Origin of the sequence: Vagococcus hydrophili (genome assembly GCF_011304195.1) — a bacterium.
Taxonomy (GTDB): Bacteria; Bacillota; Bacilli; order Lactobacillales; family Vagococcaceae; genus Vagococcus; species Vagococcus hydrophili.
Genome location: NZ_CP049887.1, coordinates 57,672 through 173,014 on the forward strand (window position 1 = coordinate 57,672; position 115,343 = coordinate 173,014).

The window sequence follows — 115,343 nt, forward strand, 5'->3', positions numbered from 1 at the left end:
CTATCTCTTAATTGCTTCTTAGTTGTTCTAATACCTCTTTTAATTCGATTTCCAAAGCATTTTTAGTTGCTTCATCACTTCCCATGGTTAGTTTTGAAAGTAAACTTGTTTTGCGCATTTCAAGAACCATTTTTTGCTCTTTTTTTTGAGAGCGTGGTTTGATTTGTTTTTGATTAGTCAAATTGATTACTTGTTGATTTTTTATTTCAAGCACTGTATCTGCTACTTTTTTTACAAAATATTGATCATGGCTCACAAAAATAATGGAACCTTGATAGGCAATCAAAGCCTCCTCCAAAACTTGCAATGACTCAATATCTAAATGATTCGTCGGTTCATCTAAAATAAGCACATTACTTTTTCCTAGAATCATTTTAGCAATCGCAACTTTAGTCCGCTCGCCACCACTTAAAACATTCACTTGTTTATTCACTGTCGTTCCTCTGAACAATAAATGTGCCAGTAAATCCCTTGCAACTTGCGGTTCATAAATTGATGTCTGATTCACATTTTCAAAAATCGTTTTCTCTTCATCTAGTTGATTTAAACTTTGACTAAAGTAAGCAAACTCCGCTTTTTGAGCGATATCTAATTGACTTTCCTTATCTAGTATTGCTTTTAAAAGTGTGGTTTTTCCACTGCCGTTATCACCAACTAAAGCTGTTTTTTCACCTGTTTTAATTACAAATGTAGCATCCTTAAGTAAGGTTTTCTGACCTACTTTTAAATCAACGTTTCTGCCTTCTATTAAAAACTGACGATGGATCTTTTGACCTTCTGTAAATGGTAAAACTAATGGTTGTTTCTTCCATGGTTTTTCAATAACCTCTAACTTTTCTAAACGTGTTTCCATGGCTAACGCTTGCTTAGATAAGGCTTTTTTGGCTGTTTGACCTTTACCACGCTTGTGTAGTCTTGCTTCTGAGTTTCCCATTCGTTTAGGCGCTTTTTTTATCCCTGTACTTTTATCATGCAATTCCTGAATAGAGCCGGTCAAACGCTCTTTTTCTCTGACATAATTTTGAAATTTCTTCTGATATTCTTTTTCTTCAATTTCCTTTTGTTCTAGGTAAGCATCATAATTACCACTATAATGAGTCACTTTACTATCTTCAATCTCAATGATTTCCTCACACATTTGATTTAAAAAATCACGGTCGTGAGAAACCATTAACAAACTCCCTTGATATCTTTTGAGCTCCTTAATTAAAAACTGACGCCCCTTTTGATCCAAATGGTTTGTCGCTTCATCTGCTAGTAAAATCTCAGCATCCATTTGAATCGCTTGGCGAATTTTTTCTTTCGTCTGCTCCCCACCGCTCTTAGAATTATCTAATTCTAAAAATTGATCAATGATTGAGACACTACCAGAATAAATTATTTGGCCTTCATCTTTTTCAACGCTACCTGAAATTAAATTAAGGAGCGTTGTTTTACCACTGCCATTTTTCCCAACGATTCCGATGCGACTTTGAGAACTAATCGTTAATTCTGGAATATCAATTAATAAACGTTCTCCAATATATTTTTTTAAATTTATTATCTTTATAGACATAAAGACATCATCCTTTCACTTTACGAATGGATGATGTCTTTTAAAATATACACAAAAAATTCACAGAAAAACACACCAAAAAAGGCAGTTTTTTCTTGCTTCACATGTTAGTATATAGGTAAAATAAGCACACTCATCCACTGTAATTTTTAAAATTTTTCAAAAAATTAGTTAGCGAATGAATTCCACATAGTCTTAAGTACCTATTCCTCTCTTCAAATTAACTACATGTTAACAAATTAGTTTTGCTATTTCAAGAGAAATTTACTTGATTCATTGATTTTATTTGTTAAAATAAGAATGTTAACGATATCCACCAAATGAAGAAAGGAAGTTCTTTATGTCTTCATCTATACAAAAAACAGCAGAACAACACTATTTTGAAACACAAGGTACTGAAAAAGAGTTCTTAGATTGGTACAAAACACAGCATTTTCCAACTCAAGACATGCCATCCGTCACAGTTGATATGGTTATGTTTTGCTACAATAAAGAAACAGATGACTTTAAACTATTACTAATCAAAAGAAAAACCCATCCCTTCCAAAATTCCTGGGCACTGCCTGGGGATTTGTTAGAAACGGAGAAGCAACTTCTGATAGTTGTATCAGAGAAACCAAAGAAGAAACCAACGTCTCAATTACTCATAGCCATGTGGAGCAACTTCACACCTTTAGTACACCAGGACGTGACCCTCGTGGTTGGGTTATTACAGTGAGTTACTTGGCTTTTATCGGCGAAGAACCTTTAAAAGCTGGCGATCAAGCGTCTGATGCAACTTGGTTCTCCCTTGATAGAAAAGATAACCTTCTTTACCTACGAAACGAGGAGGACGCTGAGATCATTTTAAACATTGAAACTGGCGAATCTCTTGGCAAAGAAAGTTTGGCTTTTGACCATTCACAAATTATTATTAAAGCTTTTAATCGTGTGTGTAATAAAATGTATCACGAGCCTCAAGTCTTGCGTGTTTTAGGAAATGAGTTTACAATTACAGAAGCAAGAAAAGTTTACGCTAAATTTTTAGGACTGGATTATAAAGAAATTGATCATTCTAATTTCAAAAAATCCCTTCTACCTTATTTTAAAGAAATTGGAGAAAAGCCAACTGGTGTTGGTCGTCCCTCTAAAATTTATGAATTAAAATTTTAACTTTAGAAAGAAGTGAGTTTGGTTATGGAAAAAATTATTTCTGCTAAAGATGGTTCTCCCATCTTCTACCGTACAATTGGACAAGGTGAACCCCTTTTCTTTATTCATGGAAATAGCGGCTCTCACCAATACTTTAAACGTCAAATCGATTACTTTAAAGACCATTACCAGCTTATCTTAATGGACACTCGTGACCATGGTCTTTCTAAAAACAAAACAGATAAACTAACTTTTGAACAAATCATGGCTGATATTAAAATGATTTTGAAAAATGAAAAAATTAAAAAAACAGCCTTTTTCGGCTTTAGTGATGGCGCAAATATTGCCTTAACATTTGCCACATATAATCAAGAATTTGTGAGTAAGTTAATCTTAGTTTCACCTAACATTACTTTCAATCAGTTGATTCCTTATCAACGCTTTATGTCGAATAATTTATATTGGATGGCTAAAAATATCTTACGCTCTCCAAAGAAATCACGTGTTTTTCAATTGGCTCGTAAAGATCTACCTATTTTACCGGAGCAAACAAGAGCGCTAAGAATCCCTTCACTCTTTATTATGGGGGATCATGATATTGTCACACCAGATAAAATGCGTTCATTTGTTAGAAATCTACCAAATGCAACTTTAAAAGTCATTAAAAATTGTGGACACTCTGTCCCAAGATTAAAACCAACACAAATCAATCAATTAAGCCTAAATTTTTTATCTAAGAATGTAGCTCAAGCGTAAAAAAAAAGAACCAACTCGAAAAATTGAGTTGGTTCTTTTTTGTGGTTCTAGTTGCTTGGAGTAAAGTGATTTTTTATCCATGCTATGTAGTCCGGGATAAAAAATCTGCTCCTTCGGTAACTTCAGAAAACTCAATCAATCCAAAAAGCGGATTGTTTGAGTTCTCTTCCAGTTACTCGGAGCAAAACGATTTTTTATCCACGCTGTCTTTAAATCGAATATACTGTATGTTGGTTAATTTCGACTTCGACTTCTTCTTTGATCCTTTCTAGTGTTGCTTCATCCCAATCAAAGTAGCGTGACATGTAGTTGATGACTTCTTCTTTAATGTTTAAACATCTCTCAATGTTAAATAACATAGTGCTACTTCTTCTTAATAAGAAGTCGATTGGGTGAATCACCATTTCTTCTTCTAATCCATAACGAAGCATTGCATAAGTCATATCGTCTAATGATGTTTGGTTATCTTCCATTAAGTATTGATAAACACTTGTTACATTTGAGCCATAACGATGTGTTAGTTGGCTTGCTTCTTTTTCAGTCAAGTTGTAGTTGTCTGTTCCAATGCGAATACCATCTTTAACAAATTCTTCAAAGCCTTGGCCTCCGCCTACTTCACCACCAGAAAGAACTTGATTTTTTGTTTGGCAAGAAATATAAACGGCTTCGTATGATTTTTCCATGTCTTTTAAGACTTTATCAACGATTTCTTCTGCCATTTTACGGTAACCAGTTAATTTACCACCAGCAATCGAATAAAGTCCACGATCAGAAACAAAGATTTCATCACGTCTTGAAATTTCAGAAGGATCTTTTCCGTCCTCATGAATTAATGGACGAACTCCTGCCCAAGCTGATTCTACATCTTCTAATTTTAAAGGTTCGATATCAAACATTTGATTCACACCTTCAATAATGTAAGTCACGTCTTCACGTTTGATTTCAGGTTCTGCTGGATTTTTTTCGTAGAACGTATCTGTTGTTCCAATATAAACTTTTTCCTCACGAGGAATAGCGAACATCATTCGGCCGTCGCCATATGGTGTATCAAAGTAAATTGAATTTGTGATTGGGAATCTAGCATTATCGACTACCACATGAACACCTTTTGTTAAGTGTAGGAATTTACCTTTTTTAGAATTATCCATCTCACGAATACTATCTACCCAAGGACCAGCAGCATTGATAATGCGTTTAGCGTAAATTGGGTATTCTTTTTTGTTTATAGTATCAAGAACAGTTACCCCAATGATATTACCTGTTGTGTTACTATAAAGTAATTTAACAACTTTCGCATAACTTGCGATCAGTCCACCCATTTCATTGGCTTTTTTAATGGTTTCAAGAGTTAAACGGCTGTCATCTGTACGATACTCAACGTAAACTCCTGTTCCTTTTAAGCCTTTTTCTTTTAAGAATGGTTCTCTTTTTAATGATTCTTTTTTGTCTAACATAAATTTACGTTCTTCTTTTTTAACACGTGCTAAGCGGTCATAAATATCTAAACCGATTGACGTTGTAAATGAACCAAATGTTCCTTTATCGTAGAATGGTAAGACCATTTTTAAAGGTGTTGTAACATGTGGGGCATTTTCATAAACTACTGCACGCTCTTGTCCGACTTCTGCGACTGTTTTCACATCAAATTGCGCTAAATATCTAAGTCCACCATGAACGAGTTTTGTTGAACGACTCGATGTTCCTGATGAGAAATCTCGCATCTCAACAAGTCCAACATTTAAGCCACGACCGACACCGTCTAAAATAATACCGGCACCCGTAATACCCCCGCCAATGACTAAAACATCTAATTCATTTTGTGACATTTTTTCTAAATGATCAATTCTTTCTCTATTTGAAAATAACATGAAATCACTCCTAGACATTTTTTGTTATTAATCGTTTACACTATATATTTTAACATACTTATTCTATTTTAATCAGTATTTTACTTTAATTTAGTTCACAAATTTTTATTTTGTGCTAGCATGATGGTACTAACAATATTTAAGGAGGAATATTATGGATTGGTCAATTTTAATTCAAATTTTTGTGATTAACTTTTGTTATGTTACCCTTAGCACTTTGCGATTTATGTTAACGATGAAAGGCTACCGAATTGTCGCCCCTCTTGTAAGTATGGCTGAGATTACGATTTACATTGTTGGTTTATCTCTTGTTTTGGATCATGTTGATCAACCTCTTAATATTTTTATTTACGCCTTAGGGTATGCTGTTGGTGTTAGTGTGGGAATTAAAATTGAAGATTATTTAGCTCTAGGTTATATTATGGTCACTGTAATCGTGCCAGATGATGGTTTAAAACCTAATTTTACAGCTGATTTAAGAGATAACGGTTTTGGGGTCACCAAGCACTACGGAGAAGGGAAAGACGGTCAACGCCTTGTCTTAGAAATCCTCTCCCCTCGAAAAAATGAACGACGTCTTTACCGGTTGATTAAAGAACTAGACGAGCGAGCGTTTATCATTTCTCATGAACCTAAATATATTTCTGGTGGCTTTTGGACAAAAAAGATTAAACGACACCAATCAAAATAAAAACAGGGATTGTGACATAAACCATCACAATCCCTGCTTTTTAACTATATGTTTGGGAAATCCCTTCTTATAACAATGTTCTTCCATACTCCTCGATCAACTGAGCAGATTCTTCAATAGATTTGTTCTCTACATTAATCACAGTCGCTCCGATTTGTTGGTAGAGATTTTGTGAAAATTTCAATTCTTCTTTGATTCGCTCTAACGAAACATAGGAAGAACTTCCCGTTAATCCTAATGAAATTAAACGAGACTGACGGACCTTTTTAATATATTCAGGATCAGCTGTTAGACCAATAATTCGTTTTGAATCGATTTGGAATAACTCTTTAGGAATCGGCACTTCAGGGATTAATGGTAGATTAGATACTTTAAAGGAACGATTAGCCAAATACATACTTAAAGGCGTTTTTGATGTTCGCGAGATACCCAATATAACAAAGTCTGATTTGGCGAAACCTTTTGGGTCTTTACCATCATCATATCTCACTGAAAACTCAATGGCTTCCACACGGTTAAAATATTCTTCATCTAATTGATACAAAGAACCACTTTTTGATGAAGGTTCCATTTGCGTTCTTTCTGAAATAATATTAACTAATGGTGACATATAATCAATGTACTCTAAGCCTGTTCTTTTAGAAAAATCGGCACATAAGTCATTTAATTCTTCACTGACTAAAGTAGTGACAACGACCGCTTTTTCTTTTAAAGCATCTGATAAAATATTCGTTAAGACTTCTTTGGAATCCACAAAAGGAAATTTCTTTATTTCGTAATTGTTCAAATCTGGAAATTGTGCTAAGACAGCATTAATCACTCGTTGCGCTGTTTCTCCTATGGAATCTGATACAACAAACAATCTTACTTGTCTATAATGTCTTTCTCTTAATTTATTCATACGTTTCTCTCGCTTCCCATCATAATAAAATGTTGCATAATCCGTGTTTTAGAAATCTTTCCAATAACTTTTTTTGAGCCTTTTTCTTCCACTACAGGAAGTGAATCGACTTCATGTTTCATGATTAAACTACCTGCTTCTAAAATGGTCATCTCAGGCGTTGCGACGATGATATTTGGCATTCTGGTCATAATCACAGCCACTGATAATTCGTTATCTTGATTATTAAGTAAGCTTCTTAATAAATCTTTTCTCGAAACCAATCCAAGTAAATCGCCTGTATTCTCATCAGTTACATATAAAGAACCACTATCGTACATAAACAATGAAGTAGTTGCATCTAATATACTCGTTTTTGGAAAAACAATAATACTTGATGTCATTAATTCTGAAATTTTGGTTTCAAACAACTGATCATGTAATAAAGGTTCAAAATTTAACCCTGAGTAGATATAGCCTACTTTCGGTCTTGCATCTAAAACACCTGTCATTGTCAAAACCGCTAAATCACTTCTTAAGGTTGGTTTGGTTAAACCTAAATGCTCTGCAATTTTATCACCACTAATCGGTTCATTTTCTTTCACAATTTCAATAATTGATTTTTGTCGTTCACTTAACTCCATCTTAGTCCCTCATTTTTTTACTTATTTTTCATTCTGATACCACTCTTAGCTGCTGCAAGATAGGCAACAGGTACTCGGTAAGGTGAACAAGATACATAGTCTAAGCCTAGTTGATCAAAGAACTCAATGGAATGTGGATCTCCTCCTAATTCCCCGCAAACCCCAATTTTCATATCTGGCTTCGTTTTTCTGGTTTTTTCAACAGCAATCTTAATTAATTCCCCCACACCTGTCACATCTAGTGTTTGGAATGGGTCAATTGGTAATACCCCTTCTGCCAGGTATTGATTAATGTATTTGGCCGCGTCATCTCTTGAGAAACCAAAAGTCATTTGCGTTAAATCATTGGTTCCAAAACTAAAGAAGTCGGCACTTTTAGCTAATTCATCCGCAATCAGACATGCTCTCGGTAGTTCAATCATCGTTCCCAAAGTAAAAGGAACACTGCAATCTTCAGAATCCATAATATGATTAATATGGTTCTCTAATTTAGTTCTTAAACTACTTAGCTCACCTTCCATTCCTACTAATGGTATCATAATTTCTGGAAAAACTTCCATCTGACTTGATTTTTTTAGTTCAATGGCACTTCTGATGATTGCTTCCACTTGCATGATGTAAAGTTCTGGATAGGTCACAGCTAAACGACAGCCTCGATGACCTAACATTGGATTAATTTCATGTAGTTCATTCACTCGATGTTGTAAATAATCATACTGAACACCCATCTCCTCAGCAATCTTGCGAATATCTCCTTCTTTTGACGGAACAAACTCATGCAGAGGTGGATCAAGTAAACGAATCACCGTTGACTTACCACTAATCGTTTTGAATATTTCTTTAAAATCATCAATTTGATAACCTAGAATAGTCTGTAGTGCTTTGTTTCGTTCTTCTTGATTACTTGCTAAGATAAAACGGCGCATTTCGATTAAACGCTCGGGCGCAAAAAACATGTGCTCTGTTCGAACTAAACCGATACCACTCGCTTCAAAAGCCATTCCTGTTTCGATATCAGATGTCATTTCTGCATTCATTCGAACTTCTAAGCGTGAAAATTCTTTGGACCAAGCCATGACTGTTTCGAAGTATTCGTTTTTCTCAGACAATTCAAGAGAAACTTCCCCCACATACAAATCCCCATTTGTTCCATCAACTGAAATGATGTCCCCTTCTTTTAAGACACCTTTAGGATAGGTTACCGTCTTAATAAATTCATCAATTTCAAGCTCGCTACACCCTGCCACACAACAGGTTCCCATACCACGAGCAACCACTGCCGCGTGAGACGTCATCCCACCGCGACTTGTCACAATCGCCTGACTAACCACCATGCCACCAATATCTTCTGGGGAGGTTTCTTGTCTCACCAAAATGACTTTTTCACCACGCTCTGACCATTCTTTTGCCACTGCCGCATCAAAACAAATTTTACCTGTGGCAGAACCTGGACTGGCAGGAAGTCCCACTGTTGAAATCAATTCAGCTGATTTTAATGCTTCTTCTACAAAGACCGGATGCAATAATTGATTGACTGAATGTGGATCCAAACTTAAAATCGCTTCTTCTTTTGTTTTTAACCCTTCTTCCACCATATCAACAGCCACTTTAAAAGCTGCGTGAGCTGTTCGTTTACCATTTCTAGTTTGAAGTAGGTATAATTTTTTATTTTCAATGGTAAATTCAATATCTTGCATATCTTGATAGTGTTTTTCTAAAGTTTCTGACATCTCAAAAAATTGTTTATAAACTTCTGGCATAGCTGTCTTTAATTCTGAAATTGGAAGTGGTGTTCTAATTCCTGCCACTACATCTTCTCCTTGTGCATTGATTAAATATTCCCCAAACAGTTTATTCTCTCCTGTTGATGGATTTCTTGTAAAAGCCACACCTGTCCCACTATTTGGACCGCTATTCCCAAAAACCATTAGTTGAATGTTCACAGCTGTTCCTAAATCGTCTGAAATATCATGTAACTTACGGTAAATGTTAGCGCGTTCATTATTCCAAGAACTAAACACTGCCTCAATGGCTGCGAATAATTGTTCTTTTGGATTCTGAGGAAAAGCTTGTTTCTTAATTTCCAAATAGATGCGTTTATACTCATGAACGATTTCTTTCAACTGATCTGCCGTTAATTCTGAATCTAGTTTGACTCTATTTTTTCGTTTATAAAATTCTAAAAAGTTTTCAAAATGAGAACCATCAATCCCGTAAACCACGTCACCAAACATTTGAAGTAAACGGCGGTAACAATCATAAGCAAATTCTTCATCTTGAGTCACACGTGCCAAGTGCTCCACGTTTTCGTCATTCAGTCCTAAATTTAAAACCGTGTCCATCATGCCAGGCATTGAGAATTTAGAACCACTTCTGACAGAAAGTAACATCATGTTTTCTGGATCATTTAATGATTTTCCCGAACGCTCTTCTAATTGTTTCAAATGTAATTCAATCTCATCTTGAACGTCTTTTGTTAGCATTCTTTCATTGTTTAAATAAGTCATACACGTTTCAGTTGTAATCGTAAAACCATCTGGAACAGGTAATCCTAAGCGCGTCATTTCAGCTAAGTTTGCCCCCTTACCTCCTAAAAGCCCTTTCATTTCTGCATTACCTTCACTGAAACTGTACACATTTTTTGTCATGAATAATCCTCCAAACGTTTTATTAAATCTAAAAACATTATATAATACGTCTTATATAATTTCAATAAGATGTATTATATAATTAATAAAACGCACATATAAAAAAGAAGCTGACGCTAGGACTACACCCGACACGACAACTTCTCTAAAGTTAAATTAATTTTTTATTAAAAAGTTTTATACTTAATAAGTGAATCATACTGTTTTAAAGTGTTACTTCAAGAAAAACGTCGTATAAACATAGGACATTACATACAAGATATAAATATGAGCTGGGTAGAAAATGTAAAAGAAATATTTACTTCCTTTCCCTCTTTGCCCATTATATAAAGCTATTAAAACAATCGAGAAAATCATCATCCATTGATGGTTCCCAGAAAAAAGATTCGTAAAATTAAAGCCTGTGGAAATCAAACCAACCAGTAAAATCGCGATGTATTGAATAATTCTTTTTTCTCTAAATAGATATAAAACAGCTCCCAAGATAACTACTAGAAAGCCACCTTCAACCGTAATAAATGATGGAAATATCATTGAACTATAAACAGCTAACATTGGATTTGTATTTAAAAATAACAAAAATAAAACTGTTGGAATAGCTGGTAATACTAACATTAAGATTGCCTTTAAAAATTTCTTTTCTTTTAAACTATCAATCATCGACATCATCATTGTTGACAATAACATCGTACCAAAAACATTGTTCATTAAAACAACAGATTCTAATGGAAATACTCGACTAAAAATAAAAGTAAGAACATTCATCAGCCAAAAGCCGATTAGTAATCGTAGCATATATTTTTTACGATCTCTTGTATAGTGAAATCCTTCTGCTGCCATGAATAAAAAGATCGGTAACACCAATCGACCTAACATACCAAACCATAGTGGAGCACCTGCATAGTAAAACATTTGATGAACATGATCAAAGACCATTAAGATAATACCAATCAATTTTAATTGTGTGCCTGTGATACCATATTTTTGTTGATTCATAAAAAAACTCCCTTTCAAACCTTTCTTATATCATAAAGGAAATTAAGAATATTTTTAATGGAAGTATCTTACAACTAACTTACATTTTTGTTATAAAAAAGAAAGCTGACTTTTTACGATCAGCTTTCCGTTCTATCTTATACATGTGTCAACGTATTACTTTCGACGTCAAATTGTTTATCTACTAAGCCATTATAAAATTCTGGCTCATGGGAAACGACAATCAATGTGCCTTCATAATCTTTTAAGGCACGTTTCAACCCATCTTTAGTACCCTGATCTAAATGGTTCGTTGGCTCATCTAAAATTAAGAAATTACTTTTCTTAAGGGTTAGACCACACAATTTAACTTTAGTTTGTTCTCCCCCACTTAATTGATCTAGTGCTTTTGTTACATTGTCATCAATAATCCCACTACGAGATAGATAACGACGAACTTCTTTATTATTTAATTTCGGAAATTGTTCTTTAATCCAATCAAAGGCAGATTGATGCGGGTTTGACCAAACTAAATCTTGAGAGAAATAACTAATTTTAGCTTCTCTTGATAATTCGATTTCACCATTAATCGCTTGAATTTCACCAATTAACGTTTTTAAAAGAGTTGATTTCCCAATCCCATTAAACCCGTTAATCGCAATTTTTTCGCCGTTTTGAACCAATAGATTAATGGGTGGTAATAATGCTTTTTTGCTATAACCAATCTCTAAGCGTTTCACTTCCACGACTAAATTTCCGTGAGAAGCTGTATATGGAAAATGGAAATGCCCTGGTTTTGGTGAAACTGGTGGTGTTAAGCGGTCCATTCTATTTAATTGTTTTTCACGACTTTTCGCCATGGTTGAACGACTACCCGCTTTATATTTTCTGATATAGGTTTCTAACTTGTCAATTTCTTTTTGTTGTTTTTCAAATTCACGATGCAAATGTTCCTGTTGTGCTTCTTTTTGTTTCATCGCCGCGTCGTAATTTCCCATGTATTTTGTTAACGTTTGGAATTCGATATCACAAATACAATTAGTCACACGATTTAAAAATTCACGGTCATGGGAAATAACAATATAGGTATCTTCTAATTGATTTAAATAATCTGATAGCCAATCAATATGTTCCGCATCTAAGTAGTTCGTTGGCTCATCTAAAAGGAACACATCCGCTTTTTCTAATAATAATTTTGCTAGAGATACTTTTGAACGTTGACCACCACTTAGGGCATCCACTTCACGATCTAAACCAATCGCATTAATCCCAAGACCTGTTGCAACACGTTCGATTTCAGTTTCAATATTATAGAAATCATTGTTTTCTAATATATCTTGATACTGACCAATTTCTTCCAACAAAGCATCATCATAGGTCTCTGCATACGTCATATATAATTCTTGAATTTTATCATTCATCTCATATAAATGTTTGAAGGCACGTTTCAAATAATCAAAAATTGTATTCCCTTCATCATAAGTCAGTTGTTGTTCTAAATAAGAGATTCTTAAATTATTTTGCCAAACAATTTGACCCCCATCTGGTAAAACTTCTCCTTGAATCATCTTTAAAAGCGTTGATTTTCCAGCCCCATTTTTTCCAGTTAAGCCTAAATGCTCCCCTTTGTTGACTCTTAAACCACTATCTTTATATAAAACTTTATCTGGTAATTCATAATCTAAATTGGTAATTGTTAATATACTCATTTTTTCTTTCCTTCTTTCTACAAATTAAAAGAGACTAACCGAAATTTTGTGGTTAATCTCTCTACTTCTATCCTAGACAAAAATAGAGAAGACGACGGAAACATTTTCAAGTCGCCCTCCCCACAATCACTATTAGAATAGAAGTATCAACAAATAAGACTGTTATTTTCAGTCTTTTTAAGTTACTTATTCTCAATAGTGATGAAGAAATTTCTCTTACGCTCTGAACATATGCTTCATCTATTTCTAATGTTCAGAGCAAATTCGTCTAATCAAGACCATTTTACTCACCCTTAACTTTATTAAATGAAATATAACATACTAAAAAATGTACGTCAAACATGAAATTTTTCAAAAAATAGTTTTCATCGGTTGATAAGTCAACCTAAATGCGTTAACATGACTTCTTGGGGAGGAATTTATTATGATAATACAAAAATTAAATAGTGTGTTTGGTAAAAAAATTGTTGAAATGTTCTTAATTACTCTTGGTTCTTTTGTTGTCTCTTTAGGATTTAACGCCTTTTTATTTCCTAATCGAATTGTTTCTGGAGGAATTAACGGTTTAACGATTATTCTTTTTGAAACCTTACATTGGTCTCCAAGTATTGTTTTGTATTCTGTTAATATTGTCTTACTCTTTCTTTGTTTCTTTATTTTAGGCAAGGAAGTTTTCATGAAAAGTGTCCTAGGTAGCTTACTGGTTCCTTTATTTGTTTCTTTATTACATGACATGGAACCTGCAACAACAGACCCTATTTTAGCTTCGATCTTTGGTGGAGTAACTATCGGGATTGGTGTTGGTCTTGTTTTCTTAGGAAATGGTTCAACTGGTGGGACAACATTAATCGCTAAAATTATTCAGAAATATACACAATTAAAACTTGGTCTTTTAACAGGACTTTGTGATGGTTTAGTTATTTTAAGTGCTCTTTTTGTTTTTGATATTCAACGCGTTTTATATGCGATGATTGCTTTATATTTAACAGCTCGTGTGATTGATATGGTTCAAGTAGGACCTGATTTATCAAAAAATCTATTTATCATCTCACCTAAATTTGAAGAAATCCGTGAAGCCCTTCTTCATCAACAACAAACTGGTGTGACTTATTTACCAGTTGAAGGCGGACATCGTTTAGATCAGAAAAAAATGATTATGACGGTTATTCGTGACAATGACTACACAAAAATTAAACAAGCCATTTTAGAAATTGACCCAGAAGCTTTTATGGTTATTTCAAGTGCTAATGAAGTTTACGGTAAAGGCTTTACTTTATTCAGAGATTAAACATTAATAAAAATAGGTTCTTACCCAAGATTATTTGGATAAGAACCTATTTTTTTGCTATTTTAAAAATTTTATTTTTCCTTTTAGTTCTAAATTCAATAGATAATGAAATATTTTTTTAAGTCCGTAAAAGACAAAAGGCACAGCAATCATTAACGGCACGTAAACCACCATTAAATGGAAATCAAAAATATTAACCAATGAAAAAATATTGGCAAAGAAGATAAATATTACTAAAAAAATTGCTGCTAGTGAACCTATTAAAGCATAAATTTTCCAGCTTAGAGGTTTTGCAATATAGTGAAGAGCGATGAAACAAACCATACCTGTTAACCAAACTGTTACTGTTGATTTTTCATCGTAACTCCAATTAAGCATGTTCCCTATTATCTCAATAGCAAGAGAAAAGACCACCACACTAAATCCACTAGATAAAGCTGGTTCAAAGACATTTCTTAAAAACTTCCCTTTAATCGGTGCTGTGTTAGGACGTAACGCCAAGAAGAATGACGGAATACCAACAGTCAATGAGCTAATCGGACTTAACTGAATAGGTTGGAAAGGATAATTGGATGCTAAGAAAATAAATAGCACCGCTAATACCATGGAATAAACCGTCTTCGTTAAATAAAGTGAGGCGACTCGTTGAATATTATTAATCACTTTTCGACCTTCTAACACCACACCTACCATAGAATCAAAATTAGAATCGAGTAACACAAAATCCGCAATTCCTTTCGCTGCGTCACTCCCATTCGACATCACAATACTACAATCTGCTTTTTTAAGGGCTAAGATATCATTAACTCCGTCACCTGTCATTCCAACGACATGATCCTCTGCTTGAAGAGCATCGACTAATAAACGTTTTTGTTCTGGTGAGACACGTCCAAAAATTCGGTACTCTTTTATTAACTCAGGTATATCTTCATCCTTCACTTGACTCATATCAATTTTTTTATCAGGGTTTGAGACACCTGCTCGTTTAGCAATTTGGGACACAGTTTCTGGGTGATCTCCTGAAATAATACAAATATCTACTTCTTGTTCTTTGAAGTATTGAAGCGTTTGTGGTGCCTCTGGTCTAATCTCATCTTCCAAATAAATGAAACCAAGTAAAGTTAAGTCTTCAGGTAATTGTGTACCTGTTATGAGAGTATCACTTTTTGCCACTGCAATAATCCGTAACCCGTGAGCCATGGCTTCTTTCATTTTATCGATTTGAGCCTGTTCAAACGTTTGAAATAAATACTCAGGGGCTCCCATGTAATAGCTACCTTCACCTTCAAATGAGATGGCACTCCATTTTCTTGCAGATGAAAAAGGGATTTGTTTAGCCATTTTTAGATTTGTACTCCGTTGATTAAAGTAGGTCATCAACGCTTGTCCTGTGGCATTATCTTCATCTAACCCATGGATCATTGACGCAACTAACTCATCAAAATCATAATCAGTCCAATTAACGTCTGCAAAAGGTTCGCTTTCAACAACTTTTAATTTACCACTCGTTAAAGTGCCTGTTTTATCCAAACAAAGAACATCCACTCTTGCAAGAGTTTCGATTGAGCCCATGGTTTGAACCAGAACATTTTGTTTGCTTAATTTAACCACTCCAACTGCTAAAGCGACTGAAGTTAATAAAACTAATCCTTCTGGAATCATCCCAATAACAGCTGCCGTACTTCCTAAAATAGCTTTATCAATATGAACACCGCTCGCAATACTCGTCGTTAAAAGAATGGCACCCACTGGAATAATTACAAAAGTTAAAATGCGAATTAATTTTTTCATCATAATGATTAACTCACTGTAAATTCCTTTGGTTTGCTTAGCTTCCATTGTTAATTTGTATGTATAACTTTCTTCTCCCACTTTGGTTGCTTGCATTACAGCATTACCACTCACCACAAAGCTACCTGAAAAGACCTCAGAACCATTTATCTTCTCAACAGGATCAGATTCACCTGTTAATTGAGATTCATCACACTCAATACCTTCTGTTTCGATGATAACCCCATCAACAATAATTTGTTGCCCACGCCTAATCATAATTAAGTCATCTTTAACTACTTCGTCTTGAGGAATTTCGACTTTTTCAAAATTTCGTATCACAACAGCCTTAGCTTGATTTAAAAGTGTTAATTTATCAATATTCTTCTTAGCTCTAATCTCCTGATAAATACCAATAAACGTATTCGTTATGATCACACCTAAAAAGAGTAAATTTTTGTAACTGCCTGTGTAGATGATAAAACCTGCAATAATTAAATTAATAAAATTAAACAGAGTTAAACTGTTTTCAGCTAATATCTGCCTAAAATTACGCGTCGTTGTAGGAGCTGACGTGTTAGCCTCACCTCTTGCTTTTCGATTAGCTACTTCTGAACTTGTCAAACCCGGGTATTTGCTTTTATTTTCCATTCACTTACCTCAATCGTTTATTTTTTTAATCATGTGTCAGTTATATATTTAAAATTTAACAATTTTACTTTTCAATACTATAAGATTACCATTAATATTTTAAATAAAACACGTACCTAAGACCGAGTTAGCATAAATTTAAGAAAAGAGTGGATCAAAAATCGGTTTGCTCTGAGTAACTGATATTAGAAATAAAAAAAGACTGACTAATTTTTTAGTCAATCTCTCTAACCTCTATTTACCCATAACAAGTTGTGTAATACGTTGAATACAGAATGAAATTTCATCCGTTGCTTCATCTTGTTTTGTTTCAGATGTGTTAAATTGTTCTTGGTTAACTGAAGTTTCTTCTACATTAATTGAGTCAACCATCTCTTGACATCCAAAAACATATGTCTCAAATGATTTTTCTAATTTTTTGTGAATACCAATTACTTTAACTGGTGCTTTTAACCCTTTAATTTCTGCTAACAATGTACGGTATTTATCCGTTCCACTCATGAATAATTCTTTGGTTTCTTTTAATTGTTCACTCGTTAAATCGGCTAGTTTTTTTGAATCAATTGCTGTTCTGATTGTTTCATATGATGGGTTCATTAATTCCCCAATCTCCTCAGATGTGGTAACGATGTCATTTATTTTTTGAATATAATATCCTAAATTTGGTTTTTTCAAAACGATCCCTCTTTCTAAATTTACTCTCTTATCCATTTTAACTTGTTTCCAAGAAAAATTAAAGCTTTCTTTAGAAAAAATAGATGATATCATTACTTTTGTCTTAATTTGTAAGCTTCTTCGATAATACTGTATTCATTTTCAATGCTTAACAACACCTGATATGGGTCTTCAACGGGGATATCCTTTGATTTAAAATAATCAAAGATAGCACAAAAATATTTTCTTTCTTGAGACTCTCTAAAAAAAGCACGATCTAAATTAAGCTCAACTTCTTCACCATTTTTTAGTTGGAAAATTAGTAAAAAAGCCTCCCTGTCATAATACATTTGTCTCGGTCGATATGCTACAGTCGTTCCCAACCCTTGATTCCCCTGATTATTAAAGTAAATAATCATTTTTTCAATTTCACTATACGTTATTTTTTTAGTTTTTCTTATACCAAACATTCCTAAAATAGCTCTCACTAAAACAGGACTATACATACTATTGTCAAAGTACTCTATTCCCGTTTTACTAATCGTAAAATAAGTATAATAACGTTTAAAATTAACAAATCCTGTCAGTTGAATCAAACAAATTAAAATGATTCCTGAGAGAGCACCTAGTTGAGAATCTCTTGATGTAAAAATATCCGGTAAACTAGATATAATCATTAACAACGGAATAAACATCGAAGCAAAAAAGACAAATTTAGATGTCAAACGATCATACTCAAACGGTAAGGGGAACTGTTCTTTTTCGAGTATCAACTCATCAAGTGACAAATCAAGCAATTCACTTAATCGAATTAAATTCTCAACACTAGGCAGAGCATCACCTCGCTCCCATTTAGAAATAGACTGCCTCGAGATATTCATTCGATTCGCTAACTCTTCTTGACTGAATTTATTAAGTTCTCGATATTTTTTTATGTTTGAAGAAATAATCATCTCCACCAACTCCTTTTGTTACTCTAATTCTAGCATTTTCTTCTAAAATTGTAACGAACCGTTTAGTTGCAACCTTGATATAATGGGATTTCTCAAAAAAAGAGACTAACGTAATTGTCAGTCTCTCCTCTGTTTATACTAATGTTTTTCTTTGGAAGAATTTTACAATTTCAACAATTGGAATGATTGAAATGGATGCACCAAAGACAATTATCCATTGATGTAAATCTAAATGCGCTACTTTAAAGATGTCATTAAATCCCGGAATAACAATTGTCACTGCTAACAATGTAAAGGATAAAAGAATCGCATAGTTAAAGGTTTTATTTTTAAATAAACCGACTTTAAAGATTGATTCATGGACCGATTTCACATTGAAGGCATGGAATAATTGAATTAAGCCTAATGTGGCATAAGCCATTGTTAGTGCATCTGCATGAATGGCTTCATAGCCTGTATGAACAGGGTATGTAATTGCCATGAAGTAGACACCTAATGTAATAGCCGCTTCAACAATTCCTTGATAGACGATACTACTAAAGACACCGCCAGAGAATAAATCAGAGTTACGTCCGCGTGGTTTTAATTTCATAATGCCAGCTTCAACTGGTTCTAAACCTAAAGCAATGGCTGGGAAAGTATCAGTTACCACATTAATCCATAACAAATGAACTGGCATAAGTGTGTCCCAACCAATCATTGTGGCAATGAAAAGAGTTAGAACTTCACCAAGGTTTGCAGCAAGTAAATATTGCACTGTCTTTTGAATGTTTGAGAAGACTTTACGACCTTCTTCAACAGCAATAACAATCGTTGAAAAATTATCATCTGCTAAGACCATGTCACTGGCACCTTTAGAGACTTCGGTACCTGTAATTCCCATTCCAATACCAATATCTGCGGTTTTAAGAGCAGGGGCATCATTAACACCATCTCCCGTCATGGCAACCACTTTTCCATCTTTTTGCCAAGCTTTCACAATTCTTACTTTATGTTCTGGAGACACACGAGCATAGACTGAATATTGTTCAATTTTTTCAGCTAATTCCTCGTCACTCATTTCATTTAGTTCGCCACCTGTAATTACAGCGTTGTGTTGCTCTTTGTTAATAATCCCTAAACGAATCGCAATCGCTTCTGCTGTATCACGATGATCTCCCGTAATCATAATCGGTCTAATGCCAGCTTCTTTTGCTACTTTAACGGCTTCTGCTGCTTCTTTTCGCTCTGGATCAATCATTCCAATAAGACCTGAGAAGATTAACTCACGTTCTACCATATCAGACTCTAAATTTTCTGGAACACTTTCTGAGATTTGATAAGCCATCGCTAAAACACGCAACGCTTGTTTAGCCATGTTTGTATTATTGGTTAAAATAAGTTCTTGTTGCTCTTGATCCATTCGTTTAATTTCACCATGAACATCATAAAAAGAACAACGTTTTAATAACTCATCTGGTGCCCCTTTTACAGCGATTAAAAATTTGCCATCTGCTAATTTATGAACCGTTGTCATGAGTTTACGATCTGAATCAAAAGGTATTTCTGCTACACGTGGTTCTACAGTTAAGGCATCACTCACATTAAATCCACGTTCCATACCGAATTTAACCAAGGCCGTTTCAGTCGGGTCACCAATTAACGTCCCGTCGTCAGAAATTTTGGTATCGTTACAAAACGTCATAATTTTTAACGTTTGGTTGTCTAAAGGTAAGTTTTCATCTACTTCAATTGTTTCGTTATTAGAGAAAACTTCTTCTACTGTCATTTGATTTAATGTTAGTGTTCCAGTTTTATCTGAACAAATAATATCTGTACTACCTAAGGTTTCAACTGCAGGTAATTTACGAACCAAGGCATTTCGTTTGGCCATTTTTTGAGTACCTAGTGCTAAGATAATCGTGACAATCGCTGGTAAGCCTTCCGGAATAGCCGCAACTGCCAAAGAAACGGAAGTTAATAACATCTCAATCCAAGTGTGCCCACCACGTAACATGCCAATTGCAAACATAATGACACAGATTGCTAAGATGACAACAGATAAACTTTTCCCTAATTTATTCAAGTTCTCTTTTAACGGCGTATTAGTTTCATCGGCTTGAGCCAACATGTTAGCAATTTTACCGACTTCGGTATTCATTCCAGTGCCCACAATGACACCCACACCACGACCATACGTTACATTACTGTTCATATAGCCCATATTAAGCCGATCGCCAATCCCAATGTCAGCTTTAGCTAAAGTGGCAATATTTTTCTCCACTGGAACAGATTCACCAGTTAACGCGGCTTCCTCAATTTTTAATGAAGCTGCTTCAATTAAGCGCATATCAGCTGGAATGACATCTCCTGCCTCTAGTAACACAATATCACCTGGTACTAATTCATTACTTTTAATAACTTTGGTCGTACCATCTCGTTTCACATTGGCATTAGGTGTGGACATATCTTTTAAGGCTTCGATGGCTTCTTCAGCTTTTGCTTCTTGAATCACACCAAAGACTGCCATAATCATAACCACCACAATAATCATAATCGCTTCAATTTTATCTCCCATCGCAAATGAGACAAGGGCTGCTGCAATCAAAACAATAATCATAAAATCTTTAAATTGATCAGCAAATTTACTTAACCAACTTTTCTTTTTACCTTCATCCAATTGGTTATGTCCGTAACTTTCTAATCTTTGATTCACTTCTGAAGTTGTTAATCCTTCACTGGATGACTCTACTTTTTCCAAAACACTTTCAATTTCCTCAGTATAAAAAGGGATTTCAAGCTGTTTTTTCTTTTCTTCTGACATGCTATATCCTCCTAAAACTTTTTTCTAAACATCTATAAAAAAAGAGACTCATGCATGCCTTAACATACATAAGTCTCACAATTTAAGGCCATACCTAAAATTAAACTGATAATTTTTTCTTTGATAATGTTATTATAGCACGCCCTGTTTTTCTTAACAATTTTTTCAAGATTTTCTTTGAACTTTCCATTCATTTTCACGGACTTCTTGTTCCATACCTTGAATAAATCGTTGCTTAATGAGCGGATAATCTAAGGAAAGTGTTTCAATCATCTGTTTCATCTCTTCACGCTTTGTCTTCTTATCAACGGGGCATGGGTTAAAGATAACTGGTAGTTCCTTATTTTTAACAAAACGAATAATATCTTTTTCTTCAATATAAATCATCGGTCTAATCAAAGAAATATCTGTTTTGCTTAAGTAAGACATAGGTTCAAAACTTTCCATTCGACCATGAAATAAAAAATTCATAAAATAGGTTTCTATGGCATCATCCAGGTGATGACCTAGAGCGACTTTCTCACAGCCCAATTCTTTGGCTCGAGAATAAAGATAACCTCTTCTCATCTTAGCACACAAAGAACAAGGATTTTTCTCTTCTCGAATATCAAAAACAACCTTAGCGATATCTGTTTCAACGATATCTAAGTCATACCCTCGCGATTCCACAAATTCTTTCATGGGAGCGATATCCATCTCAAAGCCCATATCTAAACATATAGGAACCACTTCAAAATTAAACCCTAGTCGTCCTTGTTTGGATAAGGTGTCTAGGAATAGAAAAAGACTCGTGCTGTCTTTTCCTCCACTCATTCCAACAGCAACCTTTTCACCAGGTTCAATCAAACCATAATTACTAATGGCCTTCATGATTGGGTTGTAATACGTTTGATTTTCTTTCTTTTTAAATGTCATAATCATCCTCTTAAATTCTTTTCAATTTAAAATAACTTCAGACTATACTTTTCACCTGAAACAATATCGTACTGAACAAGTTGGTATGTATCAAAAATAGCTTGTTCCTCTTTTGATAGCTGCACTTCTTTTTGCCAGTCATTTTCATGGAAGTACATCTCTTTTTCGAATGCTGGTAGTATTTCATGAACCTCTCTTAATAATTCATTAAAACCAGTCGCTTTGACTCCATCTGTTTGTCCGATCATTGAAGGAAAATAGAAGGGACTAATTGTTTCTTTAACACCTGGTCCATTTTCTTTCGTATCATAAATAAAATATTCTGTCAGATGAGTATCAATCATGGTGTTCTCTTTTAACGTCTCTTCTGAATAGATTCCAGGCAAATGATCTCCCCAAAAAACAAGGGTTGTTGGTCTCTCTAATTTATCTAGTTCTGAAATAAATTTTTCTAAAGCCTCCGTCGTATAAGCAATATCCTGAGCATAATTATCAATATTAACTGAATTTTCCATGCCCTTCACTTGATAATCTGAAGAGGCATATTTATTCGTATAAGGCATATGAGTTTGCATCGTGACTAAATGGACGAATTGTGGCTGGTTCGGATCAGCTAAAACATCTAATATTTCATCAAAAGCGGATTGATCAGAAATAAACCCATTTTTTGATAATTTTTCTTGATGCTTCATGGTTTTCTCATCTAAAAATTGATCAAAGCCAAACGTTTGATACACATCTTTCCTTTTATACATAGATGTATTGTAAGGATGGATGGCAGTTGTTTGGTAGTTTTGTTCTTTTAATGTAGAAACAATCGATGGAAACGCCTTTTCTTTTGGTAACATCATGGTATACGGTGTTGTCATTTGTGGGTTTAACAATGCCATTGAAAAACCAGTTAAAGCTTCAAATTCAATATTAGCCGTTCCACCACCATAATTTTGAGATAGCATTTGACCATGTATGGAAGCATCACTGGTGATTTCACGATATTTTTTTAACGGGTCTGCGTTAAATTCAATGCCTTTTAATCTGGATGGATCTGAAAAACTTTCCGACATCACATAAACAATATTCGGTTGTTTACTTTTCTTCTTGTCTTCATTTGTTTTTTCAGCTTTTCCATTGTATTCTTTAACGATTTTATCCATTTCTTGACGTGAATAATTAGCTGGTTTATCCATTCCTTCAACATTTAAATTAAACAAGAAACCGCCCATAAAACCAGTATTATAGTAATTCATCTTCTGACTATAAGGAATCCATAACGCGGTTCTATCATAAGCTTTTTTTAGTAAGTTGTTTGGCTGATTAAAATTGCTCGCATAGACTAAAAACAAGGTTGATAGTAATAGCGTCATAACTCTTGCTTTTTGTTTCCTTAAAGGCAATTCTAGTGATTTCTTAAACGTCAAACCAAACCATAACAAGACCACAACAATAATGACTAAAAATAGAATAAACAGTGGTAAACCTAAAATATCTCTCAGCATACTCCATTCAAACAACATTTTTAAATCATCAGGATAAATAGGTTCCATTCGAGCAGACATTTTCATATTATTAGCAATCCCAAGAAAAATAATTGAGACACTATAAAAAATATTCCCCACTTTAAAAGAGCCTGATAATGAAACAAGTAGTAAATTTAACGCAAATAAAACCAAAGTTCCAAGTAAAAATTTCTCTGTGTGCCAAGAAAAAGCAAACTTAGTAGCTAGTTTAAACGACCACTCATTTTGAGATAATTGTAAATAATAATTACTTAGAAATGTCACAAGCAAACTAATGAAGCCACCAAACCATGGCGTCTTCAACCAATACATTATTTTTTCTTTTTTTGTCATTCTATCAACGATTCCTTACTTCCAAAATGTGTCATCTTTAGTAATTGGTAAATGACGTTTATGTTCCGTTTTTAAGAACCAAGCTTCAATCACTTTGGCATTGTCTTCGCTGACTTCTTTACCTTCTAAATAATCATCAATGGCATCATAATTAACACCCAAAGCTACTTCGTCAGCGACCATCGGCTTGTTTTCTTCTAAATCAGCTGTAGGTACTTTTAGATAAAGAGCTTCATCAGCTTCTAAAAAGGCTAGCATTTGTTTTCCTTGACGCTTACTTAAGCCAGATAAAGGTAGTAAATCGGCTGCACCATCACCAAATTTTGTATAAAAACCAGTAATATTTTCAGCAGCATGATCCGTTCCCAAGACAGCTCCTTTAAATTCACCTGCGATGGCATATTGTGTGATCATACGTGATCTTGCTTTCATATTTCCTTTGTTAAAATCACTAATTTCTAGATTTGAGTTCACTTTAAATTCAGAAACTAGGGCATCTACGGAAGGTTTAATATTAACGGTAAAGACTTTATCAGCTTGAATGAAATCCAATGCTTTTTGAGCATCGGCTTCATCATTTTGCGCACCGTAAGGCAGACGAACGGCGATAAATTGATAAGCCTCATTTCCAGTTTCTTCTCTGATTTCACTAATTGCCAGTTGTGCCAAACGACCAGCTAAAGTTGAATCTTGTCCTCCACTAATCCCTAAAACTAAAGATTGGATAAATGGGTATTTTTTTAAGTATGATTTAATAAAATCAATTCTTTCTCTGACCTCATTTGGTACATCTATACTTGGTTTTGATTTTAATTCACTAATAATTCTTTTTTGCAGTTCTCTCATGCTCTCACTCCTTAATATGCTACATTATAACATACTAGATTTGCTCAGCTTATTAATTTTTCATTTAAATTATCTTGATTTTATACTAAAAATAAACACTTAAAAATTTGTGATTATTCCCATTCTAAATAATCTAATTCTTGCCATTTTTGTTTCCATTTATTGATTTTTTCTTCATATACTTTTTTATCTATCATTATCTTATTCGGGCGTACGATTAATTCAAATAAATCTTCCAAACCATAAGGAGCGTAGACGATTAATTGATTATTTATTAACCTTACACCTATTGAAGTGGCAGTTGTCGGCCAAGATTTGATGGCTTCTTCCACTGTATCATAAGCTTTAATCTCTTTCCCGAAAGCTTCGTTATACCATAAATGCACCCTAGCTTCATTCGTCACATCACTTTGAAACTCATTTGTTTCAAAATGTTTTTGAATGGATTCTCTGTATTTTATTTCTTTTTCCTCAGATAAATCCGAATCATAATACACAATATCTACATCACTAATTCCATGGTTTAATGGCTTATCTAAAATATAGTTCCACACCGTTTGAGTAATTGCTCCTCCACCCACATAATAATTAGGAAGATTAAATTTCTCTATATCTTTTAATATTTGAAACAAAGAATCATTTTTTTCTAAAATAAATTCTAGTATTTGAATTTGTTCTTCTGAAACATGAATTGAATTACTATTAATTGTCATTTTTATTTACCTTTCTAAAGTGATGCGCTAATTCTTCTATCATACAAATATAAATTCCAATCTGTTTTTCTATATTTATCCACCTATCCATCGAGAAAATAATAATTCATATAACATTTCCTAATTGGTTAGGTTCCATTTCAATTGAAAAGAAACTGCCATTTGTAAAAATACAATTTACATTAGTAACTGTAAAAAAAGTCAGACCTATGTGCTTTACTATGTGTTCCTTAATTTATATATTTGAAAGTAAAGTTACTTTATCTTTTATTCAATTGTTAATTTATTTTTTTAATGTTGATACTGAATTAATTAGTATTACCATTGATGATACACCATTCTCTTTTTATGAACATTATATCGATTTTTCGCTACTTATTGATACTTTTTTATAATTTAGTTAAATTCATAAATATTTCAATATATATAAATTTCAAAAAAAGAGAAAAAGAGAACTTAATAATTTATTTAAGAAAGCCATTCAACTAATCTATTTGTTCAATAACCCAATAATGATATTTCAATTTGAGATAAATATAGAAGTTCTTTATCCATAAAAGTCGCTAAAAAATAACATCTTAACAAAACATGATCACTCTCTCAAAATAATTCTACTCTAAAACTTTTAAATGGCATACTCCTTTCTAAAATCCATAAATAAATTAACATGTTTTCCGAAGAAATTTCCATAGTAAAATATATCTAAAATACTTGAATAATTTAATAGGATATAGATTTATTATTAAAAATTTTAACTCCAGTAATTTAGAAGTTATCTATTCCCTCAATATATTAAAAAGTAAGTTAACACTAATTAATGTTATACTAGGATAAGAGAAGCAAATTTAAGAGAGGATGATTAATAATGGCATATCATTTTATTGCAATAGCAAGTTATTATTCTGGTGGTCGTAGAATCGGTTGGCATTATTCTTCAAACGAAATCCTGAATAAAGAGGTTATCTCAGATTTTTTAGAATCTAGTCAAAAGAAACTAGGTAAAGTTGAGTTTGGAATTCATAAACTAACTACTGACAACACTAGTTGGTCTAGCATTATTGAAAAAGATAGTTATTTCGAAGATGTCATGATAATTAAAGATAAAAACAAATTTTTAGAAATGCTAGATGAAGATAAACAAATATCAGTTTTTGACATTGCTAAATTCTTTTTATCGGTAGGATCAGTTACCAATTTGAAGTTACAAAAACTTATTTATTTATCATACGCTACTCATTTGAACAGAACTGGAGATCGACTATTCACTGAACCTATAGTTGCCTACAAATACGGACCAGTAATTGAAGATGTTTATACAATGTACAAACAATTCGGAAAAGAAAGCATTTCTGAAGATAAAGAACCAGAGCTTCAGTTACGTCATATGTCCTTACCTTTATCTTTAGCTAAAATCACTTTAAACGATAGCTCAAAAGAAATTATGGAAACTTTAAATCAAACTATTAAAAAATATTGGCATAAAAGTGCATCGGAACTAGTTACATTAACTCATGTAACTGATGGACCATGGGATCGAGTTTATAAAGAACAACCTTTTTGCGGTGTTATTACTGATGATTTAATTAGGCAATATCATTATTTAGAAGTCGTATAACTATTTTTATCAGAAAATCCCTAACGATTAATTTCGCTAGGGATTTTTTATTTCATCACGATTTATTAGGACATATAAAAAAGACCTCTTATCAAATTGATAAGAAGTCTTAAAACTTTGTCTAGAACAATGTTTTATACGCGAAAGATTACTCTGCAGCGTTTTCGTCTTTGAGACCGTATTTTTTGTTGAAACGATCCACACGTCCGTCTGCTTGAGTGAATTTTTGACGTCCTGTATAGAATGGATGTGAATCCGATGTTACTTCGACACGGATTACTGGGTAAGTGTTACCATCTTCCCACTCGATAGTTTCTTCTGAATGTTTAGTTGATCCAGATAAGAATTTGAACCCTGTTTGTGAGTCCATATAAACTACTGGATGGTATTCTGGATGAATTCCTTGTTTCATGTTCTTTTCTCTCCTTTGCCCTGAACCATTTGCTGGAACAGAGTTAATATACAACGCTCTTATTCTAACATGTTAATTTTAGTTTAGCAATTATTTTTTAGAAAAAGATACATCTTTAAATGTCTCATAAAATTGTGTGTTTGAATCAGTTTTCTTCAACATCGTTAAGAATTGGTTGGTAAACTCGATAGAATCGCCCTTCATGTGACGACGAACTTTCCAAACTTCTTCTAAATGCTCTGGTGCAATCAGTAGTTCTTCTTTTCTTGTACCTGAGCGTTTAATGTTAATTGCTGGGAAGACACGTCTTTCAGATAATTCTCTTGAAAGATGAAGCTCCATGTTACCAGTTCCTTTAAACTCTTCATAAATCACATCATCCATACGACTTCCTGTATCGACTAAAGCTGTGGCTAAAATAGTTAAGCTGCCACCTTCTTCAATGTTTCTAGCTGAACCGAAGAAACGCTTTGGTTTGTAAAAGGCAGCTGGATCAATCCCCCACTTAGTGTTCGTCCACTTGGTGGGATAACTAAGTTATAAGCTCTAGCAAGTTTCGTGATGCTATCCATTAGGATTACAACATCACGTTTATCTTCTACTAAACGTAAGGCTCTCTCAAGAACCAATTCTACCACTTTTGTATGATTTTCAGGTTTTTGATCGAAAGTTGAAGAAACAACTTCTCCTTTAACACTACGTTCAATGTCCGTTACCTCTTCAGGTCTTTCATCGATTAAAAGGACGATTAATTCCACATCAGGGTAGTTTTTACTAATCCCATTTGCAATCTCTTTGATGACACTTGTTTTACCTGCTTTAGGTGGGGCAACGATTAGACCACGTTGTCCAAATCCAACAGGAGCAAAAATATCAACCATACGAGTCGCTAAACGTGTTTTATGTGTTTCTAATTTAATTTGTTTTTCAGGATATAACGCTGTTAGTGCTGGAAAATGAGGACGCTCTTTAGCTTCCTCAGGATTTTTACCATTAACACTCTCTACATGCATTAAACCATAATAACGTTCTGATTCTTTTGGTGGGCGTGCTTTACCAGCAACTTTGTCCCCATTTCTTAAGCCAAAACGACGGATTTGAGAAGTTGAAATATAAATATCTTCTTTACTAGATGTATAGTTAATCGGTCTTAAAAACCCATAACCATCTTGAGAGACGATATCTAAGACACCTTCCATCATAAAGAAACCTTGCTTTTCAGCTTGCGCACGAATAACTGCTAAAGATAATTCCTTTTTATTCATTTGGCTATAATAAGGAATTTTATATTCTTTTGCATAAGCGTAAATGTCTTTTAATGTTTTATTTTCCAATTCACCCATTGTTAAATAATCGCGCATTTAGGTTTACTCCTCTTCCATCCAGATTTCTGCACCAAGATTCGTTAATTTTCCGATAATATCGTCATAACCACGTAAAATATTTTCTACGTTTGAAATTTTAGTGATACCTTCTGCCATGATACCAGCAGTAACTAAACAAGCTCCCGCTCTTAAATCACTTGCAGCTACTTCTGCACCGTGTAATTGAAGATCTTCATTACCGTTTATGACAATCATGCTACCTTCAATACTAGCGTCAGCTCCCATACGAACTAATTCTGGAATATGGTTCACACGTTGCTCATAGATTGTATCAGTCACAATACTTGTCCCTTTTGTTAGCATTAATAATGGTGTGATTGGTTGTTGTAAGTCTGTAGCAAAACCTGGGTAAGGCACTGTTGTAATGTTAACAGCTTTTAAATTAGATGAAGGGTGAACCGTAATTTGATCCTCTTCAATCGTCATTTTAACGCCCATCTCTTTAAGTTTTGCGATAAAGCTTTCTAAATGTTCATGAATCACGTTTTGAACTTTAACACCATCACCGTAAGCACCAGCTAATGCTAAATAAGTTCCAGCTTCAATGCGGTCAGGAATAATTGAATGACGACATCCGTGTAATTCTTCAACACCATCGATTCTGATTTCATCTGTACCAGCACCACGAATTGAAGCTCCCATATTATTTAAAAGTGTGGCAACATCAATAATTTCAGGTTCTTTAGCCGCATTTTCAATCACAGTACGACCTTTAGCCTTAACAGCTGCTAACATAATGTTGATCGTTGCACCTATTGAAACTGTATCTAAATAGATTCTAGTTCCTGTTAAACCTTCATCTGCTTTAAGGTAAGTTGCACCATTTTCTGTTGTTACAGTAGCTCCTAATGATTCAAACCCTTTAATATGTAAATCAATTGGTCTTGGTCCTAAGTAACAGCCACCAGGAAGTCCTACAACACCTTCGTTAAATTTACCTAATAAAGCTCCCATGAAATAATAAGAAGCTCTTAAACTTTGAATTTTACCACTTGGCATTGGTGTTGATTTCATATTTGTTGGGTCGATTTTCATGCGGTTGCTTTCAAACGTCACACTAACGCCCATTAATTCTAAAATTTCTTTCAATGAATACACATCTTGTATGTCAGGAACGCCTTCTAAGATAACTGGTGAGTCGGCTAAAATTGCTGCTGGGATTAAAGCCACCGCACTATTTTTAGCTCCACTTATTTTGACTTCACCTTTTAGTTTTTTTCCACCATTAATCACTAATTTTTTCATTATATTTTTATATCCTCACTTTATTCTTTAAAAAAGCTGCTTTTTAAAAAGCAGCTAGAATATCATCTATTTTATTGACCATTTGTATTTTACCATAAAACAGCAAGTAAAAAAAGATTTAGATAGTTTCAGTGAAAAGAAAAAGAGGCTGACAAAAAATTGTCAACCTCTTTAAAAATTTAATTATGCTTTACCGTTTGAACCGAACCATTCAATACGTTGTTTAACTAATTCAGTAACAGCTGTAAATCCAGGTGCTAATAATTTACGAGGGTCAAAGCCTTTTCCTTCAAGGTCTTTTCCTTCTTCGATATATTTACGAGTTGCTGCTGCGAATACTTCTTGACACTCAGTGTTAACGTTAATTTTAGAAACGCCTAAAGAGATAGCTTTTTGTACTTGCTCTAAAGGAATACCAGATCCACCGTGTAATACTAATGGTTTACCATCAGTTACGTCAGCGATTGCTGCTAATGTTTCAAAACTTAATCCAGTCCAGTTTTCTGGGTATGAACCGTGGATGTTACCAATTCCTGCTGCTAAGAAATCAATACCTGTGTCAGACATTGCTTTACATTCAGCTGGATCTGCTAATTCACCAGAACCGATGATTCCGTCTTCTTCTCCACCAATGCTTCCAACTTCACATTCAACAGAAACGCCTGCTGCGTGAGCTTTAGCTACAACATCTTTTGCTTTTTCTAAGTTTTCTTCAAATGGTAAGTGAGAACCATCGAACATAACTGAAGTGTATCCAATTTCGATACATTTTAAAGCATCTTCGTATTCACCATGATCTAAATGTAAAGCTACTGGTACAGTAATGCCCATTGAATCGATTAAATCTTTAACGATATCGTAACACATTTGGTAGCCACCCATATATTTAGCTGCTCCCATTGATGTTTGGATCATAACTGGAGAATTTGCTTCTTGAGCACCTTGTAAAATTGCTTTTGTCCACTCTAAATTGTTTGTATTGAAAGCGCCAACTGCATATTTACCTTCTCTAGCTTGTTTTAACATTTCTGCTGCTGATACTAATGCCATAATTAACTTCCTCCTAATTTTGGATAACAATTTTGTTAAGTTTTACTTAACTAACACGGTTATTTTAACATTCTTTAAAAAATTTTGCTAGTCAAATCACAATTTTTGATTATCTTTTCTGAAAAGATTCTAGACTTTCACATGAAAATTAATACAAACCTATTGGATTATCGTTAGTATCAATGTAAATGTTTTTAGATTGTGAATAACTGTCTAGAATAGCTTTATGAGTTTCACGACCAATCCCTGACTTTTTATAGCCACCAAATGGACTACCTGCTGGAATTTGATTATAAGTATTCACCCAAACGCGCCCAGTTTCAATCCCGCGACTAACTTTTAAGGCTTTATTGATATCAGTTGTCCAAACACCACCGCCTAAACCATAATCAGAGGCATTCGCCATCTCAATCACTTCATCCATTGTTTTAAATTTAATCACAACAGCCACGGGACCAAATATTTCTTCTCTAGCAATCGTCATATCATTAGTTACATTAGTTAGTAAAGTTGGTTTCATGTAACACCCTTTTTCCAAGTCACCAAGAAGTTTTTCGCCACCTGTTAAGACGGTCGCGCCTTCTTTTTTACCTGCTTCAATAGCACTAACAATTTTATTTACTTGACCTTCATTGACTTGAGCGCCCATTTGCGTGTCACTTTCCCAAGGATTGCCCACATTGACTGCTTCAAATTTTATTTTTAAAGCAGAGACAAATTCATCGTAAATCCCTTCTTGAACAAAAATTCTTGAACCTGCACAACACACTTGCCCTTGATTGAACAAAATACCAAGTTGTGCTCCTTCAATTGCTTTTTCAAAAGGCATATCATCAAAGAAAATATTGGCAGATTTTCCGCCCAACTCAAGGGTTGCTGGAATCAATCGTTCTGCTGCTGCTTTTGCTACTCGATATCCCACTTCTGTGGAACCAGTGAATGCCAATTTATTAAAGCCTTCATGATGTAACATGTGCTCTCCAGATTTAGAGCCTTTACCTGTAATCACATTGATGACGCCATCTGGTAAAAGTGGTCCGATTAGTTTCACCATCTCAAGTAAACTTAAAGAAGTGGATGATGACGGGTGAATCACAATTGTGTTTCCCGCTGCAAGAGCTGGGGCAATTTTCCAGGCTGCCATTAAAATCGGGAAATTCCAGGGAATAATTTGTCCCACGACACCAATTGGTTCACGAATAACTAAACTTAGTGTATTTTCATCAAAAGCTGTGGCACTGCCTTCTTCACTTCTAATAACACCTGCGAAATATCTAAAATGATCAGCACTTAAAGGAACATCAATCGTCGACGTCTCTCTAATTGGCTTTCCATTGTCCATTGTTTCCACCATTGCTAAATGCTCAAGATTGGCATCAATCACATCTGCAATTTTTAATAATAAATTACTTCGATCAACCAGTGACCATTTTCGCCAATCAACTAATGCTTTTTGAGCAGCTGATACGGCATCATCCACATCTTCATCAACAGCATCAACAAATGTTGCTAACGCTTGACCATTGGTAGGTGAGATACTTGTCATTTTCTGACTACCTTTTCCATTGGTCCATTTACCATCTATAAATAATTTGTAGTTCTCTTCTAGATTTAAATCAATCATAAAATCAATCTCCTTATATTTTTGATAATTGGTATAGTTGTAATTGTAAGCGTTTAACAATAAAAATACAAGTGTTTTTGTGAAATAAAAAAATAAGCTTAAACAAAAATTACGTTTAAGCTTATTTTTTCTAGCCATTAAACAGCAAAAATATCTCTAAATTTCTGTGCTTTCTATTTCTTTACCTAAGAAATATGAAATAGCCGTTCTAATCACAACAATTCCCGCTAAAATTAAGATATCTTGGAAAGATGGGTTTAAAATGGTTTCAATAATATCTGAAGCAATTAAAACTTCTAAACTTAGTAAAATATATGATCCTAAATATATTTTCACAGAGTTATTCTTTTTCGCAGTTGTCATTCGGTCTTCTTGTTTAAATTCATTTTTAAAGAAATCAATCATGGCTTTTGTGACACCGAATAAGAGAATAATCACTGAAAAAGAATTCAACAATAAAATAATGTAATGAACAATGGTTGTTAGCATAGACAAACTCCTTTTTGATTTTAAATACAATAAAAGACTAACCTAATTAGTCAGCCTTTTATTAATTATTTTATTCGTGAGTTTCTTCTTCGTCTTCTTCATAAAGATCATCTTCTAAATCATCTTCATCAACGATTGTTAAACCTTCAACGCCGTTATCTTCTTCTACGTCGTTGTCAGCACCAATCTCAGATAAATCAGTTGTATACTCTTTAATTTCTTTTGTTTCATCTTCTTCTTCATCATATAATTCTTCATCATCTTCATCATGGATATCAGAATCTTCTGGATCGTCATCATTGTAATCAATCGCATCTTCGTCTGTACCAATAAAGGCATTAACTTTTTTGCGTTTTTTACGTCTTACTGTACCATCTTCGTCATCATCAATACCAGTTACTTCTTCATCGACAGAATCGATTGGATACCATGAACGTAATCCCCAACGATTATCTCCTAAAGAAATAAAACTACCATCAATATTTAAGTCTGTATAAAATTGAGGTAACACATCTCTAATTTCACTATCTGCTTTTTCTAAATAGTTTTGAATTTGATTAACTAAATCTGAAAAATCCATAATATCGCCACGTTCAGCTAAAATAGCATGAGCCGCCTCAATCATTGAGATTTCATTTTTATTTATACCTTCGAAAGCTTTAAATTCCAACTGGCACACGTCCTTTCACAGTCTACTCTTTATAATACAATAAGTTAGTTTTCAATGCAATTCAAATCTTTAAATTTCCTCATTATGCGGTGAAATTTAATTCTAAGTGATACACACCAATTTTTTCATCTCCACCAAATAAATCATAATCAATCTGAACACTGCCTGAAAAGGGCTGATCTTTTAAGCTGACACGTAAATTATTTGTAAATGTCTTAATCCACATGACACCAAAGGGCGTTTGATAGTTTGTTTCATTTGATTTTTGGTAATCAAATTTCAATTTCATACGAACTTCACCAGCTCTTATCAGTTGAACACTACCATCTGGCATAATTTTCATTGTCACTGGAACAGGTGATTCAACGCCTTCCATTACTTCATTGTAACGAATATATAAGCTCTCTCCCACTCTAACAACTTGTCCCTCTTCTTCTAAAAAGAACTCTCTGGTTTCATTTTCCTGAAAAACTTCTGTTTTAACTTGAATCATAACTGGGACTGATTTTCTCTCTTCCATTTTTCCACCTACACTTCTCTTTTATCTTCCGTTTCATTTTCCTTGGTATCACAGATTTTGTCAAATATTCAACTCAACTCTTTTTACTTATTTCTTTAGGCAAACTCATGTATAATAGGACTAAATCTATTTTAGGAGTTTTTTCATGTTAAGAAAAAAAGCAGTTATGTTAGACCAACACATGTTAACACATAGAGAAAGTCTACTACCTTTTATATATACAGATCTTTTAGCTGAGTATGCAGGAGATCACCAAATGTGTTGCTTTCACTTTTGGAAAATGGAACATCAAGTTATTCTAGGAATGAAAGATACCCGTGTTGCCTCTTTAAAAGAAGGGGTACAATCAATTAAGAACAATAGCTATCAAGTCGTTGTTAGAAACTCTGGCGGATTAGCTGTAGTTGCAGATGAAGGGATTCTTAATTTCTCGATTATCCTGCCTCAACCAACAGATAAATACAGTTTCTCAATTGATCAAGGTTATGAGCTGATGAAGTCAATTATCGAGAAAGCTTTTGCCGAATTTGAGATGGATATTGAAGCTTTTGAAGTAAGTGATTCATACTGTCCGGGTGATTTTGATTTAAGTATTAACGGAAAAAAATTTGCTGGTATTTCTCAAAGACGAATCAAAAATGGCATTGGGATTATGATTTATTTAAGTATCTGCGGGGATCAAAATAAGCGTGGTGAAATCGTTCGTGAGTTTTATCAAACAAGTTTAGTAGAAAAATTTGGCACAGATGGTTTTCCCCCAGTCAATCCTGATTCCATGGCTAATTTATCAGATTTACTACAAGCTAATTTAACGGTTGAAGATGTGAAAGAACGAATCTCTCACGTCTTGAATCAAACCTTTGATTTCTCAGAAAAATATGACCAGACTTTCAAGGACTTTCTAATTTCTACTGAATTTAACGACAAATTTGAGAAACAAAACGAGCGCATGAAACAAAGAAATCAAATCATTGATTGGAGCGAAAATTATTGAAAGATCCACTAAAAAAATTAGTTCCTGAAAAAGTATTTAGGGACCCGATTCATAAATATATTCATGTGGAGGACCAATTGATTCTTGATTTAATTAACTCTAAAGAATTTCAGCGTTTGAGACGAATTAAGCAACTAGGCACAACCTCTTTTACATTTCATGCTGCTGAACACTCTCGTTTTGGTCACTCTCTCGGGGTTTATGAATTGACTCGCCGAATTTGTAATTATTTTAATCGTAATTACTCAATAAAAGACGATCCGATTAACGGATGGGATGACAATGAACGATTAGTCGCTCTATCAGCCGCACTATTACATGATCTAGGACACGGTCCTTACTCTCATACATTTGAAGGTATTTTCAAAACAGATCATGAAGCATTTACGATTGATATTATTACTTCGGAAGACACAGAAATTAACCAAATCTTAAAACAGGTGGCACCTGATTTTCCAGAAAAAGTCGCCAGTGTTATTAGTAAAGACTACTCAAATAAACAAGTGGTTCAACTTATCTCTAGTCAGATTGATGCTGACCGGATGGATTATTTACTAAGAGATGCCTACTATACTGGTACTGAATACGGAACCTTTGATTTAACTCGGATTTTACGAGTGATTAGACCTTATGAAAATGGTATTGCCTTTCAAGCCAATGGCATGCATGCCGTTGAGGACTACATCGTAAGTCGTTATCAAATGTATATGCAAATTTATTTCCACCCGGTTTCAAGAGGAATGGAAGTTATTCTGGATCATCTTTTAAATAGAGGAAAATTTCTTTATAAAGCGGATAGTAGTTTTTTTGAAAGCCACTCGCCACTTCTGATTCCATTTCTAAAAAATGATTACACCTTATCTGATTATTTAAAATTAGATGACGGTGTCTTAAATACCGCCTTTCTTTCTTGGATGGATCATTCTGATACAACGTTAAGCGATTTAGCTAAACGGTTCTTACATCGTCATCCATTGAAATCAGTCACTTTTAATGAGGAGACGAAAAAAAGAATACCAGAATTAACGGCTTTGATTGAAGAAGTTGGCTTTGACGCAACGAACTACACAGCAATTAATTCAAGTTATGACTTGCCTTATGATTTTTATCATCCAGCAGAAAATAAACACCGAACACAGATTGAGCTGATGGAAGGCGATGGTAGTTTAATGGAATTATCTAAAGCAAGTGATCTCGTGGCTGCTCTTGCTGGGCAAACAAAAGGCGATCGCCGTTTCTATTTTCCAAAAGAAATGCTTGCAAGCTCGTCTGATCAATCCTATACTTTATTTGAAGAGCAAATCCTTTTATTTAACCAGATGATTCACAACGGAGCAATAAAAGAAAACTAACTTGAAGGAGTGTTTTATTCTTGGGAATTAAACTTGTTACCATCGATATTGATGGCACACTATTAAATTCAGACCGTAAATTAACTGAGGCGGTCAAAAATACAATCAACAAAGCGACAAAAGCTGGCGTAAATATCGTTTTAGCTACTGGACGCCCAACAATTGGAGTTTTACCACTTGTCAAAGAACTTGGGTTAGATAACGAACATGGCTTTGTTATTACTTATAATGGGGCAATGATTCAAAATGCCGGAACGGAAGATGTTTTAATCCAACACCCAGTCGCATTTGAAGATTATTTAGACTTTGAGTTACTTGCTAGAAAACTTGGGGTTCATTTCCACGTTCAAGACTATAAGAGCATGTATACTGCCAATAAGGATATCAGTCCTTATACTATTCATGAATCTTCTTTAACTGGTATGCCAGTCAAATACCGTGAAGTATCTGAAATGACACCAGACATGACAATTATCAAAACAATGATGATTGATCATGAAGAAATTTTAGATGAAGCAATCACTAAAATTCCTAGTGAATTAAAAGAACAATTTGCAATGGTTAAAAGTGCTCCTTTCTTCTACGAAATTTTAAATAAAAATGCCACTAAAGGTGAAGCTGTTAAAGAACTTGCCGAATTATTAAAAATTGAACCTCATGAAGTGATGGCTATTGGGGACAACGAAAATGATTTATCGATGATCGAATTTGCAGGGACGGGTGTTGCTATGGGTAATGCGGTTCCTACGGTTAAAGAAATTGCTAATAAAATAACTAAAACCAATGATGAAGATGGCGTGTCATACGCGATTGAAGAATGGGTTTTATAGATTAGATGGTAAAATAAAAGAACTGTTTCTACATAACAATAGAAACAGTTCTTTTTATTTTTACTTCTTGAAGCTGAACATCTTTTTCACCAGTCTTTTAAATCAGTGTTTCAGAAGTAGCTTATTCGGAAACAACCTAGAATTTATCTCCATTAAAGATTGAATTTTTTACAACGACGTAATCCACTTTACGGATGGCACCGATGTCTTTTCCACCTGCGTATGAGATAGATGATTGTAAATCTTGTTGCATCTCATTAAGTGTATCTTCTAAACTCCCGCGGTGTTCAATTAAAATTTTCTTACCTTCAACATTTTTATGTTCACCTTTTTGATACTCAGAAGCACTACCAAAATACTCTTTGAATAATTTACCGTCTTCTTCAATGGTTTGACCTGGAGATTCTTCGTGCCCTGCAAATAGAGAACCAATCATGACCATACTCGCACCAAAACGAATTGATTTAGCGATATCACCATGAGTTCTAATACCTCCATCAGCAATCAATGGTTTACGAGCCGCTTTACTACAACGTCTTAACGCTGATAATTGCCAACCCCCTGTACCAAAACCAGTTTTAATTTTAGTAATACACACTTTACCAGGTCCGATGCCGACTTTCGTTGCATCAGCTCCTGCATTTTCTAATTCTCTAACCGCTTCAGGTGTTCCCACATTTCCTGCAATAACAAAACTTTCAGGAATATATTCTTTTAAATGTTTAATCATATTAATAACTGCATCAGAATGCCCATGAGCAATATCGATCGTAACATACTCAGGAATCAATTTTTCTTCAGCTAATTGTTTAACAAATTCGTATTCGTTCGTTTTTACTCCGACGCTGATAGAAGCGAACAATCCTTTACTTTGCATGTTTTTAATGAAGTCAATTCTACCCTCTTCGTCAAAACGATGCATAATATAAAAGTAGTCTCTTGATGCTAAAAACTCTGCAATATTCTCATCAATAATCGTTTGCATATTCGCAGGAACAACTGGCATTTTAAATGTCTTTTTCCCCAGTGTTACTGTTGTGTCACATTCTGAACGACTTTCTACGATACATTTATTCGGTACTAATTGAATATCTTCATAATCAAAAATTTTCATTTAACTTCCTCCTAAAAAATAATACAAATTATTGAGAGCAAAATCCGAACATTTGAGAAATATTCGTTCTTTATATTTTGCGTCCTATGACAATCTACCTTAAAAGCAAAAAAAAAGCAAGACATATACAAAATATTCTTGCTTTCTTTATATTTAATGTTCGTGTTTTTATAAATTTTGCTTCTTCATTATGGATAAAGATAAGAATGTCATAGCAACTGACATTAGTAACATTAATAAATTATGCATAATCGAAACGCCTAAATCACTGAAATTCATTGAAATTGGAATTAATGATAAGACATTTAAAAGAATTGATTGTCCCATGTTAATGGCAAAATAAATTAAAATAGTTAAATTCTTACCTTTCATTAAAATCGTCGCCGTTGAAATTAAAATCAATGTATTAACATATGAATTAAAGAAAGTTAAGGATAAGCCAAAAATACTTGTCTGATCCAAACTAATTGTATGTAAAATATTGCCTAAAAATGTGAACATGCCTTCTGTTTGAGAGACTTTAAATAAAACAATAAATCCTGGAATAAACACAAGGATAAAGGTCACACAGATTGACCAAAGTAACGTTGCACCTATTTTTGAGAAAAACAAACGATTTCGATTCACACCAGAAGCCACCAGCATTGCCATCACATCATTTTTATAATCCATAGACATTAAATGAAAAGGATATAAAAACATAAAGGCAATATTTGCAAAAATCGTAAATGTTACAAACAACATAAACAAGCCGATAAATGGTGTTTGAGAATCATTAAACATTTGAGCATGATCGATTAAATACACCGAGTAGATTGTCGAACAAATATTAATAATGGCTAATATTCCTGTTGCGATTAGATACTTTTTATCTCTCATGTATTTAAATAATTCCATTTTAAAAATTAATTTAGCTGTCATTTTCTTCCTCCTTTAATTTAAATTACCATCTAAGATATTTACTTTAGACAACTCTGTAATATCAATGGTTTGATCGATTAAAGTTTTCTTAACTTCAGCCCATCTATCATCTTGAATATTTAGTCGGACAATCCCATTGTCACGCACTTGGTAATAATAATTAAATTGCTCCAGAATAACAATAAACGCCTCTTGATTAGTGGTTAAAACATCTCTTAGCATTTGATCAGTCATACCAACTAAATCAATCGTTTTAACTAGTTGACCTTTCTTAATCACATACACTTCTTGACACAATGACTCAATATCATTCTTCACGTGGCTTGAAATAATTAACGTCATGCCTTTTCTAGTCATTTGTTTCAAGTAAAATTTAAACCATGTTACCGTTTCTGCATCTAATCCTCTAAATGGTTCGTCTAAGATTAAAATTTTAGGATCATGAAGCAGTGCGATTAATAAAATCAATTTTTTAACCATACCATATGAATATGTTTTTACCTTACTATGTAAAAATTCAGCAATTTCTAACTCCATTGCTAATTTTTCAGCTTTCTGAGGGTCAAAATTACCTCTTAAACCAGAAAAATATTCAATGTTAAACCAACCCGTGCGATCTTTGTACACAGAAATTCCATCTAAAACAATACCAACATTACTTAAAATACTATTATTTTCTTTCACATTGACATCACCAAAATAAATATTCCCTTGATAATCACCAATAATATTAGTAATACTCTTGAACAATGTTGTTTTACCGGCACCATTGGGACCAATCACACCATAAGCTTTACCACTTTCAAAAATCATTTCATCTATGTTAAGAACCTCTAAAACACCATATGATTTTTTTACATGATCTATTCTTATCTCCATCTTTTCCCTCTTCTCTATAAAAAATTATAGCAACTCATAACCGCTTGCTTTATATAAAGTATACCAATCTTCTCTTGTTAGAGTAATCTCGCTGGCTTTAGCAACTTCTTCTATTCGCTTAGGATTCATCGTACCAATAATCGTTTGAATTTTAGCAGGGTGTCTGTTAATCCAAGCTGTGGCAATTCCTGTATCGGTCACATCATATTTCTTAGCCATCTCGTCAATCACACCATTTAATTCACTAAAGTTTTTATTACCTAAAAAGACACCATCAAAATAACCATATTGGTAAGGTGACCATGCTTGAATTGTCATATTATGTAAACGTGAATACTCTAAAACACTATCATCACGGCCAATACCTGCTTGATTTTCCATATTTTGATTCATACCTTGAGCAACCATACCTCCGTGTTTTAAACCAAATTGCAATTGGTTCACCACTAATTTTTGATTCAAATATTTTTCAATCAATTCAATTTGCATTGGACGTTGATTACTCACACCAAAGTTTCTAACTTTTCCAGAACTTAATAAGATATCAAAGGCCTCTGCAATTTCCTCTGGTTCCATTAAGGTATCTGGTCTATGCAAAGCTAAAACATCTAAATAGTCCACATCTAAGCGTTCTAAAATACCATCCACACTTTTTAAGATATGTTCTTTCGAGAAATCATAAAAGCCGTCACGAATACCACATTTTGACTGAATCATTATTGATTCACGGTCTAATTTCATTTCTTTAATGGCTTGACCAAATAAAGTTTCAGCTTGACCACCACCATAAATATCTGCATGATCAAAAAAATTAATGCCATTTTCAATACTTGTTTCGATTACTTTTACAGATTCTTTAACTGTCATCTCACTCATACGCATGCAACCTAAAGCTACTTGTGGGACCATTAATGTCGTATTACCTAAATTTATATGTTTCATCTTGATAGCTCCTTTAAATTTGCTGGTCAATTAATTCTAGATTTAATCGATTAAAGAATACTCGTATGGTTTTTCTACCAACTTCATATTCATTTTTATCAATATTATCACATAATTTTAACATACATTCATTGATTTCTTGATATAAAAAGTCAGCGGCTTCGTTAGGAAAAATCACATAATCTAGCTGTTGAAAGTTCTTCTTTACTATTTGTTTAACAATTTTATTTTCCATACATTCTAAAAAAACGGTTAGTATTTTACCTAAACACGTTCTCTTGACTGCAAAATCACTTTCTTTCTCGATGAGAATTAAAATATTTTTAATTTCAGTCGTATCAAACTTCAAGCGTTTGACCTGTAATTGAAATAAATAATTTGATAACAACAACTCTAACAATTGCGTTCTTTCAATAAATTCTTCAACTGAGATAATTTGTTTTTTTACAACAACTCCGCGATTAGTTTCCTTTTCAAGGTAACCTTCTAAAATCAAACTATTAATCGCTTCTCTAATAGGCGTTCGACTAATCTCTAAATCATTTGAGATATCTTGTTCCACGAGTCTAAACTCATTTTCCCATTTATCATTTTCAATATTTTCTTTAATATAATTATATGCTAAAAGTTGCATTCTACTTTTTTTCACGATCATTCCATCCTATTTCTTTAGATTAGTTATCAATTAAGCCAACATGTTTTATTTCTTGAATCGTTTCTTCTAAATTATCTGACAACACTGTTATATGACCTAATTTAAACATCTCTGCATGTTTTGGATACTGATAAAAATGATAGTGCCATTTTCTTTTTTTTCCTAATAACTCTATAACAAGATCGTAGTTATCCTTCGTAATATTTATCGTCACCGCTGGCATGAATTGTTTAATTTTAGGCAGTGACCAATTACAAATCCCTTTAATATGAGCATCGTATTCAGAAAAATCACATGCATCCATTGTATAAGTGCTTGACTCATGTGGTCTTGCTGAAATCTCATTAACATAAAGGTTATCATCTTCCGTTAAGAAAAATTCAATGCCAACAATCCCACACACATTCAATTCTGAGGCGATAACTTTCGAAATAAGTTCAATTTGATTAATAATCGTCTGTTCTAAATCTTCAATTTCAATCGGTGCTTTGACTTTCTTTAACAAACCATCTGTATAATGAAAAGACTCCACAATTGGAAATAACGTGTATTCTCCATCTGAATTAACTGCAATCGTCATGAATAGTTCTTTCTTAAGTTTAACAAAAGCTTCTACCATACAAGCTCCTTGCTGAACTAGTGGGACTGCTAAATCAACTTCTGACGGGCTATCAATCTTAACAATATACTCTTCTTCACCATATCTTCTCGTACTTTTGACAATACAAGGATAACCAACACTATTAGCCGCTTCTTTAATATCTGAAATAACAACTGCCGTTTCATATGGTGCGATATTAATCGAATGATTATCTAAAAATTCTCTTTCTAACAACCTATCTTGAGTGACAGATAAACCAAACGTTCCTTGAGGTATTGCCACAAATTTTTTTAAAAAATCCAAGGCATTGGTATCAATATTTTCTGTTTCAAATGTTAAAACATCACTTCTTTTGGCTAATTCCAACAACGCACTTTCTTCATTATAATTGGCAACAATATGCCAATCAGCAACTTGTGACGCCGGACTTTCTTCTAATGGATCTAAAATCCCCACTTTGTATCCATATTTTTTTGCTGACATAACAAGCATTTTGCTAATATGTCCTCCTCCGATAATACCAATTGTACTACCAGGTAAAATAATTTCTGACAACTTCCCTCACTACTTTCTCCACTTTAAATCTGATATTTAAATGATATATTAATAGTATCAATCTGCGGAATAACTGTAAAGATAAAAAGCTCTTAATTCCCCTTCTTTTAGTATAAATAAAAAACAATCGGTATTTTATCAACCGATTGTTTTGTTGTTTTTTAATTTCTATTTAATAAAATGAACTTTATTGTCTTTCAGAGATTCTATTCTGGCAAGAGAATCTACTTTGTAACCTTTTTCTTCAAGTAATGAACGTCCATTTTGAAAAGATTTTTCAATTACAATATTAATCGCTTCAACACTTGCTCCAGCTTGAGAACATAGCTCGACTAATCCTAATGCTGCTTGTCCATTTGCTAAAAAATCATCTACAACTAATACATGGTCCTCAGATGTTAGGAATTTAGTTGAGATTGAAATTTCATTTGTTTGTTTTTTTGTAAATGAATGAACGCTTGCTGTTAGAAGCTCTGTACTCATTGTTAAGCTTTTTTGCTTTCTAGCAAAGATAACAGGGACATCTAATTCTAAGCCAATAAAAACGGCAGGAGCAATGCCTGATGATTCAATGGTTACGACCTTAGTAATTTTTTTATCCCGATATTTATCCGCAAAATTTTTACCTATCAAACTCATTAATTTTGGATCAATTTGATGAGTTAAGAAACTATCCACTTTCAATACATCCTCTTGTAAAACTGTTCCATCACTCACGATTTTATCTAATAATTCTTTCATTGTTATCCCCCTCATAATATAAAAAACCCACTCTTGCATAAGCAAAAATGGGCAAATAAACCTATCTTCACTTATAGATCAGTATTTACGGTACTGAGTAGAAACGATTATCCTTATTATAATCATATATAAGTTGTTATTTATCTTTCTAAAAAAATAAAAGGCGTATTGCCTTTTATTTACTTGTTACATCATATTTGGCTGGTTTTTCCAAGCTTTCAGATAACTTAGTCGTCATATTACGACCTAATTGATTTAAGATATCAATGGATTCATCTTTTTTCTTATTGTCAGCCTTTTTATCTTTTTTGACTTCTTTTTTAGGTTCGACTTTTTTATCAAACTGAGTTAAATCATATGTTGCAATAAGTGCGTTTAACTTTTTATGATAATTTCGATCTTCTTTATTTTGAGCAGTCATATAAGCTGTTACTTTTTTATAAGTATCTTTTTTCTTAGTTGTCAGTTCAGGATAGACAGCTTTATCGTCTTTAAGTAATTTTACATGATCTTCCACTGAATCTTTGTAAGAAGGATACTCCTTGTAAGTTACTTTTTCTAATTTAGTGCCTTTTTTATCCTTAACGATTGTATCCACTTCAATACTTTTATCTTCATATTTACCTTTTGTTTGATAAATATTTTTATTTTCAGCTAAAATGTTATTGCCAGAGGTACTTTTGATAACAGCATCAGCAATTAATACAGAAGCATACATATCATTTTTTTCGGCAATCTCTTTTGTATCAGCTGATATTTCCTTAATAAAAGCTTCTGTTTCTTTGGATTTTTCTAGCTTAGTTTCAACAGCCTTTTTATTGTCATATTGAGCTAAATTATACGTTTCAATCAATCCGTTTAACTTGTCGTTATAGCGTGTATCTGTTGCGTAGCGACCTGTTAAATATTTGGTAGCTTCTTCGTAAGATTTAGTATTTGACTTCCAAGCCCCTTGATAAAAAGTTGAACGACCTAATGTTCCCCCTGTCATTAGCGTTGCATAATCTTCTAATGATTCTTTGTAACTTGGATACTTTCTGAATTTAGCAGAAATAGTATACATGCTACCTTTCCCATTATCTTCTAACGTCGGCATCTCTACTGATTTACCTTCGTAGGAACCTTTAATACCAAACAAATTATAATTAGGTTCTCTCGATAGACCACTATTACCTGATCCACTCTCAAGAATAGCTTGTGCAATCATAACTGAAGCATACAAATCATTTTTTTGACCAATTGCTCTAGCATCTTCACCGATTTCTTCAATAAACTCTTCTGTCGACTGATTTCTAGTATATCTAATTGGTGTCTTATCTTCTGACTTAGAAGTTGATTTTTCTATATTATCATCTTTAGATGAGTTTTCTGAAGAATCTTTCGATGTATTGTTCCCATCATTTTTACTTGATGAGCTTCCTGAAATACCACCTTTTGAACTACTAGATGAACCTGTAATACTTGAAGAGGAAGATCCTGTATTTTTACTACTAGATGTTGTGTTTTTATCTGTACTTGAAGAAGAACTGTTACTCGAATCTTTAGAAGGCTCGACACTTGATTCCCCAGTTTCACTAGGTACAGTTACTTCTGAAGAGTCTGAAGCAGATACTTCTCCATTTGTTGTACTTGAAAAGTCACTCGAAAAATTGATAGCCGAATCTGCTTTAGGTAGAGTTGACAGCACTTTGTTAGATGTAGTGTTCGCTGCTTCTTCAGCATAAACAACAGTTTCTAACACCGGTCCACAAACCGATACTAAAACAGTACTAACCCCAACAAAGACGCCAAATTTACGATGTGTTTTTTTAATTTTTTCCATCGACCTCTACCTCACTTTCAAATTCTTAGAAACGATCAATTTCTCCCATAGTTTCTAATTTTCTTAATAAATCAGAGAAGATAATTTCTGAATCAACTCTTAATTTTTCTAATTTTCTATAGTAATTTCTAGCTTCTTGGCTGATAGCACTTAACTCTGTTTCTGAATCAGCAACGCGGCGTTTCGCTTCATAGTTAGCCACATCAACGATTTGACGTGCTTTTGCTTGAGCCTCTAACATAACGCTTGCGATATCTGATTGGCTCATAGAAGTACCTTGGTCAGCTCTTAAATTAGCCAAACGTAATTCTTCTTTAACTTGTGCTAATTCTAATTGTAGATCTGTTACTTCAGGAGCTTTGTTAGCACGTAATTCTGTTAAACTTGTTGTTACCTCTTCTTGTTGTTGACGCATAGAAGATAGTTCTTGTTGTAAATTATTAATAACACTTTGGTTATTTTTTAATTCTGCAAGTTCTTTCTCTAATTGTTCTGTTTGGCTTAATTTCTCATTCATTTCTGTTAGCTCCTGTTCCTTTTTCTTCATCGTTATTTCAAGATTTTGATTTTTTTCTAATTCTTCTTCGTATTTCGTAATTAATTTATTTTCTAATTCTTTAGCATGTGATAATTTAGCTTCAAGTTCAGTTATATTTCTTTGAATTTCAACTTTTTCTAACGCTTCTTGATCTAACGTTTCTTCTTGCTCTTTATGTGCTAGTACCGTTTGTTGTAGATTTTCAATTTCTTTGATAAAGGTTTCGTTATCAGATTTTAGAGAATCTATCAACTGGCTTTGTTCTGCTATTTCTTGTTCTTTAAGCGCTAATGTATTATCAGATTCAGTCACTCTTTGTGTTAGCTCATCCCTACTTGTTGTCAGACTATTTAATTCAGCTGACTTTTCTTCTAACATTTGGTTGACTTGATTTAACTTGCCTTCCAATTCTTGAATAGTTTCAGCATTTTGAGCTTTATCTGAAAGTTCATTGCTTAGATCAGTAATTTTTAACTCTTTCTCAGCTAGACTTCCATTTAAAGTTTCTACTTGCTGTAACATAGCTGCATGATCAGATTTAATTTTATCTAAATCCAATAATTCAATTTTTAGTTGGTTGTTTTCTTCTAATAAATTAGCATACTCATCTATTTGAGCAGATAATCGGTTATTATTTTCTTCAACTCGGACTAAACGATCTGCTTGATGTTGTAAATTATCATTTTCAAGTAATAAATGATCAATTTTTTCTCTCAACTGAGCATTTTCAATTTCTGAAATGTCTAATTGACTTGTTGCTGTTTTAGGTTGATTACTTGAAACTTCAACATACTCTTCCTCATAGGAAAAATCTGGAGATACCGTTTCTTCTTTTGTTTCTGATTTTTCAGTAGGTGCGTCCGTTTTAAATGGACTAACATATGAATCATCTTCAACATTGTAATAATCTAAAGTTTCTTCTTTCTCTGGAACCTTTGTTTCTAAAGTAGGAATTGAAGGTTTGTTTTTATTATCCCCTTCGTAATAATAATAGTAGTAATAGTCATCATCACCATTATCATAATCTAATTTACTTGAAGAGCTGGCCGCACTTTCTGTCGCCATTAGTGCGTTTTCTTCATTTAAATTGTTATCCTTTACTTCATCATTAGACTCATCGTCCTTACGTTTTAACCAATTATTAAACAATCAAACTCCACCTCACAATAGAACTTATATATAATTTTTTTTCACATACTTAAGTAAGTTAGAAAAACAAAAGGAATCTAAATCAAAAAAAAACCTTTCTGCCCTATTCTAATAATACTTATACAAGAAAATTATATCATACCCTTAACAATATGCAACTTTTTTTTAGATTTCAACAGGCACGTAGCATTTATTCTATATGGTATTCTTTATAGACTTCTTGTTTTTTTAAACCTCTTTTTTTCGCTACTTCTTTGATAGCATCTTTATTTTTCAAGCCCTGTGTTTCCATTAACAGATCCACATGTTCTTTAAGAGAAAGCTCTTCTTCTAAGGCTGACATTTCTGAAAAGCCGTCATGACCTTCTACTATTAAACAACATTCGCCTTTTATCGTTTTTTCATTGAAAAATTCGATTAATTCTTTTATTGTTCCACGAGTGTACTCTTCAAATAGCTTTGTCAATTCTCGGCACAAGACTACTTTTCGATTTTCACCAAGAACAAGCGCCATATTGCTAAGTGTTTTTACAATTCGGTGTGGACTTTCATAAAAAATTAAAGCTGCCTGAATTTCTTTTAATTGATCAAGAGCTATTTTTTGTTCATTGGTTTTTCTAGGTAAAAACCCGTGAAAAAGAAAAGGTTGTGGTGTGATTCCTGAGGCAATTAGGGCAGTGATTCCTGCTGAAGCACCAGGCAAAGCCACCACATCGATATCTTCTTTAATAGCTGTCAAAACAAGTTCATGACCTGGATCACTGATAGAAGGCATCCCTGCATCACTAACTTGAGCAATATTGGTTCCACTAAGCAGCATGTCAATTAATTCTGGCACTCGCTCTTTCACATTATGTTCATGTAAACTAAGCTGTCTTGTCTCAATTTCAAAATGATTTAGTAACTTTTTAGTATTTCTCGTGTCTTCACTCGCAATTAAATCAACTTCTTTTAAAGTATTAACCGATCTAAATGTCATGTCTTCTAAATTACCAATGGGCGTTGGAACTAAATACAGTTTACCAACTGTCATATTTTTAAAACTTTTTTGCTGTTGCATCTCTTTTACTCCTTTAAAAAAGAGGCCGACCTTAAAGTCTGCCTCTTATTAGTTTCACTATTTTTTATTTACCATAGATCATATGAGAACAAAACACACATTCTTCATGATTTTCTCTTCTAGAACCATAAAAATCTTTACACACATGAAACCCTTGTTCATATAATTTTTCTAAATTCAAACGAGATTTAGATAACTCTTGTTTGCTTTCATCTGAAAAAAATTCTCGTTCAAGTTTTTCTAAACGATCTCTTAAATGTTGGTTTTCCAGTTCCAAATTCAAGTTTTTCTCAAGAACGTCATCTACCACGTCTTTCATTTCACTCACTTGACTTAACATGGTTTGTAAATTTTTCTCAACATCTACTAATTCATCGTATAATTTTGTTTTTTCCATGTTAATCTTCCTTTATTTCTTCTGGTTCCATCTCTAGTAGCTCATCTAAACCATATTCCATTGGTGTTTCTCTTTGGAATAATTTAACTTTGATGACTTCTGATAATATGTTTAAGCCGATAACTTTCCCTTTACCATCTGGCGTTTCGATGATTTCACCAAAATCTGGCATTTTTTTTCTTAATCGCTCATATTCTGAGTTTTCATAATTTAAGCAACACATCAAACGACCACACACACCAGATATTTTAGTAGGATTTAAAGATAAATTCTGTTCTTTGGCCATTTTTATAGATACAGCTGCAAAATCTCCTAAGAAAGTACTACAACATAACGGTCTTCCGCAAGGTCCAATTCCACCTAATAACTTCGCTTCATCCCTCACACCAATTTGTCTTAATTCAATCCGTGTTTTGAAAATAGAAGCTAAATCCTTCACTAGATTTCTAAAATCAATTCGACCATCTGCAGTAAAACTAAAGACCATTTTACTGCGATCAAAGGTATATTCTACGTCAACCAGTTTCATTTCTAATTGATGAGCGATTATTTTTTCTTTCGCAACTGAAAAAGCCTGTTTGGCATCTTGTTTATTTTTTTCTTGTTTTGCTAATTGTTTACTTGTTGCTATTTGAATGACGGGCTTTAGTTCTTCTGGTAAATCTTCTTTGTTCATTTCTTTATTTGGAATAGCAATATACGCTAATTCTTTCGCTTTTTGAGATTCTACTATTACTGGCTGATTATACTCCAAATCTAGTAAATCATTTTTTGAATAAAAATAAATTCTCCCAGTAGGTTTAAATCGGACACCGACTACTTCTATCATTGTGTGGTCCTCCTATATTAATACAGCACTTGCCATACAAGTTGTTCACAGACATTCTGAAAACTAACATTTGCCTCTAATTTTTTTCTTGCAGTGATTATCACTTCAATAGCATTATTATATCGTTCTTTAGAAAAAGAGTCCAAAGCAACTTGTTCTTTTAATTCTAATCGGTACATATTTAGCAATATATCAAGAATTAAAAACTGTTGTTCTTTATCTTTCCCTAATTTTACTAAATGTTGTTGAACAAATATAAAAGCTAATGCATTTTTTTTATCTAAATACTGAAACCATTTAGACACAGTTTCTCTAGCACTATTAAACCACTCATCACTTGATAATTCAACTGCCTTTTTTTTAGATTCAGAAAGTTCTACAATTAATTCAACTTGTTTTTTCGTAAGAGAGCTTTCTTTACTGACCTCTGCAAGAAGGGCTGATTTGGACGTAGGATGCAAATAAATTTGCTGACACCTTGATTGAATCGTCGATAATATTCTATTGCTATTGTTCGTCAGAAAGAAGATATGCATCATGCCGTCTGGTTCTTCAATAAATTTTAATAAACTATTAGCCGCACTGACTGTCATTTTTTCAGCATTTTTTATAATTAACGCCTTTTTTCTTGATTCCATTCCACTTCTAATAAATGTTTGTTTGATATCTCTAATTTGATCTACCTTAATCGTTTGTCCGTCCGGTTCAATGGTTGTCACATCTGGAAAATCTTGACTAACTATCCGTTGACAATTATTACAAAGGCCACAGGGTAGATGGTTCTCTGTTTCTTCACAAAAAATGGATTGAGCTAACCAAAGTGAAAAAACATAAGCTGATTCTATTTCTTTACTTTCCATTAAATAGGCATGGGTCAATTTATTTTTAAGTAAAACTTTTTCAAATAAACTACTTAGCCTTGGCTGTTCCTCTTTAACTTTATCTTTTAATAATTTTTCCATTAAAACTGATGGAATCCGTCAACTGGTAATTCAAACACAGTGGCACCGCCGACTTGAATTTCAATGGGATAACTAGAATGTGCATCCATTGACATATCAAAAGTTACTGGTGACGTTACGTATTGTTCTCTTGTCTGACAGGTTTCTTTAATAATATTTAAGACCTCTTCTACTCGCTCATCTTCAATCCCGATAATAAAGGTTGTGTTTCCTGCTCGTAAAAAACCTCCTGTTGTAGATAATTTAGTCGCACGAACATTCCCTTGATTAAATTCAGTTGACAAACGGTTACTATCTTTATCTTGAACAATTGCTAATAACAATTTCATTGCGATGACCACCTTTCACTTATTTAAAAATAGAAGGATATTTATCCTTAATTAAATCATAACAATTTTTTACAACTTTTTCTATATTATCTTCTGTATCAACTAAAACAATTCTTTCAGAATGCTCCTTTACTAACTCTAGGTAAGCTGATCTCACCTTTTTATGAAAGTCTAGGGATTCATTATCTAAGCGGTCGAGCTCTGATTCTTTTCGACCACGATTAATTCTTTCTAAGCCAACTTCAGAAGGAACATCTAAGTAAATGGTTAAATCCGGATAGTGCCCCTCAATTGCAAAATCATTAATGTTTTGTACTGCAGCTTTGCCAATTTCTCGACCCACACCTTGATAGGCAATCGAGCTATCAATAAAACGATCACACAGGACTAATTTCCCTTCCTTTAATGATGGTAACACTTTTTGTACTAGATGTTGTCTTCTTGCAGCTGCATAAAGTAATGCTTCTGTTCGTTCATCCATCTCAATATTTTTAGGATCTAAGATCACCTGACGAATTTGTTCTGCTATTGGAATACCGCCTGGTTCTCTTGTTGTCACAACCTCTCTATTAATGTCATTCATTAATAGTTGGCTTAATTCATTAACCACCGTTGTTTTCCCAGCACCATCTGGACCTTCTAACGTAATAAAAATTCCTTGCATCTTTATCTGCTCCTTTTATCTACAATTCAGTTCGTCCTTCAACTGCTTTTAGTAATGTAATTTCATCTGCGTACTCAATATCACTACCTACTGACAAACCATGAGCCAAGCGTGTCACTTTAATTCCAGCTGGTTTAATTAAGCGTGACAGGTACATAGCCGTTGCTTCCCCATCTGTTGTGGCATTGGTTGCAATAATGACCTCTGTAATTTCATCCCCGTGGAGACGTTTAATTAATGAAGCAATATTCAAATCATCTGGACCAGTGCCATCCATCGGTGATAAAACACCATTTAATACATGATACAGACCCTTGTACTCTCGCATTTTTTCCATAGACATCACATCTTTTGTTTCTTCTACGACTAAAATAATACTTTTATCTCGGTTACTATCACGGCAAATATCACAGGTTGCCTCATCTGTAATGTTTCCACAAATTGAACAGTAGTGAAGATCTCTTTTAACGCTGATTAAAGATTTAGCAAACTCAGTTACATCTTCTTCTCTCATGTTAATGGTATAAAAAGCAAGTCTAGTGGCTGTTTTAGCCCCAATACCTGGTAATTTCATATAACTTTCGATTAATTTCGCTATTGGCGCTGGATAATACATACTTACTTCCTTCTTTCTTTCTCATAAAAGAGGCTGACTTTTTTAGTCAGCCTCTTTATTTTACTATTAGAATCCAGGGATATTTTTAGTATATTGTCCCATCATTTTTTCTGATTCCACTTCGATTTTTTCTAAACAGTTGTTTGTTGCAGCTAAGACTAAATCTTGTGTCATTTCAGCATCTTCTGGGTCAAGAACATCTGGGTTGATTTTAACATCCACCACTTTTTTCTCACCTGTCATTGTAATAATAACTAAGCCATTACCAGCTTCACCAGTAAATTCCATTTTGTCTAATTGACCTTTTGTTTCTGTCATTTCTTTTTGCATTTTTTGCATTTGTTTCATCATGCCTTGCATATTTCCCATTCCACGCATCATAATAATCTCTCCTCTATTGTTTTAATCTTCAATTATATTTACTAAAGAACCAAATAATTCTTTGGCTTCTTCAATCACTGGATCTTTTTCTTCTGTTTTTGGTGCTTCTCCTGATTCACCAGGTTCCATTTGAGAGATAAATGATTGTCTTAATTCAGACCACTGATCTCTTGGAACACTAATTAAATTAGGTGAATATCTAATTAATCGCTCAAAGCCATTTTTAATAGCAAAAAGTAAATCCTCATCTTGACTTGCTTTTTGACACAAAATCTCATAATCAAAGGCAATGATTAAACTGTCATCACTTGCTGCTACAGGCTCACTTGCTTTGATCATGGCTCTTTGAGTCACTGATAAGAACTGCAGCAACTCATCCCAAGCTCCCTTAACAGAAACTAACTGAGGTTTCGTCGCTTTTTGCAACACTTGATATACTTGCTCAGTTGGAATTCGATAAGTTGGTACCTTAGCTTTTTTAGTATTCTGAGAGCTACTCGCTTGTTGATTGTTAGTGTTTTGAGCAATTCCTGTTGTTTTTAATTGATGTAATTCTTTTTCTAAAGTCATGACTTTATCCATTAAATTTTGAATTTCAGGTAAGTCAACGTTCCCTTGTTGTTCAGTTGGTGCAGTCATTTTTGCCGTTGATAACTTAACTGTCATCACTTCTAAATAAACAGTTGGCTGGTGACTATAGCGAATCTCTTTTTGGGTTTCGTTTAATTCATTAATAAGCTGATATAACTCATCTGTTTTAACTAATTCACTTAATTTTTTGAAACTCTCTGTTATCAGTCCCACTTGTCCTTCTAAAACATTTGGTGCTTTTTGATAGACTAATAAATCACGACAATACAGAAGTAAGTTTTCTACAATTCGATTACTTTCTTTACCTTCTGTTAGTAACTGATTTAAAACTGATAAAGCTGCTTCTGTTTCACTGGACACACAGTGTTCTAAATAGGCATCCATGATTTCATTTGTTAAACTACCTGTTACCTCTAAAGCGTCTTGAGTAGTCAATTTGTCTCCACTAAAAGAAATAGCCTGATCTAAAATACTTAAAGCATCCCGCATTCCGCCTTCAGCAGATCTTGAAATAATTTTTAACGCTGCTTCTTCATAGGCAATATCTTTAGCCTTTAAAATAGTTGTTAAATGCTCTTCAATATCTTCAATGCCGATTCGTTTAAAATCAAATCGCTGGGTTCTTGAAATAATCGTCGCAGGTATCTTATGTGGTTCAGTTGTTGCTAAAATGAAAACAACATGTTTTGGAGGTTCTTCCAATGTTTTTAAAAGGGCATTAAATGCACCTGTTGAAAGCATATGGACTTCATCTATAATATATACTTTATATGTGACTTGAGTGGGAGCATATTTAACCTTATCACGAATATCACGGATTTCTTCCACACCGTTATTACTTGCCGCATCAATTTCAATCACATCGTTGACCCGACCTTCTGTAATACCAACACAGTCTTCACATTGATTACATGGTTCACCATTAACAGAGTGTTTACAGTTAATTGCTTTAGCAAAAACTTTTGCTGCACTTGTCTTTCCTGTACCTCTGGGGCCTGTAAAGAGATAGGCATGGGATACTTTTTCTTGAACAATCGCATTTTTCAATGTTTGCGTAATCATCTTTTGTCCGACCATGTCGTCAAAAGTCTGCGATCGCCATTCACGATACAAAGCTTGATATGCCAATTTCATTCTCCTCTCAATTAAAAACTCATCCTCCATTATAATGGAAAAAACAAGAAATTACCATCCAGACTATTAGATTTATTCTCTTTTAAAGCGAAAGTTCACTTTAGTTTACTTCTTACCTTAGCTTCCTTAAAATAAGCGTAAGGAAGTGATTATATTGACATTAACCATTCGAAAAAGAATGATCCAACATATCCCAGTTTTAGAAGTAGTTCCTACTGAATTTTTAAATGAGCCTTTATCCCTAGTTATTTACTATCACGGTTGGCAAACAAAGAAAGAATTGGCTCTAACAGCCAGCAAAAAAATTGCTCAAGAAAATATTCGTGTTATCTTGCCAGATAGTATGTATCACGGCGAGCGAAAAATTGAGAATCGTTCTATGATTCCCTCTTTTGTTTTTTGGTCAACGCTCCAGTATAACTTAAGTGAGTTTCCTATGATTAAAAATTTCTATCAAAAAAGAGGGTTAATTCAAGAGGATAATCTTGGTGTCGCAGGTTTCTCTATGGGTGGTATGACAACTGCTGCACTTTTAACCCGATACCCCGAAATAAAAGTCGCTGCTATTTTAATGGGCTCACCTAATTTTGAATCCTTTATTAGTCGAACAGCCGCTTATATCCAAAAAGAGGAAGGACACTACCCAGATTATTTAGTCGACTTATTTTCATGGACTAAAACTTATGATCTCAGTAAAATGCCAGAGAAAATCGCCGGTCGTCCCCTTTATTTTTGGCACGGGACCGATGATCAAAAACTTCCCTATGATGTCACCTATCAGTTTTACCGAGATCACAAAGACCAAGTTTATGGTCGCCAAATGTCTTTTGAAACAGGTGAAGGAGAACCTCATATTCTAACAATTGATATTATGAACAAAACAGGAAAATTTTTCGTTCAACATTTCAGTGATTAAAACTTGCTAATAACTTCTTCCACATTTTTAATCATGACTGAAATCGTTCCATCAGGATTGTTAATAAATTCAATTAAATCTTTGTCTTTATAAATATCAGCTGGAATACTTAATTCGATCCCATTGGTTAATTTAAATTTTTGCATGCTGTATTTTTTTTCATATTTGGGAATATTACTTGGAATTTCTTCTGAGAATTTAGTTTGTTCAATCATCTCATAATATTCCTGTTTCGCAGATTCGTTGGTATCAAAAACGGCTTCTGCGATTTTTTCTTTACTAATCGTTCCCGTTTCCTCAATACTTTCAAAAATAGCTTGTTGCGTTTGGCTCATGCTGACGTACTCTTCTTCATTGTACTTATTGGCCACTTCTTTCACTGCTTTTTTAATGATCTTTAGATTTTCAGTCACCGTTGGCTTGGGATCTACTTGTAAAAAACGCTCTGAAAAGAAAAGACGCTTTTGACCTTCAAAGCTATATTTTTTTTCAACAATTTCAAGTTCAAAAGTTTCTTGATTAATTAAACAACATTCATCTATCCTTTGCGTCATAGAAGGAAAAATCGTTTTGTTTAAAATGATATTGTTTTGCATCTTATCTTCAACATAAGTCACATGATGAGTAAAACTCGGCTTATAATTGAACTTAATCATCCCAAATTTTGGTAAACCATTCATCTCCTCAAGTTCAACAATCAAAAGATCTCCACTTGGTGCATCCTCTGAAATAGCTAAGCTATCAAAAACCATTTGAGCAATTTCAGAAGATTTATCAACAAAATCTAAGTCCTCATTGGTCATCAAATGATAAAATTCTGACGTTTGATTCAGGATTCCAGATTTGTACTCAGCCTTTTCTAAACGTTTCAAAACAGAATCCAAATATTGTTTTACTGCGTATTCTTTTAATTCTAATTCCTTTTGAGAACAGATTAAACTCCCTGCCTCACGGTCAATAATATGTAAGATTGCTTTTTTTATTTCCATATAAACACCTTTATCCTTTAATGAAATAAGTTACAACTACTAATATGTACTCTTCAATGAAAAAGAAGCTGATCTTAATGTCAGCCTCTTTCTTATTTATACAAATAATGTTACTCCTAAGAGAACATTATTCTTTCTCTTTTTTCTTTTTCTCATCTTTACGCAAGTCATCACTTAAATCTAAAATAAGTTGTTTTAAATCATCTTTGATTTGTGGGTGTTTTAAGCCGTACTCAATACTTGTTTTCATAAAGCCAAATTTATCACCAACATCGTATCTTGTTCCTGTAAATTTATGGGCAAATACTCGTTGTGTTTTATTTAACGTATCAATTGCATCTGTTAATTGGATTTCATTTCCTGCACCTGGGTGTTGGTTTTCTAAGATATTGAAAATTTCAGGTGTTAATAGGTAACGTCCGATGATAGCCATATTACTTGGCGCATCTTCCACAGCAGGTTTTTCAACAAAATTAATAACGTTGAACAAGTTTTTCTCAACTTCTTGACCTGGGTTGATGATACCATATTTAGACACATCTTCTTGTGGCACGTCCATGACAGCAATAGTTGAAGCATGTGTGCTTTCATAATTATCCATTAATTGTCTTGTCAAAGGCACTTTATCTTCCATTAAGTCATCACCTAACATGACAACAAAAGGTTCATTACCTACAAATGATTTCGCTTGAAGTACCGCATGACCTAAGCCAAGTGGGTGTGATTGGCGAATAAAATGTAAGTTTAAGCCTGTTGTTTCAGTGACTAATTGTAATAAATCTGTTTTACCTTTTTCTTTTAAGTTCATTTCTAATTCTAAGTTAGAATCAAAATGATCTTCAATGGGGCGTTTAGCTTTCCCTGTAACAATTAAAATATCTTCGATTCCCGCAGCTCTTGCTTCTTCTACGATAAATTGAATTGTTGGTTTATCAACGATTGGTAACATTTCTTTGGCCATTGCTTTAGTTGCTGGTAAAAATCTTGTTCCTAACCCCGCAGCTGGGATAATCGCTTTTCTTACTTTTTGCATGTTTGACACTCCTAGTTTTTAGAATTCTTGTTCTGATTTATGTTCACGTAACATAATTTCTTTAACGACTTTATTTACTTCTTCATTCTCATAAATTACTTTATAGATTGTTTCAGTGATAGGCATATCTATTTTTAAATCTCTTGATAATTCATAAGCAGCTTTGGTTGTTGAGACTCCTTCAACAATCATGCCCATGTTCTCTAAGACATTTTCTAAACTTTGACCTTTACCTAATAAATCACCGGCACGCCAGTTTCTTGAGTGAACACTTGTACAAGTTACGGCTAAGTCACCCACACCACTTAATCCGATAAAAGTTAATGGGTCTGCTCCCATAGCCACACCTAAACGACTAATTTCAGCCAAACCTCTCGTCATAATAGCTGCCCGAGCATTGTCTCCGTAACCTAAACCATGTAACGCCCCTGAACCTAAAGCAATAATGTTTTTTAAGGCTGCTCCTAGTTCAACGCCAATCACATCTTGGTTGGTGTAAATTCGGAAATACTCATTAGAAAATAGTTTTTGAACGTATTCAGCATTTTCTAAATTTTTTGCTGCTGCTGTAATCGTAGTCACATCTTTAACTGCTACTTCTTCAGCATGACTTGGTCCTGATAAAACAACCACGTCTTTTCTTTTATTTTCTGGTATTTCTTCGATTAAAATTTCAGAAATACGTTTGTGTGTCTCTTGTTCTAACCCTTTACTCGCATGAATAATAACAGGTTGATTGTGACAGACTTCCACAAATTTTTGTGCAACATTACGAATTGCTTTGGTAGGCACAACAAATAAAACCGCGTCAGCATCTTTCACACAGACTTCTAATTCTGAAGTTGCCTTTAGCTCCTCTGGTAATTGCACATCTGATAAGTAACGCTTATTGGTATGGTTTTCATTTATTTCTGTGATTTGCTCTGGATGGTGCCCCCAAATAGTGACATCATGCCCATTTTCAATTAAAACCATTGCAAGTGCGGTTCCCCAAGAACCAGCTCCAAGCACAGCTACTTTTTGCTTCATTCTATAATGCTCCTTTAAAATAATTACTTATTTACTTCATTCAGTTTATCATAGAACACCGTTTATGATAAGCAAAAAAAAGAAAGGTCAGAATTAACCTTTCTCTTTCCCCTTTGTTCTATCATAAAAAACAAGTTCTTTGTTCTTTCTTCTGTAAATCATTAAGCCGGTAGCGACAACAAATAGTCCAGCTGAAAGGATTTGGGACACACGAATCACGTCACCAATCATTAAACTATCCGTTCTCATCCCTTCAATAAAGAAACGACCTAGTGAATACCACATCACATAAATTAATGCCACTTCTCCTTCTTTCAGGAAGTTTGGCTTTCTTCTTAGTAGAATTAACACAATAAACCCTAAAACATTCCAAACACTTTCATAAAGGAAAGTAGGTTGACGGTATTTACCATCAATCAACATGTTTTCAATAATAAATTTAGGTAAGTGAAGTGATTCTAAGAAATCAAGACTAACAACGCCACCAAAGGCTTCATGATTCATAAAATTACCCCAGCGACCAATTCCTTGGGCTAAGATTACACTTGGTGCTGCCACATCTAAAAAGCGCCAAGTTGGTATAAAACGATGACGAGTAAAGATATAAACAACAATCCCGCCTGCAATCAAACCGCCATAAATGGCCAAGCCACCATTTCTAATCGCTAATATCTCACCTGGATTTTGAGCATAGTATTCCCATTCAAAAATCACATAGTAAAGTCTAGCACCTACAATCGAAATTGGTAATGCCCAAAGCATTAAATCAACCACATCATCTTCTCTTAATCCTACTCTTTCAGCTTCTTTAGATGCCATCCATGACACTAAAACAATCGCTGAGACAATAATTATGGCGTACCACTGAATCTCGATACCAAAAATTTTAAAAGCTGTCGGGTTGACTGTTAAAAAATTCATTCATTATTCTCCATTTCCAGAAGAATTTTCTTCTATTAGTTGAGCTAAGTTATCTTCAAATTTCTTCGTTGCATCATAGCCCATTGTTTTTGCTCTAAAGTTCATTGCAGCCACTTCAATAATCGTCGCCACATTACGCCCTGTTGATACTGGAATCGTAATTCTTGGTACAGGCACGTTAGCTAAAGAAATTGACTCTGTGGCACTTCCTAATCGGTCATACGTGTTGTCAGTCTTCCAATCTTGAAGATTGACAACTAGTTGGATTTGAGATCTATTTCTAACTGAACTTGCACCAAACAAATTCATAATATCAATAATTCCCACACCACGAATTTCCATTAAATGCTCTAAGATTTTTGGGGCTTCTCCCACAACTGATCTCTCATCTTGACGATAAATATCAACGCGGTCATCTGCAATCAACCTGTGTCCCTTTTTAATCAACTCAAGACCCGTTTCGCTTTTACCAATTCCACTACTACCTTGAATTAAAACACCTAACCCATAGACTTCCACTAACACCCCGTGAATTGAAACACGTTCTGCTAATTGGCTTTCTAAAAAATTAGAAATAATACCTGATAACCTTGATGTGGAAATCGTTGAAGTGATAATTGGAATTCCTTTTTTCTGAGTAATCTCAACTAGTTCTTCTGGAACTTTCAATCCTCTAGCAACCACAAAACATGGAACTGTTTTAGCACTTAATTTTTTAAATATAATATCTTTTTCAATCGCTGTCATTTTTTCAGCAAAGGTAATTTCTTTTTTACCTAGCATTTGAATACGATCAGCTGGATAATAATTAAAATAGCCTGTTAATTCTAAGCCTGGGCGAGAAATTTCACTAGATTCCACGGTACGATCTAAAAATTCTTCACCAGAATAAACATCTAATTGTAATTGATTCACAATATCTTTCATTTGTACCATTATATTCACTTCCTTCACTTTGAGATTCAACCTTAACTGTTATATCTTATCACTTTATTACGTGAGTTTCTAGATTATCCGCTTACTTTGGTCAAAAAGACAAAAAACACAAGAAGTTCTGTATCAAATGACGATTTTCACCGATAGCATTCAATACAGAACTTCTTTTTAATTATATTTACTTGAGAAATGATCCGATACGATTGAATTAATAATCGACATAATCACTGCAATTAAGATGGCTGAGCCAAAACTTGAAAAGGCAAAATTCTGTTCTCCGACTAATACCGAGGTGAACTTCAGCATCATGGCATTAATGATAAAACTAAACAAGCCAAAAGTAATCAAGGTAATTGGAAGTGATAATATATGTAAAATCGGCTTCACAAACATATTTAATCCTGATAAGACGACACTTGCTAAGAATGCCATAAGTAAGCTTCCCACATAGAATTTATATGGAAATAAAACGGAAAGTGAGATAAATGCGAGAGTATTAACTATTAATCTTTGTAAATACGACATTAAAAGTCGCTCCAATCATCATTATCAACTTTCTGAGCTTCTTTTCTAGGTTTATCAGAATAATAAGGGTTTCTATCGTTATTATTATTTCGATAAGAAGGATTGTAAGGCTCGCTACGTTTGTTACTTCCTGATGGTAATAAAACCATTAAGGCAATGTAAAGAATAAACCCTGGAAATCCTACTGTGAATAAAGCTAATAGAACATAGATAACACGAACAATCGTTGCATCAATTCCAATAAATTCTGCCACACCTGCTAAAGATCCTGAAATAACGACATTTGATCTAGATTTAGTTAATTTTCTTTTCATTTTTCTTCACTCCATTTTTTAATTATCTGTGTCTTTTAGAAGAATACTTCCTGTTGTTGTACTCAATTTAACAAACACCAGATTTTCATCATTTAATCTTCTGAATTCTAAGGCTTGGTTTGTTCGATCTTTTTTCTCACGAATCACTTCAACTTGATCCATTCGGTTTTTAATACTACCAAAATTAGTTTTACATGTCCCGTCAATGCCAATCGTTTCAGGAATAGCTAGTTTAATCGTTCCATTCACCGCACTGGCTTCAATTTTTTTAGGTTCTGAACCCACAGGTGTTGTTAATCTAATCTCACCGTTAATTAAGGAAACACTGATACTTCTAATATCTGCTTGTGTTTTGACATTACCATTCACCGTTTCACCAATGAAATCAATAATTTTACTATCAGTTACTTCGATTTCTCCGTTAACCCCTTCAACTTCGAGCATACTTGCTGAAACATGTTGGATTTTCATTTCACCATTCGTTGATTTTAAGTAAATATCGCCTAGCTCTAAATCATTTAATTTAATGTCACCGTTTAACATTTTTACTGACATGTGATCGTAGTTACGTTTTGGTAAATAGAAGTCTAAATCAACTTTCATGCGTTTATTTGGCACTTGGAAAGAAATTTTTTCATCATTTACTTCTATTTCACTTCGCTCTAAGAATGCTTCAAAAAGGCTAGGTGAATTGATTTTACCATAAAACTTAATGTTAGCAACAATTTTTACATCTTGTTGATCCCAGGTTTTAAAGTTAACTTTACCATTAGCAACTTTGACATCAATCAATGTCGCTTCATTTTCTGGGTACATAAATTCATGTGTTAGTGATTGACTAGCAACACCTGGTACTTTGATATTGATATCTTTCCAATCAACGTTGTCATTCATTGAACTTGTTACAGCATCGATGGTTTTCTTTAAGAAACCGCCCAGTTGTGTACTTGCTTCGCCAACTTTTTCACCCACTGTACTGAAAGTATCATTGGCTTGTTCTTTCCAATCTTCTGGAATATCGAATTTACTCTTCCATTCTTCTTTAGTTGTTTCTTTTTGCTCTTTCTTGAAATCTTTTAATTCTTCTTTTAAGGCGTTTCTTTCTTCAACTAATTCAACTTTGGTATTTTTTAGATAAGCTAAATCATTTTCTAATTGCTCACGTTCACACTTTTTATTGTCTGTTAAGCCGTCTAATTCTTCCATTGTATTTAAAACAGTGATGGCTTCTTCTTTTTCTTTAATGTCTTGATCCAAACCTTCAATCTCAACTGAAATTTCATCAATGTTTGCTGATACTTCATTAATGCCTTCAGTTAACTCTGCTAAAATTTTTTCTAAGTTCTCTTTGTCTTTACGTTCATTCGCTTCTAATTTTTTGAAAAATTCTTCTGTATCTTCAGTTTCTGAACCTTGGTTAATCAATTCTTCTACTGTTGGGTGTTCCTGTTTTTCACCCTCAGTTGCTTCTTGATTCACCTGAGTTGTTGTATTTTGTTTAACCTGTGACGCTTCTTTATTAACTAATTTTTCATCTTTTTCCGTCGCAATATTTTCCAATAAAACCAAAGCTTCCTCAGTAGACAATATTCCTTTTTTTACTAATTCTAAAATTCTATCTCTTTCTTGCATCTTTGATAGCCTCCTTGTTGGTTTATATTTCTTATATTGCTATTATGCCCTGTATTTATCTTTTTGTCATAGGACCTGAGTTGGATTTATTCATCTATCTCAAGAACCTAAAAAAGAGACCGAGTACTTAGCTCGATCTCTTTTGACTTAAAATTTTATAATCCGATGAATGGACTTGGATCCATAAAGCCACTCCAAATACCTGTAGCAATACCAAAGTGTAAATGGTTTCCTGTTGAGTTACCAGTTGTACCTACACCACCAATGACTTCACCTGCAGAAACAGTTTTACCAACTGAAGCGCCTGGTGCGTTCATGTGCATGTAATAAGTGTAGTTACCATCATCATGTTGGATAATAACATGGTTACCAGCACTCCAATGGAAACTTGATTCTACAACTTTTCCACCTTTTGATGCCATAATTGGTGTTCCAGCCGGAGCTGCCATATCAATACCATCATGGAAGTCACCTGAAGCACCTGTTGGATCTTGTCTACCACCAAAACCACTTGTAATAGTGAATGATGATAATGGACGTTGGTAACCACTAGCGTAACTCGTACCACCTGATGATTGACTATTATCAGCTGATCCTTTGTCTCCTGTTGGTTTACCTAAAGATTGTGGTTGTTCTGATTCTAATTTCTCTTCTGCTGCTTTTTGTGCAGCTTGAGCTGCTTTTTTAGCTGCTGCTTCTTTTTCAGCTACTTCTTTTTCACGACGTGCTTGCTCTTCAGCAATACGTTTTGCTTCTTCTTTTTGAGCTTCGTAGCCGGCTTTTTTATTTTTTGAATCATCTAAGTTCTTTAAAATTTCATTTGCCAATTTTACTTGATCTGCTTTTGAAACTTCTAATTCTTCTTGTTTGTCTTTAAGAATAGCTGCTTTTTCAGTAATTTCTTTAACTTTTGTTTCAATATCAGTTTTTTTCTTTTCTAAACTTGCTTGATCTTCTTTTTGAGCTTCCATAATATCATTATTAGCAGAAACTAATTTTGTATAAGCAACTGTTCTTCCAATTGCATCTGATAAAGATTCAGAGTCTAACAAAACATTGACAATGTCTTGTTTTTCTTGATTAATTTGAGTTGAACGAGCTTGCTCTTCAATTTTTTTATTTCTTTTTTCAATCTTTTGTTCTAATTCTTTAATTTCTCCAGTTAAATTATTAACTTCTTTTTCTAACTTTAGTTTTTCACTTAATAATTCGTCTGTTTCACTTGTTAATGTTTTAATCTTAGCTTCTAAATCAGCTAAACTATTATCTGTTGCTGCTTTTTTATCGTTTAATTTTTTTATATTTTGTTCTTCATTAGCAATTTTATTATCAATACTTTCAGCTTGAACAATACTTGGACATGTTAATCCCATGATTGATACAGCTGCTACACTTAAAATAATTGATTTACTTATCTTCATTTTTTTACCTCGACTTTTTTTTCGCTGTATAAACTATACCATAAGTGAAGATATAATAAAATTACAACTAGATTACAATTTGTAACGAATTTATTCAAAGAAAATTCTTTTTTTGTTTACTCTTCTTTAAAAAAAATGTTAGACTCTATTTTAGCTTCTACTCTTAAGGAGGATACATCTTTGATTCAGATTGATAAAAAGAAAAAAATCAGCTTACTTATTTTACTATTTATTAGTTCTATACTTATTTATCAAAGTTTTCAGTTTGACAATTATCAACAACCCATTGGAAAAATTGTCTCTATAAAAAATATATCAACTGTCGAAAATCTGGATGAACATGGAAATCACGATGTAATCAGTGAAGATCAGTTAAACATCCACATTTTAAATTCAGCCTATAAAAATAAAGAAATAAGTTTAATCAATACTTACTCTTCTTCTAAAGCAAAAAATCAGTCCTACCATAAAAATGAGTATGTTTTTTTACATCTCACTAAAGAATCAGAAAATTTAACAGGAAATATTATTGATCTAAAAAGAGATCATTACCTAATTTTACTAATAACACTCTTTTTAGCCTTACTCATTATATTTAATGGTGGTTACGGCTTAAGGGTTTTAAGTAGTTTTATTCTTAATGGTTCCTTTTTCATTCTTCTATTCAGTCTCTATAAACAAATGGATAGCCATTCCTTACTCTTACTATTTGTCCTATTCATTCCTTTATTAGTCTCATGTAGTTTTCTATTAACCAATGGTTGGAACACAAAATCGAAAGTCGCCATACTTTCAACCTTAATCGGCAGTCTGATTACCTTTCTCTTAGGGTTCATTGTGATTGAACTACTCAATCATCAAGGTCTTCATTACGAAGAGATGGAGCTGATCACAAGACCTCCTCACATCTTGTTTTTGAGTAGTTTACTCATTGGGTGTGTGGGAGCTGTGATGGATGTCTCTATGACAATCATTTCAGCGTTGTTCGAACTTAAAGAGACTCAAAAAAATATTTCTTTAAAAGAGCTGGCGCGTTCTGGAAACAATATTGGTCACGATATTATGGGACCTATGATTAATATTATGTTTTTTTCTTATCTTAGCGGCTCAATTCCATTAATTTTAATTTTTCTAAGAAACGAAATGGCTTTTAATTACACTTTTTCAATCGTATTATCTCTCGAAATGGCTAGAGCCCTGGTTGGCAGCATTGGCATTCTACTGGCAATTCCGATTTCAATCAAAGTGACTTCCTTTTTCTTAAGAAAGGAGCTTAATGATGAATGTTAATTTAATATTATTTCTATTACTGGCGGGTTTAATGTGTTTCATTGGTAAAGAAAAAGGTCGTTTAGCACTCTTCGCTCTTTTTCTTAACTTATTCTTTTTATTTCTCATGCTACTCTTTATTAATTGGGGATTTCCACCTATTCCTATGACTTTAATCGTAAGTTTAATTATTACAGCTCTTAATCTCTTTTTTATTAACGGTTCCAATACTAAAACAATGATTGCCTTCTTTAGTAGCTTTCTTGTTTTACTGCTCCTACTTGTTTTGATTTTTTTATCGGTAAATTCTATGCATTTACAAGGACTACCAATGGAAGAATTAATGGAGATGGATATGTACTCACTAAATATCGGGATTTCCTTTCTCTCTCTGAGTATTTCTGTCATGATTATGAGTGCGGTTGGAGCGATTAACGATATTGCTATTTCGATGACATCAGCGATTGATGAAATTCACCGGACAAATTCAGAATTAACTAAGTCTGATCTATTTAATTCTGGTGTCACCATCGGTAAAGATATTTTAAGTTCGACTATGAATACAGTTATTTTTGCTTTAGTCGGTGGACAACTTGCTCTTTTTATTTGGGTGAGCGATCTCAACTACACATTATCTCAATTTTTTAACAGTAAAATTTTGGTTTTTGAGTGGGTCTCACTACTGTTAAGTGGGATAGCGATTATCTTAACGATTCCTATCTCAGCCTACTTAATGGTTCTGTACCTTAAGAAAAAATAACTCATAAAAAAAAAACTCACCGCTCCATGAATGGTCGTTGAGTTTCTTTTTTTATTACATATTATCTTCGTAATCTTCTAAGTTAAGTTCTTCGATTTTACCTGTCGTTAAGTAAACAATCCACTCACAAATATTCGTTACGTAGTCTCCTAAACGTTCTAGGTAACCAGCTACTTGTAAGTAGTCAGCTCCTACGATAACCGTTTCAGGATTTTCTTGCATCGCACGAATTGAATGACGGTAAATTGATTTAAAGTAATTATTTGTTACTTTATCACTAATCGCAATTTCAATCGCTTTTTTGCTGTCTGTTTTAACGTATGCTACTAGCACTTCACTTACCATAGCCATTACATGTTTCGCCATATCTGAAATTTCATTTTCAATTTCTAGCACACGTTTATTCCCTTTAACACGAATCGTTGATTTAGCGATTGATACAGCATGATCGCCCATGCGCTCTAAATCTGAGCTTGCTTTCATAATTGTGACAATGTTTCTTAAGTCCATTGTTACCGGTTGTTGAAGAGCAATCATTTCAAAACATTTTTTCTCTAAGCTTTGCTCTTGTAAATTGATTTTTTCATCTTCTGCGATGACTTCTTTTGCTAAACTTTTATCATGGTCAATAAAAGCTTTAACCGATTTGCTAATCGACTCATTAACATCTTGGCCCATCGTCTCGAATTTGTTATGTAAATTTTGTAAATCTTCTTCAAATTGACTTCTTAACATTATGTCATCCCCTTTATTTTTTAACCAAATTTCCCTGTAATGTAATCTTCTGTTTTTTGTTCTTTTGGATTAATAAAAATATTTTTTGTTTTATCGTACTCGATTAAATCACCATTTAAGAAAAAGGCTGTTTTATCAGAAATACGTGATGCTTGTTGCATATTATGAGTTACCATAATCATGGTGTACTGTTCTTTTAATTCTAACAGCATGTTTTCAATTTTACCACTTGATACTGGATCAAGGGCACTTGTTGGTTCATCTAAAAGAATCACATCTGGTTTAACTGCTAAAACTCTAGCGATACAGACACGTTGTTGTTGACCACCTGAAAGAGATAAGGCACTTTTGTGTAACTTGTCTTTCACATCATCCCAAACAGCTGCTGCCTTCAAGCTATCTTCCACTATAAAATCTAATTCTTCTTTTGAATGTTTTCCAGATAAACGTAAGCCGTAAATAACATTCTCATAAATAGAAAACGGAAATGGATTAGGCTGTTGAAAAACCATCCCAATTTGTTTTCTTAAAAGAACAGTATCTGTTTTAGGGCTATAAATATCTTTACCTTTGTAAGAAACATTACCAGTAATGGTTACCGAAGGAATCAAATCGTTCATTCTATTTAATGTTCTTAAGTAAGTTGACTTACCACATCCAGAAGGACCGATTAAAGCAGTAATTCCACCCTCATCAAAAGCCATTGTAATCCCTTTTAAAGCTTCATTTTTTCCATAATATAAATGTAAGTCGTTTGATTCTATGATTGACATTGACTTCCTCCTTATCCGAAATGTCCAGATACATAATCATCTGTTGCTTGAATTTTTGGACGTGTAAATATTTTTCTTGTTTTATCGTATTCCATCACTTGACCCATGTAGAAAAATGCCGTGTAATCACTAATACGTGATGCTTGTTGCATATTGTGAGTCACAATAATTATTGTGTAATCCTCTTTTAAGTTAATCAGTGTTTCTTCTACCTTACTCGTTGAAATCGGATCAAGGGCACTGGCAGGCTCATCCAGAAGTAAAACATCTGGCTTCATCGCAATGGCACGGGCAATACATAAACGTTGTTGTTGACCTCCAGATAAAGCTAAAGCACTCTTATTTAGATCATCTTTTACCTGATCCCATAAAGCGGCTTGTTTTAAACTTGTTTCAACAATTTCATCTAACTGCTTCTTATCTTTTATCCCATGTTGTTTCAAAGCAAATGTAATATTACCATAGATTGATTTACTAAACGGATTAGGTCTTTGGAAAACCATACCGATATGTTTACGCATTTCATAAACATCCACAATTTTAGAATTAACATCTGTGTTTTCATACATAATTTTTCCAGTAATATTCGTTCCATCGATTTCATCGTTCATACGATTCAAAGAACGTAAATACGTTGACTTACCACATCCTGAAGGTCCGATTAAAGAAGTGATTTTATTCTCTTCAAATTGAAGACTCACACCTTTAATGGCTTCATTGTCTCCATACCATACGTGAAGATCGTCTGTTGATAAAGCTATTTTACGATTCTTTTCTTCTAATTGAATAATATGTGTTTCATCTAGATTATATGTTTTCATTATAAATCCCCTGTCTATGCTGACGTAATCTTCTTGTGTAATCTCTTACCAATAAAACGGGCTAGGAAGTTAAAGAGTAGCACAGCTAAAATTAAAACAGCTGAAGCTCCTGCTGAAACTTGCGCCCCATCAGGCATGTTTCCTTCACTGTTCACTTTCCAAATATGAACCGCTAACGTTTCTGCTTGTCTGAAAATATTTAAAGGACTCGTAATGCTCATTGGGTTCCAATTTGTAAAATCTAAGGCTGGTGCACTTTGTCCTGCTGTGTAAATAAGCGCTGCTGCTTCACCAAAGATACGACCAGAACCTAAAATAATCCCTGTTAGAATTCCTGGCAATGCTTCTGGAATGATGACACGAATCACGGTTTCCCATCTAGATAATCCTAAGGCAAGTCCAGCTTCTCTTTGTGTATAATGTACGGCTTTTAATGATTCTTCTACGTTTCTTGTTAAAAGAGGTAAATTAAAGAAAGTTAAGGCTAAAGCTCCTGAAATAATCGAGAAGCCTAATCCTGCTTGAATAACAAAAATTAAGAACCCAAACAAACCAACGACAACAGAAGGAAGTGAACTTAATACTTCAATCGATGTTCTAATAATATTAGTTAGCATATTATCTTTGGCATATTCTGATAAATAAATACCTGCACCTAAAGAAATAGGAATACTAATTAACATCGTAATGACAAGTAAGTAGAATGAGTTGAATAGTTGAATACCAATTCCTCCACCTGCTTGGAAACTTTTAGAAGGCTTCGTTAAGAAATCCCAACTAATGTGAGGCAATCCACGACCTAAAATATATAAAAGTAAACTAGCAAGAATAGCTGTAATGACTATAGCAATGCCGTAAAGAACGCCAGTGGCAATCTTGTCTGCTTTTTTTGCATTCATTATTTCATTGCTCCCTTCTTACCAATCAATCTTGTAATAATATTGAAGAATAATGACATTAATAATAATAGTAATGCTAATGACCATAAGACATTGTTTTGCAACGTTCCCATGATTGTGTTACCAATACCCATTGTTAACACACTTGTTAGCGTTGAGGCTGGAGTGATTAAGTTATGTGGTAATAACGCCGCGTTACCAATAACCATTTGAATCGCTAAAGCTTCACCAAAGGCTCTTGCCATACCGAAAACAACGGCTGTTAAGATACCTGGAACGGCTGATCTTAACACCACTTTATAAATGGTTTGCCATCTTGTTGCACCTAATGCTAATGACGCTTCTCTATAATGTCTTGGGACAGCTTTTAAAGCATCCACTGTCATAGATGTTACTGTGGGTAAAATCATAACAAACAATACGAAAGTTCCGGCTAAGATACCGAAGCCTGAGCCACCAAAGACACTTCGAACAGCTGGCACAATCACTGATAAACCAATAAATCCATAAACAACAGATGGAATACCAACTAACAACTCAATAACGGGTTGTAAAATTTTTGTTCCTAGTTTAGGTGATATTTCTGTCATAAACACAGCTGCACCGATCGCAAAAGGTGTTGCGATTAAAGCTGATAAGAAAGTTACGATGAATGAACCTAAGATCATTGGCATTGCACCAACTAAAGGCTGTCCATCTTCACCCACTGAACTTGGGTTCCACTCTGTTCCAAAAAGGAAATCAGATAAACTTACTTTATCCACAAAGAAAGTTGCCAAACCTTTACTTGCTACAAAATAAAAGATGGCAATAACAACTGCTACAATTAATGAGATAGCTAAAAAACTAATTGTTTTCCCAAATTGCTCTAAACGCCTTTTGGGAGATTTTTTTAAAAGTTTGCTTTGAATATCTTCCAACACAATTCCTCCTATTAAAAAGTCCTATTTTAATTTGACTTAATCTTTCCTTCAACATCTCGTGTCACAGTCATCTTAGAGACTGGGATGTAACCTAGTTGAGGGACAATTTCAGTTTGAACCTCATCAGATAACATATACTCTAAAAAGTCTTTTGTTAGGCCTTTTGGTTCGCCTTTCGTATACATATGCTCATAAGACCAAACGAACCAATCATTTTTCATAACATTTTCTTCCGTTGGTTTCACCCCATCAATGGATAAAATTTGAACATCTTTTGTGACATATGAAAAAGCAACATAACTAATCGCTCCAGGAGTTGTGCTGACAATTTGTCTTACCATTCCTGTTGATTCTTGCTCTTGCGCATTTTTTGATTCTTCTCCGTCTAATACCCATTGTTCAAAGGTATGACGACTACCACTACCAGCAGCTCTGTTCAGAAGAACGATTTTTTGATCTTTACCGCCTACTTCTTTCCAGTTAGTAATTTTTCCTGTAAAGATTTTTTTCAAATCTTCTTTAGAAATATCTTTAACCCCTACATTTTTATTAACAATCGGTGTTAAACCAACAACCGCTACTTGATGATCGACTAATTACTCACTTTCAATACCTTTTTTCTCTTCAGCAAACAAATCTGAGTTACCAATTTCAACAGCTCCGGATTGAACCTGACTTAACCCAGTTCCACTACCGCCACCTTGAACGTTAATAAATTTTCCTAAATTAGATCCACTATATTGTTCACTTGCCGCCTCGACTAAAGGTTGCATAGCTGACGAACCTACCGCATTAATTGATTCACCATTATCTACTTTTCCACAACTAGCCATCGTTAATGTCAGAGCAATTAATGCTGCTCCTTTATACATCTTCTTCACGAGTTAACCTCCTACTAAAATTCTACTAATTATTATCATCTTTTAAAAATAACCCAAACTAAACATATAATTTAGAAGAGAAAATTGCAAGTCTTTTTACATTCTTTTTACAATAAAGAAAAGATATATTTAAAATAAAAAAATAGCAGCCAACACATTTCTGTTGACCACTATTTTGATTATATTTTTAAGAATCTTCTCATTGAAAGAACAGATCCCACAGAACCGATAACAACACCAATCACTACTAATAATAAATTAAGTTGTACAACTAAAGTAGCTGGTGCTACAAGTTCGTAGGCAGCTGACGCCATCATACTTTTTGTAAAGACAAAATACACTTGTGCATAACCAAATGAGATTAGTAAAATCGGAATAATTGATCCTAAGACCCCGATAAATGCTCCTTCTAAGAAGAATGGCCAACGAATAAAGCCATTTTTCGCTCCTACAAGACGCATGATTTGAATTTCACGTTTTCTTGAGATGATCGTAATTCTGATTGTGTTCGAGATTAAGAAAATCGCAACGGCAATCAAGAAGACTGCTGCTGTTGTTCCCCAAACTTTAACATTTTTAGCAATTGAGAAAATCTTATCTGAGTTTTGACCACCATAATCAGCCTTATGCACGTTAGCTACTTTAGAAGCTGATTTTTGAATTCCTTTAATAGCTTCTGAATCTTTAGCAGTTAAAATGTAAACATCATATAATGGGTTGTCATCACCATCAAATAACTTCCAAGTGTCTCCTAATTTGTCAGTTAGTTTTTTGTACTCATTTTGTTTACTAGAAAATGTTACTTTTTCTACATTAGGGATTTTCTTTAATTCTTCGCCTAATTTAGTTGTGTCTTCTTTAGACGTTCCAATCTCAACAAAGACTGAAACATCCACATTTTTATTGATATCTTCGGCAATTTTAGTCACGTTTAAGATAACGCCTAGAAAAATACCTACTAATGTTAACGTTACCGTTACCGCACTGGCTGAAGCTAAAGTCATCCATCCATTACGTTTTAAGTTTTTTAATGCACTACCTATGTGTCTGAAAAAATTTCTAATCATCGTATCCGTAATCCCCCTCATCTTGATCTCTTGTGATGCGGCCATTTTCGATTGCTAAGACGCGGTGACGAATTTCATTTACAATCATACTATTATGAGTTGCCATAACAACAGTCGTTCCTTGATGATTAATTCGCTCTAATAACTCCATGATTTCCCAAGAATTTTCTGGATCTAAGTTTCCTGTTGGTTCATCAGCGATTAATATTTTGGGTGTATTAACAATAGCACGAGCGATTGCCACACGTTGTTGTTCTCCACCTGACAGTTCATTTGGAAAAACACGGACTTTATGTTTTAAACCAACTAAGTCTAAAACTTCCATAACGCGTTTTTTTACTTCACGTGGTTTTTTACCAATTACTTGCATTGCATAAGCAACATTCTCATAAACGGTCTTTTGTGTTAGTAACTTGTAATCTTGGAAAACAATTCCAATTTCACGACGTAAATAAGGAATGTTTCTATTTTTAATATTCAACAAGTCATAACCACAGACACTCAAACTACCTTTTGTTGCTTTCTCCTCACGGTACATTAACTTGATGAAGGTTGATTTACCCGCACCACTTGGTCCTACGACATAGACAAATTCACCTTGATTTATGTTAATAGATAAATTTCTAACCGCAGTTGTTCCGTTCGAATATTTTTTTGTTACTTTTTTCATTTCAATCATTAGCATTCTCCCCAATTTATTTAATAAAGTGATTGCTTTTATTAATGCGTTCAAACTAGTATAACATGACTTCTAGCAGATGTTAATTTCATTTCATTACAATTCTATTTCAATCATTTAATGTAAGTCATATTCTTAAACTTCTGACATTTTCCATCTTAAGTAAGCATCGATAAAATTATCAAGATCTCCATCCATAACACTTTGCGTATTACCAATTTCAAAATTTGTTCGGTGGTCCTTAATCATTGAGTATGGGTGAAACACATAAGATCTAATTTGTGAGCCCCAGCCAATTTCTTTTTGTTCCCCGCGAATAGCTGCTGCTTCTTGTTCTTTCTTTTCAACTTCAATTTGATAGAGTTTTGCTTTAAGCATTCCCATGGCTTGTTCCCTATTTTTAATTTGAGAACGTTGGGCTTGAGATGATACCACAACTCCTGTTGGTAAATGGGTAATTCGAATCGCAGAATCGGTTTTATTAATGTGCTGACCACCTGCACCACTCGCTCTAAAGGTATCGACTTTTAAATCATCTGATTTAATGTCTACTTCTACATCATCCGCTAACTCAGGCATCACATCGACTGAACAAAACGAGGTATGTCTTCGGCTGTTAGAGTCAAAAGGCGAAATTCTAACCAAACGGTGAACCCCTTTTTCCGATTTCAAGTAGCCATAAGCATTAAACCCTTTAATAAGTAATGTCACACTTTTAATTCCCGCTTCGTCCCCTGATTGATAATCTAAGGTTTCGATTTGGTATCCTTTACTCTCCGCCCAGCGTGTATACATTCTTAAAAGCATACTGCCCCAGTCTTGAGATTCCGTTCCACCAGCACCGGGATGCAATTCGATGATTGCATTATTGTGATCGTATTCTTCGCTAAGTAGTTGGGCCAATTCATAATTTTCAACTTCTTGTTTAAATGCTTTCACATTATCAATCAATTCAGCGTACATATCAGGATCATTTTCTTCTACTAGCATCTCAAACATTAACGTCAATTCTTCTGAGATATTCTCTAGTTTTTTAAAGATTTCATACTGCGCTTTTAACTGATTTGATTTATCAATAACACCTTGAGCTGTTTGAGAATTATCCCAAAACCCAGGTTCTGACATAATCGAATCAATTTCAGCTATTTGTTCCTCTAAATCTTCTAGGTCAAAGAGACCCCCTAAAGTTATTGATTTTATTAGATAAATTATCTAATTCATTTTTTATTTCACTTAATTCCATAAAAAATCCTCCCCTAAAAAATAAGCAAAGCGACTCAGATTAACTAAGTCGCATAGCTTTTTAAACTGGCTTACCGTGACAGTTTTTATATTTTTTACCACTTCCACAAGGACATTCGTCATTTCTGCCGATTTTTTCATCTACTTTGATTGGTGTTTTCTTAGCGTCTGATGAAACTGTTCCTTGTTCTTCAGTTGGTTTAACTGCTTCGCCTTGAGCTACTTGTTCTCTTTGAACGTTTTGGCGAATTTCAGCTTTCATAAATAATCGTGTTGCTTCAAATTCAATTGAACCAACCATATCCAAGAACATTTGATAACCTTCTGTTTGGTAATCAACTAATGGGTTATTTTGACCATAAGCACGTAGTCCAATTGACTCTCTTAATTGATCCATTGCATCGATATGATCTGTCCATTTCGTATCAACAACTCTTAAAATAACCACTTTTTGGAATTCTAATAATTGTTCTGAACTATCTAAAATTTCTTCTTTTTCTTGATAAAGAGCTGTTGCTTTACCTAAGATAAATGATTTCATTTCAGCAGGTTTCTTACCAGTAAAGTCACTCAATGAAATAGCATCTTCATGAGTAATTGTTGAACCTACAAAATCAACTAAACCTTGTAAATTCCAATCTTTTTCTTCACCTTGAGTATGACTATCCACATAGCGTTCAATTGTTCTTTCAATCATTCCCATAAGAACAGGTTTTAAGTCTGAGTCTGATGTGATGACTTGATTACGTTGACGATAGATTACTTCACGTTGTTCACGCATAACATCATCATATTGAAGAACGTTTTTACGTGTATCATAGTTATTACCTTCAACACGTTTTTGTGCTGATTCAACTTGTTTTGTAAACATCTTGCTTTGAATCACTGCATCTTCTTCTTCTAAATTCATACGGTCTAGGAATGTTTTAATTCTCTCAGAACCAAAACGTTTCATTAAATCATCTTCTAGAGATAGGTAGAACTGAGTCACACCTGGATCTCCTTGACGACCTGAACGTCCACGTAATTGGTTATCAATACGTCTTGATTCGTGACGTTCTGTACCGATTACTGCTAAACCACCTGCTTCAATAACACCTAAGCCAAGACGGATATCTGTCCCACGACCAGCCATGTTGGTAGCGATTGTTACAGAACCTTTTTGTCCAGCGTTCATGATAATTTCAGCTTCTTTAAAATGGTTTTTCGCATTTAAGACTTCATGAGGTACTTTTGCTTTTGTTAATAAATCTGACAATAATTCAGACGTTTCAACAGCTACAGTCCCTACAAGAACGGGTTGTCCATTTTCATGACGTGCTTTAATATCAGCTACCACAGCATGGAATTTACTTGTCAATGTTGGGTATAATAAATCTGCTTTGTCATCACGCACAATGTCTCTATTGGTTGGAATTTGAATAACTTCCATGTTATAGATTTCTCTGAATTCTTCTTCTTCTGTTTTCGCTGTACCTGTCATACCTGACAATTTTTTATACATACGGAAGTAGTTTTGGAAAGTGATGTTTGCCATTGTTTTCGTTTCATCTTCGATTTCAACGCCTTCTTTGGCTTCAATTGCTTGGTGAAGACCATCAGAATAACGACGTCCATCCATGATACGACCAGTAAATTGGTCAACGATCATAACTTTTCCTTCTGTTACTACGTAGTCAATATCTAAAAGCATAATGTAGTTAGCTCTTAATGATTGATCTAAATAATGTGTTAACGATGTATTCTCAATATCATAAAGGTTTGGCACGTCAAAATGTTTTTCTGCTTTTGAAATTCCTTGCTCTGTTAAGGCAATTGTTTTTGATTGAATATCAATTTTGTAATCTTCTTCATTTGTTAATTCTTTAATGAAGTTATCTGTTCTATTATATAGAGCAGTTGATTTTTCAGCTTGTCCTGAAATAATCAATGGTGTTCTTGCCTCATCAATTAAAATTGAATCGACCTCATCCACTACAGCAAAATTAAGTGGACGTTGTACCATTTGTTCGCGGTAAACAACCATGTTATCTCTTAAGTAGTCAAAACCTAATTCGTTATTTGTTGAGTAAGTAATATCGCAAGCATAAGCTAAACGTTTTTCTTCTGAAGATTTAGAGTTTATATTTAATCCTACTGTTAAACCTAAGAAGTTGTATAACTCACCCATCTCGCTAGCATCACGTGTTGCTAAGTACTCGTTAACTGTAACAACGTGAACCCCTTCACCAGATAAGGCATTTAAATAAACAGGCATTGTCGCTGTTAATGTTTTACCTTCACCAGTTTTCATTTCAGGGATACTACCTTCATGTAAAACCAATCCCCCAATAATTTGAACTTTATATGGGAATAAGCCTAATACACGTTTTGCTGCTTCACGAACCACAGCGAAAGCTTCAAACATTAAATCATCTAAGGTTTCACCTTTTTGGTAACGCGCTTTAAATTCTTCTGTTTTTGCTTGTAATGCCTCATCACTTAATTGTTCCATTTCATCTTTTAGAACCTCTACTTTATCAGCAAGGTGTCCTAAACGTTTTAAATCTTTTTTATCGTTTTCTATTAATTGTTTCAAAAAATTAGCCATGAATTATATCTACCTCTCGTTCATATTCATTTGACAATATTTATTTATAATAAAATGAGTTCATCTTAAACATTTTAGCATTAGTTATACAAAATTAAAACTCTTTATTACAAATAAATAGTAATTTATACATCTATTTTATGTAAATTAAGTTAATGTTCTAATAATTTTTACTAATATCGATAAATTGTGTGGATATTTCTTTGGAAAAAAATGAAACAGAACGATTTCTCACTCTGTTTCATTTTTTTATTTTGTTATAATTTGCCGATTCTCATAACATCTCTAGCAATGATTACTTCTTCATCTGTTGGAATAACTAATACTTTTACTCGGCTATTTCCTGTTTCAATAAATAATTCATCTTTTTTATTCTTTTCTTCATCTATCTCAACACCTAGATAAGTTAGATAATCCGTAATATTAGTTCTAACTCGAGATGAATGTTCACCAACTCCTGCGGTAAAGACTAACGTATCAAGTCCATTTAAATCAGCTGCATAGGCCCCAATATAATGGACGACTTGATGGACAAACACATCTATTGCCAGTTGAGCTCGTTCATCGCCTTCATCAGCAGCCTTCTCTATATCTCTATAGTCACTTGAAATACCTGACAAACCTAATAAACCTGATTCTTTATTCATAACATCTTTCATTTCTTGTGGAGTTAAATTCTCTTGCTCTTGAATAAAAGGTAGAATTTGTGGATCCAAATCTCCCGTACGAGTACCCATAACTAATCCCGCTAATGGTGTAAATCCCATGGATGAGTTAATTGATTGACCGTTTAGGATTGCTGAAACACTGGCACCACTACCAATATGGCAAGTAATTGTTTTACTTCCTTTAGGATTTAGTTTAGCAGATTCTTCTGCTACGTATTGATGACTAGGACCATGGAACCCATAACGTCTGATACCATATTTCTCATAATATTTATAAGGTAAAGCATACATATAATTTTTCTCAGGAATCGTATGGTGATAAGACGTATCAAAAATCGCAACTTGTTTTGTATTAGGTAGAACTTTTTTGAATGAGCGTATTCCAATTAAATTAACTGGATTGTGTAATGGAGACAACATTCCCAGCTCTCCGATTCGCTCTTCTACAACTTCATCAATCAACGTTGCATCTGCATAATACGTTCCCCCATGTGATATTCGATGGCCCACACCTTCAATTTCATCAAACGAAGCAATCATTTTTTCGTTAATTAAAACCTCTAGTAATAAGTTAACTGCCTGTTCATGATTCAATATCTCTAATTCTCTTGAAGCTTTAGTCCCTTCATGTTTATATGAAAAATTAGCATTCTTAAAACCAATTCTCTCAAAAGAACCTTCAACCAATACATGCTCTTCTGGCATTTCAAAGAGTTTAAATTTTAATGAAGAGCTACCTGAATTAATTGCCATTATTTTTGTCATATTTTTCTTCCTCTCTTTGACTTAGGCAAGCAACGTGAATAGTAAAGTTGCTAGAATCGCACCTACAATTGGACCTACAATTGGTACCCAGGCATAACTCATATTTGCGTCACCTTTATTTGGAATTGGTAAAATAGCATAAACCAATCTAGGGCTAAAATCACGACACGGATTTAACGCGTATCCTGTGGTTGATCCTAACGCTAACCCAACTGATGTAATGACTAATCCAACAATCAAGGGTTTTAATCCTTCAGTAAAATTACCTAAATTCAACAAAATAAAAACAAAGAAAAAAGTAGCAATCATTTCACTTAAAAAATTAAATAATTTATTCGGTATTGCTGGACCTGACCCAAAAATACCAATATGATTGCCATCTTCTTCGGATGTCGCTTCTTTAAAATGCGGATAATAATGAATAGCAATGATGATTGCTCCCACAAATGCACCTAAAAACTGAGCAATAATATAACCAATCACTTTTTCCTTAGCAAATAAACCGGATAGTGAAAAAGCAATTGTTACAGCTGGATTTAAATGAGCTTCTGACCCCAAAAAGCCAGCAACATAAACACCAAAAGCTACAGCGAGCCCCCAACCAAAGCAAATATACAACCAGTTTGAACCTTTAGCATAAGCTTTTTTTAAGTTAACACTGGCACCTAAACCAATACCTAAAACAATTAACACCATCGTACCAATAAATTCAGCAATATATTCTTGCATGTATAAACTCCTTATTATGTTTATTTAATTATTTTTTTAACTATTTCTTTTAATTCATTATCAGAAGGAACAATAGGATTTCCTGGAAATGTTCCATCTTCTTTAGCATGATCAACAATCCAATCAAGATTACTTAATATCTCTTTTTCAGGGATACCAAATTCAACTAATGTTTTAGGACAATTCATAACTTTCATCATTTTGAAAATATGTTTTTCCATTCTCTTGATTTGCATTTGATCACTTAAACTAGCTGACCCGATACCAGACTTTTTGATTGCTTCAGCGTACTTTTTAGCGACTTTATCATCTTGTCCATTAAAAGCAATAATATGCGGTAACAACATAGCATTAGCTAGACCATGTGGCACATGAAACTTAGCCCCTAATTGATGGGCCAATGAATGACAAATTCCTAACCCTGCCATATTAAATGCTAAGCCTGCTTCACAAGAAGCTTCATGTATGTTTTGTCTAAGATTTAAATCTTCTCCATGATCATAAGCTAATGTTAATTGGTTAGAAATAACATCAATCGCTTTTTCTGCCATAGCATCTGTAAATAAATCGCTATCTTTTGCTACTAGGGCTTCTAAAGCATGAGTTAACACATCCAAACCAGAATAAGCTGTCACACTTTTAGGGGAACTAACAACCAAAGTTGGATCTAACAAAGCAATATCTGGTGTTAAATGATCCTTAATAATCGGAAATTTAACACCATTTTTTGTATCAGATACGACTGCTGTATTAGTTACTTCTGAACCTGTCCCACTTGTTGTTGGGATAGCAATAAAACTGACAATTGGTTCGTTGGTTAGTTTTTCAGAAAAATAACGAATCGCTTTGGCTGTATCGATTGCTGAACCCCCACCAATACCAATCATGACAGTTGGTTTAAACAGTTTAAAAACTTCGACACCTGCCATAATATTATCTAACGGTGGATCAGGTTTAACATCAGAAAATATTTCTACTTGATTACTAGTTGAAATTTTTTCTTGAATTCTTTTTAAACTATCTGTACCTGGTAAAAATGAATCACACACCATTAATATTCGTTGATTCGCAAGTTGCTTTAAGATATCTAAACTATCCACACCTGAATAAATTTTTGTTGGTATGATAAATTGATTCATTTTAGTCCCTCCAAACTCTCATAGAAAATCCTTCTGGTGAATTTAAACGACGACGACGTGTAAACGTCTTAGCAGTTGTCGTTCCTTCTCCAGTTGGGGTAGAAATAGTTAAAGCTGACGCTCCTGTGAATCCGACACCTGTTCCAGAAAAAGTTGGACCGTTCACAACGAAAATTGATGTGTTCATTCTGTGAGCTGCTTTATTTATGTTCACAAGATTTCCTGAATGGATTGATGCTGTATGATGATTGTTCCCTTCGACTTCTAAAGCAGTCGCTAGCATATCATCAAAATCTCTGGCACATACAACTGGTACAATCGGCATTAACATTTCTTTAACCACTAAGTCGTGATCTTTAGATGTTTCTAAGATAATTAATTTAGGCTGTCCAGAATAAGAGATTTTAGCACTATCCAAAATGAATTGAGCGTCTTTTCCTATGAAATCACGACTTGGTGTTCCTTTTTCTGTAATCGTCATCTCTGTTAAGGTTTCAATATCTTTTGAATTTGTAACTAAGAAAGCTCCTTCTTTTTCCATTAAGCGAATTAATTCATCCTTAATTGGTTGTTCAGCAACGACTTCTTTTTCTGCTGTACAAAGAATATTGTTATCGAATGCTGCTGATTCAACAATATTTTTAGCTGCTAAAGAAATATTAGCTGTTCTATCTACCATTGCTGGTGGATTTCCTGCTCCTGCTCCAATCGCTTTTTTACCACTAATCATGGCTTGGTGAACCACTCCAGGACCACCTGTTACAACTAAAGCTGCAATATCAGGATGAACCATCATTTCTTGAGCTGCTTCAATAGAAGGTTTTTCGATTGTTACAACCAGATTTTTCAATCCTACTGCTGATTCAATAAACTCGTTACATTTTTCAACTGCCCAACGAGAAATATTTTTAGCTCCTGGATGGACACTAAAATAAACTGTGTTTCCACCGGCTAACATCATAATCGCATTGGCTATAACTGTTTCAACAGGATTCGTACTTGGTGTCACTGCACCGATAACACCAAATGGTGCGTATTCATACATAATCAATCCACCATCACCCGTTTGGATTTCTGATGTTAAGTCTTCTGTTCCTGGCGTATTATATAAAGCATTTTCTAATTTTTTGATTTTGGCTTCTTTCGTACCCATTCCTGTTTCAATCAAAATTTCAGAAGCAATATGATCAAGTAAAGGAGTAAATCCTTCTTTTAAACTTTCAATCACTTTGTCCCGAGTTTCCATTGAACAATCAACAAAAATTTCTTGGGCTGCTTTTGCTGCTAAAACTGCTTCATTAACAGTTTTAAATACCCCTTTATCACCTGTTGAATGATTAATAATTTCAGTTGATTCATTATTATTAAGTTCTTCTGCTAATATTTTTCTTATTTGTTCTTCTAAAGTTGACATGATGATTCTCCTTTTAAAAATGTTCTAACTGCTGTTTCACAGATTTCTTGATCCTCTGATACTTTTCCACCACTGACACCAATTGCACCAATTATTTTCTCTTGATAAAAAATTGGAATGCCACCAGCAAACGTTACGAGTTTTCCGTCCATCATCGTTTCTATTTGATAAAGTTCACCATTTGGTTGCGTTTCTTTATTTAAATCTTTCGTTTCTGCTTGCATAAGTAACGCCGATAAAGCCTTTTTAGGTGCTAATGTTAGACTAACCAGTTTTGCATCTTCCATTCGGTAAAACATTCTAGGATTACCAGAAAGATCACTAATACAAATAGTTACTGGAACCTCTATTTCTCGAGCTTTACTTTCAGCTACATCAATGGTTTTTTGTAAGTTTTCTTTACTGAATAAGGCTTCTGATTGAATCGTTATTAACGCCTTTTCAACAAGTTTATCTATATTATTCAACAGACTCACTCTCTTTCTCATAGTATCGACGCACTATTTCCGTTACTCTTGCTTCTTGTCTCTCAAAATGATCTTCATCTCTTGCCAAAATATATAAACAATCAGAAAGACGATTAACATATTGTAAAATTTCTGGACGGATTTCTTCTTCTTCAGAAAGGGCTACTAACATTCTTTCACCCCGCCTACAAACTGCACGCCCTTGATGTAAATGAGCACCCGCAAGACTTGTACCAGGTAAAATGAACGTTGTAATTTTTGGTAATTTTTCTGTGTACTCATCAATTTTTTTTTCCAATTCTTTGATATCAGAAATAGAAATTTGTTCACTCTTATTTTGAAATTTTTGTTGATTGACTGTTGCTATTTCTCCTGAAAGTTGAAACATTTTATATTGTAAATGAATTAAAAATTCTTTATTTTCTTGGTTTTGACAGAACTTTTCAGCGATACTTATACACGTATTACACTCATCAAAAGTTCCATAAGTATCCACTCTTGTGGAATACTTTTTCACTCGTTGACCATCAAAAAGACTTGTCGTTCCCTTGTCACCTGTCTTTGTATAAATAGACATTTTTAACACAACCTCTTCTTTACTTGTTAAATCGATCAATAATACCAACGATGGCACAATCTACAACATCTCTTCCTTGAGATATTTCTTTATTTGGTTTTCTAGCACCTGCACCTTTGACTAAAAGGACATATTCGCCAATCCCTGCACCTACTGTATCAGTCGCAACTTCTTCATAACGAATGGCTTCTTTATCACTATTAATTTGTTGGACAATCATCATCTTTTTTCCAATTAGTGACTGATCTTTTTGACTCGCTTCAATAGAGCCAATTACTTTTCCCATATACATGATTGGTTTGACCTTTCTATCACTTGTATTTTTTTTCTTTTAATTAACTCCAACGCTTCGCCTGTGATCTTTTGGTGATTTAGTTTCACTAGATAACTACTTTCTAATAAACCAACAATCATTGATCTCGTTATCATACTCTCTTGAAAAGCATGAACTTCACAAGTTGAAATGATAAAATTGATCGGCCACCCAGTTAGCATCTTCCAAGGAATAAAAGGTAAAATAAACTGATTTATTTCAAAATAAAATACCGTTTGATAAGATATACCGGTTAAAATCCAATCTATCCAAGGTGTTTTTTCACATCTATATAAGTCATTCATTAACTGAATGGATACACCATTAAATTCAACCCTTCGATAATTTTTGAAAATCGAAGAATCTGGAGAAGCATTTATCTGACCATAATGTTGATAAGAAAAAACTGTTTTAGCTGTTTCTCTAGCTATTAATTTTTCTTTAATCAACTGGACTAGTTTTTCCTCATCCATAGTGAATCTCCTTAATTTTTTAATCCAAACACAACACCATAAACCAAATATATTAGATATTTTGACAACGATCTCTACAATTTTTTAGTTTATGGTGCTCTTTTTTACTCTTTCACTAATGTCGCAATGCATCCTTTCCCTACATTTGCTGCATTTGCTTCATCTGTATCAATGTGCATCTCTAAAACAAATTTAGGATCAGGACGAACGATGACATCATCAAAGATTGTTCTTCTACCCTCTGACTCAACTGAAACTTTTACTACCTGGCCTTTTTTTACGTCTAACATTTCAGCGTCTTTTTCACTCATGTGAATATGACGTTTTGCCGCAATGGCTCCTTGAATTTCTATTTGAGCTTCTTTTGTTTTAACAATGACACTTGGAGTACCGTCCAAGTCACCCGACATTCTAATCGGAACATTAACACCGATTTGTCTCGCCTCTGTTTTAGATAACTCAACTTGAGATCGTTTTCTACATGGACCTAAGATGCGAACGTTATTAATTTCACCCTTAGGGCCTAAAATTGTTACTGTTTGATTAGATGCAAATTCTCCTGGTTGTTTTAAAGGTACTTTAACTGTCATTTCTTGACCTGGAAATAACGTATCAAAATCAGATTGCGTTAAATGAATATGATGATTAGATACACCGATTGGAATTTTAGGTTGCATTTCTTCTTCAATTATTCTTTTTACTAGCTCTCTTAACTCTGTTTCATTCATGTTTTATCCTGACTTTCTTTGACTATTTTTTTTCTGGTAAAATACTTTCTACATCTGTATGAGGACGAGGAATCACGTAAGAAGCAAATACTTCGCCGACTGATTCTGCTGCACTAGTTCCAGCATCAACTGCAGCTTTTACTGCACCTACATCACCACGAACCATAACAGTTACAAGACCTGAACCAATTTTTTCTGTTCCTACTAACGTAACATTTGCTGCTTTAACCATTGCATCTGCTGCTTCAATAGCTCCTACTAAACCTTTTGTTTCGATCATTCCTAATGCGTTATTCATAATAAATTCCTCCGATTATTTTATAGTTTCTTCTTTTAATTCTGCATAGTGTGAACATTCTTTTCTTGGTTCACCTTTTTTTCTCTTACAATCTGAATCTTTACATAAATTACACGTGTAGCCATCACTTTCTACTTCTTTTTCTAATGAAGTAATCGTATGAACTGCTTCACTTATTTCTGTTGTCTCAATAATTTCTTCAGATTTTAATTCTGATTTATTGGTACTAGTGTCCAGTTCATTTTCTAACCAAATCTCTAAACCATCACCTAAACGAGGAATAACTTTTGAAGCTATGTATGCTTGATCTTTTTTAGCTACTGTGACACCTGATTCAACCGCTGCATTTACCGCTCCCACATCGCCTAAAACTTTCACAGTTAACCACCCTGCACCTTTAGCTTTTTCAATTCCAATAACTGTCACGTCAGCAGTTTTTACCATTACATCAGAAATATTAACAGCACAAGCAAACCCAACGACTTCTATCATACCCAAAGCTCGATTCATTTTTTCACATCCTATACATCTAATTTAAACGGAATACATTTTACTAGCCGTGCTGCATTTTGACCAAGAATCATCATTGACTCTGGCTCATTAGTAACAACAAATAAAGGTTCCTGTTCTGGGAGATTCTTAAAGTGAAGAACTACTTTTTTTTCATCAACAGAAATACCTACTCCTAAGGGTGATTTAATCGCTTGTTCAAACGCCGCACTGATTAATTCTTTTCGAGTCGACTCCCTTGTCTCACTAGGTATTCCTTCCTCTTCCATACCATACAGCAAATAATCGATATCAATTGATGGTGTCATTTTTGTTACATAGATTGTTGGTCTATTCATTGTCACCATCACCCTTCAATTCATCTGAGTACGATAAAACTAAACCTGTCGCAACCGCGTTTCTCGGACCTTCTGTTTTACGAATATTTCCTCTTCCAGCAACAAGTGCATAATGGGACAACGCTTCTGTTACTAGTTGTGGAATTTCAAAATCAAGAGCCGACCCACCAACAATGACAACAAATGGAATATCACGAATATTTCCAGTAGGGCTAACATGAGCCAAAGCTCTCAAAGCGTTAGTAACAAATACTCGTTCCTTAGCTGTTTGTCTGACTATCTTAATTTTTTCAATACTTAAATCTCCAGGAATTGGAACAAATCCATCAGGCGTGATAACAACAACTTTGGCAAATATATTGGCTGGTAAGGCTTTTTCAAAAAACTCGACCGTCCCATCTTCATGTCTAATGTAAAATAGACTTTCCACTTTAGCCAAAGGATATTTTTTAATTGATTCTGCTAAATATCGATCTTCAATTCCAAGCTCGGAATCAATAATCATCGTGACCATATCTCCAGCACCAGCTAAATGAATAGCGGTTATTTTGCCATTTTTATCTATGATAGAAGCATCTGTAGAGCCTGCACCTAAATCTAAAATAGCTAATGGCTTATTCGTTCCTGCCGTTGTCAGCGCACCTAAAATAGCCGCTCCTGCTTCTGAACCACCTATTTCAACCGGGATACCAATTTCCTTTTCAACTTGTTCAGCAATAATTGACATTTGCAAGTGATCTGACTTCACCATTGAAGCTATTCCTACTGCTTGCTCTAAAGAAAATTCTCCTGCTATACCACCTTTAACATTTAAAGGAACAAACGTATCCACTGCTAATAAATCCTGAATAAAAATATTTTTCAATTCTTTTTCTGTTAAATCAGCCATTGTTTGGCGCACACGCTCTAACATCCCGCCAATATTTGTTCCAGGTTCTCCTGTTACATTATCAATAGATTTAAAATCAGATACTGTACTCATAATTTTTTTAGCTCCAGCAGATATTCCTACCTTTTCTGTATGATTATCACCTTTGATAATCAAATGTCCGGCTGGTATTGTTCTTGCTTTTACGTCACCTTCTGGCGTTTTAATAACCACCGCTGAGCGATTACCAATCAACGCCCGAGATACAGGGACAATATTTTTTGTTTCTTCTGGACTTAGATCAAAAACAGTTGCTACGCCATATGGATTAGCCAATTCTGAAATGACTTGACCTTTATCAGCCACTTCTACAGCCGCTAACATGTTCAATGGAACTTTATCTATAAATGCCACTTCATCTACGATTGGAATTACTTGATTCAATCGATTATTAATCAAGACACCATCGTCTCTTTGTAAGATTGCCGCACTTATTTTAAAGCCAAATTCAACATATAAATTAATTAACTGTGCTGCATCGTCAAAATCAATCTCTTTAGGTATCACAACAATGTATGTTTTTGTTTTATCTTGTTGTGCGTAAAGATCTGGCAGTAAAACAGTATAACCAATACCAATCCCCTTACCACCTGGGGTCTTAGGGTCATGACCAATCATCGTTGATTCAGTTATGATTGTTTCTGTTATTGTCTCCATAGCCACATCACCGATAACTGGTGTCGCTTCATTAATTCGTATAAGATCAATATCTTTAGTTGTTAAACTTACTTTTCCTAAGACCAAATTAATCGCATTTTTAATTCCAACTAAATTATGACGCGTTCCTTTAATACCCGTTGTTTCTGATAAAGCAGAAGCAATAAAATCAACACTACCATTGGATGTGACAGTTGCTAATGTCACTTCTGTAGAAGAATTTCCTATATCAACACCAATGATTTTTTTCATGATTGCCTCCTAATCTAGTTATCACCTTTTAATTTTTTTCGTATTTCGTAATAACTAGCTGCTTCTCTGAAGAAATTAGCAGTAATTGTCGCTTGATACTTACTTTCTAATTCGTTCGCTAAATCCATTAATTCTTGTTTAGATGAGCGATACGGTCTTAAAGCTCCATACATTTCTAATAACCGATCATCTGGAATCGCTGTTAATTCTGCTGCTCTTGCAAAATTTTGTTGAATGGCAGCTCTTCCTGAATTAGCAGCTATCTCGCCTTGATACTTCAAAGTTTCCTTTGTTACACGTAAATCTTGTGAGTTAACTTTATTGGCTAAAACACTGTCTAATGTAATATCTGCTAGTTTTTTACCACTTGGAGCACGAACTAAATCTGGATGCTTTTCATATAGTGGATAATCACTAGCGTCCATTGTCTTTTCAACAATTGGTTGATCAGCTACACTCACATTACCTTGTGGTGCTTGTTCAGAAAGTTCCATTTGTTCTTTGATTTTTTTTATCAAATTTTCCATCTCTGTCACTTTTATTCCTCCTCTTATTTAGAGAAATCTACTTTGATTTCTTCTGCTGGTTTACCTATCACCACATATTTTGTTTCTTTAATGTGCATCATTGCTGATTTTGCTTGGTAAGCAACCCGTGACATTTGATCACTTACAGTTGGTACTGGATCAGGTGATTCACCTTTAGCATACTTCGCTGCATTTTTACCAATCGCACGATATGTATCCAAAGTGATAGTTGGCGCTTGAGGAAATAATTCAAGATTAGATAAAGGTTCTAAATCTTTTTGATGAATAATAGTTGTTCCTTTTGATTGAATCCCAATCGCTACTCCTGAACCTGATAATTTATCGGCTTCAGCTCCAATAAATGAAACATCTGCTGTTCTAAACACCTTAACCACTCTTGCTCGTAAGCCTTCTTCTTCAATACCAGCAACAACTTGGCGTAGAATTTCCTTATGTTTTATTCCAAGTAAGTTTTCCGTCATTGCTTCAGCAAACCCTGGTGCAACAGCCACAATTACTTCATCTTGAGATGCCCCAACACTAGCTTCACCTGTTGATTTAAACCAATCTACTTTTTTTAATGGTAAAATTACGCGATCCTGTGACTCTTTTTCATTAGAGTTCGTCGTAACTGTCTCTTGAAAAGTTACTGTTTTGTCATCAAGAGGCATTTCTTTTAATACATCTCGAATAATTTCTCTTAACAATTTTTCATTAATCGTTGTTTCTGACATTTTTTTCATCCTCTCCATCACTAAACAGAACGTGGGTCAATTGCCATTGGTATATCTTTTACTTTTTCCCACTCTTCTCCTTCTAGTCGGTAACCTGTTCCTGGCCCTTGATAATCATTACAATCGTTCACTGCTGAAATAACATTGAAATTTTCATCAAAAATAGCTGAGGTTTGTAAAAAATCTCCAGAAATACGTTGCTTCAATAAACTCAACAGATCGTCTGCTACATCTCTGAAACCACCATTAGCTAAAGCTTTAACTAAATCAACGCCTGTTAATCCTCTTGTTAGAACTTCTTGAGCTGCTTTCATGTCTTCTACTAAATTGCGCTCAGGCATGTCTTTTGATCCGTGAGCATAAGTTGCTGCTTCCACTTCTTCATCCGTAATTTTAGGAAGACCTAGTTCTTCAAAGATTACTTGGATAGCTTTGGCTGCCTTATTTCTCACTTTAATGGTTTCTTCCTCTGTTACTGGGCGAAGTCCACCATCTACTTTTAAATCACGTTGAAAGACTAAGTAATCATCAACATCTTCAATATCTGTATTAGAACCGGCAAACATATTATCGTAATTTGGTACTGCAGAGTAACCACAAGAGATAATATCTGTTCCCGGTAAAAATTGACCCATTAATTTCTCAGTACGTCGCATATCTGAATGAGAAAATGCTTGGTCATTTCCAGAGGCTACTTCTAGATCTAACATACAACAGATAAGATTTTCTGCTAATACTTCACGAATACCAGAAGGAACAGAACCTGGAATACCGATGCAACTTACCGCTCCATTTTGAAGTCCTTGAACACCACTTGCTTTTGTAATAAAAATACATCTTGCTTCTAAATAAAGCATAGAATTTCCTTCTGCATACCCCATCATTACTTCAGAACCAGAGCCCGAAGTAAAACGCATTTTTAAGCCACGAGAAGCATAACAAGATGCTAAGAAACCTTTAGACCAAGGTGTATCATCCCCATCGGTAAAGACTGGTTCAGTTCCATATACAGAAATAGTTTCAGCGTATGATGTAAAACCACGCATACCTAAATCAAGTTCAGCTGATTCTTCAACAGAACATTGAGTTAACACACCCGGACGACCTACTTGAGAACCAATTAAAATGGCAATCGCATTAAAGGGAGCATATCTACCAACTGCAACCGTTGTTTCTTGCTCTGCAAACCCTCTAAATGCTCCTTCTGCCGCATCCGCTGCAATTTGAACAGGGTTATCACGTAAATTAGTGACGTGAGATTGAGTTGCAGGTCTTCTTCTAGCATGCATTTTTTGCATTGCCATCATCAGTTCTACCATGTTCATTTGACTCACCACATCAACAATTTTTGCAGGTGTCATAGATGTCGTTAAACTAATAATTTCATCACGAGCTACATTAGGATCAACCATCATTGTGGCTAACTTAGTTGAGTCCATTGATAACACTTTTTCTGCATTGTCTTTATCAATTCCATAATCTGCAATGTAATAATCAATTAAATCAAAGTCTGCTCTTTTTTTACCATCTAATTCTGTAATAACATTGTTCTCAATCACAATACTTGGTTTTGGATCATTAGGACTTTCCATTGCTATAAAGCCTTCTTCAATCCACTCTTTAACGAATCCATCCTTATGAACTTCACGCTTTTCAAGCACTTCAAATCTTTTTGAACGTCTCATTTATTCTTTTCCTCCTAACAACTAAATGTATGATGGAAAATCATTTACTGGTTCGCTACCTAAAGTATGTAGTAAATCTTTCCCAACTTCTCTTGCAGCAATAACTGCTTGTTTAACTGCACCTGAATCGCCTTTTATATGAATCGTTACTTCATTTGAGTATTTTTGTCCGTTATTTGGTGAAGCATATGAAATCACTTCAACATTGGCTGCTTTTACTGCTGTATCAGCCATCACAACACCAATTGCAGCAGGTGCTGCAGCTATCAACCCGTAAGCTTTGCCTAATTCTGCCCCAAAAGCTTCTTGAAGAGCATAACTTGCACGAGCTGAATATTGTAATTCAATATGTCCAGCTTCGTTATTGTAAACATCCCCAAAAGTTCTCTCTGTATCTTTAAGCGTTATTTCAACGGCACGTCTAACGTCAGACACATCTTCTCCACCAAAAATAATTAAGACACCATGTCCACCGCCACCTTTAGTATCTCTAGGTAACTCAACACTTACTATTTCAGTGTTCGTTGATTTAACCGCTTCGTCTGCTGCTGTAATTTGTGGACCAGCACCGGATCTAGCACCGATGATTCCAATAGAACGATAATCTTTTTTTAAATTCATCACTTTAGCCAAATGAGAATCAACATTAGCGATTACTAAACCAATCGTGTCCCCAACGTTAGCAGTTCCTACAAATTCTGTTAATGAACTTTGTTTTTTAGTCATTTTCTTTTCATCCTTTGGTAAAACATCATCTTTCACCAAATCTGAAGATGATATTAATTTTTCCATTACTCTATTTAAAATTTCTTCCTCATTAGCAGTCATCATTATTCACTAACTCTTTCCATACTAATCATAGGTAGAATTTTTTCGACATCTGTGTGAGGGCGAGGAATAACATAATTAGAAATAACTTCGCCAATTGACTCTGCTGCCACAACACCTGCATCAACTGCTGCCTTCACAGCACCAACATCCCCACGGATCATGGTTGTAATAAGTCCTTGTCCAATTTTCTCTTGACCAACAAGCTGTACGTTGGCTGCTTTAACCATTGCGTCTGCTGCGTTTACAGAGGCAATTAAGCCTTTAGTTTCTATTAATCCTAATGCTTCTTGTTGCATGATAGATCCTCCTAAATTTCTTGTTTTGTTTTTCTTACAAGTTGAGTATAAAAAAAAAAACTACGACATTTTTGTCATAGCTTTTTTGTGATAGTCTTCACTTTTATTTTTTTTAACACTATTTTGTTATTCCGATTATAAAAAAAAAAACAAAAACAACTGTTTTAAATAACTTCACATTAAATAATATTAAGGTATAATTAATAAGGATTAACATTTTCTTGTTAATTACTGAGCAAATTATTCATAATAAATTTCTTAGAAAGGAAAGTATAATATGACAGACGATCATTCCCAATATCTTGAGTCTCATCAAAAAATATTAGATACCATACTTAGTGAATTTACTGAAGCAACAGGACTTGCCACAATATTAGTAGATACTCAAGGTAATGAACTAACTGCTGGATATGGCTTTTCACCTTTTTGTCAATTAATGAGAAATGACGACGATACTAGACAGCTCTGTCAAAATTGTGACATGTTTGGTGGTCGGAGTTCCCTAAAAAATAATATGACTACACCTTATATTTGTCATGCCGGATTAGTTGATTTTTCCTATCCTGTCACAATTGACAAACAAGTTATTGGTTATATTCTTTGTGGCCAAACAAAAATTCAAGACATTTCAAGTTTTCAACCAATAATCAATGAAAAAACAAATTGGGATAAAGACCCGATTTTTAAAGAAGCCTATGATAATATGCCATTTACAACACCTGAAAAGATTAAAGCTGGTAGTCAGTTACTAACAATTATTATTAACTATTATCTTTCTGATATTATGAGTAGTCATCTATCAGTCAAAGAGCCTATTAATATTCCAAATCATCTTTTTTCAAAAAATGAGCAACCTACTTCGAATGAAGAAAAAATTTCTTTAACTAACGTTGAAAGTCCCGCTAATCTTCTTGAAAAAAACACATCGGAACGACAAGAAATAGTAGATGCTCTTAATTATATTAATCGACACCTTAATGAAGTCATCACCTTAGATGAAGTCGCTGATCATGTTTATTTATCTGGTTATTACTTTAGCAAATTATTTAAAAAAGAAGTTGGAAAAAATTTCATTGACTATGTGAATGAAAAGAAAATTAATCGATCAAAAATTTTACTTCAAGATTCTACTTGGTCAATTGATAGTATTGCTCATAGTCTCGGTTTTTCTCAATCTAGCTACTTTAGTAAGATTTTTAAACGCGTTACAGGTATGTCTCCTAGAGAGTATCGCCAAATTATTCAAAATGAATCAAAATATAATTAATTAAATATATTAAAAAAAGAGCATTTCGAAAAACGAAATACTCTTTTTGTCTACACAAAAATACGCACATCGATTTTCTTATTCCCGAAAAAATCATGGTAAGAAGTATCCTGGCTTTGCTTCATCCTCTATAAATCCTTCCAACAAAAATACGTCGTGGTTATTTATATTGTCCACATTACAGTTACGGGTATAGCATCAGATTCTAACTGATTTCCTTCTATAATATTTAAATTTGAATTCATTATATCACTTTGTTTATTTATTAACAATCCGATTTAGATAAAATACTTTTATCATAGTTTGAATTTGTCTTTGGAGCCATTTTTTATTTTCAATACAAATTTCCATTGTAGGAACTTCTATCTCATTCTTCCGACTCAAATTCATTGCCTCATTTGATAAAATGAAGGACACCTTATTTTGTTTTTCTAACAAGCTTCTAAATGATAAATGATAGTCTGGTAAAATAAAATAATCTGATTGTTGGATATCCTCTCCAAAATCAGTTAAATCTAAAAATGCTTGGAACTGATCTTGAACTACAACATTTCTAAAAAAAGATAGACACCCAAAGGCAAAACCATTTCCTACACTCGCTTCCGGTTGATACATAATCCTTTTATCTAATATTTTTTCAAACGTATTAACAACCTTCAGCGTTTCACGATCTAACAATTTAGCGATCTCAGGGCTCGCCCCTGTTAGTATTTGATTCTTATAAGATATGCTATTGTCACCTGTCAGCGGAATAAATCCATCAACATTATTGAGAATAAAATACTCGTAATTAAGCCACTTACGAGGTAATCTTTCATAAGAAAAACTATTAATTTGGCCAATTTTACCACTACTTATTTTCATTTTTTTATTACTTCTATCAAAAAATTCTATACCTAACTCTTCTAAGAAACCAAAACCAAGATCTGGTGCCATATTAGTAATATTTACAAAAATGATTTTTTTAGTTTCTGATTTAACTTTTTTCTTTAATACTCTACCAATTTCATGTGTGCTCGACATTAAAGGTGCTTTCGCTATTTGCGGCACTATGTTATTACCCAAGATAGATCCCACATCGAGTATTAGTATTTCATTAGAATTAGCGTAGCCATACCTCGACTCTGTTGAAAAGCCGAAATAACCTTCTGTCACGATATTTCGAATAGGTTGATTATAGTATTCTAAAGCCGTTTGGAGCGGCTCATTGTAATCAACATATGGAAATAGTTTAAGTTTCGCCTTTATATTTTCTTTTGATAACCATTTGTTAATATCAATAATAAATGATTGATCTGATTCAATATCGTTAAATAAAGGACTCATTGTAAATATATCTACCATATTTATCTCCCCATGTTTATCATATCAAAAACTACTAAGAAAATATTGTCCAGATTCTATTACTATTTTGTTACTTTAAAAATACTAAAAATCGCCAGGAATTTAAATTCCTAGCGATTTTTCGATTCATCTTAATTTGTTTCAATTAATCCATATTTTCCGTCTTTACGACGATAAACAATGCTTGTTCCATTTGTTTCTGAATCTTCAAAGATAAAGAAGTTATGGCCTAACATGTTCATTTGTAATACAGCTTCTTCGCTATCCATTGGTTTCAATGATAAGCGTTTTGTTCTAACGATTTCTAAATCTGGTTCGTCGTTAGTTTCAACTGCTTCTGATTCGAAAATCGCTGCAGCAGCCACTGTATCTAAGGCAGTTTCTCTAGACTTACGGTTTATTTTAGTTTTGTATTTTCTGATTTGTCTTTCTAATTTATCAACTACTAAATCAATACTAGCGTATAAATCTGGAGAAGTTTCTTCAGCTCTTAACACTAAGTATGGTAACGGAATTGTCACTTCTACTTTGGCTGTTTTATCTGAATAAACTTTTAAGTTAACGTGTGCTGTTGATTCTGGAACATTAGTAAAATATTTTTCTAATTTACCAATTTTTTTCTCAACATAGTCTCTTATTGATTGAGTAACCTCAATGTTTTCTCCACGCACATTATATCTGAACATACTAATTGCCCCTTTCGTCTATCAACTCAAAGAATGAGATTTTAAGGACCACTCTTTAATATCTCTTCTTCTTACCTCTATTATAACTAACTAACCTTAAAATGACAATTAGGTTTCCAAAAAAAACGCTTTATATTTTATCTTGTTATGGAAAAAGACTTTATTTCCAGTGGATGATAGTTATTTAGCTGATCGTACGCATAAAGTATCGTTCTTCCTGTGGTATACACATCATCTACGACTAGAATAGATTGATTGGTCACTTTTCTTCTATCTCTTTTACTTATATAAAAAGGTTGTTCCATTTTAAGTCGTTCTTCTCTTGTTTTTTCTGATTGACTCGCAGTATCTCGCCTCTTTTTTAGTATTTTTTGATAAGGAATATTAGCCTCCTTCAAAAATTGTTCTACTTGATTAAAGCCTCTTATCTCTAATCTTTTTCTCGAAACGGGGATTGGAACAATGATAAAACCTTGTTTGACATAACTAACTAGCTCTTGTTGGATATCTGCCGAAAAAGTATCCGCCATTCTAATATCACCTAAAAATTTGTACGTCTTAAAATAATCACTCATTTTTTCATTGTGTTCGTACAAATAATGATGATCTAGTTTGAAGCCCTGATATTCCTTTTGCCACAACTGACAATCTTGACAGATATCTTCTTTCGTTTTTTTACGACAATAAGGACAAAAACCTCTCTGAGTAAACTCAACTTTAACAATTTCCAAATAGCAAGATGCACAACAATGATTAAAATACACAGGGGAAAATTTTAGAAGTTGGGTCAACGTCAGATTTCTTAAAATTTCACTTTGACAAAAACGACATCTCATTTAAACCCTGCTTTTTGATTCATCTCTTTTATTTGTTTAATAGCTTTTTTCATCTCTTTGGTTCTCCCATTATGTAAAAAAGAAATTTGACCTATTGGAAATTCTCTTTTTCGACCAACTCGCCCAGATATTTGAACCAAACTTGCTTGATTAAACACCCGATGATCCGCTTCACAGACGATCACGTCAATATTAGGAAATGTTACCCCTCGCTCTAAAATGGTGGTCGTTAAAAGCCAATCTATCTGTTGATTTCTCATTTTTTTGATTATCTCTTCTCGGTCTTCTTTTCCAGCAAAAACATAGGCTATTTTTTTATTCGGATAACTTTCTTTTAGTTTTTCAAAGCATAAAATCATTCGCTCGATATTTGGAAAAAAAAGTAAACATTGCCTTTGTTGTTCGTCTAGGAGATCCTGTAAACAACTAGGTAATTTCCCTTTTCTAAAATAAGATACTAGAAAGAAATCAAACTGACAGATTGGCACTGGTAACTGATATCCGTGATACCTTTTTGCTAGTTGACTGATTTTTAACTGCTCATTCTCAACACTCTCTAAGAGTTCAATGCTCGGTGTTGCCGTTAAATAAACAAGCGTTCCAGTTTTTTTCAGTGCTTGTTTAGTGCCGTGAGCCAAGACTTTATTTCCCGCATAAGGAAAAGCATCTACTTCATCTACTACAATTAAATCAAAAGCTTCAGAAAAACGTAATAATTGGTGGGTCGTGGTGACAACAAAATGCGTATAATTATAAGGTATGGTTGATTTACCGTAGAGTAAAGCGATCTCTTCTTCTGGAAAAGCTTCTTGGAATCTAGGATGAAGTTCTAAGCAAACATCCACTCTAGGTGAAGCTACAGCTATCCTTTCTCCCTTTTTTAAGGCATAATCAATTAAAGAAAATAACATCTCAGTTTTACCTGCTCCTGTGACTGCATGAATTAAATGGTCCTTTTCTTTCTTATAGTATCTGACTAATCTTTTAGATATTTTAGCTTGATCTTTCGTTAGTTGGCCTTTCCACAAAAATTTAACTTCTCGTTTCTGACATTTTTTCTCAGGAATGGAGTATAAAAAATTGCGACTCTCAACTCGCCCTAGTCCAATACATTCTGGACAATAGTAAAATATCCTATAAGGATTTTTTATTTGATAATCTTTTTTCAAATGTTTTGAACCACATCGTCTGCAGTAACTTGTTTGGTTAGAGATAGAAAGACCCGATTCCTTTTTAACATGCTCAGACTCTAATTCAGAATGATAACAAGCGGGTATTTCTTGTAAAAGTAATTTTCTTCCTCTTAAAAACATTTCTAAGTTCAATTTTCATCACCTCTCTTAAAAAAAATACGTAGAATACTAGTTCATTTTTTATAAATATACTATAATGGTTTGTATGTAACTTGAAACGAAAGGATGGACAGCATGAAAAAATATTTTGTGATCGAGTCGATGGATGAGAAAACAGATTTAAATGGTGTTATTTGGCAACCAGAGACAAATAAAACGCCGAAAGCTATTCTCCAACTGGTACATGGAATGGCTGAATACATCGAGCGTTATGACGAATTCGCTGATTTTTTAAATGAAAATAATATCTTAGTTGTAGGTCACGATCATTTAGGACACGGAGAATCTGTTGATTTAGAAAACCCAATTTATGGTTACTTTGCTAAAGATGATAGTGCAAATATTTTAGTAGAAGATACATACCAAATTACCAATTATATTAAAAAGAGATACCCTCAAGTTCCTTTATTTATTATGGGGCACAGTATGGGCTCTTTTGTTACTAGAAATTATTTAAAAAAATACTCTGATAAAGTTGACGGTTCTATTCTAATGGGAACTGGTGGTAAAAAAGAAGAAATTAAAGTGATGAAACGCTTATTAAAAGGCTTAAATACAATTAGCCCTAAAGCTGTCAATCCAGCTCTTAACCACCTATCTTTTGGGAATTTCAACAAGAAAATCAAACAAGCTAGTTCTCCTTTTTCTTGGCTTTCTAAAAACGAAGAAAATGTCAAAGCTTATGAAGCTCATTCAAAATGCGGTTTTATTTTTACTAATAATGGCTTCTATACACTTATTACACTAGTGGAAGGCGCGACTCAAAAAAATTGGTTTAAATCCATTGATAAAGAATTGCCAATTTTAATCATTAGTGGTGAAAAAGATCCGGTTGGTAATTACGGTAAGGGACCGCGGAAAGTAGCCATTGAATTAACAGATAATTATTTTTCTGACGTTACACTACGTCTTTATCATGATTTACGTCATGAAATCTTGAATGAAGTCGAAAAAGAAGATGTAATGAACGATCTCTATGATTGGCTGACTAGCCATTTAGATTAAACTAAAAACCTCACTAGAAACTTATTTTCAGTCTCTAGTGAGGTTTCATTATTTAATTTCTTCAAATGTCGACAACATCTTATCTAAATCTGCCAATACTTTATCTGAGGGATTTTCATCACTGGTCCATGCCCCTAAATTAATAAAATAGTCAGGCGTTTCCACTAAGTAAGTTTTATAAGTTAAATCACGCTCTTTATTATCTTTCATTGTAAAACTCAAATAATAAGCCGGTAAGCCGTTTAACTCTTTTTTCTCCGGTTCCACTAAAATTTTACCAGCAGCATCGGTTACTTTAGGCACAAAAGACTCTTTATACTCTTCAAGTGTTCCCTTTTTCTCTTCAAATCCAGCTGACATATACGATTTTGTGTCTTTATTGGCTACTAGAAAAGCAATTCTTTTGTCCTCATTTGGAAACTTAATCCAGCCATCTAATAATCTGAAACGGTAACTATGATCGTCTAGTTTAAATGTGTACATCAACGCACTTTCTGCCGACGTTTCTTTGATTGGTTCTTTTTTCTTCTCTTTCGACGTTTGACTACACCCGACTAAAAAGATTACACTAAGAACAGATATCATTCCAATCATTATTTTTTTCAACATATACACCTCATTTTTATTTACATTACTATACAAAACACTAACCTGGAGGCTAGCTATGCTATCAAACTACTATACCATAAAAGAGGATGGACAATTCGAAATTGTTATAAAAAAATCTCGCTTTATCTGCCAACTAAAACGAATTGAATCTGAAGAAGAAGCTAAAGAATTCATTGCACAAATCAAAAAAGAGCATTGGAAAGCAAGTCATAACTGCACAGCTTATGTTTTAGGTGATCATCAAGCCATCCAACGCTCAAGTGACGACGGTGAACCTAGTGGAACTGCTGGTGTTCCCATGTTAGAAGTCTTGAAAGTGAAAGAATTACACAATGTTTTAGCGATTGTCACACGTTATTTTGGTGGAACTGAGCTAGGTGCTGGTGGCTTAATTCGCGCTTACAGTAACTCAGTCTCTGAAACGCTTAATGAAATAGGGATGGTTGAAGGAAAATTACAGCAAGAAATTTCTGTAACCATTGACTACTCTCTCCATGGAAAAGTTGAGCACTTCTTAGAAAACAATCCTAACTACACACTAAAAGACACCCTTTTTACTGATAAAGTCACTCTTTTGATTATGGCAGATGAAAAAGAAGTTCCCTTATGTCAAGAAAGTTTAATTAACCTTTTAAGTAATCAATGTTCTATTGAGCTAGGTGAAACAGATTATGTTGAAGTACCGATTAAATAAAAAAAAAGAGATGGAAAATTTTTCCATCTCTTTTTGGACTCTCCAGTTGCTCGGAGCTAAACACTTTTTTCACCACTCTATTTTAGTCCGGGTTCAAATAGCAACTCCTTCGGCAACTTCAAAAATAAAAATTAATTCCAAAAGCGTGAATTATTTTTTATTTCCTCCAGTTGCTCAGAGCTAAACGCTTTTTTCACCACTCTATTTTTCTAGAAAGAATTCAAATCGCTCGCCAACATACTGGCTACGAACATACTCAAAGGGTGTATTGTCATCAAAATAAGAAATTTGGCTTACTTTAAGAATTGCTTCGCCTCTTTTTATATCCATAAAATGAGCAATTTTTTCAGAAGCAATGACTGCCGATATTTTTTGTGAAGACTTGCCTATTTTTTTTACTCCCTCTTTAGCAATTGCCTTATATAAAGAAGATGTAATCTCTTCTTTATGAAAATTTTTGATAATTTCATAAGGAATACTGGCTACTTCAAAACAAATGGGGACATCATCTGCATAGCGAATTCGTTCCATTTTTAAGATATCATCTTTTTCAGTTAAATTTAATTTTTCCATCTCACTTGAACTTGGTTTAGTCACAAAGTAAGAAATCGTCTTACTCGATGGTTCTCTTCCTTGTTCTTCAACAATGTCTGAAAAACTAGTTGTTCCAATCATTGTTTCTTGAACTTTTTTTCTAGCCACATATGTTCCTGAACCTATTTTACGTTCTAAGATACCTTCATCTGCCAATGTTTGAACAGCTTGTCTTAAGGTCATTCGACTGACGTTAAATGTTTCAGAAAGCTCCCTTTCAGATGGCAATCGGTCCCCTACATGCCATTTACCTTCTTCAATCTCTTTTTTTATTTGATCATGAATTTTTAAATATACTGGCATTTTTGACGCCATTTTTCATGCACATCCTTCTGTTTTTCTTTAACATATTATAACTGGTATAGACAAAGGATACAACTAGTTTATATGTCAGATAGGTTACATTTTTAAATTTGTACAGTTTCTTCTAAGTTTTTTTCAGCCGTCGCAAGTAGTAAACGAATTCGGTTTAATTGATTCACCACTGAAACACCTGGGTCATAATCAATAGCCGAAATATTAGCTTTGGGATACTGATGACGTAATTCCTTCATCACACCTTTTCCAACCACGTGATTAGGTAAACAGCCAAAGGGTTGCAGGCAAACAATATTAGGGACATCTGATTTCAGTAAATCAATCATCTCACCTGTTAAGAACCACCCTTCTCCTGTATGATTTCCAATTGATAAAATTTTAGACGCATCTTCAGCTAATGTTTCAATGGAAGTAATCCCTGTAAAACGTTCAGAGTTTTTAAGTTCTTGATTCATAGGTTTTTCGCAAGACTCGATAACTTTAATGGCAAACTGAGACAACCATTTGGATTTTTTATTAAAACCTAAATTTTCATATTTCCAAATACCGTTGTATAACGAATAATTCATAAAACCAATAATCCCTGGAACAACAGCCTCAGCACCTTCTGCTTCCAAAATACTAACAATATCATTATTGGCTGTTGGTGAATATTTAACTAAAATTTCACCCACCACACCGACTTTTGGTTTCTTAATATCATGTAAAGGAATGGTATCAAACTCATGGACAATTTGCTTCATATATTTTTTAAATAGTCTAAACGAACCATTTTCAACACTATGTTTCACTTTTTCAATCCACTCATCATGAAGACGATTCACTGACCCTACTTCTACTTCATAAGGTCGCGTACGGTAAACAACTTTTTCAAACAAATCCCCATAAAGAAAAGCAATTGCCACTTTTTTCATCAATGGTAAGCTCATCTTAAAGCCTGGGTTAGACTCCACGCCCTGATTCCCCATTGAAATAGATACTACTGGAACTTTTGGAAAACCAGCATCGCTCAATGCCTTACGCAGTAACGGTATATAGTTCGTCGCCCGACATCCGCCACCTGTTTGAGTTAACATCACACTTGTGTTGTCCACATCATACTTTCCAGATTGTAACGCTTCAATAAGTTGTCCAATCGAAATAATCGCTGGATAACATGCATCATTGTTAACATATTTTAAGCCCACATCAATAGCCTGTTTATCCTCACTTGGCAAACAAACCACATTGTATCCACTTGCTTTTAGCGCTGTATCAACCAAGCCTTCTTGATGAATCGGACTAAGCATCGGCAGTAGTAAAGTATGCGTTTTTCGCATGTCTTTTGTAAACGAGACTTTTTCAGGTTCTTCAAAGCGTTTCGTTGGAACAAAATTGGATTTCTCCCTTTCTTTAATTGCCGCTTTAAGTGAGCGCAGTCTAATCCTAACGGCTCCTAAATTAGAGCCTTCATCTATTTTTAGAACCGTATAAATCCGACCATATTGAGCCATGATTTCTTCCACTTGATCCGTTGTAACCGCATCTAGTCCGCACCCGAATGAATTAAGCTGAACTAACTCCAAGTTGGGCATTTTCGCCACTACTTTAGCAGCCGCATAGAGTCGTGAATGATAGACCCATTGATTCACCACTCGTAAATTTTTTACATCACCTAAATGTGAAATACTATCTTCCGTTAAAACATGAAATCCTTCTTGAGTAATGATATTAGCAATGCCATGATTAACTTCTGGATCAATGTGGTAAGGTCTTCCTGATAGAACAATGCCTTTTTGATTATTTCTTTGCATTTTTTCAAGTAATTTTTCACCGCGACTTTGAATATCTGCTTTAAACTTAGCTAATTCTTCAAACCCATGATTCACAGCGCGTTTCATTTCTTCTTCTAAAAAATTAAAATCTGAAAAAGCTGATTGCATTTGTTTAGTGACTGATTCTGTATCTGCTAAATTTAAATAGGGATTACGATAATCTACCAATCCTTCACGAATCACATCCATATTATTTTTTATCACATCAGAATAACTTTGGACAATCGGACAATTAAAATGATTATCTGACGCTTCATCTTCAATTCGTTCAAAGACAACGCCTGGATAAAAAATCAAAGGCACCTTGTCATGAACAAGTGCTTCAATGTGCCCATGAACTAATTTGGCAGGATAACACACTGTATCACTTGGTATGGTTTCAATCCCCTTTTCATATAGCTCTTTATCTGATTTTGGTGAGAGGACAACTTCAAAACCTAAATCAGTAAAAATGGTGTGCCACAAAGGATAATTTTCATACATGTTTAAAACTCTAGGAATACCGATTTTACCATTTACTGCCTCTTTTTCTTTCAATGAACGATAACGAAATAGTTTGCGATATTTATACTCGACTAAATTTTCACGACGATCCGCTTTTTCAATTTTTTGCTGAGCTCCTCGCTCACAACGATTACCTGTGATAAATTTACGTCCATCAGAAAACAAGGTAACCGTTAATAAACAATTATTCTCGCACAAGTTACAATTAGAAAACTCTTTCTTAGAGTCTAAATTGGTCATTTCATCTAAAGTTAATAAGGTACTACTTGCCTGATTCAAAGCATACTCATCTAAGGCAATTAAAGCCGCCCCATAAGCACCCATTAAACCAGCAATCGTTGGTCTAATGACTTCCTTACCACTAATTAATTCAAAGGCACGAAGAACGGCTTCATTATAAAAAGTCCCTCCTTGACACACAATTTTTTCGCCTAACTCTTCTGAATTTTTCATTTTTATCACTTTATATAACGCATTTTTGATTACCGAATAAGCTAGTCCTGCCGAAATATCTCCTGGCGTGGCTCCTTCTTTTTGGACTTGACGAACTTTTGAATTCATAAAAACCGTACATCTCGAACCTAAATCAACAGGGGTTTTAGACTCTATCGCCGCCTTAGCAAAATCTTCAATCGAATAATTTAAACTTTTGGCAAATGTTTCTAAAAAAGACCCACACCCCGATGAACAAGCTTCGTTTAACTGAATAGACGATAAAGCTCCCTCATTAATCGTCATAGCTTTCATATCTTGACCACCAATATCTAGAATGAAATCCACACCTGGTGAAAAATGGTCGGCAGCCTTATAATGAGCCATTGTTTCCACTTCGCCAATATCAACTTTTAAAGCATGTTTTATCAAATGCTCTCCATATCCTGTGACTGCTGTTTTAGCCACATAACAAGTTTCAGGAAGCACACAATAGATTTCTTTTAAGACGCTAATCGTAGTCTCTAAAGGTTGTCCTTCATTATTACCATAAAATTGATAAAGTAACTCTGAATCAGCACCAATGACAGCAATTTTAGTGGTGGTTGATCCTGCATCGATTCCAATAAAAACAGGACCTTGATACCTTTTTAGATCATACTCTTTAATATCTGCCTCCTGATGTCTTTTTCTAAAAGCTGTTAATTCCTCGTCATTTTTAAATAAAGCAGGTAAGGTATCTTCCATCCCTAAAGCTGTTTTATCTGAAAATTTCAGACGATTAATTACGTCCGAAATTAAAACATCTTCCTCTTTTTTTAAAGAAAGAGCTGCTCCCATTGCCACAAATAATTGAGGATTCTCTGGGAAAATAATCTGTTCTTCACTTAACTCCAAGGTTTCAATAAAACGTTGTCTTAATTCACTCATGAAATAAAGCGGACCACCTAAAAATGCTACATTACCTTTTATTTTACGCCCCGAGGCAAGACCTGCAATCGTTTGATTAACAACTGCTTGATAAACACTTGCTGCAATATCTTCTTTTCTAGCCCCTTCATTAATCAGCGGCTGAATATCCGTTTTAGCAAAGACACCGCAACGAGAGGCAATTGGATAGATGGTTTGGTAATCTTTTGCTAGTTTGTTTAATCCATTGGCATCTGTTTTCAGTAAACTTGCCATTTGATCGATAAACGCCCCTGTTCCCCCTGCACAACTACCATTCATTCGTTGTTCTAGTGACCCTTCAAAGAAGGTTATTTTTGCATCTTCCCCACCAAGTTCAATCGCCACATCGGTTGCTGGAATCACTGTTTCAACTGCTTTTGTTCCTGCAATAACTTCTTGAACGAAAGGAAGTTCTAACATTTCAGAAAGTCCCATACCTCCCGATCCTGTTAACATTACCTTGACTGATTCTTTTATGTTTAATTCTTTTTCAATCGCATATAAAACTTCTAATGTTGCTTGTTTCACGTCCGAAAAATGTCGTTTATATGTTGAATACAAATTATTTTCTTGGCTATCTAGGACAACGCATTTAACCGTTGTTGAGCCAATATCTATTCCGATTCTAAGTTTCATTTAATAATCACCCTTTTTTTACCCAACACTTTGTTGATTATCTTACAAAGTGTTTGATATACTATAATAGTCTATTTTATTACTACTTCAATTAATTTCAATCATCAATTACGCTTCGTTTGTGATTTAAACAACAAATAACATCATTCTGTTGTTTGTAGAAGGAGGTTTTTATGAAAAAAACAGACTTGCGAGTGATTCGAACTAAAAAAATGATTATCGATGCTTTTTTATCCCTGGTAAATCAAAAAGGATATGAAGCCATTACGATTCAAGAAATTGCGGACGATGCCATGATTAATCGGGCCACTTTTTACGCTCATTTTAAAGACAAACCTGATTTGTATGATTTTGTCATGGAGTATGCCATCTCAAACCTAAGTATTGTTTTAGATGCCAACCAGTTAAACCATTCTAAAATTATCCATTTAAATACGATTGAAAAAGCCTTAACTCAAATTTTTACTTTAATTAAAGAAAAACAAAATTTTTTTATTATGCTGACGGAAGGTTCTTCCAGTGAATTATTTAGAAATAAAATTTCTGAAATGTTAGCTACTATGTATGAAGAAACTTTTTCTAAGCTCAAAATTACAGAAAATGATATCGAGGTACCCGTTAGTTTTATCATTGAATATATGACTTCGATTTTTATTGGGACCGTCCATTGGTGGGTCACGACTGATTCAGAATTTGAAGCTGATCATATGGCACGTCTTGTCATTAAATTAGTTGGTAACGGGCATTTAACAGTCCTTGGAATTGATGTTAAGGAGTAATCAAAAAAAGAAGCCAAAGTCACTTTATAATTCATGACTTGGGATTCTTTTTTTATTGACCATAATAAGCTGATTTTCCATGTTTTCTTAAATAATGTTTATCAAGTAAAAAGTTTGGAATATCAACAACTCGTTGATTAATTTTTTCTGTTTCTTTAGCCATTAAAGACACTTCATCTAAAATCAAACTATTCTCTACCGCCTTGTCTGGTGTTGCTCCCCATGTAAAGGGTCCGTGACCACTAACTAAAACGCCTGGTATTTCAGATGGTTTGATCCCTCGTTTATGAAAGGTTTCAACAATGACATTTCCAGTATTTTCTTCATAAGCCGATTCAACTTCTTCTTTAGTCAACTCCCTTGTACAAGGAACCGAACCATAAAAAGTATCCGCATGAGTCGTGCCGTAAGCTTTTAAGTCACAACCAGCTTGAGCCCACATAACCGCATTAGTAGAGTGAGTATGCACAACGGCATTGATATCTGAAAATTCTCGATATAAAACAACGTGAGTCGCTAAATCGGAAGAAGGCTTCATGCTTTTTTCTTCAAGTAAATCCCCCTTCAAATCAGTTACTACCATTTGACTCATTTCCATGGTGTCGTAAGAAACGCCACTCGGCTTAATGACAATCACGCCAAGCTCACGGTTAATTTCACTCACATTCCCCCAAGTCAATTTAACTAGACCTAGCTTTGGCAAGGCTAAATTAGCTTTAAACACACGCTCTTTCATCTCTTCTATTAGTAGCTCTCTAGACATGATATCCCGCCTCTCTTAATTTTGGATATAAGAAATCTTTGGCTTCATTGATTCGATCTTTAAAGTCTTCATTTTTCTCACTCCACATTTCAATTAAGAATGTGCCATCATAACCTAAACGATGAAGGATCGATAATAAGCCTACAAAATCAACACAGCCATCTCCAAAAGGAACATCTTTGAACTTCCCTTCACTCGTTGATGAGACTGCTAAAGTATCTTTCAAATGAATTGAAGTAATGCTTGAAATACCTTTCTCAAGTTCTCTAGCGGGATTGTTTTCTGGCCAAGCAGATAAATTTCCTAAATCTGGATAAACTTGTAAGAAGGGAGACGCAATTTGTGCTTTGATTTCTAAGAATTTTTCAATCGAACTCATAAAAGGATCATCCATAATTTCAATGGATAAAATAATGCCGTATTGAGAGGCTTTCTTCAATCCTTTTTTTAGTCCTTCAATAAATAATTCTCTTGAAAGCATTGATTTAGGTTCATAGTAAACATCGTAACCTGCAATTTGAATGATTGAAATACTTAGTTTATGTGCTAAAATAATCGCTTTGTCTAACAGCTCATCTGCTTTTTCACGTTTTTCTAGATTTTCTGAACCAAAGGGAAAACGACGATGACCACTTAAGCAAATTGAATTGATTCGAACATTGTATTTTTTACAACTCTCACGAATTCCTTCGATTTCTTCATCAGTCATCTCAAGACGAGACAGACGTTCATCTGTCTCATCGATTGACATTTCAATAAAATCAAAGCCTAATTCACTTGTTAATTTTAGTCGCTCATCCCATGAAATACCTTTAGGCAGAGCTTTTTCATAAATTCCAATTTGAGCCATAATTACTCACCCCAAATTCGAATGATCTCATTCTTAAAGTCGTTAGCGGCCTGAACTGGATCTTTAGCAGCGGTAATCCCTCGACCTGTAATAAATGTATAGACATCAATTCCTTCAAATAATTTTAAAGTCCCTACATCTAAGCCACCAGTTACCGACACATTGAAGCCCATTTCGATTAATTTTTTGACCTTTGTTAAGTCTTTCTCTCCCCAAGTTTCACCAGAAAGAAGCGCATCTCGACTTTGATGATAAATGGCTTGCCTGATACCAATTTTATGCCATGCAGCAGCTTGCTCAAAGGTCCAATCTCCGTATAGCTCCACTTGCAGTTCTTCTACTTCTTTTTTAGCAGCTTCCATGGTTGGAATCGTTGCACAACAGATAACGGTCATCCAGTCAGCTCCAGCATCTGCCACATTTTTAGCAACCGTACCACCTGCATCGGCACATTTTGTATCAGCAACAATTTTTTTATTTGGAAAAATACTTCTAACACAAGAGATAGCTTGGTGCCCTTCTTGTAAACAAAGAATAGTTCCTACTTCTAAAATATCAACCACTTCTCCTACCTTAACCACATCGGCTAAGGCAGAAGCTAAATCATTATGATCTAAAGCAATTTGTAAATTTGGTCGTGTCATTATCCGCTCCTCCTAGTCTATTTTTTAGTTTTTTGATAGAGTTCTGTTTCAGCAAATTTTTCGCCAATTTCTTTATGAGACATAACGTTTTTAATTCCGACAACCGTCACACCTTTTTTAATCGCTTGATCAAACATTCCTAAAAAGTTAACAGGGGTAAAGACCACGTCATACTGTCCAGCTGAACTTTTACCTTCTGAAATCGAGCAGTGATGAATTTTTGTTATTGGGATATTTAATTCCTTCATCGCTTTTTCGGTACTTCTCATCATCATTAAACTCGTTCCTGATCCATTGGCACATGATATTAATATTCTCATTTTTAGTTCCTCCTAGTTTTTAAGTAATCGTTATTTGTTAAATTTTTCTTGGTATGCTTCATAATCATCAACAATTAAGAAGTAACCTTCTGGATTTTTTCTATATTGTAATTGTGGAATAGCAAGTAATAGAATCACAACAACGCCAATTCCAATAACGCCTAAAACTTTCATGATAATCGCGAATCCTGGCCAAACTGTGGCCCAGTCAAACATTCCAATGTAACCTCCGTACTGTGAAAGACCAATCCATGAGGCAAATAAAGCTGAACCTCCCACTTGGATAATCCCTGATAGGAATGGGAAGAGACAAGCTGCCTTAATTCCGCCACGGTTATTAGCAAATACAGCAATTACCGCATTATCAAAGAATAATGGGATAAAGCCTGCGATAACAATTGTTGGTGACTTCATTAAAATTAATAGTCCAATCATTAGGAATTGTCCTAATGAACCAAATAAGAAACCAACTGTTACAGCGTTTGGTGAACCAAAACCAAATGTTGCCGCTACGTCAATACCAGGTACAGCTCCAGGTAAGATTGTATTTGAAATACCTTGAAATGATTGTGTTAACTCATCAACGAAGGTTCTAACACCTAGTTGTAAAATAGCTAGATAAACTGCAAAGTTAAGTGATGTTGTCATAATGTAGAAGAAGAAACTTTGCCCTTCTTTCATAAATTCTGCTTGAATCAAGTAGTCTTGCCCTAAGACAAGAAGGATAATTCCAAAGAAGAATAACATCAAAAGTGACGTTGCTACCATATTTTCATTGAACATAGATAAAAACCCTGGAAGTTCAATATCTTCCAATTTTTTATGTTCTTTCTTAGAACGCCCTTTTTTCTCATCCCGTTTCTTCATCCATTCAGAAAGTTTTGCGAAGATGTACACACCAAACATTTGTTGATGGGCAATCGCAAAACCAGCACCTTCTGTTAAATCTTGAGTAATATCAACTGTCAAATTAGAACCAACAGCCCAGTAACAACCAAGAACTAAGCCCATAGCAATTAATACTTCGATACGCCCAAATTCAGGGAAACAGAAAAGGAAAATCCAAAAGGCTGTTGCTGCTTGTTGAACTTGCACGTTACCAGTTGTAAAAACAGCTCTCAGTTTTGTATATTTTTGGAATCTCACAAGTAAAATATTCATAATAAAAGCAATTAAAAGTAAGATCATCACGTCTCCAAAAGTCTTACCAAATGTTTCCATTAAACCCGAATCGACAGCATTCTGACCAAAATACGGATCTGTTACCATCGCATTTAAATTGAATCTCTCTTTAAGTCCAACTAAAATCGGACGAAAGTTATTAACTAAACCTCCTGAGCCGACGGTTAAAATAAAGTAACCCACTGTTGCTTTTAAAAAACCAGCAATACACTCATGTGCTGGACGTTTCAGTAAAATATAACCAAGTAAAACAATAAAACCAATTAGATAAGCAGGCTGGGTTAAAATGTTGTTAGCAAAATAAGCCCAGATTCCCATGAAAAAGTCTCCCATACCCTTCGTCTCCTTTTATTTACTGTATTTTTTCATTACTTCCTTATAATCTTCCAATGTTTTGGTTGCCACTAAATCATCAATTAAACCATCCGTCATTAATAATTCTGATAATTTTTGAATATTCTCCATATGTTCTTCTGGATTTTTAGCAGCAAGAGTAAAGAATAAACTCGCCTTTTTTTCTTCTTCTGGATCTTCAAAGTAAATATCTTGCTTCATTTTTGTAAATGAAATAGCTGTTCCAAAGACGCCTTGACTCTCTTCTGATGAGTGAGGCATCGCCACTTCTGGCACGATTACGATATAAGGTCCGTGCTCTTTCACACAAGAGATAATTTCATCAATGTAGACCTCACTAATTATTTTCTTAGCCAGTAAATTTTGACAGCTTTCACGGATGGCTTCTTGCCAATCCGTGATTTCTTTATCTGAATAAGTAACTAAATCATTTTTTAAGAAATAATCTAACATATTTTTTCGCTCCTTTTATAAGAATGAAGGGAATGGTGTATCATTTTCTACAGAGAAGGCATCATCAAAGCCACGGTAGAAATTAAATTCCATATCATCTTTATTGGTTGGGTAAGTAAATTTACCACCCACTTGCCAAATATAAGGTTTAAAATCATATTTCAAGCGGTCTTTTTTCATTTTCCAAATTTCAGTGATTTCTTTTGGATCAGCCATAAAATTTGACCAAATATCATAATGAACTGGAATCACAACGTTCGTATTTAAAGCTTCCGCCATACGTAACATATCAACTGAAGTCACCTTATCTGTGATACCACGAGGATTTTCACCGTAAGCACCTAAACAAACGTCTACTTTATACTGATTGCCATGTTCAGCAAATTTATTACAATAATGTGAATCTCCTGCATGATAAATATTTCCACCTGATGTACAGAATAAATAATTAACTGCTATTAAATCCATGTCTTGAGGAACTTTGCCTCTCAACGTTTCCTCTGGATTATCCCAAGTCACTAAGGCTGTTCTATCAAACGCCTCAAGTGCCACTACTTCAATGTCTTTGACTTTCACTTTATTTCCTGGTTTGACAACGATCGTTTTCTCTTTAGGGATTCCCCAACCTAACCAAGTTTCAACAACTTCTTTAGGTCCAATAAACTTAGCATCTGGACAATTTTTATTAACCGCTGCTGCTGTATTAATATCTAAATGGTCTGAATGAATATGTGTTACGACTAAAGCATCCACATTTTTGATTTCAAAAGGATCTAAGACAAAAGGTTGCGTTCTTAAGTTCGGTTGCATCTTTTGAACACCACTCATACGCATCATTTGATGCCCTTTTTTCATCATTCCAGTTCCGTGAGTTCTCTTACCTGATCCACACCATAAATCACATAAAATATTGGTTGATTCATGAGATTTAATCCAAATACCTGTACAGCCTAACCACCACATAGAAACAGTATCTTTTTTAACATCTTCACTCTCTATTTCTTCGTTTAACCATGTTCCCCATTCTGGAAAAACTGAGTTAACCCATTTTTCTTTTGTAATATCGTGGATATTTTCTGACATATGACATTCCTCCATTTGATTTTATTGTTTGCTATAAATCAATATTACCTATAAAAAAATCATTTGAAAACCCTTTTTTACGACTGTATGACGTTTATATGAACAATTAAGTTTTTATTTGTTCATATATGCTATTATAAATTCATAAAAGTAAAAGGGGATATACTTATGAGAAATTCCATAAAAACGATTAATAAGCGAATGGAAGGCATCTTAGAATTACTACAAGAACATGGTCAATTAACTACTGAAGAACTTTCTGAATTGTTAAACGTATCAATTAGTACCATCCGAAGAGATCTAATTGTTTTAGAAGAAAAAAATGACATCATTCGAAAGCACGGGTTTTGTTTGTACAACTTTAAGAACAAAGATAATTTTGATGAATCGGGACCAGAGCGATTAAAAGCAATGATTGGAGCTAAGGCATCGGAACTAATAAAAAACAATGATTCTGTCTTTATCAACACAAGCTCTACTTCTCTCAATGCCATAAAATATACTAAGGCAACTAATTTAACGGTTATTTCTAATAATTTAAAATTAGCTTCTCTGAAATTAGATGCCCACTCTTCCTATATCTTGACTGGTGGGGAACTTAGAGTGCCTAAAGAATCTTTAGTTGGAGATATTGCCTTTAACACCATTAACGACATGAATGCCGATATTTGTATTATTGGCTGCTCTGGTGTCGATCTTGAAAGTGGGGTTACAACTAAAATTCTCAATGAAGCAAAAATCAATAAAGCGATGATTGAACAAACAACCACAACTCGGGTTTTAGTAGCAGATCATCGAAAAATTGGTTTAACTGCTAATTTTAAAATATCTGATTTGAGTATTTTCGATTATTTAATCACAGATGAATACGCCTCTCCGACACTTCTTAAAGAATACTCTAAATTAGGTTTAAAAATAATACAAATATCTGGATTTTAGAATAAAAAAAAACGTTCAAACCATTACAGTTTGAACGTTTTTTATAATTAGTATAATCTTGAATGCCATTTACGGGTATTTTCTTTGTTTCCAGTGTATACTTTCTTCTCTAAACCTAAATTAGTACTCGTTTTAATTTCTTCAACCACATCAGTGTGTTTTAAAATATCTCTGTAGTTAAATAATTGATCTTTAATTTTTTCTTTTAAGTCTGCCATATATCTTCTCTCCCTTATCAACAATACAATAAGGATAACATAAATAAAAAAAGCTAACAAATGAATGTTAGCTTTTTTCTTAGCTGGGCTAGCTGGATTCGAACCAACGATGACGGAGTCAAAGTCCGTTGCCTTACCGCTTGGCTATAGCCCAATATTTAAATAGGCGACTGATGGGAATCGAACCCACGCATGTCGGAACCACAATCCGATGTGTTAACCACTTCACCACAATCGCCATAATAAAAATGGAGGGGGGCAGATTCGAACTGCCGAACCCAAAGGAGCGGATTTACAGTCCGCCGCGTTTAGCCACTTCGCTACCCCTCCAGCTAGTCGTGTTAAAAACCCGACTCAGTAATCATACCTAATTTCATAAAAAAAAGCAAGCTTTTTTTGAAATTAATTATGTAAATTCCAATTTCTTAGAACTTCTTCATAACCTTGTTCCATTGACTTAGCAAATAACACAAAATTATCATCACATTTAACTTCAAATTTTGTACTATCCATCTCTAAAATTTCACCAATCATTTTTTTACCAATAAACAATTGATGGTTCGCTTTAGTTTCGCCATCTTTTTGAACTGTATTTTCTTTAATTTCGACTTCTACAGGTTTATTTTTTTTCATTTTTTTCACCTCTTAACTTATAGAGGATAGCATATTTTTTTTGATTTGTTAAGTCAGAAAAAAAATAAAGTATTAAGATCACTCTTAACACCTTATTTCGGCTTATCTTTTACATGTTTTTATTGAGGACTCTACATCATACCCAGCATCACTTAACACTTGATTGATTTTCTCGTTTTCTTCTGATGTTGTCTGTATCACAATAATAGGTTCTTCTTTTTGACGGTACACCACAATTTGAATGATGTTTAAATGATTATCTTTAAAAATCTCTGTTAATTCCGCTAAGACCCCTTCATGATCATCTTTAATTTTAACTGCTACACGTGTACCCGGCTCTTTGTACCCTGTAATATTTAGGAAAGCATCAAAGATATCATTATTTGTAATAATGCCAACTAAACTATCTAATTCATTTAAAACAGGTAATACGTTGACTTTATGCTGCCTCATTTGAAAGATAGCATCTTCTAGTAAACAATTCTCAGTGATTGTCTCTACCTCTTGAATCATCACATCTTTAACAGTCGTTTTATTTAATAAGTAGTTAGCCTCATAAACACTTAAACTAGTTGCTTTTGAAGGCATCGCTTCTTGAATCGTTCCTTCAGTAATTAATCCAACAATGTGATCATTTTTAACGACTGGAATACGGTGGATATCTTTTTCTTTCATTATCTCGATGGCATCAAATATTTTGGTTTCTTCACCAATTGTGACTAAATTTTTTGACATGTAATCTTTAACTAACATAACTAACCTCCTAAATAAGCTTTTTGAATATCTGGACTATCAAGTAACTCTTTTCCACTACCCTTTAAAACCACTTTTCCAGTTTCTAACACATACCCACGATCTGCAATACTTAAAGCCATCTTAGCATTTTGTTCGATAAGTAAAACAGTGGTTCCTTGCGCTTTTATTTCTTCGATAATCGAAAAAATTTCTTTAATAAATATCGGTGCTAGTCCCATAGAGGGTTCATCTAAAAGTAATAACTTAGGACGAGACATTAACGCTCTTCCCATTGCCAACATTTGTTGCTCACCACCAGATAATGTAGCAGCGTCTTGATTTTTTCTTTCAGCCAAAATTGGAAAACGTTCAAATACCCGTTTTAAGATAGCCTCACTTTCTTTTTTATCTTTGTATAAAAATGCCCCTAACTCTAAATTTTCCATGACTGTCATCCCCGTAAACACATGACGACCTTCTGGCACTTGAACTAAGCCACTCTGAACAATATTAGGCGAGGTTTCTTTTTCAATTTGACTCCCTTGAAATGTAATCGTTCCACTACTTGGTCGTACCAGTCCAGAAATTGTTCTTAAAATTGTTGTTTTTCCCGCGCCATTCGCCCCAATCAAACTCACAATTTCGCCTTCATTGACTTCAAAGGAGACCTCTTTGACAGCTTGAATCATGCCATAATGAACCGAAATATTTTCTACTTTTAGCATTACAAATCACCACCCAAATATGCTTTAATTACTCGTTTGTTTGTTTTTATCTCTTCTGGTTTTCCTTCTGCGATCATTTGACCATACTCTAGCACATAGATTCTTTCGCAAACATCCATCACAAGTGACATGTCATGCTCTATTAAGAGAATTGTTAGATCAAACTCACGTTGAATTTTTTTAATCAGTTCCGTGAGCTCTGCTGTTTCTTGAGGATTCATCCCTGCTGCTGGCTCGTCTAAGAAAAGGAGTTTAGGTTCAGTCGCTAAAGCTCTAACAATCTCTAATCTTCGCTGTTCCCCGTAAGAAAGATTTTTAGCTAAGGAGGTTTCTTTTTCTTTCAAATCAAAAATTGCTAGTAAATCTAAAGCTTTTTCCGTCATTTTCTTTTCTGATTTATAAAAATTAGGCAATCTTAAAATTCCTGTTAGCACGCCAACTGGTTGTTTACCGTTCATGGCGATTAAAACATTGTCTAACACTGTTAAATCTTTAAATAAGCGAATATTTTGAAAGGTTCGACTTAAGCCTTTATTTGCCACTTTAAACGGCTTCATGCCATTCAAACGTTCCTTTTTACCTTCATTGTAAAAGAGAACATCTCCTTCACTTGGTTCATAAACACCTGTTAGAAGGTTAAATAGCGTTGTTTTCCCCGCTCCATTAGGTCCGATTAAACCGACTAGCTCATTTTTGCCTAACTCTAAATTAACATTTGAGACAGCTGCTAAACCACCAAAATTTTTCGTTAAATTATTTATTTTTAATAGGGACATTTTTTTGTCCTCCTTTATTAAAAATTTTCTTAAATGACAACTCTTTCATACCCAAAAGTCCTGATGGTTTGAAAATCATAATGACAATTAAGGCTAAGGCATAGATAATCATCCGAATCGTTCCCGCATCTTGTAAAAACATATTTAAGAACCCTAAGACAATCGCTGCAATAAAGGTTCCTGTAATACTTCCTACGCCACCAAATACAACAATGATTAAGATATCGATTGATTTCATAAAATCAAAGTTTGCTGGAACAATCGTTTGAATGTAGCTCGCATAAAGCCCACCAGCAATTGCAGCTGTCATAGCACCAATCACAAAAGCAATCACTTTATATTTAGTCGTATTCACACCCATCGATTCAGCGGCAATTTCATTTTCTCTGACAGAAAGTGTCGCACGACCGGCTGCACTATTAATAAAATTAGTTGTAATAATCGTTGTGATACAAACAAGTATATAAACCATTGACCACGTTACAAATGGCGTAATACCAAAAAGCCCAGCTGGTCCATTTGTAATGCCGTCTAAATTCATAATTAGAATTCTGATAATCTCAGAAACGCCAAGTGTGGCAATTGCCAGGTAATCACCTGATAAACGCAAGGTAGGAATACCAACAACTAAAGCAACTAGTCCTGAAAGTACCGCTCCTACTAGTAACCCCGTTAAAAAACCTGGCAAGGTTGGATTTTTTATCGAAATAATTGCCGTTGCATAAGCTCCAATCGCCATAAAACCTGCGTGACCTAAAGAAAATTGACCTGATACACCAATCACTAGATTAAGCCCC

General features: G+C 34.1%; 111 protein-coding genes, 3 tRNA genes, 3 pseudogenes and 2 riboswitches (1 of these 119 only partly in view). Of the genes and pseudogenes, 16 read left to right on the plus strand and 101 right to left on the minus strand.

Annotation, left to right across the window (positions count from 1 at the left end):
• Positions 1–7: 7 nt before the first annotated feature.
• Complete coding sequence (abc-f, locus tag G7082_RS00360; RefSeq protein WP_166033198.1) at positions 8–1,555, minus strand: ribosomal protection-like ABC-F family protein; 1,548 nt, start codon at positions 1,553–1,555, stop codon at positions 8–10.
• A gap of 340 nt (positions 1,556–1,895) precedes the next feature.
• On the opposite strand from abc-f, the pseudogene G7082_RS00365 reads away from it, so the two are divergent.
• Positions 1,896–2,707 (plus strand): annotated as a pseudogene (locus tag G7082_RS00365) (NUDIX hydrolase).
• Positions 2,708–2,731: 24 nt separating this feature from the next.
• Positions 2,732–3,442, plus strand: a complete 711-nt coding sequence (locus tag G7082_RS00370; protein ID WP_166033199.1) for an alpha/beta fold hydrolase — start codon at positions 2,732–2,734, stop codon at positions 3,440–3,442.
• A gap of 209 nt (positions 3,443–3,651) precedes the next feature.
• Here G7082_RS00370 and G7082_RS00375 read toward each other — a convergent pair whose 3' ends face one another.
• Positions 3,652–5,310 carry a glycerol-3-phosphate dehydrogenase/oxidase gene (locus G7082_RS00375; protein ID WP_166033200.1) on the minus strand — a complete coding sequence of 553 codons (1,659 nt, stop codon included), beginning with the start codon at positions 5,308–5,310 and terminating at the stop codon, positions 3,652–3,654.
• Between the two features lie 151 nt (positions 5,311–5,461).
• On the opposite strand from G7082_RS00375, the gene G7082_RS00380 reads away from it, so the two are divergent.
• On the plus strand, positions 5,462–6,001 hold the full coding sequence (locus G7082_RS00380) for a DUF2179 domain-containing protein (RefSeq protein WP_420825021.1): 540 nt from the start codon (positions 5,462–5,464) through the stop codon (positions 5,999–6,001).
• A 67-nt stretch (positions 6,002–6,068) separates the two neighbouring features.
• Here G7082_RS00380 and G7082_RS00385 read toward each other — a convergent pair whose 3' ends face one another.
• The 5 genes from G7082_RS00385 to G7082_RS00405 all read right to left on the minus strand — a co-directional run bounded on the left by G7082_RS00385 (position 6,069) and on the right by G7082_RS00405 (position 12,857).
• Positions 6,069–6,902 (minus strand): pyruvate, water dikinase regulatory protein, encoded by an 834-nt coding sequence (locus G7082_RS00385; RefSeq protein ID WP_166033202.1) that lies wholly within the window; start codon positions 6,900–6,902, stop codon positions 6,069–6,071.
• Positions 6,899–7,525 (minus strand): helix-turn-helix transcriptional regulator, encoded by a 627-nt coding sequence (locus G7082_RS00390; protein WP_166033203.1) that lies wholly within the window; start codon positions 7,523–7,525, stop codon positions 6,899–6,901. The genes G7082_RS00385 and G7082_RS00390 overlap by 4 nt, the downstream gene beginning before the upstream one ends.
• Positions 7,526–7,542: 17 nt before the next feature.
• Complete coding sequence (gene ppdK, locus G7082_RS00395; protein ID WP_166033204.1) at positions 7,543–10,173, minus strand: pyruvate, phosphate dikinase; 2,631 nt, start codon at positions 10,171–10,173, stop codon at positions 7,543–7,545.
• Positions 10,174–10,386: 213 nt separating this feature from the next.
• Positions 10,387–11,169: a TraX family protein gene (locus G7082_RS00400; RefSeq protein WP_166033205.1), complete on the minus strand. Its 783-nt coding sequence runs from the start codon at positions 11,167–11,169 to the stop codon at positions 10,387–10,389.
• Positions 11,170–11,306: 137 nt separating this feature from the next.
• Positions 11,307–12,857 carry an ABC-F family ATP-binding cassette domain-containing protein gene (locus G7082_RS00405; protein WP_166033206.1) on the minus strand — a complete coding sequence of 517 codons (1,551 nt, stop codon included), beginning with the start codon at positions 12,855–12,857 and terminating at the stop codon, positions 11,307–11,309.
• Positions 12,858–13,281: 424 nt separating this feature from the next.
• Here G7082_RS00405 and G7082_RS00410 point away from each other — a divergent pair, with 424 nt between their 5' ends.
• Entirely contained in the window at positions 13,282–14,145 is an 864-nt protein-coding gene (locus G7082_RS00410; protein WP_166033207.1) for a YitT family protein, read from the plus strand.
• Between the two features lie 57 nt (positions 14,146–14,202).
• Here G7082_RS00410 and G7082_RS00415 read toward each other — a convergent pair whose 3' ends face one another.
• The 8 genes from G7082_RS00415 to G7082_RS00450 all read right to left on the minus strand — a co-directional run bounded on the left by G7082_RS00415 (position 14,203) and on the right by G7082_RS00450 (position 25,300).
• Entirely contained in the window at positions 14,203–16,566 is a 2,364-nt protein-coding gene (locus G7082_RS00415; protein WP_166033208.1) for an HAD-IC family P-type ATPase, read from the minus strand.
• Between the two features lie 234 nt (positions 16,567–16,800).
• A complete protein-coding gene (locus tag G7082_RS00420; protein WP_238842674.1) occupies positions 16,801–17,241 on the minus strand; it encodes a hypothetical protein in 441 nt (146 codons plus the stop codon).
• 92 nt (positions 17,242–17,333) lie between these two features.
• Positions 17,334–18,173 carry a helix-turn-helix domain-containing protein gene (locus G7082_RS00425; protein ID WP_166033210.1) on the minus strand — a complete coding sequence of 280 codons (840 nt, stop codon included), beginning with the start codon at positions 18,171–18,173 and terminating at the stop codon, positions 17,334–17,336.
• A gap of 133 nt (positions 18,174–18,306) precedes the next feature.
• On the minus strand, positions 18,307–20,976 hold the full coding sequence (locus G7082_RS00430) for a cation-translocating P-type ATPase (RefSeq protein ID WP_166033211.1): 2,670 nt from the start codon (positions 20,974–20,976) through the stop codon (positions 18,307–18,309).
• A 165-nt stretch (positions 20,977–21,141) separates the two neighbouring features.
• The gene (locus G7082_RS00435; RefSeq protein WP_166033212.1) at positions 21,142–21,891 is read right to left on the minus strand and encodes a tRNA 2-thiocytidine biosynthesis TtcA family protein; all 750 of its coding nucleotides are present in this window, start codon (positions 21,889–21,891) and stop codon (positions 21,142–21,144) included.
• 26 nt (positions 21,892–21,917) lie between these two features.
• The gene (locus G7082_RS00440) at positions 21,918–23,741 is read right to left on the minus strand and encodes an LTA synthase family protein (protein WP_166033213.1); all 1,824 of its coding nucleotides are present in this window, start codon (positions 23,739–23,741) and stop codon (positions 21,918–21,920) included.
• 15 nt (positions 23,742–23,756) lie between these two features.
• The gene (nadE, locus tag G7082_RS00445; protein ID WP_166033214.1) at positions 23,757–24,587 is read right to left on the minus strand and encodes an ammonia-dependent NAD(+) synthetase; all 831 of its coding nucleotides are present in this window, start codon (positions 24,585–24,587) and stop codon (positions 23,757–23,759) included.
• Between the two features lie 113 nt (positions 24,588–24,700).
• Entirely contained in the window at positions 24,701–25,300 is a 600-nt protein-coding gene (locus G7082_RS00450; protein ID WP_166033215.1) for a nucleotidyltransferase family protein, read from the minus strand.
• Positions 25,301–26,165: 865 nt separating this feature from the next.
• Here G7082_RS00450 and G7082_RS00455 point away from each other — a divergent pair.
• Positions 26,166–26,915: a Panacea domain-containing protein gene (locus G7082_RS00455; RefSeq protein ID WP_238842675.1), complete on the plus strand. Its 750-nt coding sequence runs from the start codon at positions 26,166–26,168 to the stop codon at positions 26,913–26,915.
• A 148-nt stretch (positions 26,916–27,063) separates the two neighbouring features.
• Here the strand turns inward: G7082_RS00455 and G7082_RS00460 are convergent, their stop codons facing one another.
• From G7082_RS00460 to G7082_RS00495, 8 genes and pseudogenes are all read right to left on the minus strand, one after another.
• Positions 27,064–27,327: a type B 50S ribosomal protein L31 gene (locus G7082_RS00460; protein WP_166033216.1), complete on the minus strand. Its 264-nt coding sequence runs from the start codon at positions 27,325–27,327 to the stop codon at positions 27,064–27,066.
• Positions 27,328–27,417: 90 nt separating this feature from the next.
• Positions 27,418–28,688: pseudogene (gene rho / locus G7082_RS00465) on the minus strand (transcription termination factor Rho).
• A gap of 6 nt (positions 28,689–28,694) precedes the next feature.
• A complete protein-coding gene (locus tag G7082_RS00470; protein WP_166033217.1) occupies positions 28,695–29,957 on the minus strand; it encodes a UDP-N-acetylglucosamine 1-carboxyvinyltransferase in 1,263 nt (420 codons plus the stop codon).
• A 183-nt stretch (positions 29,958–30,140) separates the two neighbouring features.
• Positions 30,141–31,007 (minus strand): class II fructose-bisphosphate aldolase, encoded by an 867-nt coding sequence (locus G7082_RS00475; RefSeq protein ID WP_166033218.1) that lies wholly within the window; start codon positions 31,005–31,007, stop codon positions 30,141–30,143.
• A gap of 148 nt (positions 31,008–31,155) precedes the next feature.
• Positions 31,156–32,631: an aldehyde dehydrogenase family protein gene (locus G7082_RS00480; RefSeq protein ID WP_166033219.1), complete on the minus strand. Its 1,476-nt coding sequence runs from the start codon at positions 32,629–32,631 to the stop codon at positions 31,156–31,158.
• Positions 32,632–32,787: 156 nt separating this feature from the next.
• Positions 32,788–33,120: a DUF1622 domain-containing protein gene (locus G7082_RS00485; protein ID WP_166033220.1), complete on the minus strand. Its 333-nt coding sequence runs from the start codon at positions 33,118–33,120 to the stop codon at positions 32,788–32,790.
• 70 nt (positions 33,121–33,190) lie between these two features.
• A complete protein-coding gene (rpoE, locus tag G7082_RS00490; protein WP_166033221.1) occupies positions 33,191–33,790 on the minus strand; it encodes a DNA-directed RNA polymerase subunit delta in 600 nt (199 codons plus the stop codon).
• Between the two features lie 82 nt (positions 33,791–33,872).
• Complete coding sequence (locus tag G7082_RS00495) at positions 33,873–34,310, minus strand: YwiB family protein (RefSeq protein WP_166033222.1); 438 nt, start codon at positions 34,308–34,310, stop codon at positions 33,873–33,875.
• Positions 34,311–34,455: 145 nt separating this feature from the next.
• Between G7082_RS00495 and G7082_RS00500 the strand changes: the two genes are divergently transcribed.
• The 3 genes from G7082_RS00500 to yidA are packed head-to-tail and all read left to right on the plus strand — an operon-like array spanning position 34,456 to position 37,486.
• Complete coding sequence (locus tag G7082_RS00500; RefSeq protein ID WP_166033223.1) at positions 34,456–35,304, plus strand: lipoate--protein ligase family protein; 849 nt, start codon at positions 34,456–34,458, stop codon at positions 35,302–35,304.
• A complete protein-coding gene (locus tag G7082_RS00505; RefSeq protein WP_202983119.1) occupies positions 35,301–36,656 on the plus strand; it encodes an HD domain-containing protein in 1,356 nt (451 codons plus the stop codon). The genes G7082_RS00500 and G7082_RS00505 overlap by 4 nt, the downstream gene beginning before the upstream one ends.
• Positions 36,657–36,676: 20 nt before the next feature.
• The gene (yidA, locus tag G7082_RS00510; protein WP_166033225.1) at positions 36,677–37,486 is read left to right on the plus strand and encodes a sugar-phosphatase; all 810 of its coding nucleotides are present in this window, start codon (positions 36,677–36,679) and stop codon (positions 37,484–37,486) included.
• A 136-nt stretch (positions 37,487–37,622) separates the two neighbouring features.
• Here yidA and guaC read toward each other — a convergent pair whose 3' ends face one another.
• From guaC to dnaX, 18 genes are all read right to left on the minus strand, one after another.
• Positions 37,623–38,600 (minus strand): GMP reductase, encoded by a 978-nt coding sequence (gene guaC / locus G7082_RS00515; protein WP_166033226.1) that lies wholly within the window; start codon positions 38,598–38,600, stop codon positions 37,623–37,625.
• A gap of 168 nt (positions 38,601–38,768) precedes the next feature.
• Positions 38,769–39,521, minus strand: a complete 753-nt coding sequence (locus tag G7082_RS00520; protein WP_166033227.1) for an ABC transporter permease — start codon at positions 39,519–39,521, stop codon at positions 38,769–38,771.
• 12 nt (positions 39,522–39,533) lie between these two features.
• On the minus strand, positions 39,534–40,400 hold the full coding sequence (locus G7082_RS00525; RefSeq protein ID WP_166033228.1) for an ATP-binding cassette domain-containing protein: 867 nt from the start codon (positions 40,398–40,400) through the stop codon (positions 39,534–39,536).
• Between the two features lie 24 nt (positions 40,401–40,424).
• Entirely contained in the window at positions 40,425–41,342 is a 918-nt protein-coding gene (locus G7082_RS00530; protein ID WP_166033229.1) for an aldo/keto reductase, read from the minus strand.
• A gap of 13 nt (positions 41,343–41,355) precedes the next feature.
• A complete protein-coding gene (locus G7082_RS00535; protein ID WP_166033230.1) occupies positions 41,356–41,991 on the minus strand; it encodes a GntR family transcriptional regulator in 636 nt (211 codons plus the stop codon).
• Between the two features lie 25 nt (positions 41,992–42,016).
• Positions 42,017–43,153: a 5-(carboxyamino)imidazole ribonucleotide synthase gene (locus G7082_RS00540; RefSeq protein ID WP_166033231.1), complete on the minus strand. Its 1,137-nt coding sequence runs from the start codon at positions 43,151–43,153 to the stop codon at positions 42,017–42,019.
• A 168-nt stretch (positions 43,154–43,321) separates the two neighbouring features.
• Positions 43,322–43,894 carry a xanthine phosphoribosyltransferase gene (locus G7082_RS00545; protein WP_166033232.1) on the minus strand — a complete coding sequence of 191 codons (573 nt, stop codon included), beginning with the start codon at positions 43,892–43,894 and terminating at the stop codon, positions 43,322–43,324.
• 54 nt (positions 43,895–43,948) lie between these two features.
• Positions 43,949–44,046, minus strand: a riboswitch (purine riboswitch).
• 23 nt (positions 44,047–44,069) lie between these two features.
• On the minus strand, positions 44,070–45,716 hold the full coding sequence (locus G7082_RS00550) for a glucosaminidase domain-containing protein (protein ID WP_166033233.1): 1,647 nt from the start codon (positions 45,714–45,716) through the stop codon (positions 44,070–44,072).
• Positions 45,717–45,741: 25 nt separating this feature from the next.
• Positions 45,742–47,403 carry a coiled-coil domain-containing protein gene (locus G7082_RS00555; protein WP_166033234.1) on the minus strand — a complete coding sequence of 554 codons (1,662 nt, stop codon included), beginning with the start codon at positions 47,401–47,403 and terminating at the stop codon, positions 45,742–45,744.
• 190 nt (positions 47,404–47,593) lie between these two features.
• The gene (gene rsmI / locus G7082_RS00560; protein WP_166033235.1) at positions 47,594–48,463 is read right to left on the minus strand and encodes a 16S rRNA (cytidine(1402)-2'-O)-methyltransferase; all 870 of its coding nucleotides are present in this window, start codon (positions 48,461–48,463) and stop codon (positions 47,594–47,596) included.
• A 64-nt stretch (positions 48,464–48,527) separates the two neighbouring features.
• Complete coding sequence (locus G7082_RS00565) at positions 48,528–48,860, minus strand: DNA replication initiation control protein YabA (RefSeq protein WP_166033236.1); 333 nt, start codon at positions 48,858–48,860, stop codon at positions 48,528–48,530.
• A 1-nt stretch (position 48,861) separates the two neighbouring features.
• Positions 48,862–49,689, minus strand: coding sequence for a PSP1 domain-containing protein (locus G7082_RS00570; protein WP_166033237.1), 828 nt, complete (start codon positions 49,687–49,689; stop codon positions 48,862–48,864).
• A gap of 17 nt (positions 49,690–49,706) precedes the next feature.
• Positions 49,707–50,651 (minus strand): DNA polymerase III subunit delta', encoded by a 945-nt coding sequence (locus G7082_RS00575; protein ID WP_166033238.1) that lies wholly within the window; start codon positions 50,649–50,651, stop codon positions 49,707–49,709.
• On the minus strand, positions 50,651–50,980 hold the full coding sequence (locus G7082_RS00580; RefSeq protein WP_166033239.1) for a cyclic-di-AMP receptor: 330 nt from the start codon (positions 50,978–50,980) through the stop codon (positions 50,651–50,653). The genes G7082_RS00575 and G7082_RS00580 overlap by 1 nt, the downstream gene beginning before the upstream one ends.
• 19 nt (positions 50,981–50,999) lie before the next feature.
• On the minus strand, positions 51,000–51,644 hold the full coding sequence (gene tmk, locus G7082_RS00585; RefSeq protein WP_166033240.1) for a dTMP kinase: 645 nt from the start codon (positions 51,642–51,644) through the stop codon (positions 51,000–51,002).
• Between the two features lie 19 nt (positions 51,645–51,663).
• The gene (recR, locus tag G7082_RS00590; protein WP_166033241.1) at positions 51,664–52,260 is read right to left on the minus strand and encodes a recombination mediator RecR; all 597 of its coding nucleotides are present in this window, start codon (positions 52,258–52,260) and stop codon (positions 51,664–51,666) included.
• Between the two features lie 66 nt (positions 52,261–52,326).
• Positions 52,327–52,641, minus strand: a complete 315-nt coding sequence (locus tag G7082_RS00595) for a YbaB/EbfC family nucleoid-associated protein (RefSeq protein WP_166033242.1) — start codon at positions 52,639–52,641, stop codon at positions 52,327–52,329.
• A gap of 21 nt (positions 52,642–52,662) precedes the next feature.
• The gene (gene dnaX / locus G7082_RS00600; RefSeq protein WP_166033243.1) at positions 52,663–54,360 is read right to left on the minus strand and encodes a DNA polymerase III subunit gamma/tau; all 1,698 of its coding nucleotides are present in this window, start codon (positions 54,358–54,360) and stop codon (positions 52,663–52,665) included.
• Positions 54,361–54,520: 160 nt separating this feature from the next.
• Here dnaX and G7082_RS00605 point away from each other — a divergent pair, with 160 nt between their 5' ends.
• Positions 54,521–55,282 (plus strand): prolyl oligopeptidase family serine peptidase, encoded by a 762-nt coding sequence (locus tag G7082_RS00605; protein ID WP_166033244.1) that lies wholly within the window; start codon positions 54,521–54,523, stop codon positions 55,280–55,282.
• Here the strand turns inward: G7082_RS00605 and G7082_RS00610 are convergent.
• From G7082_RS00610 to G7082_RS00650, 9 genes are all read right to left on the minus strand, one after another.
• Positions 55,279–56,271, minus strand: coding sequence for a nucleoid-associated protein (locus G7082_RS00610; RefSeq protein WP_166033245.1), 993 nt, complete (start codon positions 56,269–56,271; stop codon positions 55,279–55,281). The genes G7082_RS00605 and G7082_RS00610 overlap by 4 nt on opposite strands.
• A gap of 127 nt (positions 56,272–56,398) precedes the next feature.
• A complete protein-coding gene (gene galU / locus G7082_RS00615; protein WP_166033246.1) occupies positions 56,399–57,304 on the minus strand; it encodes a UTP--glucose-1-phosphate uridylyltransferase GalU in 906 nt (301 codons plus the stop codon).
• An 18-nt stretch (positions 57,305–57,322) separates the two neighbouring features.
• Complete coding sequence (locus G7082_RS00620) at positions 57,323–58,333, minus strand: NAD(P)H-dependent glycerol-3-phosphate dehydrogenase (RefSeq protein ID WP_166033247.1); 1,011 nt, start codon at positions 58,331–58,333, stop codon at positions 57,323–57,325.
• Positions 58,334–58,426: 93 nt separating this feature from the next.
• Positions 58,427–59,254, minus strand: a complete 828-nt coding sequence (gene lgt, locus G7082_RS00625) for a prolipoprotein diacylglyceryl transferase (RefSeq protein WP_166033248.1) — start codon at positions 59,252–59,254, stop codon at positions 58,427–58,429.
• A gap of 3 nt (positions 59,255–59,257) precedes the next feature.
• The gene (hprK, locus tag G7082_RS00630; RefSeq protein WP_420825017.1) at positions 59,258–60,190 is read right to left on the minus strand and encodes an HPr(Ser) kinase/phosphatase; all 933 of its coding nucleotides are present in this window, start codon (positions 60,188–60,190) and stop codon (positions 59,258–59,260) included.
• A gap of 168 nt (positions 60,191–60,358) precedes the next feature.
• Positions 60,359–60,715: a phage holin family protein gene (locus tag G7082_RS00635; RefSeq protein WP_166033249.1), complete on the minus strand. Its 357-nt coding sequence runs from the start codon at positions 60,713–60,715 to the stop codon at positions 60,359–60,361.
• A complete protein-coding gene (locus G7082_RS00640; protein WP_166033250.1) occupies positions 60,715–61,029 on the minus strand; it encodes a PspC domain-containing protein in 315 nt (104 codons plus the stop codon). The genes G7082_RS00635 and G7082_RS00640 overlap by 1 nt, the downstream gene beginning before the upstream one ends.
• An 18-nt stretch (positions 61,030–61,047) precedes the next feature.
• Entirely contained in the window at positions 61,048–62,661 is a 1,614-nt protein-coding gene (gene liaX / locus G7082_RS00645; protein ID WP_166033251.1) for a daptomycin-sensing surface protein LiaX, read from the minus strand.
• Between the two features lie 155 nt (positions 62,662–62,816).
• Entirely contained in the window at positions 62,817–64,082 is a 1,266-nt protein-coding gene (locus G7082_RS00650) for a murein hydrolase activator EnvC family protein (protein WP_166033252.1), read from the minus strand.
• 180 nt (positions 64,083–64,262) lie between these two features.
• Between G7082_RS00650 and G7082_RS00655 the strand changes: the two genes are divergently transcribed.
• Both G7082_RS00655 and G7082_RS00660 read left to right on the plus strand, forming a co-directional pair.
• On the plus strand, positions 64,263–65,372 hold the full coding sequence (locus tag G7082_RS00655) for a YibE/F family protein (RefSeq protein ID WP_166033253.1): 1,110 nt from the start codon (positions 64,263–64,265) through the stop codon (positions 65,370–65,372).
• On the plus strand, positions 65,362–66,111 hold the full coding sequence (locus G7082_RS00660) for a YibE/F family protein (protein ID WP_166033254.1): 750 nt from the start codon (positions 65,362–65,364) through the stop codon (positions 66,109–66,111). The genes G7082_RS00655 and G7082_RS00660 overlap by 11 nt, the downstream gene beginning before the upstream one ends.
• Before the next feature lie 54 nt (positions 66,112–66,165).
• Here G7082_RS00660 and phoU read toward each other — a convergent pair whose 3' ends face one another.
• The 28 genes and pseudogenes from phoU to G7082_RS00800 form a co-directional block, all read right to left on the minus strand.
• Complete coding sequence (gene phoU, locus G7082_RS00665; RefSeq protein WP_166033255.1) at positions 66,166–66,846, minus strand: phosphate signaling complex protein PhoU; 681 nt, start codon at positions 66,844–66,846, stop codon at positions 66,166–66,168.
• A gap of 20 nt (positions 66,847–66,866) precedes the next feature.
• Positions 66,867–67,619 carry a phosphate ABC transporter ATP-binding protein PstB gene (pstB, locus tag G7082_RS00670; protein ID WP_166033256.1) on the minus strand — a complete coding sequence of 251 codons (753 nt, stop codon included), beginning with the start codon at positions 67,617–67,619 and terminating at the stop codon, positions 66,867–66,869.
• A gap of 11 nt (positions 67,620–67,630) precedes the next feature.
• Positions 67,631–68,440, minus strand: coding sequence for a phosphate ABC transporter ATP-binding protein PstB (gene pstB / locus G7082_RS00675; protein ID WP_166033257.1), 810 nt, complete (start codon positions 68,438–68,440; stop codon positions 67,631–67,633).
• Positions 68,441–68,454: 14 nt separating this feature from the next.
• Complete coding sequence (gene pstA / locus G7082_RS00680) at positions 68,455–69,339, minus strand: phosphate ABC transporter permease PstA (RefSeq protein ID WP_166033258.1); 885 nt, start codon at positions 69,337–69,339, stop codon at positions 68,455–68,457.
• Positions 69,339–70,259 (minus strand): phosphate ABC transporter permease subunit PstC, encoded by a 921-nt coding sequence (gene pstC, locus G7082_RS00685; protein WP_166033259.1) that lies wholly within the window; start codon positions 70,257–70,259, stop codon positions 69,339–69,341. The genes pstA and pstC overlap by 1 nt, the downstream gene beginning before the upstream one ends.
• Positions 70,260–70,288: 29 nt before the next feature.
• A pseudogene (locus G7082_RS00690) lies at positions 70,289–71,134 on the minus strand (phosphate ABC transporter substrate-binding protein PstS family protein).
• A gap of 188 nt (positions 71,135–71,322) precedes the next feature.
• A complete protein-coding gene (ftsX, locus tag G7082_RS00695; protein ID WP_166033260.1) occupies positions 71,323–72,210 on the minus strand; it encodes a permease-like cell division protein FtsX in 888 nt (295 codons plus the stop codon).
• A complete protein-coding gene (gene ftsE, locus G7082_RS00700; RefSeq protein WP_166033261.1) occupies positions 72,203–72,889 on the minus strand; it encodes a cell division ATP-binding protein FtsE in 687 nt (228 codons plus the stop codon). Before ftsE ends, ftsX begins: the two co-directional genes overlap by 8 nt.
• A gap of 135 nt (positions 72,890–73,024) precedes the next feature.
• Positions 73,025–74,132, minus strand: a protein-coding gene (gene prfB / locus G7082_RS00705; RefSeq protein WP_166033262.1) for a peptide chain release factor 2 whose coding sequence is annotated in 2 segments (ribosomal slippage) — positions 73,025–74,059 and positions 74,061–74,132 — 1,107 coding nt in all. Because the reading frame shifts where the segments join, the coding sequence is not laid out codon by codon here.
• Positions 74,133–74,192: 60 nt separating this feature from the next.
• On the minus strand, positions 74,193–76,721 hold the full coding sequence (secA, locus tag G7082_RS00710) for a preprotein translocase subunit SecA (protein WP_166033263.1): 2,529 nt from the start codon (positions 76,719–76,721) through the stop codon (positions 74,193–74,195).
• A gap of 257 nt (positions 76,722–76,978) precedes the next feature.
• Positions 76,979–78,154 (minus strand): acetate/propionate family kinase, encoded by a 1,176-nt coding sequence (locus G7082_RS00715; RefSeq protein ID WP_166033264.1) that lies wholly within the window; start codon positions 78,152–78,154, stop codon positions 76,979–76,981.
• A 21-nt stretch (positions 78,155–78,175) separates the two neighbouring features.
• A complete protein-coding gene (locus G7082_RS00720) occupies positions 78,176–78,883 on the minus strand; it encodes an MIP/aquaporin family protein (protein WP_166033265.1) in 708 nt (235 codons plus the stop codon).
• Positions 78,884–78,903: 20 nt separating this feature from the next.
• Complete coding sequence (locus tag G7082_RS00725; protein WP_166033266.1) at positions 78,904–80,022, minus strand: 1-propanol dehydrogenase PduQ; 1,119 nt, start codon at positions 80,020–80,022, stop codon at positions 78,904–78,906.
• 1 nt (position 80,023) lies between these two features.
• The gene (locus G7082_RS00730) at positions 80,024–81,436 is read right to left on the minus strand and encodes an aldehyde dehydrogenase family protein (RefSeq protein ID WP_166033267.1); all 1,413 of its coding nucleotides are present in this window, start codon (positions 81,434–81,436) and stop codon (positions 80,024–80,026) included.
• Entirely contained in the window at positions 81,424–81,903 is a 480-nt protein-coding gene (locus G7082_RS00735; protein ID WP_238842676.1) for a GlcG/HbpS family heme-binding protein, read from the minus strand. The genes G7082_RS00730 and G7082_RS00735 overlap by 13 nt, the downstream gene beginning before the upstream one ends.
• Positions 81,896–82,480 carry a cob(I)yrinic acid a,c-diamide adenosyltransferase gene (locus G7082_RS00740; protein WP_166033269.1) on the minus strand — a complete coding sequence of 195 codons (585 nt, stop codon included), beginning with the start codon at positions 82,478–82,480 and terminating at the stop codon, positions 81,896–81,898. Before G7082_RS00740 ends, G7082_RS00735 begins: the two co-directional genes overlap by 8 nt.
• A gap of 19 nt (positions 82,481–82,499) precedes the next feature.
• The gene (locus G7082_RS00745) at positions 82,500–82,772 is read right to left on the minus strand and encodes a EutN/CcmL family microcompartment protein (RefSeq protein WP_166033270.1); all 273 of its coding nucleotides are present in this window, start codon (positions 82,770–82,772) and stop codon (positions 82,500–82,502) included.
• Complete coding sequence (gene pduM / locus G7082_RS00750) at positions 82,754–83,266, minus strand: PduM family microcompartment protein (protein WP_166033271.1); 513 nt, start codon at positions 83,264–83,266, stop codon at positions 82,754–82,756. The genes G7082_RS00745 and pduM overlap by 19 nt, the downstream gene beginning before the upstream one ends.
• A 104-nt stretch (positions 83,267–83,370) precedes the next feature.
• Entirely contained in the window at positions 83,371–83,994 is a 624-nt protein-coding gene (gene pduL, locus G7082_RS00755) for a phosphate propanoyltransferase (RefSeq protein WP_166033272.1), read from the minus strand.
• Positions 83,995–84,016: 22 nt separating this feature from the next.
• Positions 84,017–84,295 carry a BMC domain-containing protein gene (locus G7082_RS00760; RefSeq protein WP_275115403.1) on the minus strand — a complete coding sequence of 93 codons (279 nt, stop codon included), beginning with the start codon at positions 84,293–84,295 and terminating at the stop codon, positions 84,017–84,019.
• A 12-nt stretch (positions 84,296–84,307) separates the two neighbouring features.
• Complete coding sequence (locus G7082_RS00765; protein WP_166033274.1) at positions 84,308–84,802, minus strand: BMC domain-containing protein; 495 nt, start codon at positions 84,800–84,802, stop codon at positions 84,308–84,310.
• Between the two features lie 11 nt (positions 84,803–84,813).
• Positions 84,814–85,140: a glycerol dehydratase reactivase beta/small subunit family protein gene (locus G7082_RS00770; protein WP_166033275.1), complete on the minus strand. Its 327-nt coding sequence runs from the start codon at positions 85,138–85,140 to the stop codon at positions 84,814–84,816.
• Complete coding sequence (locus tag G7082_RS00775) at positions 85,133–86,977, minus strand: diol dehydratase reactivase subunit alpha (protein ID WP_166033276.1); 1,845 nt, start codon at positions 86,975–86,977, stop codon at positions 85,133–85,135. The genes G7082_RS00770 and G7082_RS00775 overlap by 8 nt, the downstream gene beginning before the upstream one ends.
• Positions 86,978–86,991: 14 nt before the next feature.
• Positions 86,992–87,504 carry a diol dehydratase small subunit gene (locus G7082_RS00780; protein WP_202983141.1) on the minus strand — a complete coding sequence of 171 codons (513 nt, stop codon included), beginning with the start codon at positions 87,502–87,504 and terminating at the stop codon, positions 86,992–86,994.
• 23 nt (positions 87,505–87,527) lie between these two features.
• Complete coding sequence (locus tag G7082_RS00785) at positions 87,528–88,238, minus strand: propanediol/glycerol family dehydratase medium subunit (protein ID WP_166033278.1); 711 nt, start codon at positions 88,236–88,238, stop codon at positions 87,528–87,530.
• 20 nt (positions 88,239–88,258) lie between these two features.
• The gene (locus G7082_RS00790) at positions 88,259–89,923 is read right to left on the minus strand and encodes a propanediol/glycerol family dehydratase large subunit (protein WP_166033279.1); all 1,665 of its coding nucleotides are present in this window, start codon (positions 89,921–89,923) and stop codon (positions 88,259–88,261) included.
• 21 nt (positions 89,924–89,944) lie between these two features.
• On the minus strand, positions 89,945–90,754 hold the full coding sequence (gene pduB, locus G7082_RS00795) for a propanediol utilization microcompartment protein PduB (protein ID WP_166033280.1): 810 nt from the start codon (positions 90,752–90,754) through the stop codon (positions 89,945–89,947).
• Entirely contained in the window at positions 90,754–91,050 is a 297-nt protein-coding gene (locus G7082_RS00800; RefSeq protein WP_166033281.1) for a BMC domain-containing protein, read from the minus strand. The genes pduB and G7082_RS00800 overlap by 1 nt, the downstream gene beginning before the upstream one ends.
• A 277-nt stretch (positions 91,051–91,327) precedes the next feature.
• Here G7082_RS00800 and G7082_RS00805 point away from each other — a divergent pair, with 277 nt between their 5' ends.
• Positions 91,328–92,317, plus strand: a complete 990-nt coding sequence (locus tag G7082_RS00805) for a PocR ligand-binding domain-containing protein (protein WP_166033282.1) — start codon at positions 91,328–91,330, stop codon at positions 92,315–92,317.
• A gap of 103 nt (positions 92,318–92,420) precedes the next feature.
• Positions 92,421–92,537: riboswitch (cobalamin riboswitch) on the minus strand.
• A 38-nt stretch (positions 92,538–92,575) separates the two neighbouring features.
• Here G7082_RS00805 and G7082_RS00810 read toward each other — a convergent pair.
• The 4 genes from G7082_RS00810 to G7082_RS00825 all read right to left on the minus strand — a co-directional run bounded on the left by G7082_RS00810 (position 92,576) and on the right by G7082_RS00825 (position 96,508).
• A complete protein-coding gene (locus tag G7082_RS00810; RefSeq protein ID WP_166033283.1) occupies positions 92,576–93,661 on the minus strand; it encodes a glycerate kinase in 1,086 nt (361 codons plus the stop codon).
• Between the two features lie 131 nt (positions 93,662–93,792).
• A complete protein-coding gene (gene hpf, locus G7082_RS00815; RefSeq protein ID WP_166033284.1) occupies positions 93,793–94,347 on the minus strand; it encodes a ribosome hibernation-promoting factor, HPF/YfiA family in 555 nt (184 codons plus the stop codon).
• Between the two features lie 137 nt (positions 94,348–94,484).
• Entirely contained in the window at positions 94,485–95,183 is a 699-nt protein-coding gene (locus G7082_RS00820) for a ComF family protein (RefSeq protein WP_166033285.1), read from the minus strand.
• A complete protein-coding gene (locus G7082_RS00825; protein WP_166033286.1) occupies positions 95,180–96,508 on the minus strand; it encodes an ATP-dependent helicase ComFA in 1,329 nt (442 codons plus the stop codon). The genes G7082_RS00820 and G7082_RS00825 overlap by 4 nt, the downstream gene beginning before the upstream one ends.
• Positions 96,509–96,610: 102 nt before the next feature.
• On the opposite strand from G7082_RS00825, the gene G7082_RS00830 reads away from it, so the two are divergent.
• Positions 96,611–97,540, plus strand: coding sequence for an alpha/beta fold hydrolase (locus G7082_RS00830; protein WP_166033287.1), 930 nt, complete (start codon positions 96,611–96,613; stop codon positions 97,538–97,540).
• A gap of 48 nt (positions 97,541–97,588) precedes the next feature.
• Here G7082_RS00830 and G7082_RS00835 read toward each other — a convergent pair whose 3' ends face one another.
• Entirely contained in the window at positions 97,589–98,149 is a 561-nt protein-coding gene (locus tag G7082_RS00835) for a hypothetical protein (RefSeq protein ID WP_166033288.1), read from the minus strand.
• Between the two features lie 55 nt (positions 98,150–98,204).
• Here G7082_RS00835 and G7082_RS00840 point away from each other — a divergent pair, with 55 nt between their 5' ends.
• Positions 98,205–98,843 carry a YigZ family protein gene (locus G7082_RS00840; protein WP_166033289.1) on the plus strand — a complete coding sequence of 213 codons (639 nt, stop codon included), beginning with the start codon at positions 98,205–98,207 and terminating at the stop codon, positions 98,841–98,843.
• 201 nt (positions 98,844–99,044) lie between these two features.
• Here G7082_RS00840 and G7082_RS00845 read toward each other — a convergent pair whose 3' ends face one another.
• Positions 99,045–99,752 (minus strand): GntR family transcriptional regulator, encoded by a 708-nt coding sequence (locus tag G7082_RS00845; RefSeq protein ID WP_166033290.1) that lies wholly within the window; start codon positions 99,750–99,752, stop codon positions 99,045–99,047.
• Positions 99,753–99,844: 92 nt separating this feature from the next.
• Positions 99,845–104,092, minus strand: a complete 4,248-nt coding sequence (locus tag G7082_RS00850; RefSeq protein WP_166033291.1) for a 2-hydroxyacyl-CoA dehydratase — start codon at positions 104,090–104,092, stop codon at positions 99,845–99,847.
• 173 nt (positions 104,093–104,265) lie between these two features.
• Between G7082_RS00850 and G7082_RS00855 the strand changes: the two genes are divergently transcribed.
• Positions 104,266–104,871, plus strand: a complete 606-nt coding sequence (locus tag G7082_RS00855; RefSeq protein ID WP_166033292.1) for a TetR/AcrR family transcriptional regulator — start codon at positions 104,266–104,268, stop codon at positions 104,869–104,871.
• Between the two features lie 52 nt (positions 104,872–104,923).
• On the opposite strand, the gene G7082_RS00860 is transcribed toward G7082_RS00855, so the two are convergent.
• From G7082_RS00860 to ulaG, 7 genes are read right to left on the minus strand one after another with little or no spacing between them, the layout of a single operon-like run.
• Entirely contained in the window at positions 104,924–105,634 is a 711-nt protein-coding gene (locus G7082_RS00860; protein WP_166033293.1) for an L-ribulose-5-phosphate 4-epimerase, read from the minus strand.
• Positions 105,627–106,484, minus strand: a complete 858-nt coding sequence (locus G7082_RS00865; RefSeq protein WP_166033294.1) for an L-ribulose-5-phosphate 3-epimerase — start codon at positions 106,482–106,484, stop codon at positions 105,627–105,629. The genes G7082_RS00860 and G7082_RS00865 overlap by 8 nt, the downstream gene beginning before the upstream one ends.
• A 2-nt stretch (positions 106,485–106,486) precedes the next feature.
• Positions 106,487–107,128, minus strand: a complete 642-nt coding sequence (locus tag G7082_RS00870; protein WP_166033295.1) for a 3-keto-L-gulonate-6-phosphate decarboxylase UlaD — start codon at positions 107,126–107,128, stop codon at positions 106,487–106,489.
• Between the two features lie 17 nt (positions 107,129–107,145).
• Positions 107,146–107,448, minus strand: coding sequence for a PTS sugar transporter subunit IIB (locus G7082_RS00875; RefSeq protein ID WP_166033296.1), 303 nt, complete (start codon positions 107,446–107,448; stop codon positions 107,146–107,148).
• A gap of 30 nt (positions 107,449–107,478) precedes the next feature.
• Positions 107,479–108,963 (minus strand): PTS ascorbate transporter subunit IIC, encoded by a 1,485-nt coding sequence (locus tag G7082_RS00880; protein WP_166033297.1) that lies wholly within the window; start codon positions 108,961–108,963, stop codon positions 107,479–107,481.
• A gap of 15 nt (positions 108,964–108,978) precedes the next feature.
• Positions 108,979–109,437: a PTS sugar transporter subunit IIA gene (locus tag G7082_RS00885; protein ID WP_166033298.1), complete on the minus strand. Its 459-nt coding sequence runs from the start codon at positions 109,435–109,437 to the stop codon at positions 108,979–108,981.
• A gap of 15 nt (positions 109,438–109,452) precedes the next feature.
• Positions 109,453–110,520 carry an L-ascorbate 6-phosphate lactonase gene (ulaG, locus tag G7082_RS00890; protein WP_166033299.1) on the minus strand — a complete coding sequence of 356 codons (1,068 nt, stop codon included), beginning with the start codon at positions 110,518–110,520 and terminating at the stop codon, positions 109,453–109,455.
• A gap of 168 nt (positions 110,521–110,688) precedes the next feature.
• On the opposite strand from ulaG, the gene G7082_RS00895 reads away from it, so the two are divergent.
• Positions 110,689–111,459, plus strand: coding sequence for a DeoR/GlpR family DNA-binding transcription regulator (locus G7082_RS00895; protein WP_166033300.1), 771 nt, complete (start codon positions 110,689–110,691; stop codon positions 111,457–111,459).
• A gap of 47 nt (positions 111,460–111,506) precedes the next feature.
• On the opposite strand, the gene G7082_RS00900 is transcribed toward G7082_RS00895, so the two are convergent.
• The 9 genes from G7082_RS00900 to G7082_RS00940 form a co-directional block, all read right to left on the minus strand.
• Positions 111,507–111,677 carry a hypothetical protein gene (locus G7082_RS00900; RefSeq protein WP_166033301.1) on the minus strand — a complete coding sequence of 57 codons (171 nt, stop codon included), beginning with the start codon at positions 111,675–111,677 and terminating at the stop codon, positions 111,507–111,509.
• Between the two features lie 83 nt (positions 111,678–111,760).
• A tRNA-Gln gene (locus tag G7082_RS00905) sits at positions 111,761–111,831 on the minus strand.
• Between the two features lie 11 nt (positions 111,832–111,842).
• Positions 111,843–111,915: transfer RNA gene (locus G7082_RS00910), tRNA-His, on the minus strand.
• Positions 111,916–111,926: 11 nt separating this feature from the next.
• A tRNA-Tyr gene (locus G7082_RS00915) sits at positions 111,927–112,007 on the minus strand.
• Positions 112,008–112,079: 72 nt separating this feature from the next.
• Positions 112,080–112,310, minus strand: a complete 231-nt coding sequence (locus G7082_RS00920) for a DUF2969 domain-containing protein (protein WP_166033302.1) — start codon at positions 112,308–112,310, stop codon at positions 112,080–112,082.
• Positions 112,311–112,412: 102 nt separating this feature from the next.
• Positions 112,413–113,063: a CBS and ACT domain-containing protein gene (locus G7082_RS00925; RefSeq protein ID WP_166033303.1), complete on the minus strand. Its 651-nt coding sequence runs from the start codon at positions 113,061–113,063 to the stop codon at positions 112,413–112,415.
• A 2-nt stretch (positions 113,064–113,065) separates the two neighbouring features.
• Positions 113,066–113,770 (minus strand): ABC transporter ATP-binding protein, encoded by a 705-nt coding sequence (locus G7082_RS00930; protein WP_166033304.1) that lies wholly within the window; start codon positions 113,768–113,770, stop codon positions 113,066–113,068.
• Positions 113,770–114,546, minus strand: coding sequence for an ABC transporter ATP-binding protein (locus tag G7082_RS00935; protein ID WP_166033305.1), 777 nt, complete (start codon positions 114,544–114,546; stop codon positions 113,770–113,772). Before G7082_RS00935 ends, G7082_RS00930 begins: the two co-directional genes overlap by 1 nt.
• Positions 114,524–115,343: the 3' portion of a branched-chain amino acid ABC transporter permease gene (locus G7082_RS00940; protein ID WP_166033306.1), read on the minus strand. 149 nt of this gene lie beyond the right edge of the window; 820 of the gene's 969 nt are visible here — the last part of the coding sequence; its start codon lies beyond the right edge, outside the window; its stop codon occupies positions 114,524–114,526. The genes G7082_RS00935 and G7082_RS00940 overlap by 23 nt, the downstream gene beginning before the upstream one ends.

Excerpts from the sequence above, each read along its gene's own strand:
- hpf (WP_166033284.1), bottom strand. The coding sequence starts at position 94,347 with ATGTTCAGATATAATGTGCGTGGAGAAAACATTGAGGTTACTCAATCA.
- G7082_RS00450 (WP_166033215.1), bottom strand. The coding sequence starts at position 25,300 with ATGACAATTAATAGTAATTCAATTCATGTTTCAGAAGAACAAATTCAA.
- rsmI (WP_166033235.1), bottom strand. The coding sequence starts at position 48,463 with ATGCAACAGCAAAAAAGTTTTAAAAATATGACAGTTGGTAAACTGTAT.
- G7082_RS00875 (WP_166033296.1), bottom strand. The coding sequence starts at position 107,448 with ATGAGAATATTAATATCATGTGCCAATGGATCAGGAACGAGTTTAATG.
- G7082_RS00430 (WP_166033211.1), bottom strand. The coding sequence starts at position 20,976 with ATGTCAGAAGAAAAGAAAAAACAGCTTGAAATCCCTTTTTATACTGAG.
- hprK (WP_420825017.1), bottom strand. The coding sequence starts at position 60,190 with ATGGTACAAATGAAAGATATTGTGAATCAATTACAATTAGATGTTTAT.
- ftsX (WP_166033260.1), bottom strand. The coding sequence starts at position 72,210 with ATGATTAGAAATTTTTTCAGACACATAGGTAGTGCATTAAAAAACTTA.
- G7082_RS00370 (WP_166033199.1), top strand. The coding sequence starts at position 2,732 with ATGGAAAAAATTATTTCTGCTAAAGATGGTTCTCCCATCTTCTACCGT.
- G7082_RS00810 (WP_166033283.1), bottom strand. The coding sequence starts at position 93,661 with ATGGTAGATATATTTACAATGAGTCCTTTATTTAACGATATTGAATCA.
- G7082_RS00610 (WP_166033245.1), bottom strand. The coding sequence starts at position 56,271 with ATGGAAATAAAAAAAGCAATCTTACATATTATTGACCGTGAGGCAGGG.
- G7082_RS00805 (WP_166033282.1), top strand. The coding sequence starts at position 91,328 with ATGACAGACGATCATTCCCAATATCTTGAGTCTCATCAAAAAATATTA.
- G7082_RS00650 (WP_166033252.1), bottom strand. The coding sequence starts at position 64,082 with ATGAAGATAAGTAAATCAATTATTTTAAGTGTAGCAGCTGTATCAATC.
- secA (WP_166033263.1), bottom strand. The coding sequence starts at position 76,721 with ATGGCTAATTTTTTGAAACAATTAATAGAAAACGATAAAAAAGATTTA.
- G7082_RS00375 (WP_166033200.1), bottom strand. The coding sequence starts at position 5,310 with ATGTTATTTTCAAATAGAGAAAGAATTGATCATTTAGAAAAAATGTCA.
- lgt (WP_166033248.1), bottom strand. The coding sequence starts at position 59,254 with ATGAATTTTTTAACAGTCAACCCGACAGCTTTTAAAATTTTTGGTATC.
- G7082_RS00410 (WP_166033207.1), top strand. The coding sequence starts at position 13,282 with ATGATAATACAAAAATTAAATAGTGTGTTTGGTAAAAAAATTGTTGAA.
- pstA (WP_166033258.1), bottom strand. The coding sequence starts at position 69,339 with ATGAATGCAAAAAAAGCAGACAAGATTGCCACTGGCGTTCTTTACGGC.
- ftsE (WP_166033261.1), bottom strand. The coding sequence starts at position 72,889 with ATGATTGAAATGAAAAAAGTAACAAAAAAATATTCGAACGGAACAACT.
- G7082_RS00835 (WP_166033288.1), bottom strand. The coding sequence starts at position 98,149 with ATGTTGAAAAAAATAATGATTGGAATGATATCTGTTCTTAGTGTAATC.
- G7082_RS00730 (WP_166033267.1), bottom strand. The coding sequence starts at position 81,436 with ATGTCAACTTTAGAAGAACAAATAAGAAAAATATTAGCAGAAGAACTT.
- ppdK (WP_166033204.1), bottom strand. The coding sequence starts at position 10,173 with ATGACAAAAAATGTGTACAGTTTCAGTGAAGGTAATGCAGAAATGAAA.
- G7082_RS00545 (WP_166033232.1), bottom strand. The coding sequence starts at position 43,894 with ATGAAAGAATTATTAGATAAAATCGTGAGTGATGGAACAGTTTTACAA.
- nadE (WP_166033214.1), bottom strand. The coding sequence starts at position 24,587 with ATGAGAGAACTGCAAAAAAGAATTATTAGTGAATTAAAATCAAAACCA.
- G7082_RS00930 (WP_166033304.1), bottom strand. The coding sequence starts at position 113,770 with ATGCTAAAAGTAGAAAATATTTCGGTTCATTATGGCATGATTCAAGCT.
- G7082_RS00565 (WP_166033236.1), bottom strand. The coding sequence starts at position 48,860 with ATGGAAAAAACAAAATTATACGATGAATTAGTAGATGTTGAGAAAAAT.
- G7082_RS00770 (WP_166033275.1), bottom strand. The coding sequence starts at position 85,140 with ATGAATAGACCAACAATCTATGTAACAAAAATGACACCATCAATTGAT.
- G7082_RS00850 (WP_166033291.1), bottom strand. The coding sequence starts at position 104,092 with ATGAAACTTAGAATCGGAATAGATATTGGCTCAACAACGGTTAAATGC.
- G7082_RS00385 (WP_166033202.1), bottom strand. The coding sequence starts at position 6,902 with ATGAATAAATTAAGAGAAAGACATTATAGACAAGTAAGATTGTTTGTT.
- G7082_RS00485 (WP_166033220.1), bottom strand. The coding sequence starts at position 33,120 with ATGCTAACAACCATTGTTCATTACATTATTTTATTGTTGAATTCTTTT.
- G7082_RS00745 (WP_166033270.1), bottom strand. The coding sequence starts at position 82,772 with ATGTATATGGGAAAAGTAATTGGCTCTATTGAAGCGAGTCAAAAAGAT.
- G7082_RS00865 (WP_166033294.1), bottom strand. The coding sequence starts at position 106,484 with ATGGCTCAAATTGGAATTTATGAAAAAGCTCTGCCTAAAGGTATTTCA.
- G7082_RS00925 (WP_166033303.1), bottom strand. The coding sequence starts at position 113,063 with ATGTTAGTTAAAGATTACATGTCAAAAAATTTAGTCACAATTGGTGAA.
- G7082_RS00720 (WP_166033265.1), bottom strand. The coding sequence starts at position 78,883 with ATGCAAGAATATATTGCTGAATTTATTGGTACGATGGTGTTAATTGTT.
- G7082_RS00840 (WP_166033289.1), top strand. The coding sequence starts at position 98,205 with ATGCTATCAAACTACTATACCATAAAAGAGGATGGACAATTCGAAATT.
- G7082_RS00660 (WP_166033254.1), top strand. The coding sequence starts at position 65,362 with ATGAATGTTAATTTAATATTATTTCTATTACTGGCGGGTTTAATGTGT.
- ulaG (WP_166033299.1), bottom strand. The coding sequence starts at position 110,520 with ATGTCAGAAAATATCCACGATATTACAAAAGAAAAATGGGTTAACTCA.
- G7082_RS00470 (WP_166033217.1), bottom strand. The coding sequence starts at position 29,957 with ATGAAAAAATTAGTGATTAATGGTGGAAAAAAACTAAAAGGTGAAGTC.
- G7082_RS00885 (WP_166033298.1), bottom strand. The coding sequence starts at position 109,437 with ATGTTAGATTATTTCTTAAAAAATGATTTAGTTACTTATTCAGATAAA.
- G7082_RS00520 (WP_166033227.1), bottom strand. The coding sequence starts at position 39,521 with ATGACAGCTAAATTAATTTTTAAAATGGAATTATTTAAATACATGAGA.
- liaX (WP_166033251.1), bottom strand. The coding sequence starts at position 62,661 with ATGCAAGAAAGAGATAGAATTTTAGAATTAGTAAAAAAAGGAATATTG.
- G7082_RS00800 (WP_166033281.1), bottom strand. The coding sequence starts at position 91,050 with ATGCAACAAGAAGCATTAGGATTAATAGAAACTAAAGGCTTAATTGCC.
- G7082_RS00935 (WP_166033305.1), bottom strand. The coding sequence starts at position 114,546 with ATGTCCCTATTAAAAATAAATAATTTAACGAAAAATTTTGGTGGTTTA.
- phoU (WP_166033255.1), bottom strand. The coding sequence starts at position 66,846 with ATGTTAAGAAGTCAATTTGAAGAAGATTTACAAAATTTACATAACAAA.
- G7082_RS00790 (WP_166033279.1), bottom strand. The coding sequence starts at position 89,923 with ATGAGACGTTCAAAAAGATTTGAAGTGCTTGAAAAGCGTGAAGTTCAT.
- G7082_RS00780 (WP_202983141.1), bottom strand. The coding sequence starts at position 87,504 with ATGGAAAATTTGATAAAAAAAATCAAAGAACAAATGGAACTTTCTGAA.
- pduM (WP_166033271.1), bottom strand. The coding sequence starts at position 83,266 with ATGGATGAGGAAAAACTAGTCCAGTTGATTAAAGAAAAATTAATAGCT.
- G7082_RS00525 (WP_166033228.1), bottom strand. The coding sequence starts at position 40,400 with ATGGAGATAAGAATAGATCATGTAAAAAAATCATATGGTGTTTTAGAG.
- guaC (WP_166033226.1), bottom strand. The coding sequence starts at position 38,600 with ATGAAAATTTTTGATTATGAAGATATTCAATTAGTACCGAATAAATGT.
- G7082_RS00480 (WP_166033219.1), bottom strand. The coding sequence starts at position 32,631 with ATGATTGATTTAAATCTAGAAGAGAACTACAAATTATTTATAGATGGT.
- G7082_RS00495 (WP_166033222.1), bottom strand. The coding sequence starts at position 34,310 with ATGGAAGAGAGAAAATCAGTCCCAGTTATGATTCAAGTTAAAACAGAA.
- G7082_RS00455 (WP_238842675.1), top strand. The coding sequence starts at position 26,166 with ATGGCATATCATTTTATTGCAATAGCAAGTTATTATTCTGGTGGTCGT.
- galU (WP_166033246.1), bottom strand. The coding sequence starts at position 57,304 with ATGCAAAAAGTAAGAAAAGCGATTATCCCAGCTGCGGGGTTAGGAACA.
- G7082_RS00580 (WP_166033239.1), bottom strand. The coding sequence starts at position 50,980 with ATGAAATTGTTATTAGCAATTGTTCAAGATAAAGATAGTAACCGTTTG.
- G7082_RS00775 (WP_166033276.1), bottom strand. The coding sequence starts at position 86,977 with ATGAAAAAAATCATTGGTGTTGATATAGGAAATTCTTCTACAGAAGTG.
- G7082_RS00880 (WP_166033297.1), bottom strand. The coding sequence starts at position 108,963 with ATGGGAGACTTTTTCATGGGAATCTGGGCTTATTTTGCTAACAACATT.
- G7082_RS00855 (WP_166033292.1), top strand. The coding sequence starts at position 104,266 with ATGAAAAAAACAGACTTGCGAGTGATTCGAACTAAAAAAATGATTATC.
- G7082_RS00785 (WP_166033278.1), bottom strand. The coding sequence starts at position 88,238 with ATGTCAGAAACAACGATTAATGAAAAATTGTTAAGAGAAATTATTCGA.
- G7082_RS00715 (WP_166033264.1), bottom strand. The coding sequence starts at position 78,154 with ATGACAAAAATAATGGCAATTAATTCAGGTAGCTCTTCATTAAAATTT.
- G7082_RS00845 (WP_166033290.1), bottom strand. The coding sequence starts at position 99,752 with ATGGCGTCAAAAATGCCAGTATATTTAAAAATTCATGATCAAATAAAA.
- G7082_RS00475 (WP_166033218.1), bottom strand. The coding sequence starts at position 31,007 with ATGGCATTAGTATCAGCAGCAGAAATGTTAAAACAAGCTAGAGAAGGT.
- G7082_RS00830 (WP_166033287.1), top strand. The coding sequence starts at position 96,611 with ATGAAAAAATATTTTGTGATCGAGTCGATGGATGAGAAAACAGATTTA.
- pduL (WP_166033272.1), bottom strand. The coding sequence starts at position 83,994 with ATGAATGAAACAGAGTTAAGAGAGCTAGTAAAAAGAATAATTGAAGAA.
- G7082_RS00900 (WP_166033301.1), bottom strand. The coding sequence starts at position 111,677 with ATGGCAGACTTAAAAGAAAAAATTAAAGATCAATTATTTAACTACAGA.
- G7082_RS00920 (WP_166033302.1), bottom strand. The coding sequence starts at position 112,310 with ATGAAAAAAAATAAACCTGTAGAAGTCGAAATTAAAGAAAATACAGTT.
- abc-f (WP_166033198.1), bottom strand. The coding sequence starts at position 1,555 with ATGTCTATAAAGATAATAAATTTAAAAAAATATATTGGAGAACGTTTA.
- G7082_RS00620 (WP_166033247.1), bottom strand. The coding sequence starts at position 58,333 with ATGAAGCAAAAAGTAGCTGTGCTTGGAGCTGGTTCTTGGGGAACCGCA.
- tmk (WP_166033240.1), bottom strand. The coding sequence starts at position 51,644 with ATGCAAGGAATTTTTATTACGTTAGAAGGTCCAGATGGTGCTGGGAAA.
- recR (WP_166033241.1), bottom strand. The coding sequence starts at position 52,260 with ATGTATTATCCAGCGCCAATAGCGAAATTAATCGAAAGTTATATGAAA.
- G7082_RS00595 (WP_166033242.1), bottom strand. The coding sequence starts at position 52,641 with ATGATGCGTGGAATGGGAAATATGCAAGGCATGATGAAACAAATGCAA.
- G7082_RS00530 (WP_166033229.1), bottom strand. The coding sequence starts at position 41,342 with ATGAAACATATAAATTTAGGTAATACGACATTAATGGTCCCACAAGTA.
- G7082_RS00400 (WP_166033205.1), bottom strand. The coding sequence starts at position 11,169 with ATGAATCAACAAAAATATGGTATCACAGGCACACAATTAAAATTGATT.
- G7082_RS00895 (WP_166033300.1), top strand. The coding sequence starts at position 110,689 with ATGAGAAATTCCATAAAAACGATTAATAAGCGAATGGAAGGCATCTTA.
- G7082_RS00820 (WP_166033285.1), bottom strand. The coding sequence starts at position 95,183 with ATGAGATGTCGTTTTTGTCAAAGTGAAATTTTAAGAAATCTGACGTTG.
- pduB (WP_166033280.1), bottom strand. The coding sequence starts at position 90,754 with ATGATGACTGCTAATGAGGAAGAAATTTTAAATAGAGTAATGGAAAAA.
- G7082_RS00870 (WP_166033295.1), bottom strand. The coding sequence starts at position 107,128 with ATGACACGACCAAATTTACAAATTGCTTTAGATCATAATGATTTAGCT.
- G7082_RS00860 (WP_166033293.1), bottom strand. The coding sequence starts at position 105,634 with ATGTCTAGAGAGCTACTAATAGAAGAGATGAAAGAGCGTGTGTTTAAA.
- G7082_RS00550 (WP_166033233.1), bottom strand. The coding sequence starts at position 45,716 with ATGGAAAAAATTAAAAAAACACATCGTAAATTTGGCGTCTTTGTTGGG.
- G7082_RS00440 (WP_166033213.1), bottom strand. The coding sequence starts at position 23,741 with ATGACAAAAAAAGAAAAAATAATGTATTGGTTGAAGACGCCATGGTTT.
- G7082_RS00500 (WP_166033223.1), top strand. The coding sequence starts at position 34,456 with ATGTTAAGAAAAAAAGCAGTTATGTTAGACCAACACATGTTAACACAT.
- G7082_RS00415 (WP_166033208.1), bottom strand. The coding sequence starts at position 16,566 with ATGGAAAATAAAAGCAAATACCCGGGTTTGACAAGTTCAGAAGTAGCT.
- pstB (WP_166033256.1), bottom strand. The coding sequence starts at position 67,619 with ATGTCAATCATAGAATCAAACGACTTACATTTATATTATGGAAAAAAT.
- G7082_RS00390 (WP_166033203.1), bottom strand. The coding sequence starts at position 7,525 with ATGGAGTTAAGTGAACGACAAAAATCAATTATTGAAATTGTGAAAGAA.
- G7082_RS00635 (WP_166033249.1), bottom strand. The coding sequence starts at position 60,715 with ATGTCGTATTTACAAAGATTAATAGTTAATACTCTCGCATTTATCTCA.
- G7082_RS00575 (WP_166033238.1), bottom strand. The coding sequence starts at position 50,651 with ATGGAAAAATTATTAAAAGATAAAGTTAAAGAGGAACAGCCAAGGCTA.
- G7082_RS00405 (WP_166033206.1), bottom strand. The coding sequence starts at position 12,857 with ATGAGTATATTAACAATTACCAATTTAGATTATGAATTACCAGATAAA.
- G7082_RS00435 (WP_166033212.1), bottom strand. The coding sequence starts at position 21,891 with ATGACATTTAAAAAGAAAGAAAATCAAACGTATTACAACCCAATCATG.
- G7082_RS00765 (WP_166033274.1), bottom strand. The coding sequence starts at position 84,802 with ATGAATCGAGCTTTGGGTATGATAGAAGTCGTTGGGTTTGCTTGTGCT.
- G7082_RS00425 (WP_166033210.1), bottom strand. The coding sequence starts at position 18,173 with ATGATTATTTCTTCAAACATAAAAAAATATCGAGAACTTAATAAATTC.
- G7082_RS00740 (WP_166033269.1), bottom strand. The coding sequence starts at position 82,480 with ATGTCTATTTATACAAAGACAGGTGACAAGGGAACGACAAGTCTTTTT.
- G7082_RS00570 (WP_166033237.1), bottom strand. The coding sequence starts at position 49,689 with ATGATAGAAGTAGTCGGTGTCCGATTTAAACCTACTGGGAGAATTTAT.
- G7082_RS00460 (WP_166033216.1), bottom strand. The coding sequence starts at position 27,327 with ATGAAACAAGGAATTCATCCAGAATACCATCCAGTAGTTTATATGGAC.
- G7082_RS00640 (WP_166033250.1), bottom strand. The coding sequence starts at position 61,029 with ATGAAAAGAAAATTAACTAAATCTAGATCAAATGTCGTTATTTCAGGA.
- pstB (WP_166033257.1), bottom strand. The coding sequence starts at position 68,440 with ATGAAAACATATAATCTAGATGAAACACATATTATTCAATTAGAAGAA.
- G7082_RS00725 (WP_166033266.1), bottom strand. The coding sequence starts at position 80,022 with ATGAATCAATTTATCATACCAACAAAAATTTATTCAGGTGTGGATAGT.